Below are 96,463 nucleotides of genomic sequence, written 5' to 3'. Positions count from 1 at the left end.
GACCTTCCTTTTGAGCAGAACGATCACATGTACACCGATTTTCGGCAGTCGGTATCACACCATCTACCAGGGATCATTGCGCGAGACCGCAAATGCCGGGGCAGTCCCTTTATCTGCCCCTTGCTCCACTGTTTGTGCCCGTGGCGCTACGGGAGGAAGATGGGGGCGGTAAGAGAGAGTGCCCACCAGAATCTCGTGGATAGTATTACCTCTTCACAGAGGCGTTCAGCGTCTCGCTGATTTGATCGACCCCCGCCCGAATGTCGGCCTCGTCGACGGCGGCGTACCCCAGCACGAGCCCGTCGCGGTCGAGCGAGCGTTGGGAGTAAAACGAGAGGGGCGGCGCCACCACCTCGCGCTTCCGAAGGGCCGCGGACGCGGCCTGGTCGTCGAGGTCATTCGGCAGAAAAACGGTCAGGTGCAGGCCGGCCTCGTCGGAACTGACGTCCAACTGGTCGCCCGTCTCCGCCTCCAGCGCCTCGATGAGAATCGACTGCCGCTCGGCGTAGAGCGTGCGCATCCGTCGCAGGTGGCGTTCGAAGTGGCCTTCCTCGAGGAAGTCGGTCACCACCATCTGGGGAGCGAGGGGGGGACATCGTTCCACCAGGGACTTGGCGGCGGCGAAGGACTCGACCAGGGCTTCGGGCACCACGAGGTAGCCGAGGCGGAGAGCAGGGAACAGCACCTTGCTGAAAGAGCCCACGTAGATCACTCGGCCCGCGTCGTCGAGCCCCTGGAGGGCCGCGATGGGACGTCCTTCGTACCGGTACTCGCTGTCGTAGTCGTCCTCCAGAATCCAGGCGTCCGAGCGCTCGGCCCAGTCCAGCAGCTCCAGCCGCCGGGACAGGCTCATGGTCATGCCCAGGGGGTACTGGTGCGACGGCGTTACGTAGGCCAGGCGTGCGTCTCCGTCCGTTGAGCGGGCCTGATGCAGGGACAGACCCTCCTCGTCGAGCGGAACGGGGACGGTCTGGGCACCCGCCCACCGAAAAGCCCCCTGGGCCCGCGGGTAGCCCGGGTCTTCGATCCAGGCGCGGTCGCCGGGGTCGAGCAGCACGTGGGCCGTGAGCGTGATGGCCTGCTGCGTGCCCGAGACGATGATGACCTGCTCCGGCGAACAGTGGACGCCCCGCGACTCCTGCAGGTACGCCGAGATGGCCTTTCGGAGCGGGGGGTAGCCGGTGGACTGACGGTAGCCGAGCATTGAGGCCGGCAGGCTTCGCCACCGTCGGCCAGTAAGCTGGCTCCACGTCTCGATGGGAAACGCGTCGAGGGCCGGAAGACCGGGGCGGAATGGGCGGGGCTTTGCGTCGGCACGGAAGGAAGACAGCTCGATGTCGGTCAACAGCTCTCCGCGGGCTGAGAGGGGCGAGGCGCCGCTCGACCCGTCCGAGGCCTGATCGCGGGACGGATGGAGGTGCGACTGGCCTCGGACGTGGAGCAACTCCTCCGGTAGCTCCTGGGCCACGTACGTCCCTGAGCCCACCCGGCTTTCGAGGTACCCCTCCGCCGTGAGTTGATCGTAGGCCTCCAGTACCGTATTGCGCGAGATGTCCAGCTTTTCGGCCAGGCTCCGTGTGGCGGGCAGCTGCATACCCGACAGAAGCTTGCTCGACAGGATAGCCTGCCGCAGGTCCCGGTACAGTTGGCGGTACAGGGGAACGGCCGCGTCCGAATCGAGCTCCACGCACTGTAGGACGAGGGGGGTCGGGTGTTCATTCACAGTGGACACTGAAGACGTGTGAATTGGTGCCTTCCCAAATCAATCATTGGTTCTTTTTTCCGTCACCGGTGCTTAATACCGTGATTACTGATTGTTCTCGCGTTCTTTTTCTGCGGCCTGTCGGGCAGAAGCGTTGGCCCGGTCTCCGCCCGGCCCGCAAGTTGTTCTTCACAAGCACCTACGGTGAGCCGCGAAAGGGACGGTTCGGATATTGTTCTTTACTTACGAGAATAGGTCTAGCAGAATAGACCTACGCCCTACGGGTCGAAGCTGCATGGCACGGGCCATGTGGTGAGAAATCTGACCCAGGAAGGGGAACTGAGGACGAGCAGTGACGGGACATAAGCAACCCCGCGAAGGTAAGTCCAAGATGGTTCCCTTGGCGCATTCCCAACAAGGTGAGTGCGAGCGAACTGCCTTAGTCTCCAACGGGAAACTTGTCCCCTCACCTAAACTGCTTTAGAAGGAGTCTAGAAGCGTCGTGGAATCGGGTCCCGCGCTCCGGCGAACCGCTACTGCTACCATACAGCAACGTGTGCATGTCGGAGACCGGGCGCACGACGTGGGTGAGCCCCAGACCAGAACATTGATTCCATGTGTTCTGGATAGCGTGAACGTAGGACGCATGACCGGGAATCCTGATCCAACGGTCGCTGGTGGGATACCTCCAAAGCGGAGGGTTAATGGACAGTTAGCGAGGCAGCACCTAACTTGGGAGAAGACCAACGAACCGTCAAACGTGGGAAGTGCTGATAGGAATGGCAAGGCCCCCGGATCGGCCAACGACCTACCAGCACGACGGAGTTACCGTAGTAGTCTGAGCAGCGCAAACCGCTGACCTTGACGAAGGGTAACAGCAGGATACGATCTCATTTATCGAAGTAGCCGAAATCACCCAGCGGTGGATACCGATGGATGTAGGCAAAAGTGCAAGTGAGAAGGGTAGCCCTTTGAGTGTCCTGTGGAGAGCCGTAATGCCGTGGAAAACGGCACGCACGGTTCGGAGAAGAGAATGGTTAGACGGACAACCTTCATGTGACCGCGAACTGTTCTTATTCTACTTTACCATGGTCATGCCCTCGACGCTACGGAACGCGCTCATGACGCTCGCTCTTTTCCTGCTCGGGGCAGGGGTCGCTCACGCACAGGAGCCGGTCCGTGTCGGGGACGGTGACAGAGGGCGAAACGGGGGAGCCACTGCCGGGGGTGAATGTGACCGCGGTCGGCACTACCGTTGGTACGACGACCAATCCCTCGGGAGAATACAGCCTGACCGTCCCGGAAGAAGTCGACTCCCTGGCCTTCAGCTTTGTGAAGTATCAGCGGGTGGTTCGGGCCTTTGAGAATCGCTCTGTCATCAATGTGACTCTCCGACCCGCCGTGGAGCAGCTCGAAGACGTAGTCGTGACGGCGCTCAGTAATGTGGCGACGTTTCTGAATCCCGAGGCATGGGTGGACCACCGGCACCACAATTACGACCATCTGGACTTTGAGCCGCCTGTTGATCAAAACCCGGACCTGAGCACGGAGCGCATCCGGCGTGCACTGTACCTCCTTTCGGATATTGACCGGAACCGATCGAACGTTCCCGATGTGTCGCTCGATGGCTCCCCTGGTGGGATCAGTCGCAAGAGTGTGAGGGAGAGCCCGGTGGGGACCTCGAAGTGCCTGTATACACGGGCTGTTCCCGCAATGCCTCCTCCAATCGTTCCCCTCTTCCTAAATGACACACGAAGTGACTGACACAAGTTCGTCTTTATGGTCCTCGGTGTTCGGAGATGCGCGGTGGAGAGCATTGGGTGCGGGGCTGAAACTCCAATTCTCCCGAGGGCTGATCCGATCGAAAATTATTGCGCTCGCCCTCTTCGTCATCCCTCTCTCGGTGCACGCACAGTCCATCGACGTGCTGGAACGTGACATTCAGGCCGTGCTCGACTCGGTGGACGGCGACTTTGCCGTGGCCGTCCGCAACCTGGATGACACCAGCGAGACGCTCCTGATGAACGAGCACCAGATGTTTCACGCGGCGAGCACGATGAAGACGCCCGTGATGATTGAACTATACCGGCAGGCGCAGCAGGGGAAGTTCAATCTGGACGATTCCATCCGGGTCGAGAACGAGTTCCGGAGCATCGTCGACGGGAGCCGCTACTCCCTCACGCCCGAGGACGATAGCTACGAGAAGCTCTACGATCACCTTGGGGAGAGGCGCTCCATTCGCACTCTCATGCGTGAGATGATTACGGCCAGCAGCAATTTGGCCACAAACATCCTGATCGAGAAGGTAGGGGCTGAGAACGTCACCCAGACGATGCGCCGGTACGGGGCCGACAGCATCCAGGTGCGGCGCGGGGTGGAGGACATGAAGGCCTACCGGCGCGGCCTCAACAATGAAACCTCGGCCCACGATCTGCTGGTAATCTTTGAACGTATCGCCCGGGGCACTGCCGTCAGCGAAACGGCCTCACAGGAGATGATTCAGATCCTGAAGCAGCAGGAGTACAACGACATGATTCCAGCCCGCCTGCCTGACTCGGTGGAGGTTGCCCACAAGACCGGCTGGATTACGGGACTGCACCATGATTCCGGAATTGTCTTCGTTCCCGGTGGGCCTACGTACGTCCTGATCCTTCTCTCTCAGAATCTCGAGAACGAGGATGCCGGGGTGACGGCCTTTGCCCGCATTTCTCGGCTCGTGTTTGATTATATGATACAGGAATGATTACGTGATTCAGGAGCACAGAGCCCGCGCTTGCAACGGGGGCGGAGTTTTTTGTCAAATTAGGTCGACTACAATCCTGTGAGCACCACATCTCCCCTTCGCATCGTTCAGTACGGCCTCGGCCCCATCGGTCAGGCGACCGCCCAGACTGTTCTCGAAAAATCCGACGCGATGACGCTCGTGGGCGCCATCGACATCGATCCCGATAAGGTGGGCCGGGACGTGGCCGATGTCGTTGGCGACGGTGTATCCCCCGCCGGCGTCACCATTTCGGACGACGCCGATGACGTTCTTGCGACCCGGCACCCGGACGTTGTGCTCCACACGACGACCTCCTTTCTCGACGGCGTCACCGATCAGCTCGTGCAGTGTGCCCGGGCCGACGCGCACGTCGTCTCGTCTACCGAGGAGCTTTCCTTTCCCTACGACCGTGCCCCCGAGGCCTCCGACCGCCTCGACCGCGTGGCGCAGGAGGAGGGCGTCGTGATTGTGGGAACCGGCGTGAACCCGGGCTATGCCATGGACACACTTCCGCTCACGGCCACGGGGGTGTGTACGGACGTGCAGGCCGTCCACGTGGAGCGCGTTGTCGATGCAAGCGAGCGCCGGGAGCCGCTCCAGGCGAAGGTAGGAGCGGGCATCACGACCGAGTCGTTCGAGGAGAAGAAGGCGAGCGGTACGTTCGGCCACATTGGACTCCGGGAGTCGCTCCTGATGCTGGCCGACGGACTGGGGTGGACGCTCGATGCGGTGGAGGAAGAGCTGCAGCCCGTCCACGCCGACGCTCCGGTCGACACGGGTTTCCGACAGGTGCAGCCGGGCAAGGTAGCGGGCATCCACCACTCGGCCACCGGCCGCATCGATGGACAGCCCAAGCTGACGCTTGACCTAAAGATGTACGTGGGCGCGGGCGAGTCGTACGACGTAGTCACAGTGGAGGGCGAGCCGCCGATTGATCTTCGCTTCCGGGGCGGCATTTTTGGGGACACGGCCACCGTTGGCATGCTCGTCAATACCGCGCCGCTGGCCGCGAAGGCCCAGCCGGGGTTGCGGACCATGGCCGACTTGCCGGTGCCCCGGGCCTTTGCCACAAAGCCCGTGGTCGAGGCTGCACACTGAACCGCCCGCACCTGGGGCGGTCCCACCGACGCTTCGTATCCATCCCTCCGATCGTGTGCTTGCACTCAACGTGGACGGTACTGTGGGGGAACGAAGTCTGGGGCTGCTCCCCGCAATGCTCCTCGTCGCCGTCCTTCTGGGGGGCTGCCGCCCGGCCGAGACGTCCGACCGCCCCATGCGCCAGACACGCCTACCGGTCCAGCGCGCCGTAAGTGAGGGGGGCATGGTGGCGGCGGCGCATCCGCGGGCGGTGGAGGCGGGGACCTCGATGCTGGAGGCCGGGGGCACTGCGGTCGACGCGGCGGTGGCCACGGCCTTTGCCCTGCACGTCCTGGAGCCGATGATGTCGGGGCCCGGCGGGGGCGGCTCGATGACCCTGTGGGACCCGGAGACGGAGACCGCCGACTTCGTCGACTTCTACGCCAGCGCGGGCGCGGACCCCGACCACGGCCTCAACGCGGTGCCCGATTCGGTCCTCCAGAAAAACCGGGAGCGCATGGCCGCGGTGCCGGGCTCGGTCGCCGGACTCCTCTCGGCCCACAGGAAGTACGGCGCGCTGTCGCGGGAGCGCGTACTGGCCCCGGCCATTCGGCTGGCCCGAGCGGGCTTCCCCGTGCACCCCCTTTTCGCCCGCATCATCGACAACTACGAGCACCGGCTCACCTACGACGAGGACGCCGCCGCGATCTTTTATCCCGACGGCACGCCGCTTCAGGCCGGAGACCATCTCGAACGGCCCAACCTGGCCCGGACGCTCGAACGGATTGCGGACGAGGGCCGTGACGGGTTCTACGAAGGCCCCGTGGCCCGCGCCCTCGTGGACCAGCTACAGGCGGGCAATAACCCGCTGACGATGGCAGACTTTGCCAACTTCGAGGCCCGTTGGCGGAAGCCCCTCTGCGGCACCTACGGGCCCTACACGGTGCTCTCGGCCACCCCGTCGCTCAACGGGGCCGAGGTCATCGAGACGCTCAACCTGCTCGATCCCTACGATCTGTCCAGCCTCGGCCCCCCGAACCGGGATCCAAAGGCGCTCGGACGGGTGGTGGACGCCATCCGCATCGCACGAGCCGACCGGCTGCGCTGGATCGGGGACCCGGATGAGACGGGCGTCCCCGCCGTGGGGCTTGCCAGCTCTGCCTTCGCCAACGAGCGGCGGCCTCTCATCGGAGGACAGATGCCCGACTCCCTGGCCGCGGGCAATCCGTGGCCGATGGAAGAGAACGGACGCCCGGAGGCGTGCAAGGCCCTCAATTCCTTCCCGCCCACCGACTTCCCTCAACCCGAGCCTGAGACGCAAAAGACCGACACCACGACCGGGCTCGGCCGTCACACGACCCACATCTCGGTCGTCGACGCGGAAGGGCGCGCCGTGTCGCTCACCGAAACGATGGGCCTCTACTTCGGCTCGGCAATCTACGAGAACGGGGTCTTCCTGAACAGTGCCGCCATGAACTTCACGGGGCCGGACAAGCGTCCGGTGGCCAACCGGCGGGCGGGCCGGCGCACACCACGCTCCTCGACCGCGCCCACGCTGCTTCTGGAGGATGGTGACGTGCGCCTCGTCGTGGGCTCCCCCGGATCCGGGCGTATCCCGCCCGCCATCGTCCACATGGTGCTCTACACGCTCAATTACGGGTACGATCCCGCGACCGCCGTTCAGATGCCCCGCGTGTATCCGCTGGTCGACACCTCGGTCGTGCGGGTGGAAGGGGGCATTGCGGCGTCTGCCTTGGCCCGCCTCCGGGAGCGGGGGTACGACATCGAGGCCTTCGCGCCGTTCGACGCGTATTTCGGCGGTGTGCACATGGTCTACGTGGACGAGGAGGGTCGACGCATCGGGGTGGCCGATCCGCGCCGGTACGGCACGGCGTCGGGGCTGTAAGGAGAGAAGGGGGGAAGGTGAGGAAGTGTGGAGGGGCTGAACAATAGTAATTCTCACGGAGCGTCCCGCAGGGACGCTTGACTGTCATGCGTATCTTGATCGGTCTTCTCGCCGTTCTGACGCTCGTCTTCGGAGCCGTGTCGTCCCGTCCCGTGGCCGCGCAGGTGACGTACGACGTGCTGATCGAGAACGGGCGGGTGCTGGACGGTTCTGGGTCGGCCTGGGTGCGGGCCGACGTGGCGGTGACCGACGGGCAGATTGCCGCGGTGGGCGATCTGTCCGACGCGGTGGCCGACACGGTGCTGGATGCGGAAGGGCTGTACGTGGCCCCTGGGTTCATCGACGTCCACTCCCACGCCGCGGAGGGGCTCACAACAAAATCGTTGAGTGCGGCCAAGCCACTGCTGGCGCAGGGCATTACCACCGTGGTCGTGAATCCGGACGGTGGCGGGGCCGTGGACCTGGCGGCGCAACAGGACTCGCTGCTCGCGCATGGCCTTGGGGTAAACGTGGGGCAACTGGTGCCGCACGGCGCCATTCGGGAGAAGGTGATGGGCACATCGGATCGGGATCCGACGGAGGAGGAACGGGCGGAGATGAAGGCGCTCGTGCGGAAGGGGATGGAGGCCGGCGGACTCGGGCTGTCGAGTGGACCGTTTTACGTGCCCGGAAGCTACGCGGAGACGGAGGAATACATCGCCACTGCACGGGTTGTCTCAGAGTACGGCGGGGTCTACCAGAGTCACATTCGGGATGAATCGAACTATACCGTTGGCCTTCTCGCGGCCGTCGAGGAGGTGATCCGGATTGCCCGCGAAGCGAACCTGCCGGGGATCATCACCCACATCAAGGCCCTCGGCCCGCCGGTCTGGGGCTTCTCGTCGGCCGTGGAGCAGCGGGTAGAGCGCGCCCGGGCGGAGGGCGTCGAGGTGTTCGCCGACCAGTATCCGTACACCGCCTCCGCCACGAGCCTGACCGCCGCCCTAGTGCCCCGCTGGGCGCAAAGCGGCGGGCGCGACTCGCTGCTGCACCGCCTCGATCAGAGCGATCTCCGGACTCGCATCCGCTCCGACATGGTGGAGAACCTGGAGCGGCGGGGAGGGGCCGAGCGGATCCAGTTTCGGCGCTTCGCTCCGGATTCGTCGATCGAAGGGAAGACGCTGGCCGAGGTGGCCGCGGAGCGAGACGAGGAGCCGCTGACGGCGGCCCTCCACCTCATCGAGCAGGCCACGCCGGGTATCGTGTCGTACAACATGCTCGACGAAGACGTGGAGCGGTTCATGCGGCAGCCATGGACCATGACGTGCTCGGACGGTGGCCTCGTGGCGCGGGGCGAAGGGGTGCCACATCCCCGCAACTACGGCGCCTTCGCGCGGAAGCTGGGCCGCTACGCGCGGGATCGAGGCGTCGTGGAACTCGGCTTCGCGGTGCGCAGCATGACACAGCTCTCCGCGACGGTGATGGGACTTCCCGATCGGGGACGCCTTCAGCCCGGGGCCGCAGCGGATCTCGTGGTGTTCGACTTGAAGAACGTAGACGATCCGGCCACCTTCCGGGCGCCACATCAGCTCTCCAAAGGCATGGTGCACGTGCTCGTGAACGGTCGGGTGGCCGTTCACGATGGAACCTTTACAGGCGTGCGCGCCGGACGGGTTCTGTCCGCCTCCGCGGAATGACCCCGGCTCACTGTCCCGCCCCAGCCCGCCGGTTGCGAGCGGTCCGACCCCGACCGTCGCCGAACCTGTGCTGTTCAATTCGCGTCCCCACGACGCAGGCGCTACTCCCTGGACCCCCCCGATCCGGCTGAGAAGTAGTACCGGAATCCGATGGCGCCGTCGAAGCGGAGCGACTCTGGATCTGTCAGTCGCAGGGCAGGAGCGACTTCGACGAAGATGTCGAGTGAAGCCGAGTCGGAGATGTACGTGATGCCGGTGGGGGCACGGAGGGCCCACTGATTGCTGGTGCCTTCGAGCACGGTGTACTGAACCCCACCGCCAACGTACAGCGCCAAAAATCCCTTCTCGACCGAGACGGCGTTGAAGTTGTGAAAGAGATAGTCGCTCCGGAGTGTCCAGTACGACTGGTCCTCGCTTCCGAGGTAGAACGAGGTAAGTCCGGAAACCGCCTGACTCCCCGAGATCCAGCCCTTTCCGGAAAGACCTACGGGATCCCGGTTGAATACGCTGTTTGTGACGCCGAGCGCGGCCCCCACGCCAATCCCCTCGGGTTGAGCGCGTGCGGTTGGGAGAGCGAGACTACCTAGAACCACGAGAGCGACGAGTGCAGAAGAGAAAATGCGGGTCATGGACAGGAGAAGGCCTGAGAACGAAGAACCAACGGGAATTCCGAATCGAACGCTACAAGATGGGAGGACAGAGCATCCGAATCAACAAGCGCGGTGCGCATCCCGATTCCCAGTGTAGAGCAACCGATCTGAAAACGTAGCGAGTTTTCCTGTGACGGCCGAGTGTTTGCCTGCCCTCGGGTCGTTCTGCCTGCGACCCCTCCGCTTCCAGCCAACGCTTCCCTCTCCTCGGCCTCCCAAATACCAGATGGTGCTGCACGGAGACGCGGAGACTCCGGCGGAGATCGTTCTGCATCGAGGGGCCCTATTCCCAGATCTCTTCGGGTTCGCTTCCAGGATGGTCCGAAAAGCAGTGGGGGGCCGTTCGCGGGGTCCTCCGTTTCGGAGTGAGAAGTTTGTTGAAAGGAGGAACGGCCAGCGTCTCAACTCATCCAAGCCGAAGAATTCTTTTCCGCCCCTGGGCCCACGGCCGAGCCGATGAGTTCCTCAGAACCCCTGCGTGTCCTTTCCGTCGAGGACAACCCGGAAACGAGACTCCTCCTCAAGCACCTGCTGAAGCAGAGCTATGAGGTCGTCCTCGTTTCCAACGCAAAAGAAGCGCTCAGCTACGTGGAGTCCGAGCCGTTCGACCTTCTTCTCGTGGACATTCATCTCGGAGAGGGGAAAAGTGGGACGGAGCTTCTCCACCTCCTCCGCGAGCGGGAGCCGACAAGGGAGGTGCCGGCGATTGCGGTTACCGCCTACTCCATGCCTGGCGATCGGGCGGACCTGCTTGAGGAGGGCTTCGACGGGTACGTAAGCAAGCCGTTCACCAAGGCAGAACTCACCGAGACAATCGATCAAGTTCTTCCGGCGAGAGAGGAGTGAGGTCAAACCATTCTCCGGCCCCCGACGAGGCCCCCGTTCCGTTCAGATCGGAAGGGATTCCGCCGACCAAGAAGAGACCGCGACATTAGACGTCGCTTATCTCCTCCCCAAAAAGCGGATCCAAGTCCACTGCCCTGGCGCCGCTGAGCGGCAACTCTCGGCCCTGGCGCAAAGAGCCAGAGCCCCGATCGTCCTTGTTGGAGCAGTGCAGTTGACACTCCCGGACCAGCCCCCTCCAGTCCGCGACTTTTCAGGTACACCTCACCCGACAGAGCGGAGAGACGGCTGCTGGGTAGGTTCCTGGAGGGCAGCCGGGCCCGACGCGATCGTTCCGGCGGATGGCCTCGTGGCGATTGAGGGGTTTCGAGCCCCTCGTCGCCGTGGTGTTAGCAGCGTACAACGGACACACACGCATCGCCAAGTTCCTTCTCGAGCATGGGGCCCGCGTCGAAGCCCGCAACCCCGAAGGACGCACGGCACTTATGTTTTCGGCAACGGGCTCCTTTCCTGAGACCGCCGAGCTACTCCTAAACCAGGGCGCAGACCCAGACGCCACCGGTCAGGTCGAGGGATGGTCCCCAATCATGTTTGCCGCGGCGGAGGGCCGCTCTAAGCTGGTCCAGGTCCTTCTGGAGCGAACCCTTCGCTGAAAGACCAAGACGGAGAGCAGGCGATTGACTTCGCCACGAAGGGCGGTCACAGCAGGGTCACGAAGATCCTCAAGCAGCACACGGGGCAGTAGGGAGCGCCGAGACGTGGACCAGAGTTTCGGCCCTGATCGGTTGCTTTCAATTCCACCGGTACGAAAGAAGGCCCTGTAGAGGCGCACCGGCCCGTCTGTTCACTGGACCATTCCCGTCCTACGGTGGAAGGCAGGCGGGGGGGCGGTTCGCGGGCCACTCGTACGGAAAACGACTCCTGACTGGCCATCAACTCCTTCTGCGGGCCGGATTCGAAGCTGGAGGTTCCTGATCGCTTATCGTGATTCTGGCGGTGACTTCGGCGTTCGGGCTCTCCGGTGCCACCGGTGAACACTGAGGCTGACAACAGCCCCACCGCGAGCCACTCTGCCCACGACGGGGACATTTTCTCCGTGCTGGTGGCACCGATCGTCGGTTCCCAACCCCAGTTCCGGGCGAGTATGACTACATCTTCGACTTCCACGTTTGGATCTGCTTCCGGATCTCCTGCAGTCCGTCGGGGGACTCCTCCATCCCCTCCGCCGTCGACACCGCGGCGTTTGCCGTCTCGACGGCCCTCTCGAATTGTCCCCTCGCGGCCAGAACGTGAGCCTTCATCCGGAAATTATCGAAGCGCTCCTCGATCTCAATCGAACGGTTCACCCAGCCAAGGGCCTCGTCGAGCAGAACCTCATTTTCGAGCGCGTAGCTGGTGTACTGGAGCGGGACCCGCCAGTCCTCGGTCTTCGACACCCTCTTTTCGGCACGGGCGCGGAGGAGCTCCGTCGTGCTGGCGGAGATCTCGAACGGAACCCGGGTTTCGGCCCAGTGGAGGACGCAAGTTGCCGTGCTGTCCGTGACCCCGCTGAAGGAGAAGGTCATCATTTCCCGGAGGGAGGCCGTCTCCGGTTCGACCTGTACCCGAAGGACGTCTTTGCTCGAGTCGTAGTTGTAGGCGCCCCACTGCTCGGCCTCGCTGTTGAAGATGAGCGTCCACATCTCTGGTCCGGGAATCGTAAAAAGGCCGTAGGTACCCGCCTTCAGGGACTTGCCTTCGATGCGGACTGGCGTGGAGAAGGAGATCGTGGTGGCTTCATTAGCGCCTGTGCGCCAGACCTCATCGAACGGCACGAGGCCCCCGAAGATCTCGCGGCCCCGAACGCTCGGACGGCCGTAGGCAATCCGCACCTCCGTGATCCCCATCGTCTGGCCGACGAGGGCGTTGGGGCTCACGCGGGGCACCGTATTTTCCCGATCAGGGACCTGCTGAGTTGTCGTATTCTCGTCCTCGCCTGCTGCCTGGGTTGAGGACGGATCTGAGGAGGAACCGCCGGTCGGCTGACATGCACTCGCGAGCAAGAAAACGATACCGAGAATGATAAAGCAGGCTGGAAACCGGGAAAGCATGGTAGTTGGGCGTTGGAAACGACATTTGAGTGGGCAAGCGATCCAAAGAGATGAAAGTACTCCACAGTTCCGTGCTCCTTCCAGCCGTCATGCTGAGGGCCCGAGGTCTTGCCCTTTGGAGGCTCCTCCAGAAGCGATCCGCGTGAATGCGTTGCGAGTGCCGCGTGACGACGCGGGTTTACGCGCAAGAGATCCGGCCAAGCAGGAGAGGACGCCCTGATCAGTTCTCTCTAGCGCCGAGCCCCCGAGGTTACGAAAGGGCAACACGTGTTTCGGCGCCTCCTCCATCGGGAACCACCCGGTGTCCGATGCAGGTTTCTCCGGTAACGAATCTGTCCCCGCGAGCATGGATAGATCCCGAGGCGTCGAGGGGATGGTGTGACAAAATTGAAAGGGTGCCCCTCGGTGGCATTGCGTTCCGAGGGGAATCACGTCTGGCGGCAACTTTTCATGTTCAATCATTCCCCAATGACTGGATACTGGCTGGAGTTTGTAGGAATTGGCTTCCTCGTCGCGTTGATCGCAGCCGACAAGGGGCTCGGTCTCAGCAGGCATCTGGAAGCCTTCGTGCGCCGGTTCGAATCAGAGAAGACGCGGGTGGCGCTCCGAACCCTCTACTATAGCCTAATGGGGCTCACGGCCCTTCTCGTTCTCAGTTTAGAAGAGATTGTTCAGGGGATCCCGTTGTTTCCGCGTCTGGGGGGAGTATGGGTGCCTATCGGACTCATTCTAGGCATCGGGGTTTTCGGCGCCATGATAGAAACCGCCACCGAAACGCCGGAGGCCACCACAGAGCCAGAAGCCCCAGACAAGCGTGAAGAGGTCGGAAGGTCATGCTGAGGGCGTTATGCTCCGGGGGGCGGACGTGTCTCCTGTCTCCATCAGGTGCTCGAATCACCCCTTCTGCCTCCATGCACGCCCCCGACCATGCCGGTGACCTACCGCCCGGTGTCGACCCCATGCCAATGCCCGACACGAAAAAGGATGCGAAGATGCTTCTGATCTTGCTCGACGCCGGTCTCTACCCGAAATGCGAGCCCGATCAAAACTGCTCAGAGGAAAGCGATTGAGGCGGTCGACGGGCCGCACCTGATTAACGGCTCCCTCTCAGCCGGCGTCCGCGTCGGAGGTGGAGGCTCTTCTCCGGGCGCCTCCAGAAGAACATGCCCCTCGCCCAGGGAAGCCGAAGCTGGGCGTCCCCGCCGGAGAACTCTTCAGCGCACTGTCCTGGCCTCGGTTTGCTCTCGCGGAGCGTGTCGCTGGCGGAAGCGTCCCTACGGAGAAGAGCCGGGAGGTACGCCGCGTTCTTGACGTTCCGGTGGCCGCCTGTACAGTTGCTGACGTGAAAACCACCAGATCTCTCCCCGAAGGAATCGGTGTCTTCTATTCGAAGAGCACGATGCATCTCATCGGCTCGTGGAGTTTCTCCACAGGTCGGCGCTCCGCCTTCGTCTGTGGGCCGGGAAAAAAGCACCTGGACCGGACGGTCACCTCGCCCCAAGTCCCCCCTTTCCCGCCAGGTCCAAGGCCTACTTGGCCTCTACATCGTACTTTCCGTGGATTCTTTGAGCGAGGGCCGTCGTTTTCCGAACAGCCTTTAGGGCGCTTTTCTTCTCGTAGTCGCCGAGCTCCTCCCAGTCCTCGTAGGTGTGCTGAGCGGCGTCGAGTCCTGCCATCAGGAGCGTCGCGTCGGCCCGGAGCTCTTCCTCGTAGGTGCGCTTGAGAATCTCTTTGTACTGCTCGCGAATCGACTCAAAGTTGGGATGCCGGGCGTTGTAGGTCTGTTCGAGAAGATTCAAGAGAGGCTTGCGGGACAGGGCCATGACGCGCCGATGAACACTTTTTCCGAGGAGGCAGGAATGCGCTCAAAAACGTGCTTCTGAAAGCAAGTCGAAGCCGAGATTTTCTGTGATGAGCCTACAGATTTTGAACGGTAATCCGACTCCTCACATTTTTCGGTTCGCCCGCCTCCGAAGAGATACTGTGCACCCCCTCCGGGCCTGTCTTTAGCGGAGAGGGCGTTCCGCTGGGCGTGGGCGGTGAGACGTGTCGGGCGTGGCAAGGTGCTCCAGGAGAAGAAACAGGCCCCCTGTCCAACTGCCTCCTTTTGTCGCGGTGTGCCTCAGCTCCTGGGACTCCTCGGGGCAGGGACTTCGGTTCCCAGTTCTCGATCGACGCAGACTGTCGAATTTGGCACGGCCGGCAGCTATGTTGCGGACCTATCGATCGTCTTTCAATCTCAACCGTCCACCCCATGAAAGACACTCCTCTCCTCCTCTCCCTGCTCGCCGCCGCCCTGCTTTTTGCCGTTCCCGCCAGTGCTCAAGTGCCGAATGGCACGCAAACCCAGGACGGATACGTGCCGGATCAGCCAATGCCCATGGATCCGGCAACCCCGACGGTGCTCTCCATGGAACAGCGGGCCGCCGTCGTCAACGATTGGCTTGAGACACGCCTCGACACGGTGGTCGCCGCCGCGATGCGTGCGGAAGGGATAGACCTGTGGGTCGTAAGCGGGCGCGAGTACAACGAAGACCCGGTCCTGAAGACGATGCTGCCGGCCACCTGGCAGTCGGCCCGCCGCCGCACGATTCTCGTGTTCTACGACCGAGGTCCCGGGGCCGGCGTCGAGCGGCTGGCCGTTTCGCGGTACGACGTGGGAGATCTGTTCAAGACGGCCTGGGACAAGGAGCAGCAGCCCGACCAGTGGGCCCGGCTCGCCGAGATTATCAAGAAGCGGGATCCGGAGCGCATTGCCATCAACCGTTCAAAAACGTTTGCCCTGGCCGACGGCATGACTGACACTGAACAGGCCCAGCTCAAGGCCGCGCTGCCGGCCCGGTATGAGGACCGTCTCGTGTCGGGCGAGGAAGTTGCTGTGCGCTGGCTTGAGACGCGGACCAGGGAGGAGCAGGCCGTCTATCCACTGGTCGTCCGCCTGGCCCGATCAATCATCGCAACGGGCCTCTCGGAAGAAGTCATCCAGCCAGGAGTCACCACGACGACGGACCTGCAGTGGTGGTACCGAAGCCGCATCCGGGACCTGAACCTGACAGCCTGGTTTCATCCGACCGTCTCCGTACAGCGGCCCGACGACACCAAGGAGGGGGATTTCTCGTCCTCTGAAGGTGAGCAGGTCATCCGCCACGGCGACCTGCTGCACGTAGATCTGGGCATCTCGTACCTTCGCCTCCACACCGACACCCAGCAGCACGCATACGTGCTTCGTCCGGGTGAAACCGAGGCCCCGGGCGGTCTCCAGCGCGGATTGCGGGAAGCAAACCGCGTTCAAGACCTCCTCACCGACCAGTTCGAGACGGGCCGCACGGGCAATGAAGTCTTGCGCGGCGCCCTCACTGCGGCCGATTCGGCGGGCATCAACGCTACGATCTACGCCCATCCGATTGGCTTTCACGGACACGCCGCGGGACCGCTCATTGGGCTATGGGACCAGCAGGACGGAGTGCCGGGCAAGGGCGAGGTGCCCCTTCGGCCGAATACGGCGTATTCCATTGAGTTGAACGTGCAGGCCAGCGTTCCCGAGTGGGGCGGGCAGGAGGTCCTGTTCCGGGTGGAGGAAGACGCGCTCTTCACGGGGGGGTCCGTCCGCTACCTCGATGGGCGGCAGACCCAGCTGTACCTGATTCCGCGGCAGTGAGGGCCCTGTGCAGCGTGCGGGGAAGAGGAGTAACGACTCAAGCAGGGACCCGCCCAACAGCCAATCTGTGAGTGGGGACCCTATGCCCCCGTTCGGTCTCAATGTCGGGAAATGAGCCGGAGGTGGCCTGGGTGATGAACCAGGGGCGGCCGAGGCGGGGCAAAACTCTGCGGGACATCGGTCGTTTTGTCTCGGCCAGGGAGACAAGCCCAGGTGCGCCTCTTCTCAGACAAGCAAACCGCACGCTTCCGGACGGCTCGGGCCTGCGGGCGACAATCCTTCGTGCCGATGGTCAAAACTGAACGCGCCGCCCGGGAGTCCCGACGGAGAACCCACGGCCCGGGCCCGAATAGCACCTGAGAGCGGCCCCCTCGGGGCCCTCGCTATGCCCCTCCCTGAGCCGATCACGACGATCGTGTTCGCCGCGTCGTGCCCGCGAACGGGCGTGCCAAACAGCGTTACCCCGTGGACATCCTGAGTCTCGACGATCAACTTTTGGTCGTAAACAAGCCGCCGGGCGTGCTCGCGCAGCCGGACCACACCGGAGACGCTGACGTCGTCACGCTGGGGAAGGAACGGCTCGCGGAGGACGCTGGTGAGCCCTTTCTTGGTCCCGTCCATCGGCTCGACCGGCCGGCGTCTGGGGTCACGGTCCTGGCCCGCACCACGAAGGCGGCCCGTCGGCTCTCCGCACAGTTTCGGGACCGGCTCGTCGAGAAACGATACCTTGTCGTGGTCGAGGGGCGGCTGCGAGGCATCGGCACGTGGACCGACTACGTGGCGAAGCCGGGTCGCGAACCGACGCTCGTCGCCGCCGATCACCCGGACGGAAAGCGCGCGGTACTGAACTGGCAGGCGCTCGAAGCGGAGTCGGATTGCACGCTGCTCCAGGTGGACCTCGAAACCGGTCGCCCACACCAGATTCGCCTTCAGGCCTCTCATCGTGGCCATCCCGTCGTTGGGGATCATCGCCACGGGGCGCAGTCGTCCCTCGAGACACAAGCCATTGCACTCCACCATGCCGTGCTCCGCGTCGACCATCCCGTGACGTCGCGGCGGGAGACCTTTGTGGCGTCTCCACCCGGCGTGTGGGAGAGCGCGACGAGTGAGCCTATGGACGCCGCCGTGCAGCGCACGCTTGCTCACGCAGTGCCGCCGGACGGATCGGACTCGTAGGGAGCAAAGGAAAAAGTCACAAACGTGGCCTCCTCCGATCCGTTGTCCATTCCCGTTGCATCGCTTCTGCCGAATTGATTGTCAGTCCGCCATGGGGGACACCTTCGACCGCGTCGAGACGCTTCGGGAGAACCCGAGGGAAGACATCCCGATGGCTCATCGAATGAAGCGCTTTGTCGAGGCCCTGCAAATTCGGATCACCCGAAAGCTCGATGCACTCGACGACGCAGCGTCGTTCCAGGTGGATCGCTGGGACCGGGAACAGGGAGGAGGGGGGATCACGGCCGTCATCGAGGGCGGAGAACTGTTCGAAAAGGGCGGGGTGAACACGTCGGCGGTACACGGGCCGCTCCCCGAGCGAATGGTACAAGAGTTTGACGTGGAGGAGGCGGCCCCCTTCTACGCGACGGGGCTGTCCCTGGTGGTTCATCCGCGGTCCCCCCACGTCCCGACGGTCCACGCCAACTTTCGGTACTTCGCCCTCGGCGACGACCTCATGAACCCGAAGGACCAGTGGTTCGGGGGTGGGGCCGACCTCACCCCGTATTATCCGCGCCTCGAGGACACGAAGCACTTTCATCGCGTCTGGAAAGAGGTGTGCGACCGCCACGACGTTGCCGACTACGCCGCGTTTAAACAGGAGTGCGACGAGTACTTTTACCTCCCGCACCGCAGCGAAGCACGCGGGGTGGGAGGCATTTTCTACGACTATCTCCGTGGGGACCCGGAAGGCCTCTTCTTCTTTACGCGAGAGGCGGGTCGGGCATTTCTGGAGTCGTACCTTCCCATCGTAAAGCGGCGCAGAGACGAGTCCTACGGGCGGCGAGAAAAGGCCTATCAGCGGATCCGGCGGGGGCGGTACGTCGAGTTCAACCTCGTCTACGATCGTGGAACCAAGTTCGGGCTCGAATCGGACGGCCGCACGGAGAGTATTCTCATGAGCATGCCTCCGGAGGTGCAGTGGCGCTACGACCATACCCCCGCTCCGGACACTCCTGAAGCCGACGCGCAGTGGTATTTTACGGCTCGTAACTGGCTAAATCTGTCTGAGGAGGAGGTCCCGGACAGCACTGTGTAGAGGGGGGTTTTGGGGAAAGTTCAACGCCGGTCTGGAACCGAACACAGGGGGACGCGCACAAGCTTTTGAGCATCACCTCGGACTCCTGGATTGCCCCCGGAACACCTCTCGTCCATGGATCCCCTCGACTTCCTCCGTGCGTACGATCCCGACCAGCGAGTCCTCAGCGGGAACCTTTCCCCCTCTGCCCTCGACGTCGAGGAGGGGGATCGGGTCGGCATCGTCCTCTTCAATCTCGGAGGACCCAAGACGCTCGACGATGTCGAGTCCTTTCTCTATAACATGCTCATGGACCCGGCCCTCCTCGACCTCCCGGTGGGAGGACGGGTACGGCACTGGCTCGCCAAGCTCGGCGCTCGCGTCCGCGCCGAGACGCTCCGAGAGCACTACGAAGCGATCGGCGGCGGATCTCCGCTAACGCGCCTCACGGCGGAACAGGCCCGGAGCCTCCAGCGCCATCTCAACGAGCGCTACGGGAACCCAACGGGGGTCGACTTCCAGACCTACAGGGCGATGCGGTACTGGCACCCCTCCAGCCGGGAGGCAGCCCGACAGATGGCGGCCAACGAGATCGACAAGGTCGTCTTGCTCCCGCTCTATCCACAGTACTCCAGGGCCACAACGGGGTCTTCGCTGTCGTACTGGCGAACCCTGGAGGAAGAGGGGACCATTCCGTCGTGGCCCACCACCACGGTGCCGGAGTACGCCGCGAACCCGAAATACGTGCAGGCGGTGTCCGAGCGCATCGACGAAGCGCTCCAGCGCTTTCCCGAAGGCCTTCGGGAGGACGCTGCCCTGGTGTTCAGCGCCCACGGCACCCCCTTCACGGGAATGGGCAGGCGGTCGGATCCGTACTGCTGCCTCGTCCACTCGACCGTGGAGCAGGTAATGAACTACCGGGACGAAAACCGGCCCCATCACACTGCCTTCCAGAGCCTCATCGGGCCGAGCTACTGGCTTACCCCCTCCACCGCAAGCACGGTCCGCTCGCTTGCCGACCGCGGACACCGAGCAGTGCTGGTGGTCCCCATTTCGTTTGTCACCGACCACGTGAACACGAGCTACGAACTTGACATCGAACTCCGCGAGGACGCGGACGCGCACGGCATTGCTCACTACGAGGTTACCGCGGGGCTCAACACGCATCCTCTCTTTATCGAGGCGCTCGGGGAGGCCGCCGTGGCGCAACTGGAGCTCCCTCTCGACGTCAATCAGCTTCGTTTTGAGGGGGACGGCCTGTCGCAGCCCTATCCGCTCCGGCCCCTCGACGAGCTCCTTCGCCACAGCCTGGGTCAGGGGACGGCCCGATGCCCGAGTTGTGGAGGGCGCACCGGAGCGCGGCGATGGACCGGCCCCGAAGCCTCCCCGGACCCCAATCCCTCGCCGGAGCACCCCGCCAAGCACGACGACTCGGCTGATTAGGCCCTCCATGGGCGGGGTCGCCACCGGCGTTCTCGACGAGCGCGTTAACGTCTGCTCAATCCCCAGACTGTTCCATGAGCATCCGGCAACCGCTGGAGGCACCGTCGGACCAGTTGCTCCGAACCCTGGCTTCCGTGCCCGTGTCGAGCCCCATCCTGGATCTCGGGTGCGGAACCGGGGAGCACACGGAGGCGCTCCTGCGGCTCGGGTTTCCCGTTCACGCCTGCGATCCCCGCCCGGACGCCGTCCGGAAGACTCGCGCCCGCGTTCGCAACCTAGTGGACGAGGAAACCGCCGAGTCGTGCGTCCAAAAGATTGCACTCGACGCGCTCGACGAGTTGGACGCGACGTTCGACTGGATCGTTGCGTTCCAGACGGCCCTGCTCATCGACTCGAAAGCTGACCTGCGTTCGCTCTTGGAAACAGGTCATTCTCTGCTTGAGCCCGGAGGATGGCTGTACCTGACCGTCCCGGCCCCGCGGTCGGAGGCGGAAGGGCAGAGTGCCGCTGAGGGAGCCCGTTCGGCCTTCGACGATGTTGGAATTCGCCTTCCGCCCTCGGATCTAGAGGCCTCCCGTCTAGATACACCTCTAGTGGAGTCTCGCCCTCCATCCCGCGTGGAAGAACACGGCGAGACCCGGATTCACGCTATTTACCGGCGGGTGAGGGCGCAGGCCCCCTCGTAGAACACGAAGTGCCTGATGCTCCGGGAGCGCCCCCTCTCCCGACCGGCCAAGAGTGATACGTGTCAGAAATCGACTGCTTAGGCCATGGAAGTTGCCCCTTCTGAGCTTGCCCTCGACAACAGCCGGCGTTTCTACGAGCGCGCCCAGCACTCCATTCCGGGAGGGGTAAACTCTCCGGCCCGTGCGTTCGACAGCGTGGGGGGAACCCCGCTTTTCATCGAGGAGGCTGAGGGGGCGTACCTGGAAGATGCCGACGGGAACCGCTATCTCGACTACGTCGGCTCATGGGGCCCCATGATTTTTGGTCACTCCCACCCCGACGTCGTGGACGCCGTTCAGGAACAGGCGGAGGCGTCCACGTCCTTCGGAGCCCCGACAGAGATTGAGATCGAGGTGGCCGAGCTTGTTTGCGACCTCGTCCCGTCCGTCGAAAAGGTGCGGATGGTGAACTCCGGCACCGAGGCCACGATGAGCGCCGCTCGGTTGGCACGGGGCTACACAGGACGCGACAAAATCATCAAGTTCGAGGGCAACTACCACGGGCATGGCGATTTCTTTCTCATCGCCGCGGGGAGTGGCGCCATGACCCTCAGCGAGCCGGATTCGCCCGGCGTGACGGAGGGAAACGCGAAGGACACACTTCTCGCCCGGTACAACGACATCGACCACGTCCAGCGCCTCGTGGACGCCAATCAGGGCGAGGTGGCCTGCATCATCGTAGAGCCGATTGCGGGCAACATGGGGTGCATTCCTCCGGAGCCTGGATTCCTGGAGGGGCTGCGCGAGCTGTGCGACGCCCACGACATCGTTCTGATTTTCGACGAGGTCATGACCGGCTTCCGGGTGGCACCGGGAGGCGCTCAGGAACGGTACGGCGTGGCCCCCGACCTTACGTGCCTCGGCAAAATTATTGGGGGAGGCCTGCCGGTTGGGGCCTATGGTGGACGGCAGGAGATCATGGACTACGTGTCCCCAACCGGACCGGTTTACCAGGCCGGAACGCTGAGTGGAAACCCCCTGGCCATGCGCGCGGGCCATGCCATCCTGTCGAAAATCGCTGACGAGAAGGATCGCATCTACAGCGAGCTCGAAGACTACGCCGACGCCTTCCAGCGCGGGACTGAGCGTAACCTCGAGGCCCTCGGGCTCAACTACACCACGCATCAGGTGGGGGCGATGGGCAGCCTGTTTTTCACCGACGAGCGCGTCGTGGATCAGGACTCGGCCAAGGCGTCGGACACGGACCGGTACGCGGCCTACTTCCACGCCATGCTGGAGGAAGGCATTTACCTGCCTCCGTCTCAGTTCGAGGCCATCTTCTTTGGCACCAGCCACGGACAGGCGGAGCTCGAGGAGACGCTCAAGGCCCAGCGTCGCGCTCTCGATCACATCCACTGAGACCCCGACGAGTCCCGAAAATCGGCGCGGCAGACGGATCCGGCCCCCGCTTGCACAGCTACTGAGCGCCCAAAGTAGCAGCGGTCCATTCTAGACAGCGCGGGGCCGCGCCGTCGCGATGACCGGGACTTGGTGTACCGGTGCTCTCCACTTCTCCGTCCACTTCCTCAACTCATGGACGCTGACTCTTCCTCTGGACTGCTCTTCGGCGTAGATCGTCGGGTATTGGCCCTCGCCGTCGCCCGCATGGCGGACGCGGTCGGGAATTCCTTTCTCATCATCGTGTTGCCGCTCTATGTCGCGAGCGAGGCAGTGGGCGGCCGTGTCTTCGGAATTCCCTCCTCGATGGTCGCGGGGACGGTGCTCGCCCTGTTCGGCGTCGCGAGCAGCCTCGCCCAGCCGTTGGCGGGGCGGTTTTCGGATCGGCTTGGACGGCGAAAAATTCTTGTGCTCGTCGGCCTCGTGGCGTTTGGGGCCATCAACCTCACCTTCGCGGCCGCCACGGCGTACTGGCACCTGTTCGTGCTGCGCATACTCCAGGGCCTCGCGGCGGCCTTTACCATCACCGCGAGCATCGCCATCGTGAACGAGATGAGCGGTCCCGAGAGCCGGGGAGGCAACATGGGCGTCTACAACTCCTTTCGGCTCATTGGTTTTGGGTCCGGGCCGCTCCTGGCCAGCATTCTACTGGAGACGGGCCCGTTCTCCTTCCCGGGAGGACTGGAAGTGACGGGGTTCGAGGCGACCTTCGGCGTCGCTGGCGGCACCGCACTTCTTGGGGCGCTGCTCGTCGGCTGGCTGGTCCAGGATCCGGAGGGGACGAGTCCGGCCCCTCGACGGCTGGCGCTGCGAGTTTGGGATCGGTCGGGGCAGGGATGGGCGCTGGACACCATCTTTGCGCTCGGCCTGGCTACGTTTGTGATGGCGACCTGCATGGCACTGCTCTCTGCCATCGAGCCGGCCGTCAACACCCGACTAGAGCAGGGGCCGGTCCTCTTCTCGGTTGAGTTCGTTGCCCTCATCGCGACTCTGGCGGCCTTTCAGCCGGTGGTGGGCCGGGCCAGCGACCGGCTCGGGCGCAAGCCGTTTATCCTCATCGGGCTCCTTGGGCTCGTTCCGACGACCGTTGTGCAAGGGCTTGTAGGGGCGCCCTGGGAGATGATCACGGTGCGGGCCCTGCAGGGCGTCGCGGGCGCACTGGTCTTCGCGCCGGCTCTCGCCCTGGCGGGCGACCACACGGTGCGGGGACAGTCGGGGGCTCAGCTCTCTGTGCTCACCGTCGCCTTCGGGCTTGGAATCGCCATGGGACAACTCACCGCGGGCTTTTTCGTGCAGTTTGGCTTCGTCGTCCCGTTTGCGATCGGGGGCGGGCTTGCGGCGGCGGGGGCCGGTCTGGTGCTTACCCAGGTGGAGGAGCGTGAACGCACGGCGGAGGCGGCGTAGCCGGCCGGCCATTCAGCCCCAAACAGAACGCCCGCTCTGAACCAGGCACGATCCAGAGCGGGCGGACGGAGGACTGTGCAATGCCTGCAATTCAGGCCTGTTCGCCATCCTCTACCTCTAGGAGGAGATCTTTCAGTTTCTCAAACTCGTCGCGCTCAAAGGAGAGGCTGTACTTGCCAGGCTCGTCGTCGTCCCCCACTTCGGTGAGAGGCTCAACATCGGAGGACTGAACGATATCGATGAAGACATCCGGTTCCATTTCGAACGCCCCGGCAAAATCCTCGGCCGTGGCGGCGTAAATGCCGCCGTACGACTTGATTTCACCAGTTGAAAAGTCTTCAGCGTCTTGGGGCTTGAAGCTTACTCCACGCATGTTGGATGGGGGGTTGATTGGCGTGTTCGACCGACGTAACGTTATAGATGGATAACATCTCTGAAAGTTCCCCCTTCTCACGTGCCAGCGAACAAGTCGGGGAGGGGCGATGGGCCGAGAGCCCGACGATCACAGATCGGAGATTTGCTAGGAAGGAAACGATTCGTATCTTACAGTCGGTGCCCTCTACACTGAATTGCCTGGGTCGTCACCCCCCTTCTCTGCCATGCTTAACATTCGTCGCATCCTCTGGCCGACCGATCTAACGGACCAGGCCGAGCGGGCCTTCCCCCACGCTGCAACTCTCGCAGCCTGGCACGACGCTGACCTCCACATCCTCAACGTCGTGGAGAAGGGAACGGGCAAATCGGCCGGGACGAAGGAGACGTTTCCGGTCCCTGAGGCCACGCTCACCGGCTTCCTGCGAAGACACGAGGCGCCCCCACAGTCGGTGAATCTTGAGGCGCTTACAGTAGTGCAGGACCAGGAACGCGGGGAATCTCCGCCGGATGCCATTACGGCGTACGTAGACGGTCACGACATCGACCTTGTCGTGATGGGAACGCACGGCCGTCGGGGGCTGCGGCATTTGTTCATCGGGAGCGTAGCCGAGGGAGTGGTTCGACGGGCCTCGTGCCCCGTTCTCACAGTGCGCGAAGGGAGTGAGCTCGCCCCCGCCTGGAGAATCCGCAACATTCTCGTGCCCGTTGACTTCTCGGAGGCGTCGCTGGAGGCACTCCGCCACGCCAAGGAACTTGCGCTAACCTACGGGGCGCAGATCACGCTGCTCCACGTGGTGGAAGAAGTGGTCTACCCCTCGGCGTACGGGCTGGATCCCGTGAATCTGCCGGGGGCGGAGGTGGTGACGCGGGTGGAAGAGAACCTCGCCGAAATCGCACGCGATGAAATCGGATACGAGCACGTCGAAGTAGAGGCAAACGTAGGGTATGCCCCTTCCTCCATCCATGACTACGCCGAAACGAATGACGCCGACCTCATCACCATTGCGACCCATGGCCGGACCGGGCTCGAACGAATGCTTCTGGGGAGTGTGGCGGAACGTGTGGTGCGACAGGCCCCAACACCAGTCTTTGTCGTGAAGTCCTTCGGCAAGTCGCTTCTGCCTCCCTCGGCCGAGGCGAGTTCGTGAGCGACCGTCCCCTCACGCTCTACGAACGAATTTCCTCCCCGCCCCCCATGACCGTTCGTCGTGTTCTCGTCCCCACCGACTTTTCTGAAAGTGCCGACGTGGCACTCGCCCACGCCCTCCGCCTGGCCGATCGGTTCGACGCGTCACTGCACCTTCTTCACGTCGTCAGTGAACTCAACGCTGCCTTCTACGGCCTCGCCGACACAGAGGACCGAGCTGCCGCGGGGCTGGAGGCACAGATCCGGTCGGAGGCGCAGGAGCGGCTCTCCGAGATCGCCCCTGACAGGTCGTCCTCCGACGTTCAGAGTACCGTCGTTCAGCGGCCGAACCTCGACGAAACCGACGCGGTCCTGGAGTACGTGACCGAGCACGCCGTCGACCTCGTCGTGATGGGCACCCACGGCCGACGAGGCATCAGCCGTCTCATGCTGGGGAGCGTCTCAAACAAGGTCATTCGACGGGCCCCATGCCCGGTCCTGACAGTCCAGGCTGGGGAAGAGACGGTGGGGGCCTCAGACGCCGTGCGCTACCAAAATATCCTCGCTCCTGTCGACTTTTCGGAGCACTCCCGGAGATCCCTTCGCCTATCCAAGGAAATTGCAGCCCGGTCCGGAGCGCACCTGCATCTCATGTTTGTCGCCGAAAAGCAGGTTGTGCCGACGTTTAGCGACACGGGCCTGCCGGGAATCAACGTCGTGGAAATGGACCCCGAGATTGTAGAGAACGCCCAAGACGCTCTGGAGGAGCTGAACGAAGAGGTCGGAGGTCCAGACGTTGAGAGCTCATGCCACGTGGAGACCGGAAGCGTGGTGGAGAACATCATCGAGTTTGCGGACGCGAAGGAGGTGGATCTCATCGCGATGGCGACGCGGGGGCTTACCAACATCACTCGCTTCGTGCTCGGAACCAATACCGAGCGCACGGTTCGTGCGGCCCCGTGTCCGGTACTGACGGTGCCCGCCAGCTCGGCGCCCGACGACGAGTAGCACTTTCGGGCACGACGTTTGTGCGTTCCGAACACCCGTTCTCTACCCCACAATCGACCCCTACTGGCTTATGCTCGCCGACGACACTATTGAAGAACTGGAGGATGCCGTCCGCGCCTGCGACGAGGCGCGGACCGCGCTGGTCGAGGCCCTCGACGCAGCCGACGCGCGCGGCGGCGGCGCTGCGTCTGAGCCGTCTGCACTGGAGCCCGTCGGCACTGCTCTGAAGGAGTGGCGAGACGCTCAGCAGCAGTTCATGGCGCTCGTAGACGCGTCGGGTGTGCCTGACCCATCGACCGCCGCCCTGCTCCTCAAGACCAACCACGGAATCGACGCGTCGAATGCGCGGTGCGGCATTCCCGGAACGGACGTAGACGGGGCCGATCAGCCGTTCCCGCTCGACCTCGCAGGCTCGCAGGGGATGGTGCTCACCCAGGCGGCGACGACACATCTCTCCTGACCCTCAACGAGCGCCAAACGGCGCGGCCACTTTGAGGAGCGGTTGAAGGACTGATCGGGACAACCCGGAGGCATCCCGGTTCAGGCGGGAACTACGTGCGGAGGGCATCTCGCAGTGATTGTGCTGCGTCGGCCGCCGCCTCGGCGTAGTCGGGGCCGTCCGAGGCGTAGAGGATGCTACGGCTCGAATTCACGAGCACAGCCCCGTTCTCGCTCGTCGCCGCGTCCATCACCGCTGCGGGCGAGCCCCCCTGGGCCCCCACGCCTGGCACGAGGAAGGGGAGCGTGGGGGCATCAGCGCGGAGTTTGGCCAGAGCGTCTGGGGCGGTCGCCCCTACCACGAGTCCCACCTCGCCATCGCCGTCATTCGCCCACTCGCCCGCCGTCCGCGCAACGTGCCGGTAGAGCGGAGTCCCGTCGCACGTGCACGCCTCCTGCACGTCCGCGGCTCCGTCGTTCGACGTTCGCGTGAGCACCAGCGTGCACGTTCCGTCGTGTTCGAGAAAGGGGGCCACGCTGTCCCGGCCCAGGTACGGGGAGACGGTACAGGCGTCAAAGTCGAAATTCTCGTAGATCGACCGGGCGTAAAAGCGGGCCGAGTGCCCGATGTCGCCCCGCTTGGCGTCGGCTACCAGGAGGCAATCGTCCGGAATCGTCGTCACCACCTGGTCCAGAACCGTCAGGCCCGCCGGCCCGAGGGCCTCAAAGAACGCAAAGTTGGGCTTGAACGCACAGGCGTAGGGGGCCGTCGCCTCCACGATCGACGCGCAGAAGGCCCGAACCGCATCGGTCTGAAGGCGACCGTCCCGCAGGAGAGCCGGAAGGCGGGACGGCACAGGATCCAGGCCCACGCAGACCGCCGTGTCCTTCTCGGACTGGATGCGCTGGAGACGAGTGGAAAACGAGGTAGACATGGCAGAGCAACGACGGGAGCGATTAAAACGTGTGCACCAGAACGTAAAAGCAACTGCGGGCGAGCGCAATCGGACGTGGGTGAAACGGTTGTCCGATCCGGGGCACGAAGAAACCCGGTCCCCGAAAAGCACGGCGGGAAAGAGCAGAGAATTCCGGGAGGACGGCGTTCGTCCGAGGAACCGACCTCCCCGTAGCGCTTTACAGAATACTACTGGTCTCGGAAGCCCTTCCATCCCGACGACCAGGCTGCGCACCTCCGCTTCGTACGGCTCGGCAGGGGGGCGATTGGTCCCTCCGGCGTCTCTCGCCTTTTCAGGTGACGGTGCGCATCGCAACTCCGTCCACTCTAACGAACCGTTGACGCCATGGCAGAAGGTCTCAGTGACATCAAGGGGGTTTCGAAGGAAGACCAGAAGATGATCGAAAACATTGAGTCGATGTTCGGCCCCCAGCCGAAGGACATGGGCTTCATCAAGAACGCGTTCTGGGGACGATTCCGCGAAGACCTTCTCTTTCCGTACCCCCAGGAAGGCGACGAGGAGCGCGAAAAGTGTGACGCCCTTCTGGCGGAGCTCGAAGAGTTCCTCGAGCACGAGCATCCGCGGGTGAAAATCGACCAGGAGCAGTACATTCCCGAGTGGGTCATCGACCGCCTGTTCGACATGGGCGTGATGGGCATGATCATTCCGGAGGAATACGGCGGGCTCGGCCTTGGGGTCACCAGCTACAACCGCGTGCTGGAACTCATTGGTCGCTACTGCGCCTCCACCGCCGTACTGGTGTCGGCTCATCAGTCGATTGGCTGTAAGGCCATCGTGATGTTCGGCACCGAGGAGCAGAAGGAAGAATACCTGCCGACAGTGGCCCAGGAGGAGTTGAGTGCCTTCTGTCTCTCCGAGCCGGACGTGGGGTCCGACGCCGCCGCTCAGGAATCCTTCTCGGTACGGACGGAAGACGGGGACTACATCCTGAACGGGGAGAAAAAGTGGTCCACCTCGGGCGCCATGAGCGCCGTGTTCACCGTGATGTGCAAGAACATGGTCCCCGATCCCGAGACCGGTGAACTGGAGCAGCAGGGCGTCAATGCGCTCATCGTGACCCCGGACATGGAAGGCGTTGAGGTCTTTGAGAACAACCGCGCCAAGGCCGGCATCCGGGGCACGTGGCAGGCCCGCTTCCGCTTCAACGATGTGCGCGTGCCGAAAGAAAACGTGCTCCACGAGGAGGGGGCCGGGCTCAAAGTGGCGCTTTCCTGCCTCAACTACGGCCGCTGCACGCTCAGTGCCGGCGTGACCGGTGCCGCCAAGGCGGCCCGAGAGCAGAGCATCAAGTGGGCACAGACGCGCTACCAGTTTGAGCGGCCGCTGGCCGACTTTGAGCTCGTCCAGCAGAAGATCGCCCGGATGTCGGCAGTGACCTACGCGATGGACGCGATGCTCTACATGATGACGGGACTGCTCGACCGGGGAGAGACCGACATCATGGTAGAGACGGCGATCACGAAGGTGTTCTGCTCGGAGTTCGGCTGGAAGGTCATCGACGAGGCGATGCAGATCATGGGCGGGGAAGGATACATGACCGAGCACGAGCTCGAACGGGCCTGGCGCGACAACCGCATCCACAGCATCGTGGAGGGGTCGAACGAGGTCATGCAGTCGTTCATCTTCGCCTACGGGGGCAAGCAGCTCGCCGAGAAACTGGTCTCAATCCAGGAGGCCTTGCTGTGGGATAGCGACGAGTCGGTTGGCGATAACCTGTCGCGCATTCTGAAGGCCGCCACGACGCCTGCCGTCCTGAAGAAGGCTGTTCCGCTGGGGGCGCAGCTGTTCCTCGGGCTGAAGCCGAGCGCGCCGGAGCTCCGGAGCGTCCACCCCGCGCTCCAGGAGCAGGCCGACACGCTGGCGAGCCTCGTCCAGAAGCACTCGCACTACTTCAAGCTTGTGAGCAAGTGGGAGCGCGAGGACGTGGTGAAGCACCAGGCCCAGCAGGCCCGCGTGGCGAACAACGCCATCTACATTTTTGCACTTTCGGCCTCGCTCGCGAAGATGGACGATCAGCTTCGATCCGGCGAGTACGGCCCCGAGTTCGAGCGCGACCGCGCCGCATTCGAGTACCTCTTCGAGTGGTTCAAGCGCAAGATCCATCAGAACTTCGGCGAGATGCGCGACAACGCCGACGAGAGCATGCGCGAAGCCGCCGAGGCCGCCCGGGCCTACAACGACACCCTCCCGAACGAAGACTTCTATATCCACGAGGGCAGTCCGCTGGGGCGCGACGTCGGGAAAGAGCCGCCACAAGAGCACATCCCGCAGTTTGACGGGGAAGGAGAGGATCCCCGAGACGTAGACCGTCAGCCGGGAGAGACATACGACCTCGATCTTGAGGAGATGACCGAAGAAATGGGTGAGCCAGCCGAGCGGGGGAACGGCGCCCCGGAAGAGCCGGCCCCGGCCTCGGACGATACCTGAGTTCCTGGTCCCGTTCGAATGTTCTCTTGCGCAGCCCGGAGACTACTTGGTCGCTTCACTCCCAGCGCAGCGTCAGACTTAACCTCTGGCGCTGCGCTTTTTTATTGCGTCCGCGGGACAAAAGTCTCCCACATTCTCCATGTCGTTTTCCCCACACATGATGGGTTGGAAAATTCTGACCCTAACGTTTTCTTTACCCCAGTGCGAAGTCGAAGGAGAACAGATCCCTCGTTCGCCATGGCTCCAACGACCGTCTCTGATGCAACAACCACCGACGCGCAAGAGACCCTCCAGGCGTTGCTCCGGGAGGTGGATGTCCAAATCAACGGGGACCGTCCGTGGGATCCGCAGGTCCACGACGATCGGCTCTATCGGCGCGCGCTGTCCGGCGGCTCCCTCGCAGCCGGAGAGGCCTACATGGATGGCTGGTGGGACTGCGAAGCCCTCGATCAGCTGTTCTATCGGATCCTCCGCGCTCGTCTCGACCAGGAGTTCGGGTGGTCCTGGCGCCAGCTCTGGAACGTCGTCAAGGCCTTCGTGCTCAACCTTCAGAACTCGTCCCGCGCGTACGAGGTGGGCGAAGAGCACTACGATCGGGGCAACGACCTCTTCCAGCGCATGCTCGACGACCGCATGGTCTACAGCTGCGGGTATTGGCGCCGCGCCGAGACCCTCGACGAGGCGCAGGAGGCCAAACTCGACCTCATCTGTCGAAAGCTTCGGCTAGAGCCGGGCATGCGGGTGCTCGACATCGGGTGCGGATGGGGCAGCTTTGCCCAGTACGCCGCGGAAGAGTACGGTGTCGAGGTCGTCGGGGTGACCATTTCGGAGGAGCAGGTCGATCTGGCCCGTGAGCGGTGTGCCGACCTGCCGGTCGAGATCCGGCTTCAGGACTACCGGGAGGTGGAGGCGTCCTTCGATCGCGTCGTCTCCATTGGCATGTTCGAGCACGTGGGGCACAAGAACCACCGCACCTACATGGAGACGGTGCGCCGGTGCCTGAGGGAGGGAGGACTCTCGATGCTCCACACCATCGGCAACGCCGAGTCGAGTCCCGTAACGGATCCCTGGATCGAGAAGTACATCTTTCCAAATGGGCTCATCCCATCGACCCGCCAGATTGCCCGTGCCGCCGAGGACCTGTTCGTGATCGAAGACTGGCACAACTTCGGGCCCGACTACGACCGGACCCTCATGGCGTGGGCCGAGAACTTCGAGTCGAGCTGGGACGCCTTGTCGGAGCGGTACAGCGACCGGTTTTACCGCATGTGGCGGTACTACCTGTACCAGTGTGCCGGGGCGTTCCGGGCCCGGCGAAATCAGCTCTGGCAGATCGTCCTGTCGCCGGAGGGAGTAGAGGACCGGTACGTGAGCGTCCGGTAGAAGGCGTCCCGGCAGGCGTGCGCAGGCCGGGCACGTGGGCAATCTCGGAGGACCCAGGGCAACCCGTGTCACTCGATTCGCTCGAACCCGGTGTAGGGGTGGAGCGCCTCCGGGAGCTCGATACTGCCGTCCGACTGCTGGTTGTTCTCGAGGAGCGCCGCTACGATGCGGGGAAAGGCCAGCCCACTCCCGTTAAGCGTGTGAACGAGCTCGGGCTTGGCCTCGGGCTCTGGCCGGTACCGGATCTGCATCCGGCGCGCCTGGAAATCTTCGAAGTTCGAGACCGAGGAAACCTCGAGCCAGCGTTCCTGCGCCGCGCTCCACACCTCGAGGTCGTACTTCTTGGCCTGCGTAAAGCCCATGTCTCCCGTGCACATGAGAAGCCGGCGGTACGGAAGTTCGAGTGCGTCGAGGGCACTCTCCGCGTCGGCGAGGAGCGAGTCGAGGGCCCGGTAGCTGTTGTCGGGGTGAACGACCCGTACGAGTTCTACCTTGTCGAACTCGTGCAGGCGGTTCAGGCCGCGGACGTCCGCGCCGTAGCTGCCCGCTTCGCGGCGCCAGCACGGAGAGTAGGCACAATACTGGAGAGGGAGATCGTCCGCCTCCAGTATCTCGCCGCGATGAAAGTTGGTGATGGGGACTTCGGACGTCGGGATGGGATAGAAATCGTCCCGGGGAATTTTGTACATCAAGTCGTCCTTGTCGGGGAGCTGCCCGGTGCCCTCTGCGCTATCGGGATTTACGAAGAGCGGCGCCTGCATTTCGGTGTAGCCCCGATCGCGGGCGCGGTCGAGGAAGAAGTTGAGGAGCGCGCGCTGGAGGCGGGCCCCGCGTCCCAGGTAGAAGGGGAAGCCGCTCCCGGTCACCTTCGCGCCGCGTTCCAGGTCCACGAGATCGTGCCGATCGGCGAGGTCCCAGTGGGGCGTTGGATCGAAGTCGAAAGAAGGCGGGTCGCCGAACGTCTCCACAACTTCGTTTTCGTCCTCCGTTTTGCCGACCGGCACGCTGGGGTGCGGGATGTTCGGAAGCTCCAGGACGTATTCGTCCTGCTGCTCTTCGGCCTCCTGCACCTGAGCCTTGAGCCGCTTAATTTTCTCTTTCAGCTGGCTCGTCTCGTCGATGATCGCCTCGGCCTCCTCGTCGTTCCCCTCTCGCTTGAGGGTCCCGATCTTCTGAGAGAGGTCATTTTGCCGGGCCTGGGCCTCCTGCAGCTCGGTGATGGCCGCCCGCCGCTCCTCGTCGATCTCCAGGAGCTCATCCACGAGGTCTGGAGAGCCCGTGTCTTTGGCGCGGATGGCCTCTTTCACGCGGCGAGGATGATTTCGGACAGTATCAAGGTCGAGCATGGAGCGCGTTGAGCCTACGTCGAGATGAGAAGTGATGAGCAAGCGCGGAAGAAACATCAGGGTGGGGAGGCACCGAGCCGCTCTTTCAGGTCCTGGAGTCCTTCTTCGAGGGAACGAGGGTCGTATTCCAGTTCCGTCTCGGCCTTGAGGATGATGAAACCGGTGCGCGACGGGCGCTCTACGGTGTCGTCGAAATAATCACTACTCACCGGCTCGATCAGGGAATCGTCGAGATCGAAGACCTCGGCCACCGTGCAGGCCAGTTCGTAGATTGACACGAGTTCGCGACCAGAGAGGTGGTAGATGCCCGTCTTCTCGAAATGGATGAGGCGCTCGATGCCCTCGGCGAGGTCGTCGACGTACGTCGGGGTCCGGTGCTGATCGTCGACGATGTGAAGGGGCTCGTGCTGGGAGAGCTGATCAACAATCCACAGTACGATGTTCGAGCGACTCAGGTCTTGCCCCGTGCCGTAGAGCAGGACGGTACGAACAATCGCCCAGTTTGAGCGCCCGGCCTCCCGAACAGCGTTCTCGCCCGCCAGCTTTGTCCGGCCGTAATAGTTTACGGGGTCGGGACGGGCAGTTTCGTCGTACGGCCCGCGCTTCCCGTTGAATACGAAGTCGGAGGACACCTGTACGAGGCGGGCGCCGGTCTCCCGGCACTGCTTGGCTAGGGTCTTCACGGCCCGGGCGTTCACGGCCCATGCCTCATTCCGATTCGTATCGCATGCCTCGACGTCAGACTTGGCCGCGCAGTTTACAACCACGTTCGGCGTGAAGTCCCGAAACACGGCGGCCACGTCGTCGGGCTGGGTCACGTCGAGAGGGGCGTAGCCGCACGATTCGTGGTCGAAGCGGGGGGCATCGTCCCGAGCAGTCGCCAAGACATCGTACTCCTGGGATTGAACCAGACGTCGAACCACAGCCTGGCCGAGGAGACCATTGGCTCCGGTGACGAGAACGCGATTGAACAGCATTGGAGCGGCGTGTGGGCGGGTACGTCCCTCAGTCGAGTCAGCGAAAGCGCACGTAGTAGCGGAGCCCGACGTTTCCGTCTAGAGAGGCCTCAGTGTTTGGAAAGAAGCGGAGGGTCGGTGTCACATGCAAGAAGACCTCGAACCGTTCAGCGTAAAAATTGAGTCCAGCCTCGGCACTGAGCCCGAACCGGACCCGTGGCGACCGGTCGAGCTGTTCGGCACCCAGGAGCGCCCCGGGTCCGAGGTAGAGATGAAGGGGAGAGTCTGGAAGGGGGGATTCCCAGAGGCGATGGATGCGGATGGCGACAAACTCGTCGGCATCGGTGGTGAGGATCCCATCGTACGCAAGAGGGCCCGGCCGGTACACCTTCACCACCGCTCCCCCTGGACGCCCGACCTGGAATCCCACGCCCGTAGCCCCTGGCTGTCGCTGGGCTGTTGCTGGGGCTGGGGCGAGGAGCCACGCACTGAGGAGGAGAATTCCGACGGAGAAGCATGGGGGGAACCTCTGCCCTCGGACTGACAAAAGTGATCCAGCCCAGCTATTCCACTGCATCCGTCGAGCGCTGTAAAGCAGTCAGCATGTCCTCCTTGAGGCTCGCTGCATCTTCGAGGTCCTTCCGTCCGGCGAGCACGAGACGGATGTCTCGCCGTTTGGCGGCTGCCTCGTGCCGCTCCCGCTCCTGGGGCGTCTGCGGGTCGATGTCCGGGACGGGAACGGGGGAGCCGTCCTCGTCCAGTGCCACGAAGGTGTAGAAGGCACGATTGCACTTCCGCCGCGTCTCCTGCAGGGGATTCTCGGCCCACACGTTGAGCTCGACCTCCATCGACGTCCGGAAGGCGCGGTTGACGTGGCCCTCGATAATGACAACCTCTCCTTCTTCGATGGCCGACTGGAACTCCACGTTGTCGACCGACGCGGTGACGCAGACCCGATGGGCGTGTCGCTGAGCAGAAATGGCCGCGCACTTGTCCATGAGGTGCAGGAGCCGGCCCCCCATCATGTTTCCGAGACCGTTCGTGTCGTTGGGGAGCACAATCTCAGTCGTCTTGCACCGCGAGTCTGCAACCGGCTTGACGGACGGAGGATCGGCCATGGAGGTCGGGTGTGGGGGATCGGACTTCGCTGAGACGAAGCGTCAGGTCTTCTGCTTTTTCTTCTTCGCGGCGGGAAACAGGATGTTGTTAAGGATGAGCCGGTAGCCGGGCGAGTTCGGGTGGAGGGACAAATCCGTGGGGGGGTCGCCCACAAAGTGCTGGTAGTCTTCCGGGTCGTGTCCGGCGTAGAACGTGAAGGTGCCCCGCCCCAAGGTCCCGTGGATGTACCGCACCTGCGGGCGGTCGGGGGCCTCCCCGAGAACGACCACGTCCTCCTTAATCATGTCTTCCCTGTAGGCGGTCGTCTGGCCGACAAATCCTTTTACTGTCGCCACGTGGTTCTGAGTGAGCATGGTGGGCACAGGATCCCACTTCGCGCTGAACTCGAAGAGCGTGAAGTAGTCGAGCGAGGGATCCCGGATTCGCTTCGGGGGTGGACCGACATCGAGGTTGGAATGGGAATATTCGCGGGCCTTCAGGTTTGGGGTAAAGTCGCGAAAGGCAAACGTATTGCTGTAGTCGAGCTTCTGCAGAGCGTTCGGGTCCACCGGATCCCCATCGTATGCCTTGGGAACAATGTCGGTCTTGTGGGCGGCCAGGGCAATGTCCAGCGTCTCGGTGCCGGAGCACATCGAAAATAGGAAGCCGCCCTGCTTGACGTATTTCTGGATGCGCTCGGCGACGGCCAGCTTGAGTTCGCTGACCTTCTCGAACCCGAACTTCTTAGCGGCTGCGCGGGCCTTTTTTTGCTTCTGGATGTACCATGGCTCGTTCCGGTACCGAATGAATTTCCCAAACTGGCCGGTAAAGTCCTCATGGTGCAAGTGCAGCCAGTCGTAGGAGGACAACTTCCCGTCGAGCACCTCCTCGTCGTAAATCACGTCGTGGGGAACTTCCGCGTACTTCAGCGCAAGCCGAACGGCGTCGTCCCACGGGACGGCCCCGTCGGGCGCGTACACGGCAATCTTGGGGGCCTTCTCGAGCGGAACCACCGACATGTTGCTCCCCTCAGACTCCACCTTCGAGATAATCTCGGCTTTCTGCCCCCCACCTACGGTCTGGAACGAAACGCCTCGCGCGCGCAGTTCGCGCTTCACGGGGTCGGAGGCCTCGGTGAGAAACGAGCCGCCCCGATAGTTGAGGAGCCAGTCCACGGTCTGGCCTTTCTGAAGCGTCGCGTACACGGCGCCGTACGCCTTAAGGTGATCGCTCTGCTTCTCGTCCATGGGAATGAGGAGGTCCTGAGCCTGGGCGGAGAGCCCCGTGGCGGGCACGACCAGGAGGAGAGCCAGAAGAGATAGAACGGTGGTACGGAGGCGCATATCAGGCATTCTGTGGTGTAATGGAGCGAAGACGGCTATCCCTGGGTCCGCAGGAGGGTCCGGAGGCGGCTTCGGGCATCCCCCGCACGAAGGGAGTTCGGATACTCCGCCAGCAGCCGGTTGTAGGCCTCAACGGCTTTTTCATCCTGGCCCTGAGACTGCAGGAGGGTCCCAATTTGGAACAGACTCCGGTCGGCAAACGGGCTTCGGGGGTGTCGTTTCGGAAGCCGCCGGAACGCCTTGAGCGCCGTGGAGGTGTCCCGGCGGGCGAGATGGATCTCGGCACGGCGAAATCGGGCGTTATCGGCAAGGGCGTGTCGGGGATGGCTCTGCAGTAAGGTGTCAAGCGTCGCAAGGGCCTTCTCGTATCGGTGCTGGCGATCGTAGAGGCGAGCGCGGGAGAAGGTCCGCAGGGGGGTGTCGAGGGAGTCCGGCCCTTGGTTTTCCTGGAGAAGGACCTTGAGTTCGATGGCGTCGTTGGCCACGTCCGCGGCTGGGGTTTCACTGATTGCTTTCACCCGGGCGAGGGCCGAGTCGAACCCGCCCCGGTAGAAGTTGAGCAGCGCCAGTTCGTACCGGGCACGATCGGCCAGGTCGCTGTCCTGAGCGCTCTCGGCCAGCCGGGAGAACAGGAGCTGGGCGCGGTTGAGGCGGTCGCGGAAGAGGGCAATCCGGGCGAGGTGGTATTTGCCCTCGGCGGCGGCCGACGTGTTCGAGTAGTCGCTGACGAGTCGTTCCAGCGTGCCCTTCGCCTGGGGCAGGGACCGAAAGACGTTCAGCTGAATAGTGCCGAACCGAAGGAGCACCTGAGGAACGTCGGAATGATTCGGATACGTCTCCAGAAACGTCCGGTATGCCGTCCTGGCTTTTTCGTAGCGTGACGAGTCCTGGGCAGGAGGAGCGTCTGCACTGCGTGCCCATTGCTGGTAGGCCCTTCCGAGAACGCGCTGCGCCTTCGGGGCGACCTTAGACTCTGGATAGCGGTCCAGTATGGCTTGGAGGGCCTCGGTGGCCACCTTGTACTCGCGGGCGTCTACGGCCTTCTGGGCGAACCGCAGGAGCACCCGGCCCTGTTTTTCCGCGAGGCGATCGATGGCCCGGTACACCGTGAAAGCGGCGGCGTAATTGCGTTGCTCCATGTAGAGCCACGCCAGAAGCCTGCGGTAGGCCCCGTTCAGCGGGGACTCCCGGACTTCCTTTTTGAGGACCTTGATGCTTGCTTCAATGCCCTTCCCTTGCTCGACGAACGTCTGAAGTTTATTCCGGACGAACGATACCCGCTGTGGAGAGTCACTGAGGAGCGCGACGTACTCCTGCATGGCCTTCTCGTGCTGGCCGTTCAGGCCGTAGAGAGAAGCCAGTTCGGTTCGAAACGCGGCGGGTTGACCAAGGGCTTCCCGGCCTCGCCGCAGAACCTCGATGGCCTTCTTGAAGCGGCGGATGTCTACCAGGGTCTGATAGACCGTCCGGTACGTCTGGGCTCGGCCCGGCGCGAGTGCGAGCGCTCGGTCCCACGCCTGGTCGGCGGCGGTCGTGTCTCCCTTCTGGTGCAGTAGACGGGCCTTCTCTGAGAGAAGAGCGGGCGTGGGGGACGATCCGATTCTGTCCTCGACCAGCTGGATGGCGTCGTCGTAGCGCTTGACGCTTTCGTACGCCTCCTTGAGTTTCCGGTAGAACGTTGTATTGTTAGGAGACTCGGCGTGTAGCTTCTCGAGCAGCTGGATCGCCTTCTTGAACTTTCCAGCTCGGACGTACGAGTCCGCCTTCCGGAAGCGCTCAAGCTGCGTACCGTCGGATTGGGCATGGGTGTGGGCGGTCCCAACCATCGAGAAGAGAAGGAGGAACAGAACGAGTCCCCCTCGGCCCCCCTGAACGTACGGAGAGATGTTCGGGCTCAAAAAAGAGTTCGTCACGGGGTCGCTACGGAAATGCGTGAGGGAGAAAACACAGGCTGTTGCCGCCAGCAACGAGTGCGAAGCAATGTCGTCGGTAGACGGTTAACGTCCTACGTCGCGTCTGAGACGGACGTTTCCGCGCCCCCGCAAGGCACTCCCGTCAATGATCGGCGGCACTTGACATCATCCTTCCTCGATCACAGGCCACGGGAACAGTTCCTTCCGTCGCCCCAGACGTGCTTCGGGGTCCATCCGGCCGTTCGACGAGGCTCCTCGCGGTCGTCAGATGGGTCCTGAGTTGAGCTCAGAGCAACGATGGGGGTCATTCTCGTGCCTATGCTGCCCCGTTGTCACACAGCGTCCGCGGTGCCATGGCGGCCCATCCGGGGGAAGCGGCGGTATTCAAGATTTGTTCTGCAACAGTTCAAACCATGGATCGACATTCGCGCAACGGGGAGTCGGGCACGCCCCCCCGAGATCTTGCCATTCTAGGATCGACAGGCTCCATCGGAACCCAGACACTGGAGATTATTCGGTTGTTTCCGGATCAGTTCGACGTGAAGGCACTCACGTGTGGAAGCAACGTCGAACTGCTTGCCCGACAAGTGAAGGAGTTTCGGCCCGAGTGTGTTGCCGTGGGCGCTCCCGAGCACGCAGCAACACTTAAGAATGCCCTCACGGACACCGGGGCGTCCGCGAAAATCGTCGTAGGGGAGGAAGGGCTCTGCGAGTCGGCGACTCGACCCGACGTCGATGTAGTGGTAGGAGCAGTGGTCGGCTTTGCGGGGCTCCGGCCGGTCCTCGAAGCCTTGGAGGCCGGAAAGCAGGTAGCGCTGGCCAACAAAGAAACGCTGGTCGTGGGGGGAACGCTTGTGCAGGAGGCCCTAGAGCAGGGGGCAGGACGACTGTTGCCGGTCGACAGCGAGCACTCGGCCATTTTTCAGTGCCTAGTGGGAGAGGCGGAGCGCACCGTGGAGAACATCGTGCTCACCGCCTCCGGGGGCCCGTTCCGGGAACGGGCGGCCGAGACCTTCGACGAGATTACGGTGTCGGAAGCGCTCGATCATCCAAACTGGTCGATGGGCGCTAAAATCACGGTCGACTCGGCCACCATGATGAACAAAGGCCTGGAGGTGATCGAGGCCAAGCGACTTTTCGACGTTTCCCTCGATCAGGTTCAGGTGCTGGTTCACCCCCAGTCGATCGTTCACTCGATGGTTTCATTCTCCGACGGTGCGGTCAAGGCCCAGCTCGGAGTGCCCGATATGAAGGTGCCGATCCAGTATGCCTTGAGCTTCCCGGCGCGGTGGGAGGCGCCCCACGAGCGGCTCGACTGGAGCGAGGTGTCCCGCCTCGACTTTGAGCAGCCAGACCCCGACAAGTTTCCCTGCCTACGCCTGGCGTACGACGCCATCGAGAAGGGGGGCACGGCGCCGGCGATCCTGAACGCAGCGAACGAAGCGGCTGTCGACCTTTTTCTTGACGAGCGGATCGGATTCACAGACATTCCACGGGCCATTGAGCACGCGCTGGGGGCTCTTTCCCCAACCCCCGCCCCCTCGCTCGAAGAATTGTACGCGGCAGATGAGAAGGCACGGCGGTACGTCGAGGAACTCGCCTTGCCGGCATCAAATTGAACGAAGATGTGTCTTGCCTCTAGGAGTTTGGATCTCGGGGCACCTCCGCGACTTCTGCTCACCGTTTTCCGAGTATGGAGCTTTTGGCTAGCATTTTGACGTCGACCCTCTGGGTCTTGCTGGCGTTCACCATCCTGGTGTTGGTCCACGAGTTGGGACACTTCCTGACGGCCAAATACTTCGGGATGCGGGTGGAGCGCTTCTCCATTGGCTTTCCCCCCACGATTCTGGGACGTAACTACGGACGAACGGAGTATGCGCTCGGCGCCCTTCCGCTGGGCGGGTACGTGAAGATCAGCGGCATGATCGACGAAAGCCTTGACACCGAGCACGTTGACGATGAGCCCGAGCCCTGGGAATTTCGGGCGAAGCCTGTGTGGCAGCGCATCATCGTAATCAGTGCCGGGGTCGTGTTCAACGTGATCCTCGCGGTCATTATCTTCGGGGGAGTCCGCTGGGCGGAGACGGAAACGTACGTGCCCGCCGAAAACGTCGAGCAGGTGTATGTGCGCGACGGCTCTGTCGCCCACCAAGTGGGCCTTCGCACTGGCGACCAGATTCTGGCAGTGAACGGGGAGTCCTTCGAGCGCTTCGATCAGATGGAGCCCTCGGCCCTAATCTCGAGCGACACCCTGACCGTGACAGTCATGCGCGATGGAACGCGGAAGACGCTGATCGGCCCGTCGAACATCATCAGCCGGCTGAGCGAGGCGAGCAACAATGGCCGGGGGTTTGGACTCGGATTCAAACCGCCTCTGATTGGATGGGTGAAGGAAGGCAGCCCCGCCGACTCGATTGGGCTCCAGGTCGGGGATCGGGTTCGTAGCATTGGGCAGGATACCGTCCGTTTCTGGATGGAAATGAGTACGCTCTTGCAGGAGATCGGAGGAAAGCCCGTTACGGTACGCTGGTTCCGGCCCGATTCCCTTTCGTCCTCGGGAGCTGGGACTTCTCCCGCAACTGTGGTTGGGAAAACCGATGCGGGGTACGTGCTCGAAGCTAAGGTCGCCGCCGAATACAACTCGGAACTCGACCGCTACCTTTTAGGCGTGAAGAGCGCTGGCGCCAGTGAGACCACTCGGCAAATTCTCTACGAGAAATTTGGCGCTCGAACGAAGACATATGGGCCCGCCGAGGCCTTGAAGGCAGGATTGGCCAATACTTGGCAGTACGCCCGAACCATCGTCGTGACCCTGAAGCGCATTGCCACGGGGCGGGACAGCCTCACCAAGAGCCTGGGTGGGCCGGTGATGATCGCGAAGGTGACTAGTAACGCTGCCGCCGCCGGGCTGAGCGACTACTGGAAGCTCATCGGAGCTTTATCCGTCACGCTTGCCATCATGAACATCCTACCGGTGCCGGCCCTAGATGGAGGCCAACTGCTGTTTTTGCTCTACGAAGGGGTAACCCGCCGCCGTCCGTCTGTTCGGGTTCGGCTCGTGGCTCAGCAGATCGGAATGATCCTCCTCCTGGGCTTCATGGCCTTCCTGATCTTCAATGACATCCTACGGCTGTGAGCGGTAGGGCCGGACGCTCGACGCAGGCCGGCGATGGCTCTGGGCAACCGAGCGGGCTCGGCGTCCTTGACCCTTGGATTCTCTCCGGGTAGGTTGGTTCTGACGACTCCTCATCAGGAAGTGCGACTCTTCCCTTCTCGCCGCCGCTCATTCGCTGAAGCCACTCCAGATCCATGGATACCGTTCTTCCCACGACGGACGCGTCGCCTCAAGTGAAACTTCCCGAGTCCGAAGATCAGCGCCGTCAGCTTGCCGTCCTCGAGCGGGGAGAGCTTCCCCCGCACATCGCGTGCATCATGGACGGGAACGGCCGGTGGGCAAAGCAGCGAGGGAAGTCCCGTGTGGTCGGACACCACGAAGGGGTCTCGTCCGTGCGGGACATCACGGAGGCCTGCGCCGAGCTCGGGGTGGACTACTTGACCCTCTACACCTTCAGCACCGAGAACTGGGAACGCCCGGACTCCGAGATCGATGCCCTGATGGAGCTGTTGGTCCAAACGGTGAAGGAAGAGCGCTCGACCCTTCTGGAGAACGATGTCCGCCTCCGCCTCATTGGGAACGTGTCCCAGCTCCCCGCTTCCTGCCAGAAAACGATGGCCCGTACGGAGGAGGAAACGGCAAACAACGACCGCATGACCCTCACCCTCGCGCTCTCCTACAGCGGACGCTGGGAGATTCTCGAGGCCGCCCGGCAACTCGCCAGGATGGCCGCGGAAGGGGAGGTGGATCCGGACGAGATCGATGCGTCCTGCTTTGAGAAGCAGCTCGACACCGCCGGAATGCCGGACCCAGATCTGCTAATCCGGACAGGGGGGGAGTACCGGCTTTCGAACTTCCTTCTCTGGCAAAGCGCGTACACGGAGCTGTACATCACCGAGAACTTCTGGCCAGAATTCCGGAGAGAGCAGTTGTACGGGGCCATCCGCAGCTACCAGGACCGCGATCGGCGATTCGGACGTGTGAGTAACACGTCTGGGGACTCCCCCGACAAAGCATAAACGCAGGGGCTCCATTCCTTTGACCCCGGCGGGAACCAGCGAAAGACCGGGGTGATGATTCGGGCAGAATAATTCCCTCGGAAGGATCGTTATGAGAAGGAACGAAGGAAAAGCCCCGAAACTGCCTGGATAAAGTTCGGTTACACAGGGTCAGCTGCGAAGTCCGGGCTCTCCACGCGCGAACGTCGTCCTAACGACATCCTCAGTAGTATGCATCTACGGCTATACGTCTCCTTGCTTGTGCTTCTTCTCGGAGGCGGGGGCATGGTCCTCGCACAGACTCCCGCTTCACCGACGCAATCGAGGGGCGGATCTGCCTACGCACAGCGCACCTACGTAATCGAAGACATCCGCGTGAAAGGCGTGGAGAGCGAAGAACGGCGCCAGTTCGTCGTACAGTCAAGTGGCCTTGCCGAAGGACAGGAAGTGACCCTTCCGGGAGGAAGTGCAGTGGCACAGGCCATTCGCTCCATCTACGACCTCCGACTCTTCTCGAATGTCGCGATTTACCGGAAGGAGCAGCAGGGAAATTCGATCACGCTTGTCATTGACGTGACCTCCGAACCTTCCCTCGCTTCGTACACGCTCGAAGGAATCAAGGATGGGGATCGAGAGAAGTTGCGGAAGAAGATTCCGCTTCTGAAGGGACGCTCTGTTCGCCGCTCGGACGTGGAGCGCACCAAACAGATCATCAAGAATTTTTATGAGGGAGAGGGGTACCTCCGCACGACGGTCGATGTGAAGCGTACAGAATCGGAGAGGGAGCGTGTCTCGCTAACCTTCGATGTCGACCGGAAGAAGAAAGTTGAGGTCGAGCGCATCCGATTTTTGGGGAACGAGAAGTTTGACGACGGCGACCTGCGGGGAGCCATGGAAGAGACGCAGGAAAACCGCTGGTGGCGCTTCTGGAAAGGAGAGAAGTTCAAACGGGGGAAATACGAGAAGGACCTTGAGCGAGTCATTGATTTCTACCGGAAGCACGGCTACTACGACGCTCAGATCGTTCGAGACTCGACCTACTATGTGAGTCAAGGGGGGATGGGGATCGACATTCAGGTTCAGGAGGGGAAGCGCTACCACGTGAAAAACATCGATTGGGAGGGAAACACGGTCTACCCGGATAAGGTCCTCACTCAGACGCTAGGGCTGTCGGAGGGGGACGTGTACAACGGAAAAGCCCTCGACGAGAACCTGCGTGGGAGTCAGCGGAAGAGCGGAGTCCTCGGCCTTTACAAGAATCGTGGTTACATGGTTGCCAACGTGGAGCCGACCATACGGGTGGTTGGAGAAGACTCACTGGACATCACGATGGACGTGCGGGAGGGGGATGTTTACACGTTTGGTGACATCGACATTACTGGCAACACGAAAACGAAGGATTACGTCATCCGCCGCGAGCTTTACACCGTGCCTGGGAAGCGGTTCAGCCGGAGAAGCGTTCAGGAGTCTATCCGTCGACTCAGCCAGCTCAACTATTTCAGTAAGCAATCCCTGGCCGGAGGGCCCGACATCTCCATTGACCGGGAGGAGAAAGAAGCAGATCTGACGTACAGTGTTGAGGAGGTCGGGAGCGATCAGCTTCAACTTTCGGGAACCTTCGGGCGATTTGGTCTCGTGCTCCAGCTCGGTTTCCAGTTCAACAATTTCTCCGCCCAAAATCTATTCGACCCGAGTGCGTGGCGCCCGGTGCCCTCGGGCGACGGGCAGAAGCTCAGCGTGAACGTCCGCACCAATGGTACCTTCTATCAGAACTACTCTCTTTCCTTCACGGAGCCCTGGTTTGGGGGCTCCCCCACCCCCGTTGGTGGGTCAATCTCCTATTCGAAGTACACACGCTCCATTTACGGGGGCTCAAGAAATCTTAAGAACGGGAAGTTCCAGAACGCGTCGGCAAACTTCTTTGTCCGGCAGCGGCTCGACTGGCCCGATGACAAATTCCAGGTGGGGACCCGGGTCGGGTACCAGCTGTACAACAACCGAGGCCGCAATCGAGAGGACGGGACGCGCGCTGGCCTCTTTGGCGGGGTGCCCTACGGCCTGAACCAGTCCGTCACTCTTCGGCAGTCTTTGACTCGGAACTCGGTCGACAACCCGACCTTTCCTCGAAGCGGATCGAAAGTGTCGCTTTCTGTCGAATTGGCGCCTCCCATCGGGAATCTCATTCAGTACCACAAGTGGCGATTCAAGGCCAGCTGGAACGTACCGATCGGGGAGAACTTCTCGATCGGCATTAGCAGCGACTTTGGATACATTGGGTCGATCACCGGTGATCCCGTTCAGTTTGAGAAGTTTGAAGTTGGAGGCACAGCATTCGACTACAGTGGTGTAAACTACGGCACGGACCCGGTTTACATGCGCGGATACCCGCGGGGAGTGATCGGACCTCTCACCCGGGAGCGCGGTGAACTGCAGCCTCAGGGGGGGCGGGTCCTGAACAAATACACGTCCGAATTCCGATGGAAGGCCGTTGAATCCAAGCAACTACAGGCCCGTCCCTTTCTCTTCCTCGACGCCGCGAATGCGTGGAGCGGTTTGGACGCCTACAATCCCTCGAACCTGTATCGATCGGCAGGCATTGGCGTGAAGCTCTTCCTTCCCATCGTGGGGATGATCGAATTTAACTACGGATATAACTTCGACGAGTACATCCCGATCCAGGACGGCAGTGGACAGCCAGGGTGGACGTTTCAGTTCTCCCTCGGTCGGGGCGTCGGAGGCGGAGGCGGACGGTAGGTTTTGGGGCGTTCTTCCGACAGGGCTGGCTGCGTGCAGATTCATCACAGAGTCCAAGTATGCCTGTGCTCCTCGATGCAAACTGGCCCCTAAGATTCTCCTCGCTATTCTACGGAGCACTGGGGGCGTTCCTCCTGCTCGGGCTCGTCGGACTGCTGGGAGAGAGTCGTGCCCAGCAAAAGATTGGATACGTCGACAACCAGTATGTCTTGAAAAATCTTCCCGAGTACGCTACTGTTCAGCAGAAGTTGGACAAGCTCGAACAGCAATGGAAGGCGGAGATTCAGAAGAGAAAGCAGAACGTACAGAAGCTGAAGGAGGAGTACAGCGCCTGGAAACTCCTGTACACAGAAGAAGAGCGAAAGAAGAAGAAAGCAGCGATCGAGCAAGCACAGAAGAAAGTTGAGCAACTCCGCAAAAAATACTTCGGTCCCAAGGGGAGGCTCTACACGCGTCAGAAAAAGTTGATGCGCCCCATTCAGGAGCGCATCCTCAAGGCCACGAGGAAGGTGGCGAAAGCGAGGGGGTACGACTATGTGTTCGACAAGGGCGGGAAAGTACTATTCATGTACGCACGGAAGGAACACAACCTGAGCGATCCCGTGCTCCGAGAACTTGGAATCAACCCGCAGAAGGAAGCCAGCCGAAGATAAGCATGTTATGAGTCAGCCGTAGGCGGCGAGATATTCTTTCACTAGACGAACTCCCTTCCTTGAAAATCAGCTTCCCAACCATGTCACAGCGAGCCTCGAAGATTCTCCCCATTCTCCTTCTTTTTGCTGCGATCCTCACTGCGCCGGCACAGGCTCAGAAGATTGGGTACACCAACCAGCAGGCCCTCCTTAACAACATGCCGGAGATGAAAGAGGTGCAAAAGAAGATGCAGAAAGCCGCCAAGCAGCAGCAGAGGCAAATGCGGAGAAAGCGGCAAAAGCTACAGAAGAGGCTGAAGCAGTACCAACAGCAGCGGTCCCTATTGGATAGCACTGCTCGTAGGCAGCGGGAACGAAAGCTCCGCCAGCGACAGCGAGAGTTGCGGCAGTCCTCACGCAAAAGCCAACAGCGGCTCCGCCAGCGCAGGCGCAAGCTGATGCAGCCCTTGCTCAAGAACCTGCAGAGCGCGATCAATCTGGTCGCGAACCGCAGGAACATTGACATGGTGGTCCGGTCGCAGGCGCTGCTCTTCGTAAAGCAAAACAGTGACCAGGTCGTCAACATCACGAGCGATGTTGCCAGCGAACTTGGCATCACCCTCAATCAGAATCCCGGCACGCCGTCTCCCAGCGTGAATCCGTCGACCCCCTCTCCGACCGGTGGGGGCGGTGGCGGACGGTAAACATCGCTCGTTTCTCGAGGAGCGACCCGGTCCGGGCGGCGAACACCCGCTCTCGCCCGCAGGGCCGAGCACTCGGTCTCCGTCGTCAAATCCGCAGGAGGCGGCATCGAGCCTCGGTTCGGGCCTACTTTCCCCACCGTCTTGCTCATCCCAGTCAGCTGGGCCTATGGGTAATGATCACTCCCCTCCCGAGGTCGCGGACGTCTCGCGCGTGACGACGAAAACCGTCCAGGAGATGAAGGAGGCTGGGGTTCCAATCGCCGCCCTCACCGCCTACGATTACACGTCCGCGTACCTCTTCGACCAGGCGGGCGTGGACGTGCTGCTTGTGGGCGACTCGGCATCGAACGTGATGGCGGGGAACGAGACCACCCTCCCCATCACGCTCGACCACATGGTCTATCATGCTCAATGCGTAGTGCGCGCCATCGACCGGTCTTTGGTCGTGGTGGATCTTCCGTTCGGGTCTTACCAGGGCGACTCAAGGGAGGCCCTTCAGTCTGCAATCCGGGTGATGAAGGAGGCACGGGCCCACGCCGTAAAAATGGAGGGCGGGACGGAAGTGGCCGACACCGTCGAGCGGATCGTGGACGCGGGCATTCCTGTGATGGGCCACCTGGGACTCACCCCACAAAGCATCTACAACTTTGGGACCTATCAGGTGCGGGCTCAGGATGAGGAAGAGGCCAAACAGCTGCGGGCCGACGCGAAGCGGCTGGAGGCGGCAGGCTGCTTTGCTCTCGTGCTCGAAAAGATTCCGGCTGAACTGGCCGGGGAGGTCACGGCGGCCCTCTCGATCCCGACGATCGGAATTGGGGCGGGCGACGAAACCGACGGCCAAGTTCTCGTGTCCCACGACGCTCTTGGCCTCTCGACCGACTTTAATCCCCGCTTCGTCCGACGCTACGCCCACCTCGAAGAAACCATCACCGAGGCAGTTGGCGAGTACGTGTCGGATGTGCGGAGCCGATCGTTTCCCTCCGAAGGGGAAAGCTACTGACGGTTGTCCTCCCGCTGGGCGTCCCAACCGGTTCCGCAGGGTCCTGACGCACCTCTCGCAATTGCCCCTCTCGTGATTTCATGAGCGCAACTTCGCCGGACGACCGGCCCCGCATTCTGCTGTGCAATGACGACGGCATTCATGCGCCCGGCATTCAGTCGTTGGCCTCGGCCCTCGACGGTGTGGGAAAGTTGTGTGTGGTCGCCCCCACGACGGAGCAGAGCGCGGTGGGGCACGCGATCACGGTGCGGGATCCGGTGCGTGCCCACAGAGAGGAATTTGAGGTGCCGTCGGGGCCCATTCCCGCTTGGGGCGTCACCGGCACGCCCGCCGACAGCGTGAAGCTGGCCTGTCACGAACTGCTCGACGCCCCGCCCGACCTCGTGGTGAGCGGCATCAACCAGGGCCCAAATACGGCCGTGAACGTCCTGTACTCCGGCACCGTCAGCGCCGCCACCGAGGCCTCCATCCTTGGCCTGAATTCTATCGCGATCTCACTCTGCGACTGGTCGGAGCCTCAGTTTGAGGTGGCTGGGCGCTGGGCCCGCCGCCTTGTGGAGTGGACGCTCGACCGCGGCCTGCCCCGCGGGGTCCTGCTGAACGTAAATGTGCCGGCCCTGCCAAGCGATGAGATCGAGGGCGCCGCCCTCACCCGACAGGCGCGCTCCCGCTGGGAGGAAACCTTCGAGGAGCGTACCGATCCCGCGGGCCAGCCCTACTACTGGCTCGCGGGCACCTTCGTGGATCTCGACGACGGGCAGGAGACAGACCTCTCGGCCATCGACCGGGGCTACGTGTCGGTCACGCCGATTCAGCACGACATGACGGCCTACGACGCCTTCAGCTCGCTCCAGGACTGGGACTGGGACGAATCCGCCGAGGAGGACGAGTCGGGCTGGGAGTAGGTCGTGCCGATCGCTCCTCCGCAATCCGCCGTCGACTGCCCCCTATTCTCCCGACTGCTCTCTACTTTCATGGCGACGCACCAGGACCGCATCGAGCTCTCGACGTCCGGACACCGGGACATGCATAACCTCACCGACGGGGTCGCGGCCATTGTCCGCGCGTCGGACATCGACGCCGGCCTCGTGCACGTCCACAACGTGGGCAGTACCGGCGCGGTGGGAACCATCGAGTTTGAGCCGGGGCTCCAGCAGGACCTGCCGGAGATCTTCGATGAGCTCTTCCCGCCGGGCCGCGAGTACGCCCACGAGCAGCGCTGGCACGACGGCAACGGCCACTCTCACCTCCAGGCCACCACACTGAGTCCGTCGATCACCGTGCCAGTGGGCGACGGCGAGCCCATCCTCGGCACGTGGCAGCAGATTTTCCACCTCGAATGCGACGTGAAGCCGCGCGAGCGAACCGTCGTCGTGACGGTACGAGGGGACTGACGCGAGAGAGCGGAGAGGCGCAACTAATTGGTTGCTGGATGGTCGCCGTTCGTAGGAGCGAGGAGATCGGTGCCCTCAAAGGCTTTGGCCCCGTCAAGGAAGAGTTGGCGGTGGGGGAAGGGAATCTCGATGTCGGCGTCGCGGAGCGTCTCGCGTACCTTCTCGGTGTATTCCCAGCGTATGGGCACCTCCTGACTCGGGTCACGGATGTAGAACCGGAGCGACATGTTCACGCTCGAATCGTCCATCTCTGTGACAACCGCCGTCGGCGACGGCTCCGAAAGGATCCGGTCGTCGTCCTCGACGATGGGAAGGAGAACCTCCCGCGCCTCCGCCGGCCGTTCCTTGTAGGCAATCCCGAACGGAATGTCGATCCGCAGCACGTTCCGCTTCGTGTGGTTCATCACACGCTGCGTGATCATCTCCGTGTTGGGCAGCACCATGATCCGGTTCCGCACCGTGCGGAGGCGGGTAGAGCGGAGCGTGATCTCGTCCACCTGGCCGTACTGGTCGTCAATCTGGATGTAGTCGCCGACGCGGAAGGGTTTGTCGACAAGGACCGTAACGCCCGCGATGAAGTTCTCCAGGGAGTCCCGCGCCGCAAAACCGGCGACAATTCCCGCGATGCCGAGACCTCCGATCAGGACCGCCACGTTCACCCCGAACTGTTCGAGGACGACCGTGCCGATGAAGAAGAACGCGGTCACCCGGAACGTTTTGAGGAGCAGGCTCTGGAGGCCGGGCTCAATATTGTCGCTGCGGTCCAGGGCCTGTTCGAGGGTCAGGTAGAGCACCCGGTAGATGACGTACAGCAGCAGGAATGCGGCCAGGGCCTGCAGCCCGCGCTCTGTGAAAAGGCCAAAGAGGTAGAGGGCTCCGTCCGCGAGGTGGTCATAGAGCCCGTCCCAGTCTCCCTCAAAGAACAACCGGAGGCCCTCACTGAAGGCGTTATTGAATTGGTTGACGGCATTGTCAACGGAGCTCGACCCGGCAGCCGTGCTGTCCTGGGCGGTGCGAAACGGCTGCACAGCGGATTGGGGACGCATCATGACGCTGGCAGAGGCAGGTTGAACGAAGGGACAAGGCTACTCCGGTGCAGCGCGCAGTTGGGCCGCTTTCAGCGTGTTCTTTAGAAGCATGGCCCGCGTCATGAGTCCGACGCCGCCCGGCACCGGGGTGATCCGGGCGGCCCTGGGCCGAACGTCGTCGAAATCGACGTCCCCGACCAGGCGATAGCCGCGCTCGGTGGAGGAGTCCTCCACCCGATTGATCCCCACGTCGATTACGACGGCGCCCTCCTTCACCATCCCGCCGTCGATGAAGGCAGCCTGCCCGGCGGCAGCGACAAGAAGGTCTGCCCTGCGGGTGTGGGCGGCCAGGTCCTGGGTACGGCTGTGGCAGACGGTCACAGTGGCGTTGGCCGTGCGGCGCAGGAGAAGGTTGGCGAGGGGCTTGCCCACGATGTTGGAGCGGCCCACGATGACCGCGTCCATCCCCTCCGGATCGATGTCGCATCGGGACAGCATCTGCATGATGCCGTAGGGGGTAGCGGGAATGTATCGGGGACTGCCCCGCATCAGACGGCCCAGGTTCTCAGGGTGGAAGCCGTCCACGTCTTTCGACGGATCGACGGCGTCAATGATCGTCTGCTCATCGATGTGGTCGGGGAGGGGGAGCTGCACGAGAATGCCGTCCACGGACGGATCGGCGTTGAGTTCGTTCACGAGATCCAGGAGGTCGCCCTGCAAGGTGGCAGCGTCGAGGTGATGCGTCTCGGTTTCGATGCCCACCTCCGCGGCGTCCTTCTCTTTGCCCCGCACGTACGCCTCCGAGGCGGGATTGTCGCCCACCAGAACGGCTGAGAGAAACGGCGCACGGCGGCCCGATTGGGTCCATTCCTCAATCGCGGACTGAACCTCGTCGCGAACCGCCTGGGCAAGCACACGACCGTCAATCAGGTCGGCGTCGGAAGAATCAGGCATAGGCTGTTGCGGCTGGGGGAACAGAAACGAGTCGGGCGACCCCGGACTGCCCGGATCTACAAGCTACAAAACGGTGGAAGAGACACAAAGGCCTGCAGAGAAAAGTTCGGTACGAATGGGAGCAAAGCATCTAGCCCCCGAAACGCACCGGAAAACAGCGCGTTCGCTCGTCGTAGTTTGCTGCTCGTTGCTCCACTGAAACGACGCCGGCGCAACCCCCCTGTTGAGGGGGCTACGTCAAGCAGGGCCGCGAGTGGCCGTGCACTCCCTGAACAAGACAGACGATGAGGCCATGGATCCACGAGACTGCCGGGTCGGCATCCTCGGAGCTACGGGGGCTGTTGGCCAGACCTTTGTCCGGCTGCTCGAAGAGCATCCCTGGTTCACGGTGACTGCCGTGGCCGCGTCCGAACAGTCGGCCGGACGCCCCTACCGAGAGGCAGTGAATTGGTTGAGTGGGGCCCCTATCCCGTCGGACGTCGCGACCCTGGAGGTCCAGCGGACCGACCCGGCTGTAATGGACTGCGACTTCGTCTTTTCGGCCCTCAGCTCGTCGGTCGCGGGCGACATCGAGCGGTCCTTCGCGGACGCGGGCGTGCCGGTCGTGTCGAACGCCAAGAACTACCGACTGCACGACCGCGTGCCGCTCCTCATTCCGGAGGTCAACCCCGAACACGCGGCCCTCATCGAGACGCAGGAATGGGGCGGGGGAGGCTTCATTGTTACCAATCCCAACTGCTCGACCACCGGGCTCATCTGCGGGCTCCATCCGCTCATGGAGACGTACGACGTGGAAGCAGTGCAGGTCACGATGCTGCAGGCCCTCTCTGGGGCCGGATATCCGGGGGTCCCGTCTCTCGACGCGGTCGGGAACGTCATCCCGCACATCGGCGGGGAGGAGGACAAGCTGGCCACGGAGCCGCGCAAGATTCTCGGTTCCCTGGAGGGGCGCCGCGTCGAGCCTGCGGATCTCACCCTCAGTGCGCAGTGCACGCGAGTGCCCGTTCGGACGGGGCACTTGGCCTGCGTGTCGGTTCGGTTTCGCGAGGAGGTCGGCGCCCCGGCCGTGGAGCGCGCGCTGCAGCGCTTCGAGGCGCCTGCGTCCACCGAGGCTCTCCCGAGTCGGCCCGACACGTTCGTCCAGGTTCTCGACGCGCCCGATGCTCCCCAGCCGCGGCGCCACGTCGATGCCGGGGACGGCATGACCGTCTCCGTCGGCCGTGTTCAGGACTGCCCCGTAAACGACGTGAAGTTTGTCCTCCTCTCCCACAATACTGTGCGGGGAGCTGCCGGTGGGGCTGTGCTGAACGCTGAGCTTCTGGCTACCGAGGGCTACTTCCGGCCGGAGCGGAAGAGCGAAGCAGTGAGCCAGCCGTAGTTCCATCTTCCTTCGAACACGCAATCGTCTTTCATACATCCGCTCATGGACCACCCCGACGTACGACGCGCTCAGATGGCTGACCAAGAGGCGGTAGGGGACCTGTGGACCCGGCTCCTGGAGGAGCAGGGGACGCTGGACGATCGCTTTGCGATGGCCGAGAACGCCCGCGAGCGGTGGGAAAACGACTTTCCGCTGTGGCTCGACGACGAAACCCGTCGGATGTACGTGGCGGAGGTCGGCGGCGAGATCGTCGGCTTCATCTCGGCTCGCCGGTGGGGCCCACCCCCGATCTACGAGGAGAGCTCGGAGGTGTACCTGGACGAACTGTACGTTCAGCCGTCGCACCGGCGCCAGGGACTGGGCACTCAGCTGCTCAACGCACTACGAACGTGGACCGACCGGCTTGGAGCCCGTCGCCTCCGGCTCAGTGTGCTGTTCGCCAACGAGGCCGCCCGGGCCTTCTGGACGAGCCAGGACGCCCGGCCCCTCACGATGACGTACACCCTTGAGCGAGAGGGCTTCGGCGGGGACGAGGAGGATGAAGAATCGAAGGAAGGATCCAAAAAGATCGGCTTTTGACGGAACGCGCGCCCAGCACCTCCGTCGCAAAAAGTGACATTCCAATGCGGGTGTAGCTCAGGGGCTAGAGCATCTGCTTGCCATGCAGAAGGTCGTGGGTTCGAATCCCATCACCCGCTCCACCCACGTTCTGGACGCTATGCGGTCCCGCTTTCGAAAAGAAGGCGGGATTTTCGTTTGGCGTGGGCCTGAGTTCTGATCCCCCTGTCGTCTGTCCGGCCTGTTTCCGCGTGATGCCTGAGCCTCTCGATCACCGCGCTCCTACCAGCCGGGTCCTCCAAGCGATCCTCAGGAGAACGCGAGGGGAGGGCTGCCAGGCAGGCAGCTGGCGGCCGCGGCGGACCCAACGGCGTGGACCGTCGGCGGATCGTCTCCAGTTAACGCTCGTGCGAGAAAGGCCGACGGGGCAGAATGCTCTGCACATCCCGGAGTCTCGATCCCCATCTGCCGTGGAGAGGGGGTCCATACCGAAGACCATGCCTCGTGGATGCAGACAGCGCTCCGTCGGGGGGCGTTCGTCCCAATAGACCGAAAGCGCAGCCATGCACGAGGTGCGTCGAGTCCTCGGTCGTGCACTCGCCGGGCTCCTGGTGGCCTGTGGCCCGACCACGAACGTGCTCCGACTCGTCCGAGTGCCAGTGCACCGAGTCGAGGAAGCAGTTGGGCCAGGGCATGTTTTTGGCGATCCGAGAACATCGTCCCTGCGAGACGTCCAAAGGCCGGTAGGGATTCGAGACGGGTCTCCGGGATCACGGTGCAGATCAGGAGGAAGTCTGGACCGCTCTCGCGTGGACGCGAGCCAGGTCGTGGCCGAGATGCCTCGCCTACCAGGAGTCCGAAGAACTTCTCGAGGAACGCCCGACTCTACATCATGGAAGCTGCGAGGCCACTACAAGAACGAGCGCCAGCATCCCCACCGCCAGCGCCAAGAAGATGAAGTCCCATCGGACGCCGGTTGAAGCACCGCCAGGCTGATCCGATGCGGCGTCGTCGCTGGAATGAACAGGGCATCCACTCACGAGATAGCTCGGGATCGTCAGGAGGTACGCGCTACTGCTTGGGACGGAGCCGTCCGGATTGGCCGTTTCCCGTCGAGGGGTGATCTACATACTTCCGTCTGTGGCAAAAGCTCCCGCCGCGTTTTCCGTCACCCGCGAACGGTTTCTAGCGACGGACCGGCGGCCCGCACCGCCTCGCTCACCTGCGCCGCGTACGTCTCAAAGTTTTCGGCGAAGGCATCGGTCAACTTCCGGGCGTGACGGTCGAAGGCCTTCGGGTCCTCCCAGGTTCGTCGCGGCATTAGGAGGGAGGGAGGAACCCCTGGAACGGCATTGGGAACGGAGAGCCCAAACACTGGGTCCTCGGTGCGGGGAGTGTCACTCAGGGTGCCGTCCAGGATTGCGTCGACCATAGCTCGGGTGTGGTCGAGGTCGATCCGATGGCCCTCGCCGTAGGGGCCGCCCGTCATGCCTGTATTCACGAGCCAGCAGTCCGTATCGTGCGCGCGGATTTTCTGACCCAGCAGGTCGGCGTACACCGAGGGGGCGCGAACCATAAACGGCTCCCCGAAGCAGGTGCTGAACGTAGCTTTCGGCTTGCTCACGCCCGCCTCCGTGCCGGCCACCTTCGCCGTGTAGCCGCTGAGGAAGTGATACATGGCCTGGGGGGGAGAGAGCTCGGACACCGGCGGTAAAACCCCGAATGCATCGTAGGTCAGAAAGAGAACGTGGTCCGGGTGGCCGCCCTGACCGTCTGCGGCGGCGTTTGGGATGTAGTGGAGCGGATAGGAACCACGCGTGTTCTGAGTGATCGAGTCGTCCGAAAAGTCTGGTTCACGGGTCTCGGGGTCGACGAGGACGTTCTCCAGAATGGTCCCGAACTGTTCCGTCGTGCCGTGAATCTCGGGCTCGCTCTCGGGTGTGATGTCGATCATCTTTGCGTAGCATCCGCCCTCGAAATTGTAAACCCCGTGGTCGCTCCAGCCGTGCTCATCGTCCCCAATGAGCGTGCGACTGGCGTCGGCCGAGAGGGTGGTCTTTCCGGTCCCGCTGAGGCCGAAGAATACGGCGGTGCTCCCGTCGTCCCCTTCGTTGGCCGAGCAGTGCATGGGCAGCACGTCGTGCTCCGGCAGCAGGTAGTTGAGCACCGAAAAAATCGACTTTTTGATCTCCCCGCCGTAGTGCGTGCCACCGATCAGAATCAGATTCTGCCCGAGGTCGACAAAAATCGCGGCCTCGGAATGGGTCCCGTCCCGCTCTGCATCGGCCTCAAACTCGCAGAGGTCCACCACCGTGAAGCCAGGGTCGTACGTGTCGGGTACCGGTCCGTCGGGCCGCACGAACATGTTGCGGGCGAACAGGCTGTGCCACGCCTTTTCGGTGATGATGCGGACCGGGAGGCGGTAGTCCGCGTCCCATCCGGCGTACAGATCCTGCACGAAAAGCGTCCGGCCTCTGGCGTGGTCGGCCATGCGGTCGTGGAGGTGGTTGAACGTCTCCCGGTCTGTGGGCTGGTTGGCGTCACCCCAGTTGATAGTGTCCGCGACCGCCGCGTCGCGCACGATGAAGCGGTCCTTCGGGCTCCGGCCCGTGTGCGGGGCCGTGCGGGTCACGAGCGGCCCGCCCGCCGCGAGGATCCCTTCGTCCCGGTCGAGTGCCTCCTCGTAAAGACGGGGCCGCTTCAGGTTATAGTGGACCGTCTCGGGACGCAGTTGAAGGTCGTGGAGGTGCGCGGTGACACGTTCGGGGACCTGCATGGGGTCGGAAAATTGATTCATGGAGAGCAACGAGAGAAGACCCTACGGGATCGATTCTACCCTCAAGGATGGAAGACACCGAGTGTGGAAGCGCTTCCGAAAAGTTTTAAGCTGTAACGATTCAAGTTGTGCCTTGCGGAACTGTCTCACTGACGATTTGCCTCGGGCCGAGGGGCACAGCGAGCCGCCTCAGCGGTCGATGACCGATTCGGAGGCGATCACGACCACGCTCAGGCCACCCGGCTTTTCGGAGACAACTTCGCGACGGCCCGTGCCTATGTCCAAACGGAGAGCTGCATCCCCCTCCCCAGAAGTCAGTATAACCGGCGCCTCCATCGAGCAACTCCGCCTGTGCGCCGGCTCTCTCGGCAAATGGCCCAGATTCACGAGCAGACGGCTGAGGAGGACACCTGCCTGATCGATGGTTTCCCGTCTACCTAGTCGATAGTTCTTTGGCTTCGGTCTGTGAGAACATTCGTACCCCTCAGGCCCGGATCTACGGCGCTGAAGAGGAGCCGATGGAGGAATTCCGCGGCCGTATCGTCAGCAAAGGCGAGTGCTTCTTCGGAGGTAAGACGCATCTTTTGGTCACTGCTGAGGGTGGTTCGGCAGAAGCCGTTTCCACACCCAGAGAACGGAACGGCACTCGCGCGAGGAAGCAATCTCGGTTCAGCGTGCCGAGCGGATCAGTCGTAATCGACGACAAAGCGTACCACGAGTTTGAAGACCTGCTCTACGATGCCCCTGGCATCGATCTTCGCCCGCTCCGACGCGAAAACTCAACGCGGAAGGAATTGGCCCCTGTCGAATACGTCCAGCACACCTGCCGAAATCAGATCGAGGCGACCGGGTCTGAGCTCGAACGGCAGCCGTCAACCCCAATCTCTGCAGTCACCGCCGAAGGAGCCGGGGTTAAGGTTCTTCTGTTTGTGCTAGCTGTGAACTTTGGAGCGCCGGTTCAGCTTGTAGGAGGCATTATACTAAATGAGCGACCCCGAAAATGCCACAAACATTCCGTGGTCGCGGCTCTGTTTAGAAGGGAACTCCAAGGTTGTAGCGTATATTTCACTCGCTCGTTGAAAAGCCACCCTGGGACGAACGGGGTGTTTCCCCCAACCTCTGATCTATGGGTCCATCGTCCTCCCCCGACACCTCCCGCACCGCGATCCTTGCGGCTCTCTGTCACGATCCACTGCCCGTAGGAGGCGTGGCCGTGGCTTTGCTCCTGGGCACCTACGGACTCTTTGGCCTCGCCGTGGATCTTCCGCTCCTGGTCGCCGGGTTCTGCGGCACCACGCTCGCGTATTTGGTCGATCGGGTGTGGATGCCCGCGCCCGAGGATCGGATCAATCGGCCCGAACGGGTGGCCTGGGTGCAGTCGCACGCCGAGTGGCTGGCCGCCGAGACGGTCGTGCTCGCTGCCCTGGGTGGGGCCATGGTGCCGTATCTCCGCTGGGCGACGCTCGCGTGGACGGGGGTCCTGGGCGGCATTGCGGGCGTCTATGTCCTGTACCGAAGCCAGGAGGGAGCGTCCCTGTTGGGAATCCCGAAGCCCATCGCTGTTGCCGGAGCGTGGGCCGCCGGTGGGGCCCTGCTTCCCCTGGTCGAAGCCGGCCGCCCGATTGGAGGGGAGGCCCTGTGGTTTTTCGGGTACCGGGGCCTCTTCATCCTGCCCAACCTCCTGCTCGCGGACTGGGCCGATCGGGCCGGGGACGCAGCGGTGGGCCTCAATCCTTGGGCCTCAGGGTGGGCCGGGCGACAGGTGCGCTGGCTCGCCACGGCCCCGCTGCTTGGGGCAGCGCTGGGCGCAGCGGGATGGGTCGTCGTCGCCTCCCAGCCGGTGCTGGTCGGCATTGACGCCCTCGGACTGCTCCTCATGATGGGTGTGGTGTGGGGGCTGAATCCCACTCGGCCGCGCACCGCTCTGCTCGCCGACCTCGTCGTAGGATGGCCCCTCACCACAGCGCTCGTGGCCTGGATGATCGTCTGACGAAGCCCAGCCCAAGGGGGAACCTCAGTCTGCGCCGGTGTATCACGTTGACGGTGCGGCGCCACGGACCGCCCAGTCGCTCGCGTTTTCCTCTGTATTTGTCCACCAGTCCTGTCCCAACCGCATGTCCGACACCGACACGACTGCCCCGACGCTCAGTCCCGAACGGGAGGGAGGCACCATCGAAGACTTCACTCGCATTGAGGCCCTCGCCGATCATGTCGATGAGACGGTCACCCTGAAGGGATGGCTCCACAACAAGCGCGGCTCGGGCGGCATCAAGTTTCTCATCCTGCGTGATGGCTCGGGCTTCGTCCAGTGTGTCGTGCCGCAGGACGCGGTCGACGCGGACAGCTGGGCCGTGGCCGACGACGTGCGGCAGGAGGCCGCCCTCGAGATCACTGGCACCGTGAGTGCCGACGACCGGGCGCCGGGGGGCTACGAGCTCCAGGTCGATGCCATCGAGCGCATCGGCGAGTCGGGCGACTACCCCGTCACGCCGAAAGAGCATGGCATTGACTTTCTGATGAACCACCGCCATCTGTGGCTCCGCAGCGAGAGCCAGTGGGCCGTGATGCGGATTCGCAACCGCATCGTCACGTCGATCCACGAGTTTTTTCAGGACCGCGGATTTTTGCAGACGGACGCGCCCATCCTGACAGGAAACGCGGTGGAGGGAACCTCCACGCTCTTTGAGCTCGACTATTTCGACGACGAGAGCGCCTACCTCACCCAGAGCGGGCAGCTGCACGGGGAAGCGATGGCCATGGCCTACGGCAAGGTTTACACGTTCGGCCCCACGTTTCGGGCCGAGAAGTCGGCCACGCGGCGCCACCTCACGGAGTTTTGGATGATCGAGCCGGAGATGGCGTTCTACGACCTGGAGATGAACGCGCAGCTGGCGGAGGACTTCGTGAGCCACATCGTGCAGAACGTGCTCGAGCACTGTGAGGAAGAGCTTGAGGCCCTGGATCGCGACACCACAGTCCTCGAACAGGTCGAAACGCCGTTCCCCCGCATCAGCTACGATGAGGCCGTAGAGCTCTTGCGAAGCGATGAGACGGCCGCGATGATCGACGAGCGGATTGCGGGGCTGAAGGAGGAGAAGGCGGAGCTGTTGGAGGAAAAGGAAGAGAACCAGAAGCGCCGCGGGCAGGCGAAGAAGCACGTGAAGCGCAAGATCGACACCCGCGAGATCGAGATCAATAAGCGGGTCGACGAGATCGAGGAGTCCCTCCGCAACCTGCCGGACTGGAAGGCGTCGGCCCAGACGTTCGAGTGGGGCTCCGACTTCGGCGGCAACGATGAGACGGTGCTCACCTGGCACTTCGACCGCCCCGTCATCGTGCACCGGTTCCCGGCCGAGATCAAGGCGTTTTACATGAAACGCGACCCGGAGGACGAGCGCCTCGCCATGGGCATCGACGTGCTTGCGCCGGAGGGCTATGGCGAAATTGTCGGCGGGGGGGAGCGGGCCACCGATCTCGACTTCCTGAAAGAGCAGATCGAGGCCCACGGCCTCCCGGAGGAGGTCTTCGACTGGTACCTTGACCTCCGGAAATTCGGATCTGTGCCCCACAGTGGATTCGGACTGGGCCTCGAACGAACCGTCTCCTGGATCTGTGGACGCGATCACGTCCGGGAGACCATTCCCTTCCCGCGGACGATTGCCCGCCTGCATCCGTAGTCTACGGTGGAACGCGACATCCGAGGATACGAATCGCTGCGGGGCGTCCGTTCATTGGGCGACGTATCTAGCCGAACATCTCTCAGCAACTCCTGCTCAGTGAACCATGTCCCGTGTCCTCCGATTCCTTCCCCTCGCCGTCCTCTCGCTGCTCCTTGCGGTCCTGGCCGTCGTGCCCGCCGCCGCGCAGGATGACGACCGCTCCACCGTCACCGTGAGCGGAGAGGGCACCGCCACTGCCCAGCCCGACCAGGCCGTGGTCCGGTTCGGGGTGGTCACGCAGGCCCAGGCCGCTGAGAAGGCCCGGACCCAGAACGCCACCGCGGCCAAGAAGGCGATGAATGCCGTGCGTGCCCTCGATGTCCCCGAGGAGAAGATGCGCATGGAGAGCCTCCGCCTCCAGCCGCGGTACGAGTACGACGACGAGGATGAGCGCACGCTCGTGGGCTACGAAGCCACCCGTCAGGTGGTGGTCGAGCTCGGTCGCCTAGAGGTCCTGCCCCAGCTCGTGGCCGACGTGGTGGAGAGCGGGGCCAATCGGCTCAGCAACATCAGTTATCAGCTAAGCGACCGGACCCAATTTCGCAACGAGGCGCTACGAAAGGCTGCCCGAGCCGCCCGCAACAAGGCACGACTCCTGGCCGAAACGCTCGACGCAGAGCTCGGGCCCGTACACGCTATCAACGAGCAGAGCTTCGACTTTGTCCGGCCGCAGGTGAAGACGGCCCGCGCGGGGATGGCCAAGGCCACCAGTGGCGCGCAGGCGGACCCCGAAGCGTACGCTGCCGGCGAGATTGAAGTGTCGGCCCAGGTCCAGGTGGTATTCAACCTCGCTGCGGACCAGAGTCAGTAGGCATCCGCTCGGCGAGCCAAGTGCCCAGGTCGCGGAGTACCGTGTCCTGCTCTGGCTCGTTGAAGGTCTCGTGGTAGAGCCCGTCGTAGAGCTTGAGCGTCTTGTCGTCGGCGGCCGCACGATCGTACAGCCGCCTGCTCCATGCGGGTGTGGCAAGGGGGTCGGCCGTGCCGTGGATCACCAGAAAAGGATGGTCGAGCTCCCCCAACCGGGATCGCGCCTCCGAACCTGCCCGCAAAAGCTCGGCGCCGGTGCGGGCGAGGGTTCGACCCGTGTAGTTGAGCGGATCGTTCTCGGCCTCTTCGACGACCGCCGGGTCGCGCGAGATCGAGCCCTGCGGCGAGCGCACGGTGGGCAGGGTGGGGAAGAGGCGCCCCACCCACTGAGCGACGTGTCGGAGGACCGGGGCGAGGTCGGGGTTGACCTCGATCGCTGGGGCGCTTAATATCAGCCCGCGGAGATCGGGGGCGTGATTCAGCACGTATAGCAGCGACGCTAGCCCGCCCATGCTGTGGCCGAACAGAAAGACCGGCACGTCTGGGGTCTGCGACTGGACGTGTTGTCGAAAGCGATCGAGGTCCTTCAGGTACTGCCCGAACCGATCCACGTAGGCGCGCCGCCCTCCGGAGCGGCCGTGGCCCCGCTGGTCGTAGGCGTACACGGCCGCACCCTGCTCGACGAACGTCGCGGCCACGTGGTCGTAGCGGCCGCTATGCTCGGCGTAGCCGTGGACCAGCAGGACTGTGGCCTGCGGCTCCTCGTCCGGGAGCCAGCGCCGGGTAAAGAGCGTGAGGCCGTCGTGCGTAACGAATGAACCTCGACCTGTAGAGGGCGGTGCCGGAGGGGACATCGATCGGAGGGCGAGAGAAAAAGCACGTTCGATCCCTAAAATACAGACGCGCTGAGGGTTGTTCGACCTCAGGCGTCGACGCGTAGGGGCAGCGGGTCGTCCAGGAGCTGTGAAATCGAGGGGATGACGCCGGAGCCCCTTCGATTTCCGGCGGTCGGGAGAAACAATTTTCCCAAATTCGTTATTCCTGTTGATCGTCAGTCCCACTGTTCTGCTTCTATCGGCGTGGACGCTTCTTCTGCCACATGAGCACCGTCTCTCTAATCCGGTCCTGCAAGGCGCTGGTCGCTGCGCCGATGAAGGAGGTGTTCTCCCTCCTCTGTGCACTGGCGCGACGGATTCTATCGACGGCGCGTCAGGCTCGGGGCACCTGTAGACCGCAGTGGCAGGCGCTCCGTCCGCAGTCTCGAGTATTAGAGGACCCACCAGGGGAGGCCGTGCGTCTTTCCCCCCTCCGAGCGCGATGGCGCGCTCGTGTGCTTGTCGCCTCACGACCGCTAGGGCCGTAGCCGTGCCCCAGTCCACCGCCGCAGTGCACTGGGGGGATTGCGGGCACCCACGACCTCCCGAATGGATCCATTAGGATCCGACGGCCCTCCCGATGAACCGCCCGTGGGCCTCGTCCGCCGTGTTGTTCTGATTCTTGAATTGAGCGCGTACGTCCTATGCAGGGGAACGGTTTTAAACTCTTACTTACGGTCTTTTTCGTCGGCCTGTGCGGATACTATCTTTACCCCTCGGTCCAGTACCTTTATGTGAACTCCAAGATGAATGACATGAAGGAGGCCGAGCGGAAGGAGTATAAGGAAGAGCACCGCCAGTGGATCGAACAGCTCGACCGGAATTCCCTAAACCTGGGCCTCGACCTCCAGGGAGGCATGCACGCGGCACTGGAGGTCCAGACCGACAACCTTCTCAAACAGTTGGCAACGAATAAGGACAAGGCCTTCCGTCGCGCCCTTGAGGCGGCCCGCAAGCGAGCCAAGAAGGAGGACATTTCGGTCGTGGACGCGTTCGTCCAAGAATTTCAGTCGCGCAATCCGAACGGCCGCCTCTCGCGCTACTACCGCGACGACGCCTCGAACATCACCCGTCGATCCTCGAACGAGAAGGTGCAGGAATACCTGAGCAACAAGGCCGACGATGCCGTCCAGCAGGCCATGGAGGTGGTTCGTAACCGCGTGAACCGTTATGGCGTCACGGAGCCGACCATCCAGAAGCAGGGCGAACGCCGGATCGTTGTGCAACTTCCTGGTGTAGAGGAGCGGCAGCGGATCCGGAGTTTGCTGGAGAGCGCCTCCCAGCTCACGTTTCACCTCATGGCCGACCCCCAGGAGCTTAAGGCGTCGGTGCAGCGCATCATTGAATACTACGAACCGACTGCGCAGGATACGGCTCGGCTCGCCGACGCTCCGGCGGCCGACACCGTGCAGGCGCGTGCCGACACCACAGACACCTCCGCCGTGGAGGAGGGAACACGGCTCGCCGGGGGCGAGCAGCAGGCATCCGACCAAGAGGGGACCTCCATTACCCAGCCGGGCAGTGAAGAGAGTGGTCCGCAGAATCCCCTCCTTGCCGTCATGCAACCTCTGCCGCGTCAGGAAGCCCCCATCGTAGGGTACGTATCGAAGCAGGACACGGCCCGCGTGAACGAGTTGATCTCCGACCCGAAGGTGCAGGAGATGATTCCCGCGGGGGTGAGCTTCTGGTGGTCAGCCAACCCTGTCGGCCAGAGCAACAACACCTTTGCGCTGCTTGGTGTTCAGAGCGAGCCGGAACTCCTCGGAGAGGTGATCACGGAGGCGTCGGTGACGTTCAGCCGGGCGTCGAACCAGCCGATGGTATCGATGTCGATGAACTCTCAGGGAACGCGCCAGTGGTCACGACTCACCGCCGCGAACGTCGGCGAACGGGTTGCCATTGTCCTCGACGAGCTCGTTTACTCGTATCCAAACATACAGGAGCGAATTCCCGGCGGACGCACCCAAATCGAAGGGCTGGAGTCCCGCCAGGAAGCCTCAGACATCGTCACCGTTCTCCAATCAGGGTCACTCCCTACGGAGCTCAAAATCGTTGAGGAGCGCACGGTTGGGCCGAGCCTCGGGGAGGAGTCCACCCGGGCTGGCTTGATCTCCGTTGTGTCCGGGTTTCTCCTCGTCGTGCTCTTCATGATCATGTACTACCGCACGGCCGGAGTCGTCGCCGATATCGCCCTGCTCCTGAACCTGATCTTGATTCTCGGAATCCTTGCTGGATTCGGTGCGACGCTCACCCTGCCAGGCATTGCCGGCATTGTGCTCACGATCGGGATGGCCGTGGATGCCAACGTCCTGATTTACGACCGCGTGCGAGAAGAACAGGCTACCGGTAAGACCCTCAAGGCAGCCATCAACGCGGGCTACGAGGAGTCGTTGAGCGCAATTCTCGACGCCAACATCACGACCTTCTTCGTAGGGGTCATCCTCTACTCCTTCGGGGTTGGTCCCATCAGAGGGTTTGCCGTGACCCTGATGGCCGGCATCCTCGCGTCCCTCTTCACGGCGATCATCGTGACGCGTATTATCTTCGACTACATGGTCGAGGAACGACAGATGCGCGTGAGCTACGGATAGGCCCCATCCTCTGAGGCTCTCCGAAAGATTTCTTTCCGCGAAGCGACTTCAACCCGACACGGATCCGCTATGCGCCTCTTTGAGAACGCTAATTACAACCTGATCTACAACCGGCGGATTGGCTACTTCATCTCGGGGACCCTCCTTGCCATAAGCATTATCTCCTTGCTCACCAGGGGACTTGCACTCGGCATCGATTTCCGCGGTGGCATGCGCTTCGTCGTGGGAAACACGTCGGGGCTGGAGACCGCCAAAATCCGGTCCTCACTTACCGAAACCCTCGAAAGTGAGCCTGTGGTGAAGCGGTTTGGAGATACCGGACACCAGATTGACCTCGCCTCGTCCGCAGAGATTAGTACCGTAGAGAATCGAATTCTGAAGACCCTCCGGAAGCAGTTTCCGGACCGCAATATTCGCATGGAGCGGACCAACATCGTAGGACCGAGCTTCGCAGAAGACCTAAAACGGGGCGCAGTCCAGGCGGTGCTGGGGGCCCTCCTGGTGATCTTCCTGTACATCCTGGTCCGATTCGAATGGCGGTACAGCCTTGGCGCCGTGGCGGCCCTCGTGCACGACGTCACCATCACCCTCGGGCTCTTCTCGGTGCTACACGGGATTGTGCCCTTCTCGCTACAGATCGATCAGTCCATCATCGCCGCCTTCCTCACGATCGTCGGGTACTCGCTCAACGACACGGTAGTGGTCTTCGATCGGATACGAGAATACATCAATCTCTTTAAGACGGAGTCCTTCGATGAGATTGTAAATCGCTCGATCAATGCGACCCTGAGCCGAACTGTGGTGACGTCCATCACCACCTTTATCGTGGTTGCCGTTTTGTTCTTCTTCGGCGGGGAAGTCCTGCGCGGGTTCTCATTCGCCCTCATTGTAGGCGTCGTGATCGGAACGTATTCCTCGGTCTTCGTGGCCTCCCCGACGGTTGTCGAGCTCAACCGTCAACTCGAAACGAGCGCCGCCTAGCCGAACGTCCCGGGAAGGAGGGAACACCATCCGTCATCCTCGTGCTCTTCGGAATTTCCAACCCCGCCGCCTCTCCGAGTCTCCAATCGATTTGATTCGGAGCGCTCTCGCCCCTCGACCGTCGTTCTGCGAGGACCGAGAGGGCTTTTCGGGGAAGGCGCAAGGCTCCTCTAGGAGGGCAGGACCGATGTGTCACTCAGGTGAAAATGGGGGCCGGAGGACTCCCTCACGGTGACCGAGAGGGCCCGAAGAGAACGGAAGCTCGGGACGGCAGCAGGCACAACGCTCCAGCATTCACGAATCGACGTCGTACGCTATGCCGGTATCTATCGTAATCGGGAGTCAGTGGGGGGACGAAGGCAAAGGAAAAATCGTGGACCTTCTAAGCCCACAGGTTGACATCGTTGCCCGCTATCAGGGAGGGGCCAATGCCGGGCACACGATTGTCTGGGAGAATCAGGAAGGCGGAGACGACGAGTTCGTCCTGCACCTCGTTCCCAGTGGCATTTTCCACGAACGGGTCACCTGCGTGATCGGCAATGGGGTGGTTCTGGACCCCAAGGCAGTGCTCGACGAGATTGAGAAGATCAAGTCCTTGGGCATCGACGTGGAGGGGCGCCTCAAGATCTCCCACAACGCGCACCTCATCATGCCGTACCATAAGGCCATTGAGGCGGCGCAGGAGGAGGAACGAGCCGCCGCCTCGGACGACGACGCAATCGGGACGACGGGCCGGGGCATTGGGCCGGCCTACACCGATAAGTCTGCCCGCACCGGCATCCGGGTCGTGGATCTGCTTGAGGAGGAAGTCCTGCGCCAGAAGTTGCGGCGCTCCCTCGAAGAGAAGAACGCCATTCTGCGAGACATCTACGATGTTGAGGCGCTGGACGTAGACCGCATCGTCGACGAGTACGTGGAATTCGACCAGCGAATCGACGATTACGTCACGGACACCTCGAAGTACCTGTGCAATTCGCTGGATCAGGACGCGCGGGTGCTCGCGGAGGGGGCACAGGGATCGCTGCTGGATCTTGACTTCGGCAGCTACCCCTACGTCACGTCCAGCCACCCCACGGCGGGAGGGTGCTGCACGGGGCTGGGCGTGCCGCCCACTGAGATTGACCGGGTCCTGGGCATCGCCAAGGCCTACTGCACACGCGTGGGCAACGGGCCCTTTCCGACCGAGCTGGAGACTGAGGCCGGGGAACGGCTGCGACAGAAGGGAGGGGAGTTCGGCGCCACCACGGGACGCCCGCGACGCTGCGGGTGGCTCGATCTCGTTGCGCTCCGCTACACCAGCATGGTGAACGGGTTCAACGAACTGGCCGTCACGAAGCTCGACATCCTGTCGGGCATGGACCCGCTGAAGGTATGCACGCAGTACCGGTACGACGGCACGACGACGCGACGCTTTCCGAGCGAGGCCCAGACGCTCAACCGGGTGGAGCCCATCTACAAGACGCTCCCGGGCTGGGAACAGGACATCTCCGATGTGCAGCACATCCAGGACCTTCCGTCGGAGGCGAGGGACTACCTCGCGTTCATCGAAGAGTACCTGGACGTCGACATCGGACTCGTTTCGAACGGCCCCCGCCGCAGTCAAATCATCACCGACGTACAACATGCGACCGCGGCGTAGCGGCGGGGCCGCATGCCCAACCCCCAATTCCTTCTCAGACTCTGGCGCGCGGATGAACGCGTCGGATCCGGCTTGTTAATCCCGGCGGCACTATGCGAGCCTATCGGTGGTCGGTTCGACTGAAGCTCGGCCTGATCGTCTTTGCGGTCGTCATCGCGGTGGCCTCCCTGTGGTACACCCAGCGGCTGGTCAATCGTCTTCAGGAGCGCGAGCGGGCCGTCATTGAGCTTTGGGCCGACGCCCTCGAGCAGGTCGCCAAGGCACAGCGACAGGCCGGAAACCCCTACCGCGAAGAGTTCCAACGTCTCGAGTCGTACCTCCAGAATCTGGATGACCGTCCGGGTCGCACCACGCTCTCCAGCGATCAGGTGAGGGCTTTCCGTGAGGCCCTGGCCTGGGCCCAGTCCATGCCGCCCACGCGGGAGTTCAATTTCATCCTCAACCAGATCCTCGAGCCAAACCAGTTTGGCGTTCCCGCGATTATCACGGACTCGACCCGTCGCCGGCCGCTATCCTGGCGGAACGTGGGGGTGCCGGACACGATCCTCAGCACCCTGCCGCCGGAAGACTCGGCCCGAATCATGCAAGACCTACAGCAGGAACTGGCGGAGATGCAGGCTTCGTTCGAGCCGATTCCGGTTCGGGTGGCCGCCACCCAGGGGGGAGAGGGAGACTCCACTGCTCCCGACGAGCAGCTCACCCAGTATGTGTTCTACGACGAGTCGGCCCTCATCACCGAGCTTCGCATCTTCCCCTGGGTGCAGCTTGCGTTCGTCGCGCTCTTCATCCTGGTGGGGTACCTTGGCTTCTCGTACATCCGCCGAAGCGAGCAAAGCAGTCTCTGGATGGGCATGGCGCGCGAGGCGGCCCATCAGCTTGGCACCCCATTGTCCAGCCTCATGGGGTGGATCAAAGTGCTCCGGTCCCCCGACCTGGACGAGGAGCGAAAAGAGCGTGCCCTGGAGGAAATCGAGAACGACGTCGAGCGCCTCCAGCGAATCACGGACCGGTTTTCGGACATCGGGTCGCAGCCGAAGCTTGAGCGGTGTGACCTCGTGCCGATCGTGGAGCAGACCGCTACCTATCTGCGCCGCCGGATTCCGCGCCAGGGCCAGGACGTGACCCTGACGGTGGATATGCCCGACCAGTTGGTGGCCTCGGCCAACGAGGAGCTGTTTGCCTGGGTGCTGGAGAACCTGCTCAAGAACGCCCTCGATGCAATTGAAGACGACGAGGGAACCATCACGGTCACGGGCCGGGAAGAACACGAATCGGTCGTCATCGACGTTCGCGACACCGGCCAAGGCATCGAGCGGCGGGAGTGGAGCAACATCTTCCGCCCCGGGTACAGCACCAAGCAGCGTGGATGGGGGCTGGGGCTGAGCCTCGCCCGTCGCGTCGTGGAAACCTACCACGGGGGACGCCTGAAGCTGGTGTCGTCCACGGTCGGGGAAGGGTCCACCTTTCGCATCAGCGTGCCCGCCGCGGACTCCTGATCCTAGGGGCGAACCCGTGCCCGGAGCTGCTCGGGCCGATCGGACGGGGCGACTGCGACGAAGACATCATCTCGGAGGCGCCAGAGAATCCCCTCCTGTACGGAGTCCGACGCAGCTACGAGGTGCTTGCTGCGGGCCAGTTTTTTACGCAGCGCAGTGTCCAGCGTCACCTGGTCCTTCATCTGGTCGATGAGGGCGTAGCTGTAGGCGAAAATTGCCGCCCGGGTGCTGTCGTCCGTGTCGGCATAGAGGAACACCGGCGCCGTAATCGTATCTGCCACGCGGAACTGCCCCACACCCCGGAGGCGAGCCCCGCGGACGGTCGGGACGGAGACCCGACGGTTCCACGTCGACTCTACGTACGCCCTTGCCTCAGCCGGACTGCTCGTCGTAAGGGCCGGAGAGACAGACTCCGCCTGCCGGGCGGAGAAGGAAACCAGGCCGAGCTCTGATTCAGACGACGAAGAGGCCGACTGGGAAACGAAGGGCACGCCCACGAGACTGATAGCGACCAGGCCGAGAGCCAGTAGCCCCAGCAGAAGACCGACGCCGGCGCCGAGAGACATTGTGCTGAGGAACGAAGACGACGATTCGTCGGCGTGGGACGAACTCGCCTCCGCAGGCTGTTCGGTAGAGTTGCGGGCTTCCTGCAGCGTGGCCCGCACCCGAACGCGGAGCGAGTCGGGGGCATGGGGAAAACGATCCACGAGCACGTCGCGGATCATTCCATGCAGTGCCTCCTCTGGGAGGCCCTCCTCGACGACCGTGCGTTCTGGTCCGGACAACACATCGCGGAGATGGGTGCGGAGGGCAGCGCGGGCCTCCGACCGGAGGGTCTGCAGGTCGACAGACGTTGAAGGGGGAACCGGGACCGGGGCGTCGGACGCGAGGTCTTCGCCGTTCTCGATCACGTCCAGGGCGAGGAGAAACCGCTCCTGAGCGGAACAGGCGGCCAACGCGGCGGGCAGGGCGTCCCGGGCCAAGTCCCGGGCCACTTCCCGCCGGAACGGAGCGGAGGGGCCGGGGGCCGACTCCGGAAACGAAGCCGTACCGTCGGGTGAGGAGGACCGCTCAGCCCCGACCTCGAAGAGAAGTCCTAGCAGCCATCTCCGAAGATCATCAGGACGGTCCGATGGGGAAGGATCGGCGGCCCGCTCGTACACGCGCAGCAGGAGCTCGTCGGCACCGTCCGGTCCGTTTAGGAGGCAGGCCAGCGGGTAGAGCGTCTCCAGATGTTCGAGGAGCGACGACCCCTCCGAGCCGGAGGAAGATTGAGCCATGAGCGAAACGACGGCGGTTCACAGACGACAGCGCAACGGAAGGACTGGGCCATCGGGGAGCTACTCCGACGGGTCCTCGAGGACGAGCTCCACGGAATCGCCCTTTCGTATGTCCAGCAGTTCAGCGGCGTTCCCCCCATTTACGCCGATCTCGAGATAACCCGTGCTCCCAAATAGCAGGAGCGGGTCGCCCTCCGGCACGTCGCCGTACGTAGCGTGCACTTCATCGAGCACCGTGTTGCCGACGTGTGCACTCAGGGACGGAAGAGAGGCCGATGGGGAGTCCGACTCCTCGGGGGGGGTCGCCTCGGCCAGGGTGGACCGCCGGACGTTGGTTACGCAGTTGCCGAAGTGATCGACGTGTATCACTCGCCCCCGAACGGTTCCGCGGGCCGCGGAGGGCTGGGCCCAGCGGAGCGGCTCCAACGACTCGATCGGAGAACCGATGTCTGCAAGCGCCTGTCCGTGGGCCAGGTGGGCAGCGGCCGGCGCAAAAATATCGCGGCCATGAAAGGTCGTGCTCGGCGATGCACTCCGCCAGAAGTCCGGATTGTCCAGGTCAACCGCTGCGTCGGGCGGCTCGTCGTTAAGGACGAGAGGGAAGACGCCGTTGTCCGGACCCACGAACCATTGATCCCCGGCACGAAGAGCAATGGCTCGTCGGTCGGTCCCGACGCCGGGATCGACCACCACCAGGTGAATCGATCCCTTCGGAAAATACGGGAGGGCCGACTGGAGTACAAAACCGGCCTCCATGACATCTTGTGGACGAATCTCGTGGGTCACGTCCACAAGCCGTGCGTCCGGGCAAATTGAGAGCATGGTTCCCTTCATGGCCGGCACGTACGCATCCTCCGTGCCGAAGTCGGTCGTAATGGTGATAAGGGGAGCGTCCGATTGAGAAGAAGTCATCATGCGGCAGTGTCCTGTCTCGGCGTGAATGAAGCGGAGCGCAGCCCTGAAGAACGCCTTTGCACACCCGGCGCGAGAGGTCTTTCCCCTCCTCGGAGATCACGGGCACGTTTGCCCATGGGAAGAGGAGGGAAGCCTCAGCCGCGTGCGCAAGAAACATGGGCGGTCTGGAAGCAGCGTGGCATGCCCTCGTTAGTTTACGAACCACAGAGCCGGATTCGAAGGGCGCTCTCGACGCTGCGGGTAGGAGAAACATTTTGTGGGGTCCCGAAAGTAGAGTGGATGCACAGAATGGAGCCCCAATCAGCCACCGATCCAGAACTCCCGCTCCTGTACGATCCGGGTGATCCATGGTGCCGACCGAGTCCTCAGACGCCAGCCCCTCGGCAGACGACGAGTCCTCCGATCCACGGACGCAGGCCATCGACCGCTGCGTGTCCCTGTGGGAGGAGATGGCCTCCACGTGGGGGATCAACCGGACTATGGCCAAGATCCATGCCCTGCTGTACTGCGTCGAGCGGCCTCTCAACACCGATCAAATCATGGAGCGACTGGGGGTGAGTCGTGGAAACGCGAACATGAATCTTCGGGCCCTCGTGGAGTGGGACCTGGTCGTGAAGACACAGCGAGATGGATCTCGGAAAGACTACTACCGGGCCGAAAAAGACGTGTGGCAAATTACGGCCCGAATCATCGAGGAACGGAAACGGCGGGAGGTGTCACCTGTTCGGAAGCGTCTTCAGGACTGCACAGATCTGTTAGCGGACGAGAGCAACTCGATCGCGGACCGTCCCGAGGACGTACAGGTTCTGCATCGTCGCCTCGCCAACTTGATTGAGCTATTGGAAGTCTTTGAGGGCGTGACGGAGGTTCTGCTTCCGCTCGTGAGGCAGGAGGACGCTGCCCAGATCGAGCAACTCGTCGACTTTGCGAAGACCCTCCAGAACGCCAACGCAAAATGAGAGCGATGCTCCTCACCAACCCCCTCTCCTGAACCAACTCTCCGGGCATGACCTCCACCAACGACATCGGGGATCGCGGTGAAGACATTGCGGAAACCCACCTTGAAGAAAATGGCTACCGCGTTCTCGAACGCAACTACCGCTTCGAGCGCAATGAGATGGACCTGGTGTGTCTAGACCCCGACAAGGGAGGGGAAATCGTCTTCGTCGAGGTGAAGACGCGGACAGGTCTGGGGTACGGGGCCCCCGAGGAATCCATCACGGAGGAGAAGAAGGCCTCGCTGGTCAAGGTGGCCCAGGCATACTTGCACGAGCGCCAACTTAGAGGAAGCCCGGCGCGCTTTGATGTCGTGACGGTTCTGCTCGGTGACGGCCAGCCCGAGATCGAGCACTACGAAAATGCATTCTGGGCCCTCTAGCCAGATAAGCCGTGAAATGAGGCTCACCCCGGCGGTTCGTACTCGCGCGGTAGGAGCTCGGCCATGCGGACCGTGAACGCAAAATACCGGTGGAGCGTCGCGCCGTAGGGCTCTACAATTTCGCCGGACGGGTCGATGTGAATCGGATGTTGGTTTAACTCAATCTGCGAGGTCTGGTAGCGACGGGGACCCCGGCGGCGAATGTCTGCCCACTCGAGGTACGCTTCGCTCTCGGGTTCGCCGCGGTAGATGACTTCGAGCCGGTCTCGCACGTCGAATAGGTATGTGGAGTCGGGTCCCGGCTCGACCACCTGATCTCGGTCTATCGGAATCCGGTCCGCCCGTCCGGTGCGTCGGAAGGCCGACGCCCGGGGAAGCTGGTAGATGTCGAATTGTTCTTCTTTGAGGCGGTCGTCGAGTAGGGCGCGGAGGAAGTGGCGGAGAGACCCGCGGTAGGCGTCGCGTCGATTTTTCCGCCAGCGTGCTCTCTGAAGAGAGTCCGTGGGCGTCAGGGGTTCGAAGAGAGGTTCTCCGTCCCAGCGAACAACACTTCCCCGCTCCTCGAACTCCTTCAGAAAGTAGGTAAGACGGTACCCCAGCGCCCGATTCTCAATGACGAGTGGCTTCCGGGCGCTTGCCTCGAACTTGCCCCACCACTTTTCCTCGAACTGGAGGACCTGGGGATTGACGAGGGAGCAGCGCCGGGCACGCTCCGACTGCCCGATGAACAGGCGCTTGAACCGACGCAGGCGTTCGTACCATTCCTCACTTCGTTTCCCCGAGACAGTCACCGTCGGTCCCTTGAGTACCTTCTTCTCCAGTCGGAACGTGAGGGTCAGCGCACGCCCCGGTTTCAAACGAAGGTTGAGGGCTTCATCTTTGTAGCCGAGCCTCGATACGTACAGTCGCTTCGACCCCGGGGGCACGTCCTCCAGACGGAACCGGCCGGTCGAGTCCGTGGTGGTGCCGTTCATCGAGCGGGAGACAAACACGTGGGTTCTGGGCAGCGGCTCGTTCGACTCAGCACCGACCACGCGACCGGTAATGGTGAGGGCCTGGTCGTTCTGAGCCGCAGTCGGAGCGGTGGTGCCGATCAGGGCGACGAGGAGAACGAAGAGACGGGACGTCATTTCGGCCCTAGCCTTCACGACGCATTAACGCAATCAGGACACACCTACGCCAGGGCGGAACGAAATGTTTGAGGATCCCGGCCGTTCTCCCGGAGAGTTACAGCGGGCGACCGCAAGGCTACCGGGCCTCCTGAATCGCCTCGATTGCACTCGGGTCCTCGAGGCTGGAGGTGTCACCGAGGTCTTCGCCCAGGTAGGCCGCCCGGATGACGCGACGCATCACCTTTGCGTTGCGGGTCTTCGGCAGGGCGTCGGCGAACAAAATCTCGCGCGGCTTCAGGGGCTTGCCCATTTCGTCGACCACAACCTGCATGAGGGCCTCCCGGAGGGCGTCGTTCTCGTCGGCGCCGGGCTTCGGAACGACGAAGGCAACAACCGCCTGTCCCTTCACCTCGTCGGGGACCCCTACCGCCGCACTCTCCGCCACGGCGTCGTGGGCGTTGAGCAGGGCCTCGATCTCGGCCGGCCCCAGACGCTTGCCGGCAACGTTGATCGTGTCGTCCGACCGGCCGAGGATGTACCAGAGCTCATCCTCGTCGACCGCCGCGAAGTCGCCGTGTACCCACACGTTCTCGAACCGGCTCCAGTAGGCATCGTGGTAGCGGTCGTCCTCGCCCCAGAATCCTCGTGTCATCCCAATCCAGGGCTGTCGGAGGACGAGTTCGCCCACCTCGCCGCGCACCGGATGTCCGTCCTCATCCACCACGTCGGCATCCATGCCGGGCACCGGGCCGGAGAAGGCTGCGGGCTTAAGCGGTTCGAGGAAGTTGCCACAGAGGATGCCGCCGGAAATTTCGGTCCCTCCGGAGTAGTTCAAAATGGGCTTTTCCCCGTCGAGGACTGTGTCGAAGCACCACGACCACGATTCCGGATCCCATGGGCTCCCGGTAGAGCCGATGGCCCGTAAGGTCGAACGATCGGCCGCCTCCACCGGCTCGTTCCCATGCGTCTTCAGGGCCCGAATGAGAGTGGGGGAGACCCCAAGATGCGTGACGTTGTGGGCATCCACCATGCGCCAGAGGCGGCCGGGATCCGGATGGTCGGGAGCGCCGTCGTACAGCACCATCGTCGCACCGACAGTCAAGGTTCCGAACACGAGCCACGGTCCCATCATCCACCCCATGTCGCTCATCCAGTACATAACCTCACCGGGCTTGAGGTCCATGGGATGGTACATGTCCTGTGCCCCCTTGACGGGGAAGCCGCAGTGGGTGTGGACCGTGCCCTTCGGCGGCCCCGTAGTGCCGCTGGTGTAGATGATCATCACGACATCCTCGGCGTCGGTCCGTTCCGTTCGGGCGTCCGTGTCGTGCCCTGCCAGAACATCGCTCCAGAAGCGGTCACGCCCGTCGGTCATGGGCGGGTCGTCGCGCTCCAGGTGGCGGTAGACGAGCACGTGGTCGACCGTCGGGCACTGCTCGACGGCCTCGTCCGCCGTTTCCTTCATCCGGATGGGACGCCCCCGCCGCGTAAATCCGTCGGCCGTGATCAGGGCAGAGGCGTTGGCGCCGTTTAGGCGGGTAACAATGGCCCCCGCCCCGTAGCCACTGAACAGGGGAAGGAGAACCCCTCCAATCTTAACGATGGCCAGGAACGCAATCACGATCTCTGGAGTCATCGGCATGTACAGCCCAATCCGGTCGCCTTTCCCCAAACCCAAGTCGCGGAGCGCGTTTGCGCAGCGGCACACCCGGCGATGGAGCTCCCCGTACGTCAGTTCTTGGGTTGAGCCGTCCTCCCCCTCCCAGCGCAAGGCCGGACGGTTCTCCACGGGCGTTCCTTGCCACTTGTCGAGCAAGTTATGCACAATATTCATTTTTCCGCCCACGCACCATTCCGGACGCTGAATGCCCCCGGACAAGTCGACGATCTCGTCGTACTCGCGATAGAACTCAATGTCGAGGTCGTCTAGCACTGCTTCCCAGAACCACTCAATGTCCGACGTTGAGCGGGCGTGCAAGTCGTCGAGGTCGGAAATCCCGTGTTGGTCCATGAATTTGCGCAGATTCGAGTCGGCCACAACCTCAGGATCGGGGTGCCAGACGGCTTCTTGGCCGAAAGGGAAGGACTCAGAGGCTTTCGAGGGAGAGTTGGGCATGGGGGCAAACAAGGCCGAGTCGTCGAGGTCGGAGGATCCCCGAAGCGGGACAACCGAAGTGGCCGGGACCGATTCGGAGAATGGATCATAAAGTATGTGCTGTGACCGAATAGATTCAACCTGAACGCACGTGTTTTCAGGCGCAACTTCTGTGTAACGAGCTCCACTATGGGCCGAAGTCCCTAGGACTGCTTCCATTCAGGGACACAATCACGGTCCAAGGGTGTATTACCTATCCGCTCGATTTGTGCTCACGTCCGGAAAATACCCTTGGCGTGCCGGTCGGGCGATACTCGATTCTCAGCATCAACTCGTTGAGTAACGTGGCTAACCGAAACGCTCAGAACGAGAATCAGAATGGTTCCGGCCTGCCCGAAGGCCCCTCGTCTGGTGGGGGACGAGGGCGTCTCATTATCTACGTGATTGCCGGGACGCTCCTTGCCCTGTGGGCCTACAGCTACTGGGGAATGGGTCCAACGGGAGGCAAAAGCATCAGCTACAGCGAATTTCAGGAGCAGCTCCAACAGAAAAACGTGAAGCGGGTGGTCGTGAAGGGGAACACCATTCGCGGCGCGCTTAAGTCCAGCGCCACCCGAAGCAAGAACAAGGAGAAGTACAAGAACTTCGTCACGTACCTCCCGTCCTTTGGGGACGATGGCCTCATGGATCGGCTCAGGGCGCAGAACGTGAAGGTTGTTACCAAGCCGAAGAGCTCATTCCCGTGGGGGCTTGTACTGATGGGTCTCCTTCCTGTGCTTCTCCTCTTCGGAGTGGGATACATCTTCCTCCGGCGCATGCAGGCCCAGGGCCAGGGCCTCTTCTCGGTCCGGAAGAGCAAGGCGGAGCTTTACGACAAGGACGAAGAAGATACGACGTTCGATGATGTTGCTGGCGCCGACAGCGCGAAGGAAGAGCTCCGTGAAATCATCAAGTTCCTGAAGCAGCCGGACCGCTTCCAGGGACTGGGGGGAAACGTGCCGAAGGGGGTGCTTCTCGTTGGACCGCCAGGAACCGGAAAAACCCTTCTTGCACGAGCGGTCGCCGGCGAGGCTGATGCTCCGTTCTTCAGCGTCTCAGGCTCCGACTTCATGGAGATGTTTGTCGGGGTCGGTGCGTCTCGCGTTCGCGACATGTTCAGTGAGGCGAAGGAGACCTCCCCGGCCATCATCTTCATCGATGAGCTCGACTCCATCGGCCGCAAGCGAGGGGCTGGCCTCGGGGGCGGGAATGACGAGCGAGAACAAACCCTGAACCAGCTTCTTTCTGAGCTGGACGGATTCGAAGAGAACGAAAACGTCGTCGTGATGGCGGCGACCAACCGTCCGGACATTTTGGATTCGGCGCTTACGCGACCGGGTCGGTTCGACCGCCAGATCACGGTTGGCATGCCGACCAAGCAGGCTCGGTACGAGATCCTCAAGATCCACGCTCGCGACAAGCCTCTCAGCGAGGACGTCGACCTGGAGGAGATTGCCCGCAGCACGCCCGGCTTCAGTGGCGCTGATCTCGAGAACCTTCTCAACGAGGCAGCCCTCATGGCGGCCCGGCACGAGCACGAGGTTATCAAGGGAGAAGACATCGAGCAGGCGCGAGACAAGGTGATGATGGGCCTGAAGCGAGAGGGGCTCGTCCTGGATGACGAAGAAAAAAAGCTCCTCGCCTACCACGAGGCCGGTCACGCCATCGTGGCGGCGGCTCTTCCCCACGCCGATCCGGTCCACAAGGTGACAATCGTTCCGCGGGGACAGGCGATGGGCGTCACGCAGCAGCTGCCGGAAAAGGACAAGTATCTCTATCGGCTCGACTACCTGCTCGACCGCCTGGCCGTCATCATGGGAGGGCGCGCCGCAGAGGAAATCATCTTTAACACCGCCACGAGCGGGGCCGAGAACGACCTCAAGCAAGTCCGCAAGATGGCCCGAAAGATGGTGCTCGACTGGGGAATGGGCGAACAGTTCAAGCACATTTCTCTCGGTGAGGATCAGGGCAACGTCTTTCTCGGTGAGGAACTGGCGAAGGGACGCGACTACAGCGACGAGACAGCCCGTGAGGTGGATCAGGAGATCCGCCGCATTACCGAGAACGCCTTTGAGCGTGCCGCCGGCACGCTAAGTGAGAATCGGGAGGCCTTCGACCGGCTGGCAGAGATGCTGATCGAGCAGGAGGAGGTTCCCGGAAAGGATGTCCTTGGCCTCGTGGATGGCGAAGAGGACCTTGAGCAGCTCACCTCGACCAACGGAGAAGTCGCCGACGAGGACGGTGTCTCGGACGAGGAAGACATCGAAGAGGCTGAGGTTGTCGAAGAAGACAGCCAGGTCGCAACGGATTGATGAGCTGGGCCGAGGGAGGCGCCCCCCTCCAACTGCCTGACGATCGCTCTACAAACCAAGCCTCCGGTGAACGCCACATGGCCAACATCGAAAAATCGAGGCCGTCCGACGAGCAACTCCGCCGCCAACTGAGCGAAGAACAGTACCACGTTACGCAAGAGCAGGGCACCGAACGGGCCTTCAGTGGAAAGTACTGGGACCACAAGGGCGACGGGGTGTACCGTTGCGTGGTCTGCGACACTCCTCTCTTTGACTCCGACACCAAGTTCGAATCCGGAACGGGGTGGCCGAGCTTTTACGACGTAGTCGAGCAGCACAACGTCGAGCTCAGGTCGGATCACAGCCTTGGCATGCGTCGCACCGAAGTGGTCTGTGCGGAGTGTGGGGCTCATCTTGGCCATCTGTTCGAGGATGGCCCGGATCCAACCGGCCAAAGATACTGCATCAACTCTGCTGCGCTCGACTTTCAGGGAGAGGACGGGGCGGCCGCTGAGGACCCCTGAAGAGTGTTGAGGGACAGTCTGAGCCGGGTCCCTCTGGGGCAATCCCGATGATGCCGGTCCAAATGAGCTCATCCAGCATTCCCCAACGGTCGAACCGTCCTGGTCTCTCACCTGCGGGATGACCCCGATCTCTGCAGGCTCTAAAGTGAGAGGGAAAGGCTGCTGTCGGGGAATGCGCAGGTCGGCCAGCACCGGAAGAGGGTCGGAGGGATAATAACCGTTCCATCGTGCGGGGAGGTGGCCGTGTCGCTGCACAGTGATGCCCGGTCCCACGAAGATGGAATCGTACCGCTGCCCTGGCCTGACGGTGAGCTCGAAGTGCGTGCACGTGGATGTAGGTCCGTGATGCGCCTGTTTAGCCGCCTGCCTGGCATCGCGTAGGGGGGATGGCCGGAGCGTCGTCACCGGCGCGAGTGAAGAGACTGTGGGGCCGAGATTCTGGAAACGCATTGATATCGCCCATCACGACTACTGGAGCACTTTCTGAGAGCGCCCCGAGGCTCTCAGTAATCAACCGTGCACTCTTGATCCGGGCCTTCTCGCGCTCGTGATCGAAACGCGTGTTGAGCACGAACGGGGTGTTCCCTGACGCCTGGTCTCGGAACCGGGCCCAAGTGGCAATTCGAGGCAGAGCAGCCCCCCAGCTCTTGCTCCCCGGTGTGTTTGGCGTTTTCGAGAGCCAGAAGGTGTCGTGTTCAAGGAGGGCCAGGCGATCAGTCCTGTAGAAGAGGGCTGAGAATTCGTCTCCGCCCGACCGGCGACCGACCCCGATCCACTCGGTGCCGCGAAGGCGTTCCTCCAGGTCGATAAGCTGGTGCAGCGTTCCCTCTTGGGTTCCAACCACGTCCGGGGCGTGGAAACGAATCAGGCTCGCGATGGGCTCGCGCCGGTTTCTCCACGCTCGCCGACCGGTGTCTCGGGGGGCGTACCGGATGTTGTACGACATGACCCGCACGGGAACTGTCGACAGGCGGGCGCTCGCGGGACCGCCTCCACCGTTCTCGTGATCCAGTAAGCCGGTACTTCGGATCGCAACAGATCGTCGGCAAAGGAATTCAAGGGGGTCCGACCAGAGAGGTCGGCAACCGATGCCCGGTTTCTCCTCGGTTCAGCTTGCGAGCCTATGAGCCAGTACCACGACATACTGAGGGTGAGTCCGGGGGCGTCGCAGGAGGAAATCAAGGAGGCCTTCCGAAAGCGCGCCCTGGAATGCCATCCCGATCGTGCAACCGAGGGAAAGAAGGAAGAGGCTCAGGAGGAATTCAGGCGGGTCCGTGAGGCCTTCGAAATTCTGAGTGACGACGAGGAGAAACGACCGCGGGATGTGAACGATGATGTGGACGACGAGGAAAATGCCGATACGCGGCCGAGGCGCCGATCATACAAGGAGGCGTGGCGGAAGCACAAAAACCAGCGGGTGCACGTCGGGAAGGACATCATCGAGAACGTCCGCGGCCTAGCGGGCGAGTACAGGCTTATCCGCCAGAAAAACGCGATGACGATTCCCGTCGGGGCCCTCCTAGGCGCAATCACGTTTCTCTACGATCCGGGGACCATGCACGGAACGGGCATTGCTCTCTTTGATGTCCTCCTTGCCGGACTTGTTGGAAGTGTGTACGGCTTTGCGGCTGGCAGTTTGTGGGCGTACCTGGATCTCTTCCTTCAGGATTACGCGAACTGATCAGGCACTGAACGGGGACCTGAGGGAGCGCCGCGACGGAAGCACATCGTTCCGCACCGGGAATCCCCCGGTAGAGTCCAAAGAGGGGATGCGCTGCGTTTGAGAGAGGAATTGCCTCTGCCGTAGTCCTCTGTTTCGGTCTGGTTTGTCCCACCGGTCTCCAAGCGAGATGTCACATAAGGAGCAGGTCTGTTGCGATCCCACGTCTCTTCTGCGGTTCGTGCGCATCCTGGGCCTGCTCCTCTGCGCCACAGCTCTGAGCGGGTGCTCGAAGGCCCCGGCCCAGGACTCGGGAGGAGCTTTGCCTCCCGAACAGGCCGCGTACGACGTGAGCTACTACGACCTCGCCGTATCGGTATACCCGCGGCAGGAGCGAATCAAGGGGCAGCTCAACGTGCATGCGGTGGTCGAGAAGTCCCTTGAGGTTCTCGTCCTCGACCTCGATCGACGTCTGTCCGTGCGGCGGGCCTGGAAGAAAGGGCGGGGAGCCGCCGAGTCCCTCCCTGTAAAACGGAGGGAGGGAGGAAACCAGCTTCGGATCAAGCTCGAGGAGCAGCGCGATTCTGGAGACACGATCCGGGTGGCAGTGCAGTACGCAGGAGCGCCGCGTGTGGCGCCTCGTCCGCCGTGGAACGGAGGATTCACGTGGGCTGAAACGCCGCAGAGCGGGGAGCCCTGGGTGGCTACGTCGTGCCAGACCGAAGGCGCCGACCTGTGGTGGCCGGTAAAGGACCATCCGTCCGATGAACCGGACTCGATGGACATCGCGATTACGGTACCGGACCCCCTCGTAGCCGTCTCCAATGGGACGCTTCGGTCGGCGAAGCAGGCGACCGACTCCACCAAGACCTACCGGTGGCACGTCTCCACGCCCATCAACGCCTACGCGGTGACGCTGAACGTGGCCCCCTACGTCCACCTCGACACGACATACACGAGCACCGCCGACACGTCCATTCCCGTCTCCTTCTACGCCCTCCCGGCGGACAGTGCGCAGGCACGAGAGGCCCTGCCCCGGTTTCTCAGTCAGCTTCGTTTCCTGGAGAAGACGCTCGGTCCCTATCCGTTTCGGGCCGACAAGTACGGAATCGCACAGACCCCGTTTCTAGGAATGGAGCATCAGACCCTCATTGCCTATGGTCACGACTTCACGACCGGCGGACTCGGGTACGAGGCTCCGTTCGACGTGCTTCACTTCCACGAGCTTGCCCACGAGTGGTACGGCAATCTCGCGACCGTGAAGGACTGGAAAGACTTCTGGCTTCACGAGGGGCCCGCAACGTATCTCGAGGCCCTCTACGCCGAGTCGCTCCGGGGGGACAGCGCATACCACGCCGTGGTGGATCACTTCCGATCCGGGATCGACGGAGGCACCCCTATCGCCCGTACCGAGCCAACCCCGGCGCAGGAGATGTACCACCGCGACGTGTATTACCGGGGCGCCCTCACACTCCACACGCTCCGGTACGTCATCGGCGAGACGGCCATCCGGGACTTGCTCCGGCGCTTCGCGTACCCGGATGGGACTTCTCCCAACACCGAACCGCCATTCCGCTCCGTCACCACCAGCGACTTTGTTCGGGTTGCGGAGGCGGTCGCCGGCCGCTCGCTCGACGCCTTCTTCCAGGTATACCTCTATCAGGATGCACTCCCGGCGCTCGATACCACCCGAACGGCCGTCGGACTCCGGCTTCGTTGGACCGACACGGGAGACGTGGACTTCTCCGTCCCGGTGCCCGTTGAAGTGGGCGGCGAGACGCGCCGGGTTTCGATGACCAATGGAAACGGGCGGCTTCCGGTGCCCGACGGCGCGACGCTCAGAATTGACCCGAGAGGATGGGTGCTGCGAGCAGAGGCAACACGGTAAGGAGGCGGACACCCCTGGCGACTACTCCATCGAAAAGATGTCGCCCAGATCCATCTCGATTTCCGGACCGCACGGGGGGCTAGATGTTGACTGGCTGGCCGTACGCCTCGCGGGTCGCCTCCATCACCGCCTCCGAGAGTGTAGGGTGCGGGTGCATGGACTCCATGATCTCGAACCCGGTCGTCTCCAGCTTGCGCGAGGTCACCACCTCGGCAATCAGTTCGGTCGCATTGTGGCCGATCATGTGGCAGCCCAGGAATTCGCCGTACTTGTCGTCGTAGATGGTTTTCACGAAGCCCTCCTGGTGGCCCAGCGCAGCGGCCTTGCCGTTGGCCTTGAAGGGGAATTTCCCGACCTTGATGTCATAGCCGGCCTCCTTCGCTTCCGCCTCGGTGTGGCCGACCGAGGCGATCTGCGGCTGGCAGTACGTGCAGGCCGGAATGTCGTGCTGGTCAATGGGGCGCACGTCATGCCCCGCAATGTTCTCGACGCAGAGGATGCCCTCATGGCTGGCCTTGTGGGCGAGCCAGGGCGCCCCCGTTACGTCGCCGATGGCGTAGACGCCGTCCACGTTGGTGCGGTAATAGTCGTCCACCACGATGTCGTTGCCATCCGTCTCGACGCCGACCGCTCCGAGACCGATGTCTTCAACGTTGCCCACCACGCCCACGGCAGAGAGCACTTGGTCGCACTCGATGTGCTCGGTGCCGTCGTCGGTCTCGACCTCCACGGCCAGCGGGGCACCATTCTTGTCCACGCCCTGGACGTTGGCCCCCGTCATCACGTCGATGCCTTTCTTCTTGTAGGTCTGCTCGAGCTCGTCGGACACGTCCTCGTCCTCGTTCGGTACAATCCGATCTTCTACCTCAATGATGGTGACGTCCGTGCCCATGTGGTGGTAGAAGTACGCAAACTCGACCCCGATGGCGCCAGCCCCCACGATGACCATCGAGTCGGGCTGATCAGTCTGGAGCATCGCGCCTTCGTAGCTCACCACGTCCTCGCCATCGATGGGGAGGAAGGGAAGCTCGTTCGGGCGGGCACCGGTGGCGAGGATGACGTGATCGGCCGTTGCGGTTTGCTCCTCTCCCACCTCTTCGCCATCCATGTTGACGGACGGCTCAATCTCCACGGTGTCTGCGTCGGCAAGACGACCGTGTCCCCGCAACACGTCGATGTTGTTCTTCCGCATCAGGAACTGCACGCCCTGGTTCATCTGGTTGGCCGCCCCGCGACTGCGTTCGATGACCTCCGGAAAATTTGGCGAGACCGACCCCTCCAGTTCGAGACCAAACTGGTCAAGGTGGGTGGCTTCCGACATCACCTCGGCACTCTTCAACAGGGCCTTGGTCGGGATGCAGCCCACGTTCAAGCAGACCCCACCCAATTTGTCCTTCTCGACGATAGCCGTCTCCATGCCCAGTTGAGAGGCGCGGATCGCGGTCTCGTATCCGCCGGGACCGCTGCCAACAACGAGGCAATCGTAGTGGGTAGCCATAGGAAAGAAAAGAAAAGTTCGGGGATGCCGCGACAGGGAAAATGACTGTGGTCAAAATACGCTTTCCCCCTCGGTAACCCAAGCCTCGTCTCCTCCTGGGCCGAAAGGTTTCTGTGAATCCAGTTGGGCCGGAATTGAGCCCCAAGCTACCGGGAGCTGAGCCAGGCGACAGGATTGACGAACTCGCTCGTAGACCGGTTAACGACCCCAAAGAAAAGACTTGCCCCCAGTGGCTCTTGCTCGGTGCCGGACTGTCCGATGAGCTGCCCCGCCTCTATTTTTTGGTCCTCAGAGATCGAGAGGCTAGACAGATTGCTGTACACGGAGAGATAGTCGCCGTGCCGCAGCACAACGTAGGTGCCATACCCCGGCACGAGGTCGATGCCGACCACGACGCCGTCGAAGACCGCCCGCACGTCGCTTCCAGGAGGCGTGGCGATACGAATGCCGGGGTGATACGTGGAGGTGCCGTGCACCGGATCCACCTGATTGCCAAAGCCCACCGTGACGGCGCCGCTGGCCGGCCACGGGAGCTCGCCCCGATTTTCCTGGAACGACGCCGAAAGGTTGGCGAAGGCGGCCGCCCGCTCAGGCTGCGAGGCGGACTCCTCGTCGCCTGCATCGCGCTCGCTGCGGGCCACGAGCTTTTGGATCCGACGCTGAAGCTTCTGGGCCTGTTGCTGCTTCCGCTGAAGCTCCTTCTTGAGTTTAGAACGACGGGCCTGCAGTTTTTCGATGATCTGGCGACGGTCGCGCTCAAGGGCGCGCAGGTTCTGCCGCTGGGTACGGGCTTTCGAGAGGAGCTGCCGGGTTTCGGTCCGCGTCTCCGCCAGTTTCTTGCGGGAGCGCTGGACGTCGCCGACGGCCGCCTGAATGGTGTTCCACTGCTCGCGACGGTCGGCGGCGAACCGCTGCAGGTATCGCGCCCGGACGAGCATTTGGTTGATGGACCGGGAGGCCAGGAGGAGAGCTAGGTCGTGGAGACGCCCGTACTTGTACGCGTGAACGAGACGGTTCTGATAGTCCTCGCGGAGCCCATCGAGCCGGCGTTGAAGCGTCGTCAGGGTGTCACGGAGGGTTTCCCGCTTCTGCTCTAACTGCTGAAGGCGGGTTTGATAGGTCGAAATTAGCTCCTCTTTCAACGCAATTTGACGCCGGATCGATTTCAGCTTTTCCTGAGTGGATTCCTTTGCTTTTCGTGTCTTCTCGAGCTGATTCTTCTCTCGCCGAATCTGCGCCTCAAGCCGCTTGAGGCGCTTCTGGGTCGACGCTCGCTGGGCCTCCAAATCGCTAGCACTCGGGTCCTGGGCGGGTGCGTGGGAAGGCGACAGGCTCACGAGGCCCACCAGCAGCACGACACTCCCTACGAGACGACGCACTGTGACATCTCGTCCGGTTGCTCGTCGCATTGGCATGCTCGAAAGGAGGCGTCGAAGCAGGACGTCGAACGGCCAGGGCTACCGAAACGGCCGGCGGGACACTTGGGGAGGGACATCTAGGCCCAGGGGGCGCCGGGGCGGATTGAGATTCACCGTTCGGTAGGTGATCACCACCGCGAGCCCATCCGCGGGGCGCCGAAAAATGACACGATGGGGCACGAGCAATCCCTCCACCCGTCTGAAATCAGAGAAAAGGCGCTTCCTCCGGACCGTTCCATTCGGCCCCTTCTTCACGTACCGCACCACACGCCACCGGGTCGGGTCCACAACGTATCTCTCGTTCGTCGAGGGACTGGAGAGGTAGTAGAAGGAGCTATCGGCCTGAAGCGTCCAGGACCGGTCGGGCGGGGGGGCGATGAGCCCGAGCATATTTTGGAAAAACTGGTCCGAGGAGACCGGCGCGGGGAAGATTTTCTGGATCGCCGCCACAGGGCCGACCTGCAGAACGGCCTTCCGGGTGTCGAAGAAAAACACGCTGTCCTGCGTCAGGAGCACCCGTCCCCCCTCGAATCCGAACTTGCTGAACTGCATGAACAGCGAGTCCGCCCGTCGCTGTCGCACTTTGGCGTTGAACGTTCCGCTTTGTTCGGGCGATCGGACCGCGACCCGGGCCGTCGCCGAAAAGGACTGGAGGGTGTCGCTGGCCTGCAGAATCTGGCTGCGAACCTGATCGGTCGTGTGGTTCGGGAAGCGGTCGGGCATGGTCGGGTCCTTCGTGGCGGGGGCCGTGCCGCTGCACCCCCCAACTAGGAGCCCGAGTCCGGCAGTCAGAAAAAGAAGTACACACGAAAGCGCCGGGAGGCCAGCCCGGTCCCCCCAGATGGTTCGGGCCCCGGCACCGGAGAGAAAAAGAAGGTTCATCGCGGCGTGACGCACACTTTTCACGTATTGGGGTCTAGGCCGAGTTTTCGCCGTAGGGAGTCGCGGTTTGGGGCACGGTCCAGGGCCTTCTGCCAGTACCGGCGCGCCTTCGTCTCGTTGCCGAGGGCCCGCTGCACGTCCCCGTAACGCTCCAGACGCTGCGCAGATGGAGGGGCCGTGTCGAGAGCGTCCCGGAGATGACGGCGGGCAGCCTGTGGGTTGTCCCGCTGGAAGTACACCCACCCAAGCGTACTGAGATACTCAGGGTTCTGCGGGGCCTGGTCCACCGCCCGCTGCGCCATCTTGAGGGCCTCTCCCAGCCGTTTGTCCTGCCGGGCGAGGTGGGCAGCGTACGGGTGCAACACCTTCGGCTGGTCTGGATCGAGGGAAAGGGCCTTCTCGAAGGCGGCCTGGGCCTCCTCTGAGCGCCCGAGGCGGGCTCGAGCCTGCCCCAGTCCCGTCCACAGCAAAGCCTCCTGAGGGGCGCCGGTTGAGTCTGGCGAAAGCTCGAGGGCCTCTTGAAAGCGTGAGAGGGCCTTCTCTGGGTGCTGGAGGCGGAGGTGGGAGAGCGCAGCCGTTCGGACCAGCGCGTACCGCCCTGGAAACAGCAACAATCCTTCCCGGGCCACCTCAACCGCCTTCTTGAAGCGTCCAGCGCGCCGGTAGGACGCAGCGGCGCGCGCCCACCGATCTGGGGCCCGCGGATTCTTCTCAAGGGCTTGCTCCAGGGCCTGCCCGGCCCGACGGTGCTCTCCACGACGCCCGTAAACTCGGGCGAGAAGAACCAGCGCGTCAACGGAGCCCGGGCCCCGTTTAAGAGACTGGCGCAGAAGCTCCTCCGCTTTACGGAGACGGGTCGTGTCGGCGCTGCTCGATACAGGGATCGCCTCGGTGTAGAGGGCCCGGGCGCGCTCCACAGGCGAGGCCTCCCCGGTTTGCGGGGCCGACGACTCATCCGTTGTCGAGGAGAGGGAGACGTCCGTGCGGCCCGCCTTTCGGGAAAGCTGCTTCACACGACTCCGGAGCTTCTGGTCGCTGGGGAACGCGGCAACCAGCGGCGCAAGCAGGTCGAGGGCCGCTTCGTAGCGTTTCCGCTCCGCGTAGAGGCGGGCCAACTGACGGCGATGCCGAGCATCGTTGGGACGGGCCTCGACGAGAGCCTTGAGCGTCTGCCGGACGCCCGACGAATCGCCGACTTGTCGGTAGAGCGAAAGCCTCTTCCGGAGCACCCCCACCGAGGGGGAACCGCTCTGCTCCAAGAGGGCGTCGTACGTCTGGAGGGCGGCCTCCGGCCGATTGAGCGTCGACTGGAGCCGCGCTAGGGCCCTGTAGGCGCTCGTGTTCTCCGGAAAGCGATCCACGAGATCGCGGTAGGTCTGCAGGGCTGCTTCGGGCGTCCCTGCTTTCTGCTGCAGTTCGGCCAACCGCCGGTAGTAGAAAGGCCGCTCCTCTCCGTACTTGCGCGCCTTGCGGGCGTAGAAGAGCGCCGTCGTAAAGTTGCCTTTGGCACTGTGAGCATTCGCGAGGGCCTGGAGCACGGCCGGGGCCTTCGGCGCCTGGTCAAGGGCGGACTCGAAGTACTCGATGGCCTCGGTGTGGTCCCCAAGCGAAGCCTCCGTCATGCCCCGAACCAGAAGAGTCTGTGCGCGGCGGGGGACCGAGCGGGCAGAGTCGTCCTGTGCAAAAGGCTGAACTGAGGGGGCTGCGCGTGAGAGGGCGGCCGTGCCCACGAGGAGGAGCAGGTAGAGCGCCGTCCTTATGGACCGAAGAAGTCCCGCGGCGAAAGAAGTCCGTTCGTAGAACATCAGAACACCTGTACTGAGCGGATCGGGCTCACTCATACGGCCTGTTCCCGGCTCGTTTCCATGCCCCAAGAGACCCGTGAGCGGGAGAGAAAAATGGTTCACGTCAATTTGATAGTTACAATGAACCGTTTCTACCTTTTTCTCAGTGTGCGGTACTCAAAACCGACCCTTCGCCTCAAACCTCTCGGTCGGGCTCAACGACCGGAGACCTCACGGACTCTTGTCGAATAGCGATCTCTGACCATGGGTGAACAAAACGTACAGCGGGACGTCGCCCCCTCAGCGCTCCGGGAATTCACAAATCATCTCATGAGGGACGTTCGGGCTTTGGAGCTCATGCTCCACGAAGACATGTTCGAGGCGGGAGTGCGCCGCATTGGGGCCGAGCAGGAGCTTTTCATGGTCGACGAGCGAGGCCAGCCGGCGCCCATCATCGAAGAAGTGCTTGAGCGCAATACTGACGATCGCATCGTCACGGAGCTCACGAAGTTCAACGTCGAGTTCAACATGGACCCGCTCCAGTACGGCGGGGACTGCTTTGGACAGATGGAGCAGGCCACGAATGAACTGATCGGTGAGGTGCGGAACCTTGCCCGGGAGAGTGGCGGCGAGGTTGCCATGACGGGCATTCTGCCGACGGCCAACCTCTCGGACTTTGCACTCGACTACATGACGCCTCGGCCCCGGTACTACGCCCTGAACGACGCCCTCTCGCGTCTCCGGGGCGGGGCGGGCCAATACCAGATTCGGGGCATTGACGAGCTGTTCCTGAAGCACGACTCCATCATGCTGGAGGGGTGCAACACGAGCTTCCAGACCCACTTCCAGGTGTCGCCCGAGGAGTTCCCCCGCTTTTACAACATCGCGCAGGTGGTCGCGGCGCCGTGCCTGGCCGCCGCCACAAACTCGCCCCTGCTGTTCGGAAAGCGCCTGTGGCGCGAAACCCGGATCGCGCTCTTCCAACAGGCCGTCGATACGCGGTCGAGCAACCTCTACCTGCGAGAAATGAGCCCTCGGGTCCACTTCGGGACGAGCTGGGTGGACGAGTCGGTGATGGAGATCTTCAAGGAGGACATCTCGCGGTTCCGCGTGCTCCTGACCACAGAGCTGAACGAGGACCCGCTTCGGGTCCTCGAGGACGGGGGCGTCCCCCAACTCATGGCGCTCCAGCTCCACAACGGCACGGTGTACCGCTGGAACCGGGCCTGCTACGGCATCACGAACGGGAAGCCTCACCTCCGGATCGAAAACCGCGTCCTGCCCTCCGGGCCCACCGTTCTCGACGAGGTGGCCAATGCCGTGTTCTGGTACGGGCTCGTGGCCGGGCTGGCTCAGGAATACGAGGACGTGTCCGACCACATCGAATTCTACGAGGCCCGCTACAATTTCAATGCGGCGGCCCGGAACGGCCTAGCCTCACAGTTTGTCTGGCTGGACGGATCAAGCCGTCCGGCCCACGAGCTGATTCTCGACACCCTCATTCCTCTCGCCGAACGGGGCCTGCGGACCTCCGACGTCGACTCGTCGGATATCAACCAGTACCTGGGCGTCATCCAGAAGCGCGTAGAGACCCGACGGACCGGCTCCCAGTGGCAGCTCGACTCCCTGGCCCGGATGGAAGACATGGGATCGCGGGCCGAGCGCCTCGGGGCCCTGACCCGAGCCATGGTGGAACGACAGAAAGAGGGGGAGCCCGTCCACGAATGGCCGCTCGCCACCCTGGAGGAGGGATATACCCCAACGGGCATGAAGGACACAAACGTCGAGGACTACATGACCACGGACCTGTTTACCGTCCACGAAGAAGAATCCATCGAGTTCGTGGCGCGGCTCATGGACTGGCAGAAGATCCGACACGTTCTCGTGGAGGACGAACAGCACCGTCTGGTGGGGCTAGTGAGCCACCGCAGTCTCCTTCGTCACATGGCAGAGCGCGCGGAGCGTCCAGAGGGAGGCGTTCCCGTCGGAGACATCATGGTTGAAGACCCAATCTCTGTTTCCCCGGACCGACCCACCCTCAAGGCCGTCAAGCTCATGCGGAAGCACGAGATTGGCGCCTTGCCGGTCGTTCGTGAGAACCGCCTCGTCGGGATTATCACCGAGCAGGACTTCATTCAGATTGCCGGAAATCTCCTCGACGAAACCCTTGGGATCGACGAGGGGCCAGACCAGGAGCCCGCGGCTGAAGCCTCGTCGCAGGCCGAGGAAGCGAGTGCGTCCTGACGGAGGCCGATCCCAAACTGGGCACGTGAGGGATCGGATTGTTACGTTTCGGGACTTGCGCCGCAGGGAACGTCCGTTACGGGACCTCGTGGCAATCGAGAGTACCGCATAATCTCTCCAACACACACCTTTTCAAGCATGGACGACATGCGCGAACGCGAAATCAGTGGCAAGACGGTTCGTATCGACCGTACCTTATGCATCGGGTCGGGAAACTGCACGAACCTTGCCCCTGAGATCTTTGTGATCCGCGAAGACAACATCGTGGACTTTCAGGAGGAAACCCCGGACATCGAAGAGGGACGGCTCGAGGAGGCCGTCTCGATCTGTCCGGTGGATGCCCTGATCTTGGAAGACGAGGACGGGGAACAGATTGTCCCGTGAGGATTCCTCGCTATTGTCGCCGGTACCAGGCGATCAAAAAGCCGGTTAGGACACCCGCGGCGAGCCCAATCAGCATGTAGACAATCATGAGAGGTGGTGGCTTAACGATGAGACCAAGAGGCACGGAGGGGGTCCCTGGTTCGAGAACACTCCAGGTCCCCCCGAACCGTTCCCACAACCGTGCGAATGAAGGTCGCGTCGTCCGCGAGGCCCACAGCCGCTAGCGTGCCGGGAAGGAGGTTAACCGGGACTACGACGTAGATGGAGCCACTCCCACAGGTACAGTGAGGAGAGGGTGAGGACGAACGTCAATCGTTGCGTTACGCCGTTGGTCTCTCCGCAGTGATGTCTGTGCCGAAGCCTCACACCGCTCAGTTCCGATTTTACGGTTCTCTGAACGATTTTCGCACCGGGTCCGGCGCAGCGCAGGCCCGATATTCGTTCTCGGGACGGCCTGCCATCAAGGATGCAATTGAGGCACAAGGGATTCCTCATCCCGAGGTCGACCTCGTACTCGTGAACGAGAAACCGGTCTCCTTCGGCTACGCCCTCTCGGCTGGCGATCGGGTGAGCGTGTACCCGCGGATTGAGTCCCTCCCACGTCCATCGTCCACCCTCCGTCCCCCGCTCCCCGCGCCGCCCCGCTTTGTGTGCGATGTCCACCTGGGGCAGCTGGCCCGGTACCTGCGGATGCTCGGGCTCGACACTCGCTACGACACGGAACGCGCGGATCCGGTGCTTGCCCGCATCTCCGACGAAGAACAGCGAATTCTCCTGACCCGGGACGTAGATCTGCTGAAGCGCAGCCGGGTCCAGTTCGGCGCCTTCATTCGGGCACAGGCGCCCCGTCGCCAGCTGATGGACGTTGCCCGGCGGTTCGGGCTCGAACAGCACGCCGATCCGCTCTCTCGATGCCTCACGTGCAACGCCAAACTGGAGCCGGCCTCCTCTGAGGTCGTCGATGCTCAGGTGCCTCCACGAGCCCGGGCGGCGCACGACGAGTTCGCGCAGTGTCCCGCCTGCGACTCGGTCTACTGGGCAGGCACCCACGTCGATCGCATGCAACAGCTGATCGACAAGGTCACTTCGTCGTAGGAGGAAGGCGCCCCCAAATCCCTGCGCTGGCACGCATCCTCACACGTGACGACGACCCTCACGACATCTCCGGACGAGGCCGCCACCCACCTTCGCCGCGGCGAGCTGGTGGCCTTCCCCACGGAAACTGTTTACGGGCTCGGGGCCGATGCCCTCCAGCCCGAGGCCGTCCAGCGGATCTTTGAGGCGAAGGGCCGTCCGGCGGACAATCCCCTGATCGTGCACGTCGTTCGCCGTGGGCAGATCGGCGAGGTTGCGGCCGACGTGCCTCCTCCGGCTGAACGGCTCCTCGAACATTTTGCACCAGGGCCTCTGACGCTCATCTTGCCCAGGCACGAGGCGCTTTCCTCGGTCGTAACCGCTGGGCTCGACACTGTCGGTGTCCGAATGCCCCGACTGCCCCTGACGCGGTCGTTTCTCGAGGCCTGCAACACGCCTGTCCCCGCCCCATCAGCGAACCGGTCCGGACGACCCAGCCCCACGAGTTGGGAGGCGGTGCACGAAGACCTCGGGGGACGGATCGAGTGCATCCTGAAAGGCGGGCGTACGGAAGAGGGCGTCGAGTCGACGGTTGTAGACTGTACCACAACTCCCGTCACGGTCCTCCGGCCGGGAGCCGTTCCCGTCGAGGACCTGCGGGTGGTGCTTGGACACGTCGACGTAGGAGACACAGAGGGGGAGAGGAGGGCACGGAGCCCTGGTACGCGCCATCGCCACTACGCCCCCTCTGCACAGGTCCGACTCGTGGACGATCCCGGGCGCCTCTCAGACATTGACTCCAATCTTGATGCCGCCTACATCGGGCTCGACCCCCCGCCCCAGCCCGGCGCATTCCAGACCGTTCACGTCGAGGACAACCTGGAGGCGTACGCGCACGACCTGTTCCACGTCTTTCGAGCGTGCGACGAGGCGGGGTGCGAGGCCATCTACGCCCAGACGGTTCCGGCAGAGGGCCTGGGCCGCGCCCTCAACGATCGTCTGCGGCGGGCGGCGGCGCGGTAGCTCTGTGTCCTGGCCGTTGGGCCCGGTGCCCACGAGTTGTGCGGATGAGCCATCGGGCCAGGGGGGGCACCACACGGCAGCTCCGCACGAGAAGCCGGGCTGCCCCCGGCCGAAAAGCCGCTGTGTGAATCCATCGGCCCAGGCGCATCCGGGTCCCAAACGTGTCCGTCCACGCCTCCTCGTACTTCTCGCGGAACGAGGAGGGAGAATGGCGCCCCTCGAGAAATGTCGACGCGAGCGGGCTGACGAGGTCGGCGGTCTGGAGGGCCATCGCCATGCCGTCCCCACAGAGGGGGGCAATCATGCCTGCCGAGTCGCCGACCATGCAGATGCCCCCGGCAAACCGCGACTTAGGCATTAGGGGCACCTGGCTGACCGCCTCGAACTGGTCGCTTACGCGAGTCAGGCCCCCGAGACGGGTGTCTAGCGCAGGATTTTGGCGAAGACGTTTGTCGAGCATCGCTTCCGGTGTCCCTCCCGCTTCCTTGAGTGCATCCGTGTGTCCGATCCAGCACGCGTTCACGCGGGTCCCCTCCACAGGAGAAAGGCCGCAGTACCCCCCTGGGGCGCTATGGAGCTCAATGGTGTTTTGTACCTGCGCCGCGGCCGCCCCAGCGTAGTGGGCTTTGAAGGCCACGTACGGCGTCCTCTGATCCAGGAACGGCCGGTCCAGGTGCCGGTCGAGGGTGCCCCGCCGGCCGTAGGCCCCAATTACGAGGCGGGCCTCCACGGTCTCCGCACCTACAGTGACCGCGAAGCCATCGTTGAGGCTCCCCTGCACGTCCGTCACGCGCGTCCCGGGCCGACCGTCCACCCCGGCCCCACAGGCCCGCCGAAAGAGCAGGCGGTCGAGCTCGTAACGGCTCAGTCCGAGGGCGGTGTCGGGGAGGGCATGCTCCGTCCCCGTGCCGCTCGGGGCGGTCAGCACGGCCTGATCGATGGGCGAGGCGCCTGCCTCGTGGACGGCCTCCAGCACTCCCAGCCGACGAAACGACGACTGCGCCTCCGGCGAGAGGAACTCCCCGCACAGCTTGTGGCGGGGGTACGTGGACTGCTCGGCCAGGAGCACGGCGTGGCCTCGCCGGGCCAGTTGAAGGGCAGTGCTGCAGCCGGCGAGCCCTCCACCGATGATGACTGCGTCGTATGGCATGCTGGAAACAAGGATAGGCGAAGAACAGAATGCGTCGGGGCTCGGGAGGAGTGTGCTCCACGGTATTCCACCGAGCACGCGGAAGAAATACTTGCGGTGCCCCCCTGGCGTTCATCACCCGCTGCGCGGAATCGTCGACAGCGTCCACCGGAAGGCCCAGTGCCACCGGACGGAGGGGGATGGAAGCGACGCCTTCTCGGCGAGGGTTTCAAGCTCGCGGCGCCAAAAGCCCCGACGGACCGACATGGGGCCGTCGTGCTGCACCATGCGGGCCATTCCCAGTCCCCGACTCAGTGCCCAAATGCCGGCGTACGCGAGAGGGTGCCGGTGAAGGTCGTTGACGAGCACGCCGGACCGGACGAGTCGTTGCATTTCTGTGAGCAGTCGGACGGCGTCTTCCCCGTGGAAGTGGTGGAGAAACAGTGCGGCGTGCGCGACATCGAACGCACCCTCCTCGTAGGAGGGGGCGAGGGCGTCGCCTATGTCCACGGACACACGGGTACGGAGTCGGGGAGACAGATGGCGGTCGAGGTGGGCCCGGGCGTGGCCCACCGTGGTGGGATTGGCGTCCAGCCCGACCGCCTCTACCGAGCACCCGAACTGAACGGCCCGACGAACGAGGTACACCAGGTAGTCACCCAGGCCACAGCCCAGATCGATGATACGCAGACGACTACGGCGTCGGAGCATTGGATCCAACGCGGCCGCAGTGGCCGAATAGCCGCCCAAAAGGAAATTTATCCAGCGGAGGTCTTGGAGAGTCCGGGTCAGGCGGTTGTCGGTAATAGAGAAGTCATCCATCCACTCCTCAGCCTCCAAGCGAGTGGACAGGTCGGGAAGGGGAGAGGGCACGGAGGCCGCGTTGACACCTGATGAGAAGTCCTGAGGAGCACGCAAGTGAGGAACGCACGCCCCTCGCGCTCCTCTGCGGCGCAATCATTCGACCTCTACCTCGGCCTCAACCCCGTTCTCCTTCAGCTGGTCCCGCACCTCCGGGGCGAGATTGTGCTCGACGGTGCTCGGCATCATCTTGGCCAAGAGCCAGGCGAAGTATCCTTGTTGCCAGGCGGCAGTGGTCGCGTCATCGATCGTGATTTGCAAGCGCCGCGACCCTTCCGTCTCCACGGTCGCTTCGATGCCCCGACTCTGGAATCCCTTCTCGAGCCGATCGGCCATTTGGTTGCGAACCGCCGATTCGATGTCGGCCCCATGGAGATTGGCCTGCGCCGCCTGGGCTCCCATCTGCCTCCGGGCGAGTTCTTGTGCGTTGAGAATAGTCACTTCGATCATGGAAGACGGGGACTGAGGAATAGAAGATCAGGGAAGGCGAAAATCGCGTCGGGTCTAAGTCGAACGTCTCACACTGCCTCACAGAAGTGATGCGTGAGAAGTGATACGTGAGAAGTGATGCGTGACGGACTCCATAATTTACGAGACACGTTTCACGAATCACGTTCCCACCGAGGGGTTCCGGCCTGAATCGATTCTTGGCGGGCGTGCCGAGCTAAGCCCCATCCGGCATCACGGGGTGCGGGAACCTCCAGCGCCAGATGTGGTATAGGGGGGTACCCTATCAATGGGACGATCCTCAAGTCGTGGACGATAGACGGTGGGAGCGCCAGTTCGGAAGAACCTCCTGGAAAGAGTCCACAGAAGAGCGGGCACTCCGTAGTCTCCGCGACCTCGTACGATTGGAAGGAGCCGAACCGAAATCTCTCTTTCTCAACCATCGCTAACGAACTGCAAACGAACCGCAATGGCCGACCAGCAGACTCGCACAAGCTCGTCGACGCACGTGGAGGGTGCTCAGGGCGATGGGCAGCCTGCTTCAGGAGACCAGGCCTGTTCCGTTCCCTCGCGGACGGAAGATGGGGAGACGGGGGCTCCTCCGGAGACGGATGGCTCAGCCCGTGTAACTCTGCCCGTGGAGGGCATGTCGTGCGCCTCCTGCGCCGAGAGCATAGAGGAGGCGTTGCGGACGGTGGACGGCGTGACACAGGTAGCCGTCAACTTTGCCACCGAGCGGGCCGACGTAATTGTTGACCCGGACGCGGCGTCGGTCCGCGATCTGGTTACCGCCGTCGAGGACAGCGGATACGGGGTCCGCACCACCGAGACCACTCTTACGGTGCAAGGCATGAGCTGCGCCTCGTGTGCGTCGAGCGTCGAGTCGGGGCTGGAGGCGCTCGACGGGGTGTTGGAGACGAGTGTGAACATCGCCACCGACCGCGCCACGGTGCGGCATGTGCCCGGTGTGGTCGAGCCGGCCGACTTCACGACGGCCGTCCGGAGCGCGGGGTACGACGTGGTCGACACCTCGGGGGCCGAGGACCGCTCCGACGTGGAGCGGCAGGCGCGGGAAGCGGAGACGCAGTCGATGAAGCGCAAGTTCCTCTGGGCGCTCACCTTCACGCTCCCCGTCTTCGTGCTGGAGATGGGCTTCCTGCATGTGCCGGCAATGGAGGCCTGGATTACCGAACAGGTCTCCGTGCAGACGCTCTACTACGTGCTCTTCGGCCTCACGTCGGTCGTCATGTTCGGGCCAGGCCGGTACTTCTATGAGCACGGCTGGCCCGCGCTCAAGAGCGGTCGTCCCGACATGAACACGCTCGTAATGATTGGGACGTCGGCGGCGTACGGCTACTCGGTCGTGGCGACGTTTTTGCCGGGCGTGCTGCCGGAGGGTACGGTGCACGTCTACTACGAAGCGGCGGCCGTCATCATTACCCTCATCCTGGCGGGGAACTACATGGAGGTTCTCGCCAAGGGCCGCGCCAGCGACGCGATCCGAAAGCTGCTGGATCTGCAGGCTGCCACCGCGCGGGTCCTGCGGGACGGAGACGAGGTTGAGGTTGATGTGCGCGAGGTGGTGCCCGGCGATGTCATCCGCGTGCGACCCGGCGAGAAAGTGCCGGTGGATGGGGAGGTGATGGACGGCCAGTCGTACGTCGACGAGTCGATGGTGACCGGCGAGCCCGATCCGGTGCGCAAGAGGGAAGGCGACGAGGTGGTGGGCGGCACCATCAACGAGACCGGGAGCTTCACCTTCCGGGCCACCCGGGTCGGCGAGGAGACGGTCCTCTCGCAGATCGTAGAAATGGTCGAAGAAGCCCAGGGCTCCGCGCCGCCCATCCAGTCGCTGGCCGACCGTGTGGTCCGTGTGTTCGTGCCGTTCGTGCTTGCGGTCGCGGCCCTCACGTTCGGCATCGTGGAGGGCCTGCAGGGCCTCCACGATGCCGATCTCGTTGCGCTCGACAAGACGGGCACGCTCACGAAGGGGCGGCCCGAAGTGACCGATTTCCTCCCGCAGAACGACTTTGCGGAAGACGACGTGCTCCGCTGGGTGGCCGCCGTCGAGGCGCAGTCTGAGCACCCGATTGGGGAAGCCATCGTCGCGCGGGCCGAGGACCGCGACCTCGGCTGGCCCGACGCCACGGACTTCGACGCAATTCCGGGGCACGGCGTGCAGGCGACCGTGGAGGACCGTACCGTTGCCGTTGGGGCCGCCCGTCTCATGGAGCGGCTGGGCGTGTCGCTGGACGGGCAGGAGGCCACGGCCGACGACCTGGCCGACGCCGCCAAGACGCCACTCTACGTGGCGGTGGACGGGACGCTCGCCGCGGTCGTGGCGGTGGCGGATCCGATCAAAGAGTCGACGCCCGCCGCGCTCGACGCCCTCCATGAGCTCGGCATCGAGGTGGCCATGATTACGGGGGACGATGAGCGGACGGCCCGGGCCATCGCCCGCGAGCTGGGGATTGACCGCGTGCAGGCCGAGGTGCTGCCCGACGACAAGGCCGAGGCGGTAACGCAGTTCCAGGAGCAGGGCCAGACCGTTGCGTTCGTGGGCGACGGGATTAACGACGCGCCCGCCCTCGCCCAGGCCGATGTCGGCATCGCCATCGGCACCGGCACCGACGTGGCCATCGAGAGCGGCGACATCGTCCTGATGACCGGCGACCTGCGCGGCGTGCCGAACGCAGTGTCGCTGTCGCAGTCGACGATGCGCAACATCAAGCAGAATCTGTTCTGGGCCTTCGCCTACAACGTGCTCCTCATTCCGGTGGCGGCGGGTGTGCTTTACCCGGCGTTCGGGCTGCTCCTGTCGCCGGCCCTCGCCGCCCTCGCGATGGTGTTCTCCGACCTGTTCGTGGTGGGCAATGCGATGCGCCTGCGCCGCCTGAACGTGCCATTGTCGGGCGAGCAGATGGCCCCAGCGTCGTCGACGGCGTAGGCCCCACGCTTCAGGGGCCTCTCTAGCTGCTCCCTGTGCAAGGGGTCACAGACTGAGCCGCCGACGTCACTGGGCGGCTCCTGTGGGTGGGGCGAACGGATTGCCTGAATGTTCTCGACCACACTCATGGATGTCTTTCGGGAGATCCTTTCACAACCGGTCACACTCGTCGCCTGGCTCGCGGTGTCCCTCGTCTCGCTTGCGGTGCTGGTGTGGGACCTGCGCGACC

At 63.0% G+C, this 96,463-nt stretch carries 77 protein-coding genes and 1 tRNA gene; 50 read left to right on the top strand and 28 right to left on the bottom strand.

Annotation, left to right across the window (positions count from 1 at the left end; genetic code table 11):
- Nucleotides 1–205: 205 nt before the first annotated feature.
- Complete coding sequence (locus tag ABEL04_RS02415; protein ID WP_375800782.1) at nucleotides 206–1,732, bottom strand: PLP-dependent aminotransferase family protein; 1,527 nt, start codon at nucleotides 1,730–1,732, stop codon at nucleotides 206–208.
- 1,149 nt (nucleotides 1,733–2,881) lie between these two features.
- On the opposite strand from ABEL04_RS02415, the gene ABEL04_RS02410 reads away from it, so the two are divergent.
- The 5 genes from ABEL04_RS02410 to ABEL04_RS02390 all read left to right on the top strand — a co-directional run bounded on the left by ABEL04_RS02410 (nucleotide 2,882) and on the right by ABEL04_RS02390 (nucleotide 9,125).
- The gene (locus ABEL04_RS02410) at nucleotides 2,882–3,466 is read left to right on the top strand and encodes a carboxypeptidase-like regulatory domain-containing protein (RefSeq protein WP_375800781.1); all 585 of its coding nucleotides are present in this window, start codon (nucleotides 2,882–2,884) and stop codon (nucleotides 3,464–3,466) included.
- 139 nt (nucleotides 3,467–3,605) lie between these two features.
- The gene (locus tag ABEL04_RS02405) at nucleotides 3,606–4,445 is read left to right on the top strand and encodes a serine hydrolase (protein ID WP_375800780.1); all 840 of its coding nucleotides are present in this window, start codon (nucleotides 3,606–3,608) and stop codon (nucleotides 4,443–4,445) included.
- A gap of 78 nt (nucleotides 4,446–4,523) precedes the next feature.
- Nucleotides 4,524–5,564 (top strand): dihydrodipicolinate reductase, encoded by a 1,041-nt coding sequence (locus ABEL04_RS02400; protein ID WP_375800779.1) that lies wholly within the window; start codon nucleotides 4,524–4,526, stop codon nucleotides 5,562–5,564.
- A 55-nt stretch (nucleotides 5,565–5,619) separates the two neighbouring features.
- Complete coding sequence (ggt, locus tag ABEL04_RS02395) at nucleotides 5,620–7,449, top strand: gamma-glutamyltransferase (RefSeq protein WP_375800778.1); 1,830 nt, start codon at nucleotides 5,620–5,622, stop codon at nucleotides 7,447–7,449.
- A gap of 86 nt (nucleotides 7,450–7,535) precedes the next feature.
- Nucleotides 7,536–9,125, top strand: a complete 1,590-nt coding sequence (locus ABEL04_RS02390; protein WP_375800777.1) for an amidohydrolase family protein — start codon at nucleotides 7,536–7,538, stop codon at nucleotides 9,123–9,125.
- Nucleotides 9,126–9,226: 101 nt separating this feature from the next.
- Here ABEL04_RS02390 and ABEL04_RS02385 read toward each other — a convergent pair whose 3' ends face one another.
- On the bottom strand, nucleotides 9,227–9,754 hold the full coding sequence (locus ABEL04_RS02385) for a hypothetical protein (RefSeq protein ID WP_375800776.1): 528 nt from the start codon (nucleotides 9,752–9,754) through the stop codon (nucleotides 9,227–9,229).
- Between the two features lie 477 nt (nucleotides 9,755–10,231).
- On the opposite strand from ABEL04_RS02385, the gene ABEL04_RS02380 reads away from it, so the two are divergent.
- Both ABEL04_RS02380 and ABEL04_RS02375 read left to right on the top strand, forming a co-directional pair.
- A complete protein-coding gene (locus ABEL04_RS02380) occupies nucleotides 10,232–10,621 on the top strand; it encodes a response regulator (RefSeq protein WP_375800775.1) in 390 nt (129 codons plus the stop codon).
- A 338-nt stretch (nucleotides 10,622–10,959) separates the two neighbouring features.
- Complete coding sequence (locus ABEL04_RS02375) at nucleotides 10,960–11,271, top strand: ankyrin repeat domain-containing protein (RefSeq protein WP_375800774.1); 312 nt, start codon at nucleotides 10,960–10,962, stop codon at nucleotides 11,269–11,271.
- A gap of 495 nt (nucleotides 11,272–11,766) precedes the next feature.
- Here the strand turns inward: ABEL04_RS02375 and ABEL04_RS02370 are convergent, their stop codons facing one another.
- On the bottom strand, nucleotides 11,767–12,708 hold the full coding sequence (locus tag ABEL04_RS02370) for a DUF2911 domain-containing protein (protein ID WP_375800773.1): 942 nt from the start codon (nucleotides 12,706–12,708) through the stop codon (nucleotides 11,767–11,769).
- 468 nt (nucleotides 12,709–13,176) lie between these two features.
- Between ABEL04_RS02370 and ABEL04_RS02365 the strand changes: the two genes are divergently transcribed.
- Complete coding sequence (locus ABEL04_RS02365) at nucleotides 13,177–13,548, top strand: hypothetical protein (RefSeq protein WP_375800772.1); 372 nt, start codon at nucleotides 13,177–13,179, stop codon at nucleotides 13,546–13,548.
- Nucleotides 13,549–14,237: 689 nt separating this feature from the next.
- On the opposite strand, the gene ABEL04_RS02360 is transcribed toward ABEL04_RS02365, so the two are convergent.
- Nucleotides 14,238–14,531: a hypothetical protein gene (locus tag ABEL04_RS02360; protein ID WP_375800771.1), complete on the bottom strand. Its 294-nt coding sequence runs from the start codon at nucleotides 14,529–14,531 to the stop codon at nucleotides 14,238–14,240.
- 431 nt (nucleotides 14,532–14,962) lie between these two features.
- Here ABEL04_RS02360 and ABEL04_RS02355 point away from each other — a divergent pair, with 431 nt between their 5' ends.
- The 7 genes from ABEL04_RS02355 (at nucleotide 14,963) to ABEL04_RS02325 (ending at nucleotide 23,569) form a co-directional block, all read left to right on the top strand.
- On the top strand, nucleotides 14,963–16,366 hold the full coding sequence (locus tag ABEL04_RS02355) for a M24 family metallopeptidase (protein WP_375800770.1): 1,404 nt from the start codon (nucleotides 14,963–14,965) through the stop codon (nucleotides 16,364–16,366).
- A 465-nt stretch (nucleotides 16,367–16,831) separates the two neighbouring features.
- The gene (locus ABEL04_RS02350; protein ID WP_375800769.1) at nucleotides 16,832–17,542 is read left to right on the top strand and encodes an RluA family pseudouridine synthase; all 711 of its coding nucleotides are present in this window, start codon (nucleotides 16,832–16,834) and stop codon (nucleotides 17,540–17,542) included.
- Nucleotides 17,543–17,633: 91 nt separating this feature from the next.
- On the top strand, nucleotides 17,634–18,620 hold the full coding sequence (gene hemF, locus ABEL04_RS02345; protein WP_375800768.1) for an oxygen-dependent coproporphyrinogen oxidase: 987 nt from the start codon (nucleotides 17,634–17,636) through the stop codon (nucleotides 18,618–18,620).
- Nucleotides 18,621–18,734: 114 nt separating this feature from the next.
- Entirely contained in the window at nucleotides 18,735–20,042 is a 1,308-nt protein-coding gene (gene hemH, locus ABEL04_RS02340) for a ferrochelatase (RefSeq protein ID WP_375800767.1), read from the top strand.
- A 74-nt stretch (nucleotides 20,043–20,116) separates the two neighbouring features.
- Nucleotides 20,117–20,728 carry a class I SAM-dependent methyltransferase gene (locus ABEL04_RS02335; protein WP_375800766.1) on the top strand — a complete coding sequence of 204 codons (612 nt, stop codon included), beginning with the start codon at nucleotides 20,117–20,119 and terminating at the stop codon, nucleotides 20,726–20,728.
- A gap of 84 nt (nucleotides 20,729–20,812) precedes the next feature.
- Nucleotides 20,813–22,126, top strand: coding sequence for a glutamate-1-semialdehyde 2,1-aminomutase (hemL, locus tag ABEL04_RS02330; RefSeq protein ID WP_375800765.1), 1,314 nt, complete (start codon nucleotides 20,813–20,815; stop codon nucleotides 22,124–22,126).
- Between the two features lie 174 nt (nucleotides 22,127–22,300).
- Nucleotides 22,301–23,569 carry an MFS transporter gene (locus tag ABEL04_RS02325; RefSeq protein ID WP_375800764.1) on the top strand — a complete coding sequence of 423 codons (1,269 nt, stop codon included), beginning with the start codon at nucleotides 22,301–22,303 and terminating at the stop codon, nucleotides 23,567–23,569.
- 91 nt (nucleotides 23,570–23,660) lie between these two features.
- Here the strand turns inward: ABEL04_RS02325 and ABEL04_RS02320 are convergent, their stop codons facing one another.
- On the bottom strand, nucleotides 23,661–23,942 hold the full coding sequence (locus ABEL04_RS02320; RefSeq protein WP_375800763.1) for a hypothetical protein: 282 nt from the start codon (nucleotides 23,940–23,942) through the stop codon (nucleotides 23,661–23,663).
- A gap of 226 nt (nucleotides 23,943–24,168) precedes the next feature.
- Between ABEL04_RS02320 and ABEL04_RS02315 the strand changes: the two genes are divergently transcribed.
- The 3 genes from ABEL04_RS02315 (at nucleotide 24,169) to ABEL04_RS02305 (ending at nucleotide 26,538) form a co-directional block, all read left to right on the top strand.
- Nucleotides 24,169–25,092: a universal stress protein gene (locus ABEL04_RS02315; protein ID WP_375800762.1), complete on the top strand. Its 924-nt coding sequence runs from the start codon at nucleotides 24,169–24,171 to the stop codon at nucleotides 25,090–25,092.
- A complete protein-coding gene (locus ABEL04_RS02310) occupies nucleotides 25,089–26,078 on the top strand; it encodes a universal stress protein (RefSeq protein WP_375800761.1) in 990 nt (329 codons plus the stop codon). The genes ABEL04_RS02315 and ABEL04_RS02310 overlap by 4 nt, the downstream gene beginning before the upstream one ends.
- A 70-nt stretch (nucleotides 26,079–26,148) precedes the next feature.
- Entirely contained in the window at nucleotides 26,149–26,538 is a 390-nt protein-coding gene (locus ABEL04_RS02305) for a hypothetical protein (RefSeq protein ID WP_375800760.1), read from the top strand.
- Between the two features lie 91 nt (nucleotides 26,539–26,629).
- Here ABEL04_RS02305 and pyrF read toward each other — a convergent pair whose 3' ends face one another.
- Nucleotides 26,630–27,451: an orotidine-5'-phosphate decarboxylase gene (gene pyrF / locus ABEL04_RS02300; protein WP_375800759.1), complete on the bottom strand. Its 822-nt coding sequence runs from the start codon at nucleotides 27,449–27,451 to the stop codon at nucleotides 26,630–26,632.
- Nucleotides 27,452–27,817: 366 nt separating this feature from the next.
- On the opposite strand from pyrF, the gene ABEL04_RS02295 reads away from it, so the two are divergent.
- Together ABEL04_RS02295 and cfa are read left to right on the top strand one after the other, a co-directional pair.
- On the top strand, nucleotides 27,818–29,920 hold the full coding sequence (locus tag ABEL04_RS02295; RefSeq protein WP_375800758.1) for an acyl-CoA dehydrogenase family protein: 2,103 nt from the start codon (nucleotides 27,818–27,820) through the stop codon (nucleotides 29,918–29,920).
- Nucleotides 29,921–30,157: 237 nt separating this feature from the next.
- The gene (gene cfa / locus ABEL04_RS02290) at nucleotides 30,158–31,303 is read left to right on the top strand and encodes a cyclopropane fatty acyl phospholipid synthase (protein ID WP_375800757.1); all 1,146 of its coding nucleotides are present in this window, start codon (nucleotides 30,158–30,160) and stop codon (nucleotides 31,301–31,303) included.
- A gap of 68 nt (nucleotides 31,304–31,371) precedes the next feature.
- On the opposite strand, the gene serS is transcribed toward cfa, so the two are convergent.
- The 6 genes from serS to ABEL04_RS02260 all read right to left on the bottom strand — a co-directional run bounded on the left by serS (nucleotide 31,372) and on the right by ABEL04_RS02260 (nucleotide 37,959).
- Entirely contained in the window at nucleotides 31,372–32,649 is a 1,278-nt protein-coding gene (serS, locus tag ABEL04_RS02285) for a serine--tRNA ligase (protein ID WP_375800756.1), read from the bottom strand.
- A gap of 56 nt (nucleotides 32,650–32,705) precedes the next feature.
- On the bottom strand, nucleotides 32,706–33,626 hold the full coding sequence (rfbD, locus tag ABEL04_RS02280; RefSeq protein ID WP_375800755.1) for a dTDP-4-dehydrorhamnose reductase: 921 nt from the start codon (nucleotides 33,624–33,626) through the stop codon (nucleotides 32,706–32,708).
- A gap of 37 nt (nucleotides 33,627–33,663) precedes the next feature.
- Nucleotides 33,664–34,035, bottom strand: a complete 372-nt coding sequence (locus ABEL04_RS02275; protein WP_375800754.1) for an RNA polymerase subunit sigma-54 — start codon at nucleotides 34,033–34,035, stop codon at nucleotides 33,664–33,666.
- A 133-nt stretch (nucleotides 34,036–34,168) separates the two neighbouring features.
- Nucleotides 34,169–34,723 carry an acyl-CoA thioesterase gene (locus ABEL04_RS02270; protein WP_375800753.1) on the bottom strand — a complete coding sequence of 185 codons (555 nt, stop codon included), beginning with the start codon at nucleotides 34,721–34,723 and terminating at the stop codon, nucleotides 34,169–34,171.
- Between the two features lie 42 nt (nucleotides 34,724–34,765).
- A complete protein-coding gene (locus ABEL04_RS02265) occupies nucleotides 34,766–36,046 on the bottom strand; it encodes an asparagine synthetase B (RefSeq protein WP_375800752.1) in 1,281 nt (426 codons plus the stop codon).
- 35 nt (nucleotides 36,047–36,081) lie between these two features.
- On the bottom strand, nucleotides 36,082–37,959 hold the full coding sequence (locus ABEL04_RS02260; protein WP_375800751.1) for a tetratricopeptide repeat protein: 1,878 nt from the start codon (nucleotides 37,957–37,959) through the stop codon (nucleotides 36,082–36,084).
- Nucleotides 37,960–38,372: 413 nt separating this feature from the next.
- Here ABEL04_RS02260 and ABEL04_RS02255 point away from each other — a divergent pair, with 413 nt between their 5' ends.
- The 9 genes from ABEL04_RS02255 (at nucleotide 38,373) to ABEL04_RS02215 (ending at nucleotide 48,556) form a co-directional block, all read left to right on the top strand.
- Complete coding sequence (locus ABEL04_RS02255; protein WP_375800750.1) at nucleotides 38,373–39,578, top strand: 1-deoxy-D-xylulose-5-phosphate reductoisomerase; 1,206 nt, start codon at nucleotides 38,373–38,375, stop codon at nucleotides 39,576–39,578.
- A 74-nt stretch (nucleotides 39,579–39,652) separates the two neighbouring features.
- Nucleotides 39,653–41,095, top strand: coding sequence for an RIP metalloprotease RseP (gene rseP, locus ABEL04_RS02250; RefSeq protein ID WP_375800749.1), 1,443 nt, complete (start codon nucleotides 39,653–39,655; stop codon nucleotides 41,093–41,095).
- Between the two features lie 173 nt (nucleotides 41,096–41,268).
- Nucleotides 41,269–42,093: an isoprenyl transferase gene (locus ABEL04_RS02245; protein ID WP_375800748.1), complete on the top strand. Its 825-nt coding sequence runs from the start codon at nucleotides 41,269–41,271 to the stop codon at nucleotides 42,091–42,093.
- Between the two features lie 210 nt (nucleotides 42,094–42,303).
- Nucleotides 42,304–44,826 carry an outer membrane protein assembly factor BamA gene (bamA, locus tag ABEL04_RS02240; protein ID WP_375800747.1) on the top strand — a complete coding sequence of 841 codons (2,523 nt, stop codon included), beginning with the start codon at nucleotides 42,304–42,306 and terminating at the stop codon, nucleotides 44,824–44,826.
- Nucleotides 44,827–44,885: 59 nt separating this feature from the next.
- Complete coding sequence (locus ABEL04_RS02235) at nucleotides 44,886–45,479, top strand: OmpH family outer membrane protein (protein WP_375800746.1); 594 nt, start codon at nucleotides 44,886–44,888, stop codon at nucleotides 45,477–45,479.
- An 80-nt stretch (nucleotides 45,480–45,559) separates the two neighbouring features.
- The gene (locus tag ABEL04_RS02230; protein ID WP_375800745.1) at nucleotides 45,560–46,162 is read left to right on the top strand and encodes an OmpH family outer membrane protein; all 603 of its coding nucleotides are present in this window, start codon (nucleotides 45,560–45,562) and stop codon (nucleotides 46,160–46,162) included.
- Between the two features lie 166 nt (nucleotides 46,163–46,328).
- The gene (gene panB / locus ABEL04_RS02225) at nucleotides 46,329–47,162 is read left to right on the top strand and encodes a 3-methyl-2-oxobutanoate hydroxymethyltransferase (RefSeq protein ID WP_375800744.1); all 834 of its coding nucleotides are present in this window, start codon (nucleotides 46,329–46,331) and stop codon (nucleotides 47,160–47,162) included.
- Nucleotides 47,163–47,242: 80 nt separating this feature from the next.
- Complete coding sequence (surE, locus tag ABEL04_RS02220) at nucleotides 47,243–48,067, top strand: 5'/3'-nucleotidase SurE (RefSeq protein WP_375800743.1); 825 nt, start codon at nucleotides 47,243–47,245, stop codon at nucleotides 48,065–48,067.
- Between the two features lie 69 nt (nucleotides 48,068–48,136).
- Nucleotides 48,137–48,556 (top strand): secondary thiamine-phosphate synthase enzyme YjbQ, encoded by a 420-nt coding sequence (locus tag ABEL04_RS02215; RefSeq protein WP_375800742.1) that lies wholly within the window; start codon nucleotides 48,137–48,139, stop codon nucleotides 48,554–48,556.
- Between the two features lie 23 nt (nucleotides 48,557–48,579).
- On the opposite strand, the gene ABEL04_RS02210 is transcribed toward ABEL04_RS02215, so the two are convergent.
- Together ABEL04_RS02210 and folD are read right to left on the bottom strand one after the other, a co-directional pair.
- Nucleotides 48,580–49,605: a mechanosensitive ion channel family protein gene (locus ABEL04_RS02210; protein WP_375800741.1), complete on the bottom strand. Its 1,026-nt coding sequence runs from the start codon at nucleotides 49,603–49,605 to the stop codon at nucleotides 48,580–48,582.
- A 36-nt stretch (nucleotides 49,606–49,641) separates the two neighbouring features.
- Nucleotides 49,642–50,538, bottom strand: coding sequence for a bifunctional methylenetetrahydrofolate dehydrogenase/methenyltetrahydrofolate cyclohydrolase FolD (gene folD / locus ABEL04_RS02205; RefSeq protein WP_375800740.1), 897 nt, complete (start codon nucleotides 50,536–50,538; stop codon nucleotides 49,642–49,644).
- A gap of 292 nt (nucleotides 50,539–50,830) precedes the next feature.
- Between folD and asd the strand changes: the two genes are divergently transcribed.
- The 3 genes from asd (at nucleotide 50,831) to ABEL04_RS02190 (ending at nucleotide 52,620) form a co-directional block, all read left to right on the top strand.
- Nucleotides 50,831–51,916 carry an aspartate-semialdehyde dehydrogenase gene (gene asd / locus ABEL04_RS02200; RefSeq protein WP_375800739.1) on the top strand — a complete coding sequence of 362 codons (1,086 nt, stop codon included), beginning with the start codon at nucleotides 50,831–50,833 and terminating at the stop codon, nucleotides 51,914–51,916.
- Between the two features lie 75 nt (nucleotides 51,917–51,991).
- Nucleotides 51,992–52,498, top strand: coding sequence for a GNAT family N-acetyltransferase (locus tag ABEL04_RS02195; protein ID WP_375800738.1), 507 nt, complete (start codon nucleotides 51,992–51,994; stop codon nucleotides 52,496–52,498).
- Between the two features lie 46 nt (nucleotides 52,499–52,544).
- Nucleotides 52,545–52,620: transfer RNA gene (locus tag ABEL04_RS02190), tRNA-Gly, on the top strand.
- A 1,025-nt stretch (nucleotides 52,621–53,645) separates the two neighbouring features.
- Here ABEL04_RS02190 and pckA read toward each other — a convergent pair.
- A complete protein-coding gene (pckA, locus tag ABEL04_RS02185) occupies nucleotides 53,646–55,253 on the bottom strand; it encodes a phosphoenolpyruvate carboxykinase (ATP) (RefSeq protein WP_375800737.1) in 1,608 nt (535 codons plus the stop codon).
- A gap of 1,126 nt (nucleotides 55,254–56,379) precedes the next feature.
- Here pckA and ABEL04_RS02180 point away from each other — a divergent pair.
- From ABEL04_RS02180 to ABEL04_RS02170, 3 genes are all read left to right on the top strand, one after another.
- Nucleotides 56,380–57,243 (top strand): hypothetical protein, encoded by an 864-nt coding sequence (locus tag ABEL04_RS02180; RefSeq protein ID WP_375800736.1) that lies wholly within the window; start codon nucleotides 56,380–56,382, stop codon nucleotides 57,241–57,243.
- A gap of 124 nt (nucleotides 57,244–57,367) precedes the next feature.
- A complete protein-coding gene (locus ABEL04_RS02175) occupies nucleotides 57,368–58,930 on the top strand; it encodes an asparagine--tRNA ligase (RefSeq protein ID WP_375800735.1) in 1,563 nt (520 codons plus the stop codon).
- A gap of 106 nt (nucleotides 58,931–59,036) precedes the next feature.
- Nucleotides 59,037–59,783 (top strand): SIMPL domain-containing protein, encoded by a 747-nt coding sequence (locus ABEL04_RS02170; protein ID WP_375800734.1) that lies wholly within the window; start codon nucleotides 59,037–59,039, stop codon nucleotides 59,781–59,783.
- On the opposite strand, the gene ABEL04_RS02165 is transcribed toward ABEL04_RS02170, so the two are convergent.
- Nucleotides 59,755–60,633, bottom strand: coding sequence for an alpha/beta hydrolase (locus ABEL04_RS02165; RefSeq protein ID WP_375800733.1), 879 nt, complete (start codon nucleotides 60,631–60,633; stop codon nucleotides 59,755–59,757). The genes ABEL04_RS02170 and ABEL04_RS02165 overlap by 29 nt on opposite strands.
- Before the next feature lie 767 nt (nucleotides 60,634–61,400).
- Here ABEL04_RS02165 and secD point away from each other — a divergent pair.
- From secD to ABEL04_RS02145, 4 genes are all read left to right on the top strand, one after another.
- The gene (gene secD, locus ABEL04_RS02160) at nucleotides 61,401–63,245 is read left to right on the top strand and encodes a protein translocase subunit SecD (RefSeq protein ID WP_375800732.1); all 1,845 of its coding nucleotides are present in this window, start codon (nucleotides 61,401–61,403) and stop codon (nucleotides 63,243–63,245) included.
- A gap of 69 nt (nucleotides 63,246–63,314) precedes the next feature.
- Nucleotides 63,315–64,226, top strand: a complete 912-nt coding sequence (gene secF / locus ABEL04_RS02155; protein WP_375800731.1) for a protein translocase subunit SecF — start codon at nucleotides 63,315–63,317, stop codon at nucleotides 64,224–64,226.
- 316 nt (nucleotides 64,227–64,542) lie between these two features.
- Complete coding sequence (locus ABEL04_RS02150; RefSeq protein ID WP_375800730.1) at nucleotides 64,543–65,865, top strand: adenylosuccinate synthase; 1,323 nt, start codon at nucleotides 64,543–64,545, stop codon at nucleotides 65,863–65,865.
- Nucleotides 65,866–65,957: 92 nt separating this feature from the next.
- Nucleotides 65,958–67,361 carry a sensor histidine kinase gene (locus tag ABEL04_RS02145; RefSeq protein ID WP_375800729.1) on the top strand — a complete coding sequence of 468 codons (1,404 nt, stop codon included), beginning with the start codon at nucleotides 65,958–65,960 and terminating at the stop codon, nucleotides 67,359–67,361.
- Between the two features lie 2 nt (nucleotides 67,362–67,363).
- Here the strand turns inward: ABEL04_RS02145 and ABEL04_RS02140 are convergent, their stop codons facing one another.
- Nucleotides 67,364–68,641, bottom strand: a complete 1,278-nt coding sequence (locus ABEL04_RS02140; protein WP_375800728.1) for a hypothetical protein — start codon at nucleotides 68,639–68,641, stop codon at nucleotides 67,364–67,366.
- A gap of 60 nt (nucleotides 68,642–68,701) precedes the next feature.
- On the bottom strand, nucleotides 68,702–69,553 hold the full coding sequence (locus ABEL04_RS02135; protein WP_375800727.1) for an S-adenosyl-l-methionine hydroxide adenosyltransferase family protein: 852 nt from the start codon (nucleotides 69,551–69,553) through the stop codon (nucleotides 68,702–68,704).
- A gap of 350 nt (nucleotides 69,554–69,903) precedes the next feature.
- Here ABEL04_RS02135 and ABEL04_RS02130 point away from each other — a divergent pair, with 350 nt between their 5' ends.
- On the top strand, nucleotides 69,904–70,515 hold the full coding sequence (locus tag ABEL04_RS02130; protein WP_375800726.1) for a GbsR/MarR family transcriptional regulator: 612 nt from the start codon (nucleotides 69,904–69,906) through the stop codon (nucleotides 70,513–70,515).
- A 47-nt stretch (nucleotides 70,516–70,562) separates the two neighbouring features.
- Entirely contained in the window at nucleotides 70,563–70,934 is a 372-nt protein-coding gene (locus tag ABEL04_RS02125; RefSeq protein WP_375800725.1) for a YraN family protein, read from the top strand.
- A 23-nt stretch (nucleotides 70,935–70,957) separates the two neighbouring features.
- Here the strand turns inward: ABEL04_RS02125 and ABEL04_RS02120 are convergent, their stop codons facing one another.
- Both ABEL04_RS02120 and ABEL04_RS02115 read right to left on the bottom strand, forming a co-directional pair.
- Nucleotides 70,958–72,064: a carboxypeptidase-like regulatory domain-containing protein gene (locus tag ABEL04_RS02120; RefSeq protein WP_375800724.1), complete on the bottom strand. Its 1,107-nt coding sequence runs from the start codon at nucleotides 72,062–72,064 to the stop codon at nucleotides 70,958–70,960.
- Nucleotides 72,065–72,182: 118 nt separating this feature from the next.
- Nucleotides 72,183–74,162, bottom strand: coding sequence for an AMP-binding protein (locus ABEL04_RS02115; protein WP_375800723.1), 1,980 nt, complete (start codon nucleotides 74,160–74,162; stop codon nucleotides 72,183–72,185).
- Nucleotides 74,163–74,485: 323 nt separating this feature from the next.
- Here ABEL04_RS02115 and ftsH point away from each other — a divergent pair, with 323 nt between their 5' ends.
- Nucleotides 74,486–76,492, top strand: coding sequence for an ATP-dependent zinc metalloprotease FtsH (ftsH, locus tag ABEL04_RS02110; protein ID WP_375800722.1), 2,007 nt, complete (start codon nucleotides 74,486–74,488; stop codon nucleotides 76,490–76,492).
- A gap of 77 nt (nucleotides 76,493–76,569) precedes the next feature.
- Nucleotides 76,570–76,995, top strand: coding sequence for a peptide-methionine (R)-S-oxide reductase MsrB (gene msrB, locus ABEL04_RS02105; protein ID WP_375800721.1), 426 nt, complete (start codon nucleotides 76,570–76,572; stop codon nucleotides 76,993–76,995).
- A gap of 355 nt (nucleotides 76,996–77,350) precedes the next feature.
- On the opposite strand, the gene ABEL04_RS02100 is transcribed toward msrB, so the two are convergent.
- Complete coding sequence (locus ABEL04_RS02100) at nucleotides 77,351–77,941, bottom strand: endonuclease/exonuclease/phosphatase family protein (protein ID WP_375800720.1); 591 nt, start codon at nucleotides 77,939–77,941, stop codon at nucleotides 77,351–77,353.
- Nucleotides 77,942–78,118: 177 nt separating this feature from the next.
- Between ABEL04_RS02100 and ABEL04_RS02095 the strand changes: the two genes are divergently transcribed.
- Nucleotides 78,119–78,676, top strand: coding sequence for a J domain-containing protein (locus tag ABEL04_RS02095; RefSeq protein WP_375800719.1), 558 nt, complete (start codon nucleotides 78,119–78,121; stop codon nucleotides 78,674–78,676).
- 169 nt (nucleotides 78,677–78,845) lie between these two features.
- Entirely contained in the window at nucleotides 78,846–80,543 is a 1,698-nt protein-coding gene (locus ABEL04_RS02090; protein WP_375800718.1) for a M1 family metallopeptidase, read from the top strand.
- A gap of 79 nt (nucleotides 80,544–80,622) precedes the next feature.
- On the opposite strand, the gene lpdA is transcribed toward ABEL04_RS02090, so the two are convergent.
- The 4 genes from lpdA to ABEL04_RS02070 form a co-directional block, all read right to left on the bottom strand.
- Complete coding sequence (gene lpdA, locus ABEL04_RS02085; RefSeq protein ID WP_375800717.1) at nucleotides 80,623–82,041, bottom strand: dihydrolipoyl dehydrogenase; 1,419 nt, start codon at nucleotides 82,039–82,041, stop codon at nucleotides 80,623–80,625.
- 146 nt (nucleotides 82,042–82,187) lie between these two features.
- A complete protein-coding gene (locus ABEL04_RS02080) occupies nucleotides 82,188–83,456 on the bottom strand; it encodes a murein hydrolase activator EnvC family protein (protein ID WP_375800716.1) in 1,269 nt (422 codons plus the stop codon).
- 42 nt (nucleotides 83,457–83,498) lie between these two features.
- A complete protein-coding gene (locus ABEL04_RS02075; protein ID WP_375800715.1) occupies nucleotides 83,499–84,341 on the bottom strand; it encodes a DUF4292 domain-containing protein in 843 nt (280 codons plus the stop codon).
- A 20-nt stretch (nucleotides 84,342–84,361) separates the two neighbouring features.
- Entirely contained in the window at nucleotides 84,362–86,182 is a 1,821-nt protein-coding gene (locus ABEL04_RS02070) for a tetratricopeptide repeat protein (protein ID WP_375800714.1), read from the bottom strand.
- Between the two features lie 207 nt (nucleotides 86,183–86,389).
- Here ABEL04_RS02070 and ABEL04_RS02065 point away from each other — a divergent pair, with 207 nt between their 5' ends.
- The 4 genes from ABEL04_RS02065 (at nucleotide 86,390) to ABEL04_RS02050 (ending at nucleotide 90,850) form a co-directional block, all read left to right on the top strand.
- Nucleotides 86,390–88,369, top strand: a complete 1,980-nt coding sequence (locus tag ABEL04_RS02065) for a glutamate-cysteine ligase family protein (RefSeq protein ID WP_375800713.1) — start codon at nucleotides 86,390–86,392, stop codon at nucleotides 88,367–88,369.
- 138 nt (nucleotides 88,370–88,507) lie between these two features.
- Nucleotides 88,508–88,753: a ferredoxin gene (locus tag ABEL04_RS02060; protein ID WP_375800712.1), complete on the top strand. Its 246-nt coding sequence runs from the start codon at nucleotides 88,508–88,510 to the stop codon at nucleotides 88,751–88,753.
- A 345-nt stretch (nucleotides 88,754–89,098) separates the two neighbouring features.
- Nucleotides 89,099–89,848 (top strand): Mut7-C RNAse domain-containing protein, encoded by a 750-nt coding sequence (locus ABEL04_RS02055; protein WP_375800711.1) that lies wholly within the window; start codon nucleotides 89,099–89,101, stop codon nucleotides 89,846–89,848.
- A 45-nt stretch (nucleotides 89,849–89,893) separates the two neighbouring features.
- Nucleotides 89,894–90,850, top strand: coding sequence for an L-threonylcarbamoyladenylate synthase (locus ABEL04_RS02050; RefSeq protein WP_375800710.1), 957 nt, complete (start codon nucleotides 89,894–89,896; stop codon nucleotides 90,848–90,850).
- Here the strand turns inward: ABEL04_RS02050 and ABEL04_RS02045 are convergent.
- From ABEL04_RS02045 to ABEL04_RS02035, 3 genes are all read right to left on the bottom strand, one after another.
- A complete protein-coding gene (locus ABEL04_RS02045; protein WP_375800709.1) occupies nucleotides 90,816–92,000 on the bottom strand; it encodes an NAD(P)/FAD-dependent oxidoreductase in 1,185 nt (394 codons plus the stop codon). The two genes, ABEL04_RS02050 and ABEL04_RS02045, sit on opposite strands and share 35 nt — an antisense overlap.
- Before the next feature lie 114 nt (nucleotides 92,001–92,114).
- Nucleotides 92,115–92,852: a methyltransferase domain-containing protein gene (locus ABEL04_RS02040; protein WP_375800708.1), complete on the bottom strand. Its 738-nt coding sequence runs from the start codon at nucleotides 92,850–92,852 to the stop codon at nucleotides 92,115–92,117.
- Nucleotides 92,853–92,936: 84 nt separating this feature from the next.
- Nucleotides 92,937–93,290 carry a hypothetical protein gene (locus tag ABEL04_RS02035; protein WP_375800707.1) on the bottom strand — a complete coding sequence of 118 codons (354 nt, stop codon included), beginning with the start codon at nucleotides 93,288–93,290 and terminating at the stop codon, nucleotides 92,937–92,939.
- 628 nt (nucleotides 93,291–93,918) lie between these two features.
- Between ABEL04_RS02035 and ABEL04_RS02030 the strand changes: the two genes are divergently transcribed.
- Entirely contained in the window at nucleotides 93,919–96,234 is a 2,316-nt protein-coding gene (locus tag ABEL04_RS02030) for a heavy metal translocating P-type ATPase (RefSeq protein ID WP_375800783.1), read from the top strand.
- Nucleotides 96,235–96,463: the final 229 nt, after the last annotated feature.

It is taken from the genome of Salinibacter sp. (assembly GCF_042218895.1).
In the GTDB taxonomy this organism is placed as follows: Bacteria; Bacteroidota; Rhodothermia; order Rhodothermales; family Salinibacteraceae; genus Salinibacter.
This window is presented reverse-complemented; position numbering and strand designations above follow the sequence as displayed.

Excerpts from the sequence above, each read along its gene's own strand:
- hemL (WP_375800765.1), top strand. The coding sequence starts at position 20,813 with ATGGAAGTTGCCCCTTCTGAGCTTGCCCTCGACAACAGCCGGCGTTTC.
- rseP (WP_375800749.1), top strand. The coding sequence starts at position 39,653 with ATGGAGCTTTTGGCTAGCATTTTGACGTCGACCCTCTGGGTCTTGCTG.
- ABEL04_RS02230 (WP_375800745.1), top strand. The coding sequence starts at position 45,560 with ATGTCACAGCGAGCCTCGAAGATTCTCCCCATTCTCCTTCTTTTTGCT.
- ABEL04_RS02385 (WP_375800776.1), bottom strand. The coding sequence starts at position 9,754 with ATGACCCGCATTTTCTCTTCTGCACTCGTCGCTCTCGTGGTTCTAGGT.
- secD (WP_375800732.1), top strand. The coding sequence starts at position 61,401 with ATGAATGACATGAAGGAGGCCGAGCGGAAGGAGTATAAGGAAGAGCAC.
- ABEL04_RS02125 (WP_375800725.1), top strand. The coding sequence starts at position 70,563 with ATGACCTCCACCAACGACATCGGGGATCGCGGTGAAGACATTGCGGAA.
- ABEL04_RS02320 (WP_375800763.1), bottom strand. The coding sequence starts at position 23,942 with ATGCGTGGAGTAAGCTTCAAGCCCCAAGACGCTGAAGACTTTTCAACT.
- panB (WP_375800744.1), top strand. The coding sequence starts at position 46,329 with ATGGGTAATGATCACTCCCCTCCCGAGGTCGCGGACGTCTCGCGCGTG.
- ABEL04_RS02070 (WP_375800714.1), bottom strand. The coding sequence starts at position 86,182 with ATGAGTGAGCCCGATCCGCTCAGTACAGGTGTTCTGATGTTCTACGAA.
- pyrF (WP_375800759.1), bottom strand. The coding sequence starts at position 27,451 with ATGTCTACCTCGTTTTCCACTCGTCTCCAGCGCATCCAGTCCGAGAAG.
- ABEL04_RS02315 (WP_375800762.1), top strand. The coding sequence starts at position 24,169 with ATGCTTAACATTCGTCGCATCCTCTGGCCGACCGATCTAACGGACCAG.
- surE (WP_375800743.1), top strand. The coding sequence starts at position 47,243 with ATGAGCGCAACTTCGCCGGACGACCGGCCCCGCATTCTGCTGTGCAAT.
- ABEL04_RS02360 (WP_375800771.1), bottom strand. The coding sequence starts at position 14,531 with ATGGCCCTGTCCCGCAAGCCTCTCTTGAATCTTCTCGAACAGACCTAC.
- bamA (WP_375800747.1), top strand. The coding sequence starts at position 42,304 with ATGCATCTACGGCTATACGTCTCCTTGCTTGTGCTTCTTCTCGGAGGC.
- ABEL04_RS02100 (WP_375800720.1), bottom strand. The coding sequence starts at position 77,941 with ATGTCGTACAACATCCGGTACGCCCCCCGAGACACCGGTCGGCGAGCG.
- pckA (WP_375800737.1), bottom strand. The coding sequence starts at position 55,253 with ATGCAGGTCCCCGAACGTGTCACCGCGCACCTCCACGACCTTCAACTG.
- ABEL04_RS02165 (WP_375800733.1), bottom strand. The coding sequence starts at position 60,633 with ATGTCCCCTCCGGCACCGCCCTCTACAGGTCGAGGTTCATTCGTTACG.
- asd (WP_375800739.1), top strand. The coding sequence starts at position 50,831 with ATGGATCCACGAGACTGCCGGGTCGGCATCCTCGGAGCTACGGGGGCT.
- ABEL04_RS02175 (WP_375800735.1), top strand. The coding sequence starts at position 57,368 with ATGTCCGACACCGACACGACTGCCCCGACGCTCAGTCCCGAACGGGAG.
- ABEL04_RS02060 (WP_375800712.1), top strand. The coding sequence starts at position 88,508 with ATGGACGACATGCGCGAACGCGAAATCAGTGGCAAGACGGTTCGTATC.
- ABEL04_RS02215 (WP_375800742.1), top strand. The coding sequence starts at position 48,137 with ATGGCGACGCACCAGGACCGCATCGAGCTCTCGACGTCCGGACACCGG.
- ABEL04_RS02095 (WP_375800719.1), top strand. The coding sequence starts at position 78,119 with ATGAGCCAGTACCACGACATACTGAGGGTGAGTCCGGGGGCGTCGCAG.
- secF (WP_375800731.1), top strand. The coding sequence starts at position 63,315 with ATGCGCCTCTTTGAGAACGCTAATTACAACCTGATCTACAACCGGCGG.
- ABEL04_RS02035 (WP_375800707.1), bottom strand. The coding sequence starts at position 93,290 with ATGATCGAAGTGACTATTCTCAACGCACAAGAACTCGCCCGGAGGCAG.
- ABEL04_RS02140 (WP_375800728.1), bottom strand. The coding sequence starts at position 68,641 with ATGGCTCAATCTTCCTCCGGCTCGGAGGGGTCGTCGCTCCTCGAACAT.
- rfbD (WP_375800755.1), bottom strand. The coding sequence starts at position 33,626 with ATGCTGTTCAATCGCGTTCTCGTCACCGGAGCCAATGGTCTCCTCGGC.
- ABEL04_RS02195 (WP_375800738.1), top strand. The coding sequence starts at position 51,992 with ATGGCTGACCAAGAGGCGGTAGGGGACCTGTGGACCCGGCTCCTGGAG.
- folD (WP_375800740.1), bottom strand. The coding sequence starts at position 50,538 with ATGCCTGATTCTTCCGACGCCGACCTGATTGACGGTCGTGTGCTTGCC.
- ABEL04_RS02210 (WP_375800741.1), bottom strand. The coding sequence starts at position 49,605 with ATGATGCGTCCCCAATCCGCTGTGCAGCCGTTTCGCACCGCCCAGGAC.
- ABEL04_RS02180 (WP_375800736.1), top strand. The coding sequence starts at position 56,380 with ATGGGTCCATCGTCCTCCCCCGACACCTCCCGCACCGCGATCCTTGCG.
- cfa (WP_375800757.1), top strand. The coding sequence starts at position 30,158 with ATGGCTCCAACGACCGTCTCTGATGCAACAACCACCGACGCGCAAGAG.
- ABEL04_RS02170 (WP_375800734.1), top strand. The coding sequence starts at position 59,037 with ATGTCCCGTGTCCTCCGATTCCTTCCCCTCGCCGTCCTCTCGCTGCTC.
- lpdA (WP_375800717.1), bottom strand. The coding sequence starts at position 82,041 with ATGGCTACCCACTACGATTGCCTCGTTGTTGGCAGCGGTCCCGGCGGA.
- ABEL04_RS02390 (WP_375800777.1), top strand. The coding sequence starts at position 7,536 with ATGCGTATCTTGATCGGTCTTCTCGCCGTTCTGACGCTCGTCTTCGGA.
- ABEL04_RS02135 (WP_375800727.1), bottom strand. The coding sequence starts at position 69,553 with ATGACTTCTTCTCAATCGGACGCTCCCCTTATCACCATTACGACCGAC.
- ABEL04_RS02065 (WP_375800713.1), top strand. The coding sequence starts at position 86,390 with ATGGGTGAACAAAACGTACAGCGGGACGTCGCCCCCTCAGCGCTCCGG.
- ABEL04_RS02255 (WP_375800750.1), top strand. The coding sequence starts at position 38,373 with ATGGATCGACATTCGCGCAACGGGGAGTCGGGCACGCCCCCCCGAGAT.
- ABEL04_RS02145 (WP_375800729.1), top strand. The coding sequence starts at position 65,958 with ATGCGAGCCTATCGGTGGTCGGTTCGACTGAAGCTCGGCCTGATCGTC.
- serS (WP_375800756.1), bottom strand. The coding sequence starts at position 32,649 with ATGCTCGACCTTGATACTGTCCGAAATCATCCTCGCCGCGTGAAAGAG.
- ABEL04_RS02355 (WP_375800770.1), top strand. The coding sequence starts at position 14,963 with ATGAAAGACACTCCTCTCCTCCTCTCCCTGCTCGCCGCCGCCCTGCTT.
- ABEL04_RS02325 (WP_375800764.1), top strand. The coding sequence starts at position 22,301 with ATGGACGCTGACTCTTCCTCTGGACTGCTCTTCGGCGTAGATCGTCGG.
- ABEL04_RS02235 (WP_375800746.1), top strand. The coding sequence starts at position 44,886 with ATGCCTGTGCTCCTCGATGCAAACTGGCCCCTAAGATTCTCCTCGCTA.
- ABEL04_RS02245 (WP_375800748.1), top strand. The coding sequence starts at position 41,269 with ATGGATACCGTTCTTCCCACGACGGACGCGTCGCCTCAAGTGAAACTT.
- ABEL04_RS02270 (WP_375800753.1), bottom strand. The coding sequence starts at position 34,723 with ATGGCCGATCCTCCGTCCGTCAAGCCGGTTGCAGACTCGCGGTGCAAG.
- ABEL04_RS02335 (WP_375800766.1), top strand. The coding sequence starts at position 20,117 with ATGAGCATCCGGCAACCGCTGGAGGCACCGTCGGACCAGTTGCTCCGA.
- ABEL04_RS02305 (WP_375800760.1), top strand. The coding sequence starts at position 26,149 with ATGCTCGCCGACGACACTATTGAAGAACTGGAGGATGCCGTCCGCGCC.
- ABEL04_RS02265 (WP_375800752.1), bottom strand. The coding sequence starts at position 36,046 with ATGCGCCTCCGTACCACCGTTCTATCTCTTCTGGCTCTCCTCCTGGTC.
- ABEL04_RS02370 (WP_375800773.1), bottom strand. The coding sequence starts at position 12,708 with ATGCTTTCCCGGTTTCCAGCCTGCTTTATCATTCTCGGTATCGTTTTC.
- ABEL04_RS02375 (WP_375800774.1), top strand. The coding sequence starts at position 10,960 with ATGGCCTCGTGGCGATTGAGGGGTTTCGAGCCCCTCGTCGCCGTGGTG.
- ABEL04_RS02130 (WP_375800726.1), top strand. The coding sequence starts at position 69,904 with ATGGTGCCGACCGAGTCCTCAGACGCCAGCCCCTCGGCAGACGACGAG.
- ABEL04_RS02090 (WP_375800718.1), top strand. The coding sequence starts at position 78,846 with ATGTCACATAAGGAGCAGGTCTGTTGCGATCCCACGTCTCTTCTGCGG.
- ABEL04_RS02365 (WP_375800772.1), top strand. The coding sequence starts at position 13,177 with ATGACTGGATACTGGCTGGAGTTTGTAGGAATTGGCTTCCTCGTCGCG.
- hemH (WP_375800767.1), top strand. The coding sequence starts at position 18,735 with ATGGATCCCCTCGACTTCCTCCGTGCGTACGATCCCGACCAGCGAGTC.
- msrB (WP_375800721.1), top strand. The coding sequence starts at position 76,570 with ATGGCCAACATCGAAAAATCGAGGCCGTCCGACGAGCAACTCCGCCGC.
- hemF (WP_375800768.1), top strand. The coding sequence starts at position 17,634 with ATGGGGGACACCTTCGACCGCGTCGAGACGCTTCGGGAGAACCCGAGG.
- ABEL04_RS02075 (WP_375800715.1), bottom strand. The coding sequence starts at position 84,341 with ATGAACCTTCTTTTTCTCTCCGGTGCCGGGGCCCGAACCATCTGGGGG.
- ABEL04_RS02045 (WP_375800709.1), bottom strand. The coding sequence starts at position 92,000 with ATGCCATACGACGCAGTCATCATCGGTGGAGGGCTCGCCGGCTGCAGC.
- ABEL04_RS02295 (WP_375800758.1), top strand. The coding sequence starts at position 27,818 with ATGGCAGAAGGTCTCAGTGACATCAAGGGGGTTTCGAAGGAAGACCAG.
- ABEL04_RS02150 (WP_375800730.1), top strand. The coding sequence starts at position 64,543 with ATGCCGGTATCTATCGTAATCGGGAGTCAGTGGGGGGACGAAGGCAAA.
- ABEL04_RS02055 (WP_375800711.1), top strand. The coding sequence starts at position 89,099 with ATGTCTGTGCCGAAGCCTCACACCGCTCAGTTCCGATTTTACGGTTCT.
- ABEL04_RS02120 (WP_375800724.1), bottom strand. The coding sequence starts at position 72,064 with ATGACGTCCCGTCTCTTCGTTCTCCTCGTCGCCCTGATCGGCACCACC.
- ABEL04_RS02380 (WP_375800775.1), top strand. The coding sequence starts at position 10,232 with ATGAGTTCCTCAGAACCCCTGCGTGTCCTTTCCGTCGAGGACAACCCG.
- ABEL04_RS02115 (WP_375800723.1), bottom strand. The coding sequence starts at position 74,162 with ATGCCCAACTCTCCCTCGAAAGCCTCTGAGTCCTTCCCTTTCGGCCAA.
- ABEL04_RS02080 (WP_375800716.1), bottom strand. The coding sequence starts at position 83,456 with ATGCCAATGCGACGAGCAACCGGACGAGATGTCACAGTGCGTCGTCTC.